General features: G+C 37.8%; 104 protein-coding genes and 1 pseudogene (2 of these 105 cut by a window edge). 53 read left to right on the top strand and 52 right to left on the bottom strand.

The features are described 5' to 3' along the window. The 3 genes in view from tauA to MT390_RS00795 are tightly spaced (at most 41 nt apart) and all read left to right on the top strand, a layout consistent with a single transcriptional unit that may run on beyond the window. On the top strand, nt 1-268 hold the final stretch of the coding sequence (gene tauA / locus MT390_RS00805; protein WP_499439042.1) for a taurine ABC transporter substrate-binding protein. The gene continues 740 nt to the left of window position 1, outside the view; the window shows 268 of its 1,008 coding nt (coding positions 741-1,008); its start codon lies beyond the left edge, outside the window; it ends in the stop codon at nt 266-268. Nucleotides 269-309: 41 nt separating this feature from the next. Next, nucleotides 310-1,149: a taurine ABC transporter ATP-binding protein gene (locus MT390_RS00800; RefSeq protein ID WP_299662868.1), complete on the top strand. Its 840-nt coding sequence runs from the start codon at nt 310-312 to the stop codon at nt 1,147-1,149. 9 nt (nt 1,150-1,158) lie between these two features. Continuing rightward, a complete protein-coding gene (locus MT390_RS00795; protein ID WP_205962913.1) occupies nt 1,159-2,145 on the top strand; it encodes an ABC transporter permease subunit in 987 nt (328 codons plus the stop codon). 913 nt (nt 2,146-3,058) lie between these two features. Here the strand turns inward: MT390_RS00795 and MT390_RS00790 are convergent. After that, complete coding sequence (locus tag MT390_RS00790) at nt 3,059-3,796, bottom strand: sulfite exporter TauE/SafE family protein (protein ID WP_499439040.1); 738 nt, start codon at nt 3,794-3,796, stop codon at nt 3,059-3,061. Nucleotides 3,797-4,009: 213 nt separating this feature from the next. Here MT390_RS00790 and MT390_RS00785 point away from each other — a divergent pair, with 213 nt between their 5' ends. Next, complete coding sequence (locus MT390_RS00785; RefSeq protein ID WP_499439039.1) at nt 4,010-5,380, top strand: aminotransferase family protein; 1,371 nt, start codon at nt 4,010-4,012, stop codon at nt 5,378-5,380. Nucleotides 5,381-5,826: 446 nt separating this feature from the next. On the opposite strand, the gene MT390_RS00780 is transcribed toward MT390_RS00785, so the two are convergent. Next, complete coding sequence (locus MT390_RS00780; RefSeq protein ID WP_499439038.1) at nt 5,827-6,039, bottom strand: hypothetical protein; 213 nt, start codon at nt 6,037-6,039, stop codon at nt 5,827-5,829. Between the two features lie 8 nt (nt 6,040-6,047). Beyond that, nucleotides 6,048-6,263 carry a hypothetical protein gene (locus tag MT390_RS00775; protein ID WP_499439037.1) on the bottom strand — a complete coding sequence of 72 codons (216 nt, stop codon included), beginning with the start codon at nt 6,261-6,263 and terminating at the stop codon, nt 6,048-6,050. Nucleotides 6,264-6,664: 401 nt separating this feature from the next. On the opposite strand from MT390_RS00775, the gene MT390_RS00770 reads away from it, so the two are divergent. Further along, nucleotides 6,665-7,444: an SDR family NAD(P)-dependent oxidoreductase gene (locus MT390_RS00770; protein ID WP_166368240.1), complete on the top strand. Its 780-nt coding sequence runs from the start codon at nt 6,665-6,667 to the stop codon at nt 7,442-7,444. Nucleotides 7,445-7,647: 203 nt separating this feature from the next. On the opposite strand, the gene acuI is transcribed toward MT390_RS00770, so the two are convergent. The 6 genes from acuI to MT390_RS00740 form a co-directional block, all read right to left on the bottom strand. Further along, nucleotides 7,648-8,631: an acrylyl-CoA reductase (NADPH) gene (gene acuI / locus MT390_RS00765; protein WP_166368238.1), complete on the bottom strand. Its 984-nt coding sequence runs from the start codon at nt 8,629-8,631 to the stop codon at nt 7,648-7,650. A gap of 176 nt (nt 8,632-8,807) precedes the next feature. After that, nucleotides 8,808-9,440 carry an acrylate utilization transcriptional regulator AcuR gene (gene acuR, locus MT390_RS00760; protein ID WP_166368236.1) on the bottom strand — a complete coding sequence of 211 codons (633 nt, stop codon included), beginning with the start codon at nt 9,438-9,440 and terminating at the stop codon, nt 8,808-8,810. Nucleotides 9,441-9,570: 130 nt separating this feature from the next. Next, nucleotides 9,571-10,899 (bottom strand): anaerobic C4-dicarboxylate transporter, encoded by a 1,329-nt coding sequence (locus MT390_RS00755; protein ID WP_166368234.1) that lies wholly within the window; start codon nt 10,897-10,899, stop codon nt 9,571-9,573. A gap of 389 nt (nt 10,900-11,288) precedes the next feature. Next, nucleotides 11,289-12,896 (bottom strand): methyl-accepting chemotaxis protein, encoded by a 1,608-nt coding sequence (locus MT390_RS00750; protein ID WP_499439034.1) that lies wholly within the window; start codon nt 12,894-12,896, stop codon nt 11,289-11,291. 504 nt (nt 12,897-13,400) lie between these two features. Further along, nucleotides 13,401-15,479, bottom strand: a complete 2,079-nt coding sequence (locus MT390_RS00745) for a sensor domain-containing protein (RefSeq protein WP_499439032.1) — start codon at nt 15,477-15,479, stop codon at nt 13,401-13,403. A 312-nt stretch (nt 15,480-15,791) separates the two neighbouring features. Further along, nucleotides 15,792-16,754 (bottom strand): TDT family transporter, encoded by a 963-nt coding sequence (locus tag MT390_RS00740; RefSeq protein WP_499439031.1) that lies wholly within the window; start codon nt 16,752-16,754, stop codon nt 15,792-15,794. Nucleotides 16,755-17,063: 309 nt separating this feature from the next. On the opposite strand from MT390_RS00740, the gene MT390_RS00735 reads away from it, so the two are divergent. Next, a complete protein-coding gene (locus tag MT390_RS00735) occupies nt 17,064-17,393 on the top strand; it encodes a DMT family transporter (RefSeq protein ID WP_166368226.1) in 330 nt (109 codons plus the stop codon). A gap of 72 nt (nt 17,394-17,465) precedes the next feature. Here MT390_RS00735 and MT390_RS00730 read toward each other — a convergent pair whose 3' ends face one another. Continuing rightward, nucleotides 17,466-18,722: a sensor domain-containing diguanylate cyclase gene (locus tag MT390_RS00730; protein WP_499439029.1), complete on the bottom strand. Its 1,257-nt coding sequence runs from the start codon at nt 18,720-18,722 to the stop codon at nt 17,466-17,468. Nucleotides 18,723-19,002: 280 nt separating this feature from the next. On the opposite strand from MT390_RS00730, the gene MT390_RS00725 reads away from it, so the two are divergent. Next, nucleotides 19,003-19,620, top strand: a complete 618-nt coding sequence (locus MT390_RS00725; protein ID WP_499439028.1) for a glutathione S-transferase family protein — start codon at nt 19,003-19,005, stop codon at nt 19,618-19,620. 259 nt (nt 19,621-19,879) lie between these two features. Here the strand turns inward: MT390_RS00725 and MT390_RS00720 are convergent, their stop codons facing one another. The 5 genes from MT390_RS00720 to MT390_RS00700 all read right to left on the bottom strand — a co-directional run bounded on the left by MT390_RS00720 (nt 19,880) and on the right by MT390_RS00700 (nt 27,196). Then, entirely contained in the window at nt 19,880-20,332 is a 453-nt protein-coding gene (locus MT390_RS00720; protein WP_499439027.1) for a hypothetical protein, read from the bottom strand. A 170-nt stretch (nt 20,333-20,502) separates the two neighbouring features. Further along, complete coding sequence (locus MT390_RS00715; protein ID WP_499439026.1) at nt 20,503-21,060, bottom strand: hypothetical protein; 558 nt, start codon at nt 21,058-21,060, stop codon at nt 20,503-20,505. A 441-nt stretch (nt 21,061-21,501) separates the two neighbouring features. Beyond that, entirely contained in the window at nt 21,502-22,167 is a 666-nt protein-coding gene (locus MT390_RS00710; RefSeq protein ID WP_499439025.1) for a PEP-CTERM sorting domain-containing protein, read from the bottom strand. A gap of 786 nt (nt 22,168-22,953) precedes the next feature. Beyond that, on the bottom strand, nt 22,954-23,841 hold the full coding sequence (locus MT390_RS00705) for a response regulator (protein ID WP_499439024.1): 888 nt from the start codon (nt 23,839-23,841) through the stop codon (nt 22,954-22,956). Continuing rightward, nucleotides 23,831-27,196 carry an ATP-binding protein gene (locus tag MT390_RS00700; RefSeq protein ID WP_499439022.1) on the bottom strand — a complete coding sequence of 1,122 codons (3,366 nt, stop codon included), beginning with the start codon at nt 27,194-27,196 and terminating at the stop codon, nt 23,831-23,833. Before MT390_RS00700 ends, MT390_RS00705 begins: the two co-directional genes overlap by 11 nt. Nucleotides 27,197-27,455: 259 nt before the next feature. Here MT390_RS00700 and urtA point away from each other — a divergent pair, with 259 nt between their 5' ends. The 13 genes from urtA to MT390_RS00635 all read left to right on the top strand — a co-directional run bounded on the left by urtA (nt 27,456) and on the right by MT390_RS00635 (nt 38,695). Continuing rightward, nucleotides 27,456-28,739, top strand: coding sequence for an urea ABC transporter substrate-binding protein (urtA, locus tag MT390_RS00695; protein ID WP_499439020.1), 1,284 nt, complete (start codon nt 27,456-27,458; stop codon nt 28,737-28,739). A 100-nt stretch (nt 28,740-28,839) separates the two neighbouring features. Continuing rightward, the gene (gene urtB, locus MT390_RS00690) at nt 28,840-30,468 is read left to right on the top strand and encodes an urea ABC transporter permease subunit UrtB (RefSeq protein ID WP_499439019.1); all 1,629 of its coding nucleotides are present in this window, start codon (nt 28,840-28,842) and stop codon (nt 30,466-30,468) included. Between the two features lie 47 nt (nt 30,469-30,515). After that, nucleotides 30,516-31,679 carry an urea ABC transporter permease subunit UrtC gene (gene urtC, locus MT390_RS00685; protein ID WP_499439487.1) on the top strand — a complete coding sequence of 388 codons (1,164 nt, stop codon included), beginning with the start codon at nt 30,516-30,518 and terminating at the stop codon, nt 31,677-31,679. Further along, nucleotides 31,679-32,488: an urea ABC transporter ATP-binding protein UrtD gene (gene urtD / locus MT390_RS00680; RefSeq protein WP_166368208.1), complete on the top strand. Its 810-nt coding sequence runs from the start codon at nt 31,679-31,681 to the stop codon at nt 32,486-32,488. The genes urtC and urtD overlap by 1 nt, the downstream gene beginning before the upstream one ends. 2 nt (nt 32,489-32,490) lie before the next feature. Next, nucleotides 32,491-33,186, top strand: coding sequence for an urea ABC transporter ATP-binding subunit UrtE (gene urtE / locus MT390_RS00675; RefSeq protein WP_166368206.1), 696 nt, complete (start codon nt 32,491-32,493; stop codon nt 33,184-33,186). Between the two features lie 28 nt (nt 33,187-33,214). Next, on the top strand, nt 33,215-34,132 hold the full coding sequence (locus MT390_RS00670; protein WP_499439018.1) for an urease accessory protein UreD: 918 nt from the start codon (nt 33,215-33,217) through the stop codon (nt 34,130-34,132). Nucleotides 34,133-34,240: 108 nt separating this feature from the next. Beyond that, nucleotides 34,241-34,543: an urease subunit gamma gene (gene ureA, locus MT390_RS00665; RefSeq protein WP_299662925.1), complete on the top strand. Its 303-nt coding sequence runs from the start codon at nt 34,241-34,243 to the stop codon at nt 34,541-34,543. Nucleotides 34,544-34,559: 16 nt separating this feature from the next. Next, the gene (locus MT390_RS00660) at nt 34,560-34,889 is read left to right on the top strand and encodes an urease subunit beta (protein WP_499439016.1); all 330 of its coding nucleotides are present in this window, start codon (nt 34,560-34,562) and stop codon (nt 34,887-34,889) included. A gap of 2 nt (nt 34,890-34,891) precedes the next feature. Continuing rightward, nucleotides 34,892-36,595, top strand: coding sequence for an urease subunit alpha (gene ureC / locus MT390_RS00655; RefSeq protein WP_499439015.1), 1,704 nt, complete (start codon nt 34,892-34,894; stop codon nt 36,593-36,595). 14 nt (nt 36,596-36,609) lie between these two features. Further along, nucleotides 36,610-37,110 (top strand): urease accessory protein UreE, encoded by a 501-nt coding sequence (ureE, locus tag MT390_RS00650; protein WP_166368198.1) that lies wholly within the window; start codon nt 36,610-36,612, stop codon nt 37,108-37,110. After that, entirely contained in the window at nt 37,100-37,795 is a 696-nt protein-coding gene (locus tag MT390_RS00645) for an urease accessory protein UreF (RefSeq protein WP_166368196.1), read from the top strand. The genes ureE and MT390_RS00645 overlap by 11 nt, the downstream gene beginning before the upstream one ends. Nucleotides 37,796-37,851: 56 nt before the next feature. Continuing rightward, on the top strand, nt 37,852-38,463 hold the full coding sequence (ureG, locus tag MT390_RS00640) for an urease accessory protein UreG (RefSeq protein WP_166368194.1): 612 nt from the start codon (nt 37,852-37,854) through the stop codon (nt 38,461-38,463). 49 nt (nt 38,464-38,512) lie between these two features. Next, nucleotides 38,513-38,695, top strand: coding sequence for a hypothetical protein (locus tag MT390_RS00635; RefSeq protein ID WP_166368192.1), 183 nt, complete (start codon nt 38,513-38,515; stop codon nt 38,693-38,695). A gap of 68 nt (nt 38,696-38,763) precedes the next feature. On the opposite strand, the gene MT390_RS00630 is transcribed toward MT390_RS00635, so the two are convergent. Both MT390_RS00630 and MT390_RS00625 read right to left on the bottom strand, forming a co-directional pair. Next, nucleotides 38,764-39,168 (bottom strand): putative signal transducing protein, encoded by a 405-nt coding sequence (locus MT390_RS00630; RefSeq protein WP_499439012.1) that lies wholly within the window; start codon nt 39,166-39,168, stop codon nt 38,764-38,766. A gap of 79 nt (nt 39,169-39,247) precedes the next feature. Next, on the bottom strand, nt 39,248-39,616 hold the full coding sequence (locus MT390_RS00625; protein WP_499439011.1) for a PH domain-containing protein: 369 nt from the start codon (nt 39,614-39,616) through the stop codon (nt 39,248-39,250). A 323-nt stretch (nt 39,617-39,939) separates the two neighbouring features. Here MT390_RS00625 and MT390_RS00620 point away from each other — a divergent pair, with 323 nt between their 5' ends. Beyond that, on the top strand, nt 39,940-40,146 hold the full coding sequence (locus MT390_RS00620) for a cold-shock protein (protein WP_025566132.1): 207 nt from the start codon (nt 39,940-39,942) through the stop codon (nt 40,144-40,146). Between the two features lie 1,056 nt (nt 40,147-41,202). Here MT390_RS00620 and MT390_RS00615 read toward each other — a convergent pair. Continuing rightward, nucleotides 41,203-41,991, bottom strand: a complete 789-nt coding sequence (locus tag MT390_RS00615; RefSeq protein ID WP_166368186.1) for an ABC transporter permease — start codon at nt 41,989-41,991, stop codon at nt 41,203-41,205. A gap of 98 nt (nt 41,992-42,089) precedes the next feature. Beyond that, nucleotides 42,090-42,530: a dCMP deaminase family protein gene (locus MT390_RS00610; RefSeq protein WP_499439008.1), complete on the bottom strand. Its 441-nt coding sequence runs from the start codon at nt 42,528-42,530 to the stop codon at nt 42,090-42,092. A 235-nt stretch (nt 42,531-42,765) separates the two neighbouring features. On the opposite strand from MT390_RS00610, the gene MT390_RS00605 reads away from it, so the two are divergent. Then, nucleotides 42,766-43,710 carry a YeiH family protein gene (locus MT390_RS00605; protein ID WP_499439006.1) on the top strand — a complete coding sequence of 315 codons (945 nt, stop codon included), beginning with the start codon at nt 42,766-42,768 and terminating at the stop codon, nt 43,708-43,710. Nucleotides 43,711-44,254: 544 nt separating this feature from the next. On the opposite strand, the gene MT390_RS00600 is transcribed toward MT390_RS00605, so the two are convergent. Beyond that, nucleotides 44,255-44,413 (bottom strand): hypothetical protein, encoded by a 159-nt coding sequence (locus MT390_RS00600; RefSeq protein WP_166368180.1) that lies wholly within the window; start codon nt 44,411-44,413, stop codon nt 44,255-44,257. A gap of 222 nt (nt 44,414-44,635) precedes the next feature. Between MT390_RS00600 and MT390_RS00595 the strand changes: the two genes are divergently transcribed. Then, nucleotides 44,636-44,929 (top strand): Fis family transcriptional regulator, encoded by a 294-nt coding sequence (locus MT390_RS00595; RefSeq protein WP_499439004.1) that lies wholly within the window; start codon nt 44,636-44,638, stop codon nt 44,927-44,929. 109 nt (nt 44,930-45,038) lie between these two features. On the opposite strand, the gene MT390_RS00590 is transcribed toward MT390_RS00595, so the two are convergent. The 4 genes from MT390_RS00590 to MT390_RS00575 form a co-directional block, all read right to left on the bottom strand. Further along, nucleotides 45,039-45,986 (bottom strand): ABC transporter permease, encoded by a 948-nt coding sequence (locus MT390_RS00590; protein WP_166368176.1) that lies wholly within the window; start codon nt 45,984-45,986, stop codon nt 45,039-45,041. 1 nt (nt 45,987) lies between these two features. After that, the gene (locus tag MT390_RS00585; RefSeq protein ID WP_499439003.1) at nt 45,988-46,965 is read right to left on the bottom strand and encodes an ABC transporter permease; all 978 of its coding nucleotides are present in this window, start codon (nt 46,963-46,965) and stop codon (nt 45,988-45,990) included. 175 nt (nt 46,966-47,140) lie between these two features. After that, nucleotides 47,141-48,691 (bottom strand): ABC transporter substrate-binding protein, encoded by a 1,551-nt coding sequence (locus MT390_RS00580; protein ID WP_299662972.1) that lies wholly within the window; start codon nt 48,689-48,691, stop codon nt 47,141-47,143. Between the two features lie 60 nt (nt 48,692-48,751). Then, nucleotides 48,752-50,458, bottom strand: coding sequence for a dipeptide ABC transporter ATP-binding protein (locus MT390_RS00575; RefSeq protein ID WP_166368170.1), 1,707 nt, complete (start codon nt 50,456-50,458; stop codon nt 48,752-48,754). A 410-nt stretch (nt 50,459-50,868) separates the two neighbouring features. Here MT390_RS00575 and MT390_RS00570 point away from each other — a divergent pair, with 410 nt between their 5' ends. From MT390_RS00570 to MT390_RS00560, 3 genes are all read left to right on the top strand, one after another. Then, a complete protein-coding gene (locus MT390_RS00570) occupies nt 50,869-51,264 on the top strand; it encodes a DNA polymerase III subunit psi (protein ID WP_166368168.1) in 396 nt (131 codons plus the stop codon). Then, nucleotides 51,248-51,712 carry a ribosomal protein S18-alanine N-acetyltransferase gene (gene rimI / locus MT390_RS00565; protein ID WP_346774304.1) on the top strand — a complete coding sequence of 155 codons (465 nt, stop codon included), beginning with the start codon at nt 51,248-51,250 and terminating at the stop codon, nt 51,710-51,712. The genes MT390_RS00570 and rimI overlap by 17 nt, the downstream gene beginning before the upstream one ends. 78 nt (nt 51,713-51,790) lie before the next feature. Further along, a complete protein-coding gene (locus tag MT390_RS00560) occupies nt 51,791-52,534 on the top strand; it encodes a TrmH family RNA methyltransferase (RefSeq protein WP_499439001.1) in 744 nt (247 codons plus the stop codon). Between the two features lie 924 nt (nt 52,535-53,458). Here the strand turns inward: MT390_RS00560 and MT390_RS00555 are convergent. Further along, nucleotides 53,459-53,956 carry a SprT family zinc-dependent metalloprotease gene (locus MT390_RS00555; RefSeq protein ID WP_499439000.1) on the bottom strand — a complete coding sequence of 166 codons (498 nt, stop codon included), beginning with the start codon at nt 53,954-53,956 and terminating at the stop codon, nt 53,459-53,461. A gap of 33 nt (nt 53,957-53,989) precedes the next feature. After that, the gene (metK, locus tag MT390_RS00550; protein ID WP_166368164.1) at nt 53,990-55,138 is read right to left on the bottom strand and encodes a methionine adenosyltransferase; all 1,149 of its coding nucleotides are present in this window, start codon (nt 55,136-55,138) and stop codon (nt 53,990-53,992) included. Between the two features lie 246 nt (nt 55,139-55,384). On the opposite strand from metK, the gene MT390_RS00545 reads away from it, so the two are divergent. Both MT390_RS00545 and MT390_RS00540 read left to right on the top strand, forming a co-directional pair. Beyond that, a complete protein-coding gene (locus tag MT390_RS00545) occupies nt 55,385-56,713 on the top strand; it encodes a peptidoglycan DD-metalloendopeptidase family protein (protein WP_499438999.1) in 1,329 nt (442 codons plus the stop codon). A gap of 99 nt (nt 56,714-56,812) precedes the next feature. Further along, a complete protein-coding gene (locus tag MT390_RS00540; RefSeq protein ID WP_166368160.1) occupies nt 56,813-57,154 on the top strand; it encodes a DUF3802 family protein in 342 nt (113 codons plus the stop codon). 196 nt (nt 57,155-57,350) lie between these two features. Here the strand turns inward: MT390_RS00540 and rsd are convergent, their stop codons facing one another. Next, nucleotides 57,351-57,824 (bottom strand): sigma D regulator, encoded by a 474-nt coding sequence (gene rsd, locus MT390_RS00535; protein WP_499438998.1) that lies wholly within the window; start codon nt 57,822-57,824, stop codon nt 57,351-57,353. A 546-nt stretch (nt 57,825-58,370) separates the two neighbouring features. Between rsd and nudC the strand changes: the two genes are divergently transcribed. Together nudC and hemE are read left to right on the top strand one after the other, a co-directional pair. Further along, entirely contained in the window at nt 58,371-59,177 is an 807-nt protein-coding gene (gene nudC / locus MT390_RS00530) for an NAD(+) diphosphatase (RefSeq protein ID WP_499438996.1), read from the top strand. A gap of 166 nt (nt 59,178-59,343) precedes the next feature. Then, nucleotides 59,344-60,408, top strand: a complete 1,065-nt coding sequence (gene hemE / locus MT390_RS00525; RefSeq protein ID WP_166368154.1) for a uroporphyrinogen decarboxylase — start codon at nt 59,344-59,346, stop codon at nt 60,406-60,408. 142 nt (nt 60,409-60,550) lie between these two features. Here hemE and MT390_RS00520 read toward each other — a convergent pair whose 3' ends face one another. Beyond that, nucleotides 60,551-61,000: an RrF2 family transcriptional regulator gene (locus tag MT390_RS00520; RefSeq protein WP_160064118.1), complete on the bottom strand. Its 450-nt coding sequence runs from the start codon at nt 60,998-61,000 to the stop codon at nt 60,551-60,553. Between the two features lie 262 nt (nt 61,001-61,262). Here MT390_RS00520 and MT390_RS00515 point away from each other — a divergent pair, with 262 nt between their 5' ends. From MT390_RS00515 to purD, 6 genes and pseudogenes are all read left to right on the top strand, one after another. Continuing rightward, a complete protein-coding gene (locus MT390_RS00515; RefSeq protein WP_499438994.1) occupies nt 61,263-63,524 on the top strand; it encodes a nitric-oxide reductase large subunit in 2,262 nt (753 codons plus the stop codon). A gap of 180 nt (nt 63,525-63,704) precedes the next feature. Then, nucleotides 63,705-63,827: a hypothetical protein gene (locus MT390_RS00510; RefSeq protein WP_277344343.1), complete on the top strand. Its 123-nt coding sequence runs from the start codon at nt 63,705-63,707 to the stop codon at nt 63,825-63,827. Then, nucleotides 63,808-64,216: pseudogene (locus tag MT390_RS00505) on the top strand (IS4 family transposase); the annotation flags it as partial. The gene MT390_RS00510 and the pseudogene MT390_RS00505, both read left to right, overlap by 20 nt. Before the next feature lie 512 nt (nt 64,217-64,728). Further along, nucleotides 64,729-65,223 (top strand): GNAT family N-acetyltransferase, encoded by a 495-nt coding sequence (locus tag MT390_RS00500; protein ID WP_166368148.1) that lies wholly within the window; start codon nt 64,729-64,731, stop codon nt 65,221-65,223. Nucleotides 65,224-65,399: 176 nt separating this feature from the next. Then, nucleotides 65,400-66,992: a bifunctional phosphoribosylaminoimidazolecarboxamide formyltransferase/IMP cyclohydrolase gene (gene purH / locus MT390_RS00495; protein WP_499439485.1), complete on the top strand. Its 1,593-nt coding sequence runs from the start codon at nt 65,400-65,402 to the stop codon at nt 66,990-66,992. Nucleotides 66,993-67,267: 275 nt separating this feature from the next. Beyond that, nucleotides 67,268-68,554, top strand: coding sequence for a phosphoribosylamine--glycine ligase (gene purD, locus MT390_RS00490; protein WP_166368146.1), 1,287 nt, complete (start codon nt 67,268-67,270; stop codon nt 68,552-68,554). A 189-nt stretch (nt 68,555-68,743) separates the two neighbouring features. Here the strand turns inward: purD and MT390_RS00485 are convergent, their stop codons facing one another. The 6 genes from MT390_RS00485 to prmA all read right to left on the bottom strand — a co-directional run bounded on the left by MT390_RS00485 (nt 68,744) and on the right by prmA (nt 74,357). Continuing rightward, nucleotides 68,744-69,958: a bifunctional alpha/beta hydrolase/OsmC family protein gene (locus MT390_RS00485; protein WP_499438992.1), complete on the bottom strand. Its 1,215-nt coding sequence runs from the start codon at nt 69,956-69,958 to the stop codon at nt 68,744-68,746. Nucleotides 69,959-70,371: 413 nt separating this feature from the next. Next, a complete protein-coding gene (locus MT390_RS00480) occupies nt 70,372-70,647 on the bottom strand; it encodes an HU family DNA-binding protein (RefSeq protein WP_028868279.1) in 276 nt (91 codons plus the stop codon). A gap of 668 nt (nt 70,648-71,315) precedes the next feature. Continuing rightward, nucleotides 71,316-71,900, bottom strand: coding sequence for a YjaG family protein (locus MT390_RS00475; RefSeq protein WP_166368143.1), 585 nt, complete (start codon nt 71,898-71,900; stop codon nt 71,316-71,318). Between the two features lie 154 nt (nt 71,901-72,054). After that, the gene (fis, locus tag MT390_RS00470) at nt 72,055-72,354 is read right to left on the bottom strand and encodes a DNA-binding transcriptional regulator Fis (RefSeq protein ID WP_025563271.1); all 300 of its coding nucleotides are present in this window, start codon (nt 72,352-72,354) and stop codon (nt 72,055-72,057) included. 18 nt (nt 72,355-72,372) lie between these two features. Further along, nucleotides 72,373-73,335 (bottom strand): tRNA dihydrouridine synthase DusB, encoded by a 963-nt coding sequence (gene dusB, locus MT390_RS00465; protein ID WP_166368141.1) that lies wholly within the window; start codon nt 73,333-73,335, stop codon nt 72,373-72,375. Nucleotides 73,336-73,472: 137 nt separating this feature from the next. Beyond that, nucleotides 73,473-74,357 carry a 50S ribosomal protein L11 methyltransferase gene (gene prmA / locus MT390_RS00460; protein ID WP_166368139.1) on the bottom strand — a complete coding sequence of 295 codons (885 nt, stop codon included), beginning with the start codon at nt 74,355-74,357 and terminating at the stop codon, nt 73,473-73,475. A 294-nt stretch (nt 74,358-74,651) separates the two neighbouring features. Here prmA and MT390_RS00455 point away from each other — a divergent pair, with 294 nt between their 5' ends. Beyond that, entirely contained in the window at nt 74,652-75,290 is a 639-nt protein-coding gene (locus tag MT390_RS00455; RefSeq protein ID WP_499438991.1) for a response regulator, read from the top strand. A 61-nt stretch (nt 75,291-75,351) separates the two neighbouring features. Here MT390_RS00455 and MT390_RS00450 read toward each other — a convergent pair whose 3' ends face one another. From MT390_RS00450 to acs, 3 genes are all read right to left on the bottom strand, one after another. After that, on the bottom strand, nt 75,352-77,019 hold the full coding sequence (locus tag MT390_RS00450; RefSeq protein ID WP_499438990.1) for a hybrid sensor histidine kinase/response regulator: 1,668 nt from the start codon (nt 77,017-77,019) through the stop codon (nt 75,352-75,354). A 389-nt stretch (nt 77,020-77,408) separates the two neighbouring features. Then, the gene (gene aroQ / locus MT390_RS00445) at nt 77,409-77,846 is read right to left on the bottom strand and encodes a type II 3-dehydroquinate dehydratase (protein WP_166368133.1); all 438 of its coding nucleotides are present in this window, start codon (nt 77,844-77,846) and stop codon (nt 77,409-77,411) included. Nucleotides 77,847-77,973: 127 nt separating this feature from the next. Next, a complete protein-coding gene (gene acs, locus MT390_RS00440) occupies nt 77,974-79,923 on the bottom strand; it encodes an acetate--CoA ligase (protein ID WP_499438989.1) in 1,950 nt (649 codons plus the stop codon). A gap of 446 nt (nt 79,924-80,369) precedes the next feature. Here acs and MT390_RS00435 point away from each other — a divergent pair, with 446 nt between their 5' ends. The 4 genes from MT390_RS00435 (at nt 80,370) to MT390_RS00420 (ending at nt 83,909) form a co-directional block, all read left to right on the top strand. Further along, the gene (locus MT390_RS00435; protein ID WP_499438988.1) at nt 80,370-81,830 is read left to right on the top strand and encodes a hypothetical protein; all 1,461 of its coding nucleotides are present in this window, start codon (nt 80,370-80,372) and stop codon (nt 81,828-81,830) included. Continuing rightward, entirely contained in the window at nt 81,830-82,552 is a 723-nt protein-coding gene (locus MT390_RS00430; RefSeq protein WP_499438987.1) for a type IV pilus modification PilV family protein, read from the top strand. The genes MT390_RS00435 and MT390_RS00430 overlap by 1 nt, the downstream gene beginning before the upstream one ends. 111 nt (nt 82,553-82,663) lie before the next feature. Then, nucleotides 82,664-83,164 carry a DinB family protein gene (locus tag MT390_RS00425; RefSeq protein WP_166368125.1) on the top strand — a complete coding sequence of 167 codons (501 nt, stop codon included), beginning with the start codon at nt 82,664-82,666 and terminating at the stop codon, nt 83,162-83,164. A gap of 4 nt (nt 83,165-83,168) precedes the next feature. Beyond that, on the top strand, nt 83,169-83,909 hold the full coding sequence (locus MT390_RS00420) for an NRDE family protein (protein WP_499438986.1): 741 nt from the start codon (nt 83,169-83,171) through the stop codon (nt 83,907-83,909). A 449-nt stretch (nt 83,910-84,358) separates the two neighbouring features. Here the strand turns inward: MT390_RS00420 and MT390_RS00415 are convergent, their stop codons facing one another. After that, on the bottom strand, nt 84,359-84,583 hold the full coding sequence (locus MT390_RS00415) for a SlyX family protein (RefSeq protein ID WP_299663012.1): 225 nt from the start codon (nt 84,581-84,583) through the stop codon (nt 84,359-84,361). 8 nt (nt 84,584-84,591) lie between these two features. Continuing rightward, the gene (locus MT390_RS00410; RefSeq protein ID WP_499438985.1) at nt 84,592-85,578 is read right to left on the bottom strand and encodes a WD40 repeat domain-containing protein; all 987 of its coding nucleotides are present in this window, start codon (nt 85,576-85,578) and stop codon (nt 84,592-84,594) included. Between the two features lie 126 nt (nt 85,579-85,704). Between MT390_RS00410 and fkpA the strand changes: the two genes are divergently transcribed. After that, complete coding sequence (gene fkpA / locus MT390_RS00405; protein ID WP_499438983.1) at nt 85,705-86,493, top strand: FKBP-type peptidyl-prolyl cis-trans isomerase; 789 nt, start codon at nt 85,705-85,707, stop codon at nt 86,491-86,493. Nucleotides 86,494-86,660: 167 nt separating this feature from the next. Here fkpA and MT390_RS00400 read toward each other — a convergent pair whose 3' ends face one another. Next, entirely contained in the window at nt 86,661-87,263 is a 603-nt protein-coding gene (locus MT390_RS00400; RefSeq protein ID WP_499438982.1) for a histidine phosphatase family protein, read from the bottom strand. A 452-nt stretch (nt 87,264-87,715) separates the two neighbouring features. Between MT390_RS00400 and MT390_RS00395 the strand changes: the two genes are divergently transcribed. Beyond that, on the top strand, nt 87,716-88,951 hold the full coding sequence (locus MT390_RS00395) for a BaiN/RdsA family NAD(P)/FAD-dependent oxidoreductase (RefSeq protein WP_499438980.1): 1,236 nt from the start codon (nt 87,716-87,718) through the stop codon (nt 88,949-88,951). 1,201 nt (nt 88,952-90,152) lie between these two features. Then, nucleotides 90,153-92,492, top strand: a complete 2,340-nt coding sequence (locus tag MT390_RS00390; RefSeq protein WP_499438978.1) for a TOTE conflict system archaeo-eukaryotic primase domain-containing protein — start codon at nt 90,153-90,155, stop codon at nt 92,490-92,492. Nucleotides 92,493-92,528: 36 nt separating this feature from the next. Here the strand turns inward: MT390_RS00390 and MT390_RS00385 are convergent, their stop codons facing one another. From MT390_RS00385 to MT390_RS00375, 3 genes are all read right to left on the bottom strand, one after another. Continuing rightward, nucleotides 92,529-93,590: a nucleotidyl transferase AbiEii/AbiGii toxin family protein gene (locus MT390_RS00385; protein ID WP_499438976.1), complete on the bottom strand. Its 1,062-nt coding sequence runs from the start codon at nt 93,588-93,590 to the stop codon at nt 92,529-92,531. Beyond that, nucleotides 93,587-94,210: a DUF6088 family protein gene (locus MT390_RS00380; protein ID WP_499438974.1), complete on the bottom strand. Its 624-nt coding sequence runs from the start codon at nt 94,208-94,210 to the stop codon at nt 93,587-93,589. Before MT390_RS00380 ends, MT390_RS00385 begins: the two co-directional genes overlap by 4 nt. A gap of 760 nt (nt 94,211-94,970) precedes the next feature. Then, nucleotides 94,971-95,924, bottom strand: a complete 954-nt coding sequence (locus tag MT390_RS00375) for a LysR family transcriptional regulator (RefSeq protein WP_499438972.1) — start codon at nt 95,922-95,924, stop codon at nt 94,971-94,973. Nucleotides 95,925-96,159: 235 nt separating this feature from the next. Here MT390_RS00375 and MT390_RS00370 point away from each other — a divergent pair, with 235 nt between their 5' ends. From MT390_RS00370 to MT390_RS00360, 3 genes are all read left to right on the top strand, one after another. Further along, nucleotides 96,160-96,714, top strand: a complete 555-nt coding sequence (locus MT390_RS00370; protein WP_499438970.1) for a carboxymuconolactone decarboxylase family protein — start codon at nt 96,160-96,162, stop codon at nt 96,712-96,714. Between the two features lie 107 nt (nt 96,715-96,821). Then, nucleotides 96,822-97,730: a haloalkane dehalogenase gene (locus MT390_RS00365; protein WP_499438968.1), complete on the top strand. Its 909-nt coding sequence runs from the start codon at nt 96,822-96,824 to the stop codon at nt 97,728-97,730. Between the two features lie 257 nt (nt 97,731-97,987). Continuing rightward, nucleotides 97,988-99,313: an IS4 family transposase gene (locus MT390_RS00360; protein WP_499438966.1), complete on the top strand. Its 1,326-nt coding sequence runs from the start codon at nt 97,988-97,990 to the stop codon at nt 99,311-99,313. Between the two features lie 331 nt (nt 99,314-99,644). On the opposite strand, the gene hpf is transcribed toward MT390_RS00360, so the two are convergent. From hpf to MT390_RS00345, 3 genes are all read right to left on the bottom strand, one after another. After that, the gene (gene hpf / locus MT390_RS00355; RefSeq protein WP_499438964.1) at nt 99,645-100,004 is read right to left on the bottom strand and encodes a ribosome hibernation-promoting factor, HPF/YfiA family; all 360 of its coding nucleotides are present in this window, start codon (nt 100,002-100,004) and stop codon (nt 99,645-99,647) included. Between the two features lie 673 nt (nt 100,005-100,677). After that, nucleotides 100,678-100,935, bottom strand: coding sequence for a hypothetical protein (locus tag MT390_RS00350; protein WP_499438962.1), 258 nt, complete (start codon nt 100,933-100,935; stop codon nt 100,678-100,680). Between the two features lie 275 nt (nt 100,936-101,210). Beyond that, complete coding sequence (locus MT390_RS00345) at nt 101,211-101,381, bottom strand: DUF5363 family protein (RefSeq protein ID WP_499438960.1); 171 nt, start codon at nt 101,379-101,381, stop codon at nt 101,211-101,213. Between the two features lie 287 nt (nt 101,382-101,668). Between MT390_RS00345 and MT390_RS00340 the strand changes: the two genes are divergently transcribed. Next, on the top strand, nt 101,669-102,766 hold the full coding sequence (locus MT390_RS00340) for an AarF/UbiB family protein (protein ID WP_499438958.1): 1,098 nt from the start codon (nt 101,669-101,671) through the stop codon (nt 102,764-102,766). Between the two features lie 233 nt (nt 102,767-102,999). On the opposite strand, the gene MT390_RS00335 is transcribed toward MT390_RS00340, so the two are convergent. Beyond that, nucleotides 103,000-104,769, bottom strand: a complete 1,770-nt coding sequence (locus MT390_RS00335) for a sensor domain-containing diguanylate cyclase (RefSeq protein ID WP_499438956.1) — start codon at nt 104,767-104,769, stop codon at nt 103,000-103,002. Nucleotides 104,770-105,139: 370 nt separating this feature from the next. On the opposite strand from MT390_RS00335, the gene MT390_RS00330 reads away from it, so the two are divergent. The 5 genes from MT390_RS00330 (at nt 105,140) to MT390_RS00310 (ending at nt 110,054) form a co-directional block, all read left to right on the top strand. Continuing rightward, a complete protein-coding gene (locus MT390_RS00330; RefSeq protein WP_166368081.1) occupies nt 105,140-105,904 on the top strand; it encodes an ETEC_3214 domain-containing protein in 765 nt (254 codons plus the stop codon). Between the two features lie 30 nt (nt 105,905-105,934). Beyond that, nucleotides 105,935-106,534 (top strand): LPP20 family lipoprotein, encoded by a 600-nt coding sequence (locus MT390_RS00325; RefSeq protein ID WP_028870413.1) that lies wholly within the window; start codon nt 105,935-105,937, stop codon nt 106,532-106,534. 55 nt (nt 106,535-106,589) lie between these two features. Beyond that, nucleotides 106,590-107,915, top strand: coding sequence for a transglycosylase SLT domain-containing protein (locus MT390_RS00320; RefSeq protein ID WP_499438953.1), 1,326 nt, complete (start codon nt 106,590-106,592; stop codon nt 107,913-107,915). 15 nt (nt 107,916-107,930) lie between these two features. Then, nucleotides 107,931-108,929: an LPP20 family lipoprotein gene (locus tag MT390_RS00315; protein ID WP_499438951.1), complete on the top strand. Its 999-nt coding sequence runs from the start codon at nt 107,931-107,933 to the stop codon at nt 108,927-108,929. Between the two features lie 81 nt (nt 108,930-109,010). Beyond that, nucleotides 109,011-110,054 carry a hypothetical protein gene (locus tag MT390_RS00310; RefSeq protein ID WP_499438949.1) on the top strand — a complete coding sequence of 348 codons (1,044 nt, stop codon included), beginning with the start codon at nt 109,011-109,013 and terminating at the stop codon, nt 110,052-110,054. A gap of 383 nt (nt 110,055-110,437) precedes the next feature. On the opposite strand, the gene MT390_RS00305 is transcribed toward MT390_RS00310, so the two are convergent. From MT390_RS00305 to MT390_RS00285, 5 genes are all read right to left on the bottom strand, one after another. After that, a complete protein-coding gene (locus MT390_RS00305; protein WP_499438947.1) occupies nt 110,438-111,421 on the bottom strand; it encodes a hypothetical protein in 984 nt (327 codons plus the stop codon). A 105-nt stretch (nt 111,422-111,526) separates the two neighbouring features. Beyond that, complete coding sequence (locus MT390_RS00300; RefSeq protein ID WP_299663068.1) at nt 111,527-112,555, bottom strand: DUF2955 domain-containing protein; 1,029 nt, start codon at nt 112,553-112,555, stop codon at nt 111,527-111,529. 169 nt (nt 112,556-112,724) lie between these two features. Then, complete coding sequence (locus MT390_RS00295) at nt 112,725-113,783, bottom strand: HlyD family secretion protein (protein WP_499438945.1); 1,059 nt, start codon at nt 113,781-113,783, stop codon at nt 112,725-112,727. A 1-nt stretch (nt 113,784) separates the two neighbouring features. Beyond that, entirely contained in the window at nt 113,785-114,264 is a 480-nt protein-coding gene (gene slyA, locus MT390_RS00290) for a transcriptional regulator SlyA (RefSeq protein WP_499438943.1), read from the bottom strand. Nucleotides 114,265-114,869: 605 nt separating this feature from the next. Next, a protein-coding gene (locus tag MT390_RS00285; RefSeq protein ID WP_499438941.1) for a UxaA family hydrolase crosses the window boundary here: on the bottom strand, nt 114,870-115,343 show its end. The gene runs 1,014 nt beyond the window's last position; only the last 474 of its 1,488 coding nucleotides appear in the window; its start codon lies beyond the right edge, outside the window; it ends in the stop codon at nt 114,870-114,872.

The raw sequence follows: 115,343 nt of genomic DNA, 5'->3' as shown, positions 1-115,343 counted from the left end.
TGCATCTCATCCCATTGCAAAATCAATCGCAAAAATATCTGGCAGTGATGTTAACCAAGTTGCAAGTGTATTAGGGCTTTATGAATTCCCTACTTTCACGCAACAATTATCATGTACTTGGTTGGGTTGTGGTGCCGATGGTGGTGCTGCCAAATCTTTAAAATCAACGTCAGAATTTTTGAAAAAAGAAAATAAAATTAACGATTTAATGCCTGATTATAGTGTCTTTGTTAATCCTGAATACGCAATTGCGGCATCAAAACTATAACTCATCAATTACGTTAAGAATATTAATTTAGGAGCGTTGTAATGAACACATTGAAAGTTTGCGAAGTCTCAGTTGTCTATCCCGGCTCAGAGGGTGGCGAGTCGGTGACAGCTTTATCAGATGTAAATCTGACCATGGAGCAAGGTGACTTAGTGGTTGCTTTAGGAGCATCAGGTTGTGGTAAAACAACGTTGCTAAATCTTATTGCTGGTTTTATTTCTCCAAGTAAAGGGTATCTAACCTTAGGTAGCAGTAAAGTAAAAGGTTATCCAAGGGTGTTATGTGGTAAAGAGATTGGCGATGAAGTCACTGGGCCAGATGCAGACCGCGGAGTAGTGTTTCAAAAACACGCATTATTACCTTGGTTAAATGTGATTGAAAATACTGAGTTTGGTTTAAAACTGCAGGGGGTGGATAAAAAATTACGTCGTGAACGTGCTGCGGAATATCTAAAACTGGTTGGCTTAGAAGACTTTCATCAGCATAAGGTTTATCAACTTTCAGGTGGTATGCAGCAACGTGTTGGGATTGCTCGTGCGTTAACTAATGACCCTAAAATGTTGTTACTCGATGAGCCTTTAGGTGCACTGGATGCACTGACTCGCGAGTCATTACAAGAGTTATTGCTAGATGTGTGGCGTAAAACCAACAAGATGATGTTTTTTATTACGCATAGTGTTGATGAAGCCTTGTTGCTAGCAACTAGATTAGTAGTGATGTCTCCTCGCCCTGGCCGTATCACACATCAATTCGAGTTAAATTTTAATCAACAATTCTTAGATTGCAGAGATGCAAGACAAGTTAAATCTAGCCCCGAATTTATAGCGATGCGTGAAAAAGTATTAGCCATTATTCATGGCGATGAATTGGCCGTAGCCTAAGGAACGATTATGACCAGTATGACTAAAGAAATGGGTTCAAGCTCGATAGGTGAATCCAAGAAAAAAATAGTAAACAGCAAAGCAGCTAAAGAGCCGCAAATGGTAGACACTAAAGAAGAACGTGAAAGTGCAGCTGCGTCGGTTTCATTGTTAGATAAAATACAACTTAAAATTAAAAAAATGACTGCGCCAAGTGCCGTACAAAGTGGTGAATATTTTGGTACACCCGGTGCTGGTGATAGTCGTTTAATTGGTGTTTTTTCAACTATTTTCTTTATTGCTATATGGGCTATTGCTACGGAAGGTGGATTTATTAAGCCAATCTTTTTACCTTCACCTGTTGATGTGGTGCAGCGTTTAATTGATATCACGGTTGATGGGTTTGCCGGTGCAACACTTGTTGAACATTTGAATGCGAGTTTAGTACGTATCTTTGGTGCCTTTTTACTTGCTTGTTTAATTGGTATTCCATTAGGTATTACGATCGGTTGTAATCGTGTTTTTCGTGGGATTTTTGATCCTTTAATTGAATTCTATCGTCCTCTTCCACCATTAGCTTATTTACCGCTTATTATTATTTGGTTAGGTATTGATGAGTCAAGTAAAGTGACGCTTATTTTCTTAGCCATGTTATCACCTATTGTACTCAGTGCTCGTTCTGGCGTGACGTCGGTGCGTATTGAGCAAATCCAAGTTGCGTACTCAATGGGCGCAACACCATGGCAGGTGATCACGCAGGTTATCGCTCGAGGTGCAATGCCTGACATTATGACTGGAATGCGTATTGCTATCGGTTTTGGTTGGACAACCTTAGTTGCCGCTGAAATGGTCGCAGCAGAACGTGGTATTGGCTTTATGGTATTAAATGCCTCTGAATTCCTAGTGACTGATGTGGTGATCGCCGGCATTATTGTAATTGGTATTATCGCCTATTGTTTTGACCTGCTGATGCGCTATTTAGAATCTAAATTAATCCCTTGGAAAGGATACAATTAAAAAATAAGATATATATCTACATTATTTGCCCGTTATTAGGATCTAATAGCGGGCTTTTTTATTACGTAAATATAAATGAAAAACGCACTGAAATTGCAATAGTCGTGCTTATTTTTAAGCATTAAAGCTATTTACAAGTTCTATTTGCAGGGGCTTATTGACAAGTATCAAATTGTTTTTAACTGTTTAATTATTCCACTACTTACCTACTTACCTACTTACCTACTTACCTACTTACCTACTTACCTACTTACCTAATTAGCCTCTGACTACTGCAACAAAAAAGCCTTCCTGCTGTCCTGTAATTTACAGTAATAAGCCATTCCCATGATTCTTAACCTACTAATTTGCTAAGTTTTAACCTGCTGACTTTTAACAATTAAAGAAAGTTAATTTCTTATGGCGAATACCGCTCGTTTTAGATTGCATATTGCATTAATCGCATCTGTTAATACTAAGCTGGGATTGTTTAGCTTGAGGTTCTTTTAGTTCTTCTTGGATTCAGGTCGTAAGTGAACCTAATAATAGTACCTCTAATGAGGCTTAACAGCGTTTATTAACAAAGCATTGCGACCACTTACATTGATAGCCTGCTGCGCCTTTATGTCCTATATAGACTTTGTATCGTGGTTTATATGCCCATTACCGACTAAGTAATGCACCTTGTCATTAGTAATGGTGCTGGTTAGTTTTGTGTCGTTATACATCAGTAAAGCTACACATTAGCAAAAGAAGGCAGTTGATCCTGATGCTTGACCTACTCATAAATCTAAAAGGGCATGGTGCGCGGTTAATCGTATTTAAAACAGCTATATAGGGAGTATTTGACGGGGTATTATAATAAGGGAACGGTTGCATTTTTTATGCTAAATAAAGCCACTAGGTTCACTAGAACCAAGTGGTTCTCTGAAGGTTATGTTAATAAGGTATGTGCTGAATTTGCTATGCCAAGTAAAGCCACTACAACCATGATAGGTAAGGCAAAACTTTTTAATGATTGAGGAGGTTTTTTGTTAAATAAGTATTGTCCATAATACACCGCTAACAAAGTTGGTAGAGTTAGTATTAATAATGCCTGGGGTAGCGTGTCATCCACTAGCCCACCACTAATAAGGGTGATCACAGTTAATGCTTCACTGGCAATAAAAAATAAAATCATCGTAGCGCGTTGGCTACTCGTTGGTAAATTACTTGATAACATGTAATACACAATCATTGGCCCACCGATTGATGCGCTGGCAGTACCGGCCCCTGATGCCAAACCAAAACCTACTTTAGTGATGTTTTTTTCTGCATTAAAAGGTCTGTAACTTGAGAAAAGCAAAGCGGCTAAAGTTAAAACACCTAAACAAATTAAGAGCTTTAGTGTTTCTGCAGGAATTAAAAGCAAAAAGCTGTAACCGATAGGAATACCGAATATAGACCCTATCACTAACCTTTTTAAGGCGGGAAAATTCGCCTGTTTAACGGCTTGTCGCCATAAATTTAGACTGCAAATTAGATCTAAAGATAAAACAATGGCAATGCTTTGCTGTGGCTCAAAAAAGAAGTTTAATCCCACCACTGCAATCACAGCAAAACCAAATCCACTATATCCTCGCACCACAGCCGCGAACATCACCACAGGCAATACATACCAAATTTGTTCCACTGATTTTCCTTAGTTTTATTTAATATTGGCCACACTATCACAATAATAACCAGTAACGGATAGAGCCAAAGATAAGCAATTGTAGTTCCACTTAAATAACACCTTAAAAATTCTATCTGGCTCTATCGAATAAAGTGGCTGGCGCTAATCGAGAGGTTAATTTATAAGTTAGGCTGAGTCATCGAAAATGACTACTTAGCATAGGGGAATAACATGATGGACTCAAAAACAGCAGAGATAATTGAAAAAGATCGTAACCATGTTTGGCACCATTTAAGCCAGCACAGCGTGTTAAAAAAACAAGACCCAATGGTGATGGTGAAAGGAGAAGGTTCACGCATATGGGATGCTAAGGGTAATAGTTATTTAGATGCCTCTTCTGGTGGTGTTTGGTGTGTCAATGTTGGCTATGGGCGTACTGAAATTGCCGATGCTGTTCGCGATCAAATTGTAAAGCTTAACTTTTTTGCAAGTACTGCAGGTAACGAACCTAGTGCAGAGTTTGCTGAGAAATTACTGCAAAAAATGCCTGGCATGAGCCGAGTGTATTATGCAAGTTCAGGTTCAGAAGCTAATGAAAAAGCTTTTAAAATAGTACGCCAAATTTCTCAACAGAAGTACGGTGGCAAAAAGAATAAAATTTTATACCGTGAGCGTGATTATCATGGCACAACCATCGCGACATTAAGTGCAACGGGCCAAGAAGAGCGTCGTTTACATTATGGTCCATTTGTTCCTGGTTTTGTTGAATTCCCACATTGTTGTGAGTACAGAAGCCAATTTGGCGATGTCAAAGATTACGGAATTCTAGCAGCTAAAGAGTTGGAAAAAGTGATTCTACGTGAAGGGCCTGAAACAGTCGGTGCGGTTGTTTTTGAAACCATTACTGCTGGCGGAGGCGTGATCACTCCACCTGAAGGTTATTGGCCAGCCGTGATGGAGATTTGTAAAAAATATAATGTATTAATACACATGGATGAAGTTGTGTGTGGTATGGGCAGAACCGGTAAATGGTTTGGTTACCAACATTACGGTATTAAGCCTGATATTGTGACACTAGCGAAAGGTGTCGCATCAAGTTATGCCGCTATTTCATGTGTGGTCACAACAGAAGCTTTATTTGAAGAGTTTCTTGCTGACGGTGCTGACCGAGAAGCATACTTTCGAGATGTAAGTACATACGCAGGTTGTACCGCTGGTCCTGCCGCTGCATTGGCGAATTTGGCAATATTAGAGCGAGAAGACTTGATCACCAATAGCGCAGTCATGGGTGATTACTTGTTAACACAACTACAATTGTTAAAAACCAAGCATCCTATTATTGGTGATGTACGTGGTAAAGGGTTGTTATTAGGTCTTGAGTTAGTCAGTAACCGTGAAACTAAAACCCCTGTTGCAGAAGCGGTGGCGATCAAGGTTGCTGGGATGTGTATGCAAAAAGGATTAATTATAGGACGTACCAATCGTTCCTTTAAACACTTAAATAATACCTTGTGTTTATGTCCTGTATTAACGATAACGCAGGAAGAAGCGGATTTTATTGTTGAAACATTGGATAGCGTGCTTTCAGAAGTGGATGCATAACTGCTTTAGAAAAGTATAAATACTACTATCAAAACCTCTTTTCGATAATCATTCGGGAAGAGGTTTTTTTATGCCCATAATACTTCAAGGTGCTAAATTTAACTTCCTCCTTTTAATAACGAATAAGTAATAACGAATAAGTAATAGCGAATAAGTAATTAAAGTAGACTACTGCATTTGTTGATGTCTATTGTAAGTCCTTTCACCATTCACCATGCACAACTCATTAATCATGAAGTCATTACTATCTCTGCCAACCGGAGTATGTCGTTACATTTATCCATTATCTATAGGGTAAGTGGAGTTATTATGCTGTGATTAACAGGGGGCCTGTAGTTGAACATTTTGCGTGGATAGTTAGGGGAAGGATTGTGAGGAGTGAAAGGAGAAGCTCTAAAAACCAACCTATCTGATTAAAATAGACAGGTTGGTAATGGGTATTTATTTTATGAATTATCGTGAGCGAAACGTTGCATAAATACCGCTAAGCTGGTGGCTTGTTGCTCAGTGACGTCGTTGTATAAGCTTGCTCTTAAATAATCACCAACCCCAAATGGAGTTAAGGTACGTAGTCCAACCATGCCAAGTTCCCTGCTTTCGATAAGAAACTGATCAGAAAGCTCTGAGTTTCCACCTTTGATATTAAAGGGTGAATTCATGCGGCTTCTTAAGTTTTTATCGGTAATGGTTTGTTCAACGGACTTTGGTAGAGAAGTTGGGCTTGGCTTAAATTAATCACCTGTTCTGGTGATACATTAGGCGTTAATGAACCGAGTAAAGCTGGGTGAGGGCGGCTAACTTTGCTTTGTGTATTAGGCTGATTTTTTGTATCAGGCTGGATTCTTGTATCTAGGGTATCTGCTTGTATCACTTCTAATGGCATAAAAATATTCCTTTTTCGCTCAATAAATCCATGAGCATTTGTTTCATTTTTACGAATCAAAAGCATTAATAAATTTACCCTGCAGTGTATGTTGCACTGGTATTTTCAGTTAACGACAGCATTCAGTTTTCTTAGGATCAAGTCGATTAAATTGAGTAACAAAATTAATTTATAAGTTACTCTAGTAAGTTGATCTATAAGTTGATTCTGAGGTTGATACTACAAAAATGTAGTTCTGGCTCTATTACTATTGTCATCTACGTCATACTGTTTGAAACAGAAATTAAATAGTAAAACTGAGCATTAATGAAAATACACATGAAGTGAGAATAGTTTTCTATTAGTATTCGTAGAAGTATCAAACAGTATTGACTTTATTACGTATTTTAAAGGAATGTGAAATGACAGAACAAAGCCAAGCACAACAACATCCGGTAGTTTTAATTACAGGCGCGACTTCTGGGTTTGGATTAGCCACTGCGAAGAAATTTGCTCAACATGGTTACCCGTTAATTATCACTGGACGAAGAGAAGAGCGTTTACAAGCTTTGAGTGCAGAACTCTCTGAATTCACTGAAGTCTTTTATTCGGTATTAGATGTACGAGATAGTGAAGCGGTTATTGGCTTTGTTGAGCAATTACCAGAGCGTTTTAAACAAGTGGGGATATTAGTGAATAATGCTGGCCTTGCTTTAGGTGCAGAGCCTGCTGATAAAGCTGCTTTATCTGACTGGCATACAATGATTGATACTAATGTAACGGGTTTAGTCAATGTCACACACAGCCTTTTACCTATTTTACGTGCTCAAGCATCTGCAAGCATCATTAATCTAGCTAGTATTGCTGCTAATTGGGCTTATCCAGGTAGCCATGTTTATGGCGCAAGCAAAGCATTTGTCGCACAATTCTCTCGCAACTTACGTAGTGATTTTGCAGGGACGGGAGTGCGTGTAACAAGCTTAGAGCCGGGGTTAGCTGAGAGTGAGTTTAGCTTAGTGCGTTTTAAAGGCGATCAAGAAAAATACGATCAAATCTATAAAGGTGCTAGCGCGATACAACCGGAAGATATTGCTAACATTATATTCTGGATTGCTGAGCAACCTGCACATATTAATATTAATAGTTTAGAAGTGATGCCAACGTCTCAAGCTTGGGATAATTTTAAAATCATCAAACAGTAGGTATCTATTTTTAAAGGTTTTTTAAGGGGTTCTATTTAAGAACTACTATTTAAAAGTTACCATTTAAAAACAATGATTTAAAATAGCTCAATAAAAAGAGCTCGCTTAATGGGGTCAGTTCAGATTATTAAGCGGGCTCTTTTATTATTCAATTCAAAGTCAAAATCTAAATCTTAAGTTAAGCCTAAATTTAGATTTATTGATTATTCAGCAACTTTAACCACTACACGACCACGTACTTTGCCTGCAATCAATTGCTCTGCTGTATCAATTGCTTCCTCTAGGGTGATCTCTTTTGCGATATCATCAAATACATCGGCTTCTAAAATAGTAGCAAGGCGCTCCCATGCTTCTACTCTGTCTTGTGTTGGACGCATAACACTATCAATACCTGCCAAAGTCACACCACGTAAAATAAATGGCATTACGGTTGCTGGTAGATCCATGCCCTGTGCTAAACCACAGGCAGCAACAACGCCACCATATTTTAAGCTAGCGCATATATTTGCTAAAGTATGGCTACCTGTAGAGTCAATCGCAGCTGCCCAGCGCTCTCTCGCTAATGGGCGACCTGGCTCTGATAATGTGGCACGGTCAATGACCTCTGTTGCGCCTAATTTTTTCAGGTATTCTGCTTGATCAACTCGACCCGTTGAAGCAACTACGGTGTAACCTAATTTAGCTAAAATGGTAATTGCAAAACTACCCACACCACCATTGGCGCCTGTTACTAATATCTCTCCTTTATCGGGAGTGATACCGTGTTTCTCTAAAGCAATTACACATAACATGGCAGTATAACCCGCTGTACCAATCGACATTGCTTGGCGAGGTGAGAAAGCTGAAGGTAAAGGAATTAACCATTCACTTTTTAAACGCGCCGTTTCAGCCAATCCACCACAATGTGTTTCACCAACACCAAAACCATTTAATAAAACATGATCGCCGACTTTGAATTTATCACTGTCAGTTTGTTCAACAGTACCGACTAAATCAATACCGGGAACCATAGGGAAGTTACGTACAACTGGGCCTTTGCCTGTTATTGCTAAAGCGTCTTTATAGTTTAAAGTGCTATATGCAACCTTGATAGTGACATCACCCTCAGGCAATACACTCTCATCAATACTTTTAACTGCTGCTCTGTAACCTTGTTCATCTTTTTCAATTAAAATACCTTTGAACATATATCTTCCCCTTTAGACCGATCGTCTATTAATGATTAAATTTTTTAGTTATAGGTGCTTACCCATAACTGTTTATTGAAAGCTGTTTACTGATAACTGCTTACTTACAGGTGCTTGCTTACAGGTGTTTGTATACCAATTACTTGTTCCATTAATTTACTACCTTCACCCTGTTATTATCGAGGCAAGCTAGCAATAAAATATTGGAAGTAGTTATCCAGTGGTGTTGCATTTCCCACTAAACGTGTTCGGCTTACGGCACCTTCCCAACCTATCCAAAAACATTCAGCTAATTGCTCACAGTCTGCAGACTTCGATATATCACCACTGGCCTGTGCCAATTTAAGGCAATCACTTATACGTTGCTGCCAAGATAGAAAAATATCTATCAAAATAGGTCTAAAACTTTCAGGCAATAAATGTACTTCTTGTCCAAGGTTTCCTACTAAGCAACCACGCGTAAAATGATGTCGTTCAAGCCCTGATTTTGCATTCTCAACAAAATGACTTATGCGCACTAATGGCGAATAAGTCTGATCTAATAAATAGGTATCTAGTTTATTTGCAAAATAATTTGCATAGCTTTCGATTACCGCTAATCCAAATACTTCTTTACTAGCAAAGTAGTGATAAAAAGAACCCTTTGGTACACCGACTCTCTTTAAAATAGGGTCAATGCCAGAAGCTGCGAATCCACTCTCTGTTAACTGCTCAAGTCCGCTGCGGATCAATTCCGCTTTTGTATCGTGATTTTCTCGCGATACTTTTGGGGGTCTACCACGTCGTGGTTTTGTACTTAATAATGTCATATTGATATAATAGACCGATCGTCTAGTTAATTGCAATGACTTTATTTATTGAGCTCTAGAATAACGATTTACGGGCGTATCTTGCCTTAAAGAAGATTGCCCGTTGTGATCTAAGTCATTATTTTCTGTATTAACCAATCACTATTTGTCCTAACACATAACCAACAAGACAAGCTGAAATCACGCCTATCAAGCCCACTGACATAAATGAATGGTTAAAGTAATATTTGCCTATTTTAGTGGTGCCTGAACTATCAAAGTTGACCGTTGCAATATCTGAAGGATAATTTGGAATAAAGAAGTAACCATACACAGCAGGCATCAAACCAATTACTAAGGCTGGCTCTAAACCCAGCGCTAAACCAACAGGCAGCATCATTCGCGCGGTAGCAGCTTGCGAGTTAACCACCACTGATACGATGAATAGAGATAATGCAAAGGTCCAAGGATGCAGTGTCACCATATCAACAATCCCTGCTTTAAATTGTGGCATTGCGTATTGGAAGTAAGTATCAGACATCCACGCAATACCAAAAATAGCAATGGCGGCAACCATACCTGATTTGAACACTACGCCATTAGGAACATCTCTAGGGTCCGTTTTAGTTGCTAATAGAATCACACCACCAAAAGCGAGCATCATCATTTGGATAACAACTGACATTTTGATTGGAGATGAACCTTCGGTGATGGTGCGTATTTCCGGTAGCATAGCGATCAGCACAATAGAAACAATTGCTCCTAGGAAGATAAGTACCGCATTTCGTGCTTTACTGGGCAGCATTTCATCTAAAGAGGTTGAAGTTGTATTCTCTATTTTTTCACGCCACACAGGATCTTTTAAACGTGCTTGGTAGTCTGGATCATCTGCTAATTCTTTGCCTCGACGTAAACTATAAAGTGCCAACATCAAAGTACCGAATAAAGTAGAAGGCACGGTGACCATCAAAATTGACAGCAAAGTAATGGAAGAATCAATATCGACTAACTGCGCTAAATAATACACCACCGCGGCAGATAATGGTGAAGCTGTAATACCAATTTGCGAGGCAACGGAAGCAGCAGCCATAGGGCGTTCAGGGCGAATGCCATTTTTTAATGCAACGTCACCAATGATTGGCATGATTGAATAAACCGCGTGCCCAGTACCCAATAAAAATGTCATTGCATAAGTCACAAAAGGCGCGATAAGAGTGACTCGTTTCGGATTGTTTCTTAAAATACGCTCAGCAATTTGTAGCATATATTTTAATCCACCGGCGGCTTCTAGAATCGAGGCACAGGTAACAACGGCTAATATGATTAACATGACAGTTACAGGAGGGGAGGTCGGAGGCATTTTGAAAACAAAAACCTCAATAACTAAACCAATGCCTGATACAACACCTAACCCAATTCCACCAAACCGGGAGCCCACATACAGTACAAATAGCAAAAATATAAACTCGAAATACAGCATTTTTCTACCTCACTCATCATTTTTATAGGGGCAGATTAGCTTATTAAGGTGGGGCTCAAATTGAGCTGTTTCCTATATTGAGTAGAAGGAAATATTATTTGCACACTAATTGATATGAAATAACAATGGTTTAGTTAGCAAAACCAACATATAAAACTGTGATCGTGGTTTGAGTTAATTTAAATTTAACAAAAAACATAATTGATTATTCTTAAGTAGATTACTCTTGATTGGTATTGGTATTGGTATTGGTATTGGTATTGGTAAGGAAATGGAAATGGGGTTTCAATAACGTATTTTTTGCTCTTAACAAGCAATAAAACACAAAAAACGTTAGCGTAAAGCAAACTTGACGCTAACGTTGACTACAAAATCAATCTACTAATTTATTAATATTTAAACTGACTCACTAATTTATTTAGTTCAAGTACATTATTTTTGAGGGTTTCTCCAGTTGTACTGACTGACTCAATATTGATGGCATTTGAATTAGATACGCCAGAAATATTAACAATACTGCGTTCAACCTCAGATACGACTTGGTTCTGTTCTGCTGCTGCAGTGGCAATCTGTTCGTTCATTTGACTTATATTTTTCACATTTTCGGCAATAACACTCAATGAATGAGTAAGCGCTTCCACCTTATTATGTGATTGGTTTGCGTTATCCCTACTTACTGCAAAAACTTCTACCACTTGCTCTACATTCTCGCGTAAGCGATTCACGATATTTTGAATATCCTGTGTCGACTCCTGAGAACGACCTGCTAAAGATCGTACTTCATCGGCTACCACCGCAAAACCACGGCCTTTTTCTCCGGCACGCGCTGCTTCAATAGCTGCATTAAGGGCGAGTAGATTCGTCTGTTGAGAGATGGCGACAATTACTTCTAACATAGCGCCTATATTGGCACTATCATCCCCTAAGCGCTTAACAACTTGTTGTGCTGAAGTCATTTTTTCAGATAATTCAGCCATTTGTACTGTGGCTGAGTTACATATGCTCATGCCGCTTTCGATATGTTCATTAACCACTGCTGTTTCATTTGAGGCATCAACAGTATATTGAGCTACTTCTTTAGAGGAAACGGTTAGTTCATTCATTGCACTCGCTGTTTGCTCTGTTTCCTTAAGTTGCATGGACATATCATGTTTTGTTTTTTGAGCTGAATCTTGTAACAAATCAGAGGTTTCATTAAGATCTTTAATGGTTAAACTAACCGTTTTAATGACTGCCTGTGTTTTTGTTATGAAGCTATTAATATGGTGTGAAGTAATACCTAGTTCGTCATTTTTAGACTCATTTAACCTTTTCGTTAAATCGCCTTCTCCATGGGCTAGGTCATCAGCCATCTTCATCATCGCATCAAGTGGTTTTAATAAGCCTTTACTAGTTAATAGATAGAAAGCGCTCAATATTATTAAAAATAGGGCTGAAAAGGCATAAACGGAGAATTCTATTGCTGCTGCATTTTCAGTTTGGTTGCTGAGGTTTTGTGCTGAACGCTCTCTGGACATCGACATTACTTGCTCGACTTGTTCTGTGATCGCGGCTGCGGCATCATCAAATGCTGGCATTATTTTATTACCGCCCGCAGGCCCTTGTTCAATATAAGCATTTGCCATTGATTTACCAGTCTCAAAGTAGTTCTCAAGCGTGGGCAGCATTTGTTGATAAAAGTCTGAATTAGCCGTATCGAGTATGCTTAATTCTTGAAGAAGGTTAACAGCAATCTCGTAATTTTCCCCTGCTACCTCAATACCGTCATTTAAGCCATCCAAGGCTCTTGTTGCACTAATATCTGTTACCCATTGTTGCACTTGTATCACTGCTATCTTTAACTCATAGTTTTTAAACAGGATGGGTTCAATAGTATCGGCTATTTTAATCGATGCATCATGGATACGACTACTCTGATAAATCATATAGGCTGATTGGATAAACAGTACCGCCATCAAAAAAAATAAAGCTAAGTACATTTTTTTTCTTATCGTCATAGTCGGTCTCTCTGTGTAAAATTAATGAAGAATTAATTTTTTAAATCGATGGGGTAAATTTAACTATGACTGTTACATGGCTGTAGATCTGTTGTGTAGTTTCAGATCAAAAGTAATAGTAAGTTAACTACAAGTTGATAGCTAAAAAGGAGTATTTTTATAACGATCCTAACAAAGTTAGTAAATTAATTAAAAATAGCAATTAAAAGTAAGATTATTTATTTTTTTCTACTTTTTATCTGCGCTTGAGCACTCTACTGTGAACTAATTCTTTGGTATTCCTGTACAGTTAAATGTGGAAGTAGCTGCTCATATAGGATTAAACACGACACTAATTCTCCTGAACATTCGAACATAGAGATCATTGTTATTTGCTAAAAAGAGTCGCTCTGTATGGTTTTTTCTGCGTACTCTGTCATTAATCCAAAGGGAGGGATTTTAAATAAATATAGAGCAGGAGGGCGTTATACCCTCGTTGATATGTTTTTTATCAATAACTTTTGTTCACTCAGTTAACTTATATTCTTGGGAAAAGGTAATAAACTGCGCTGCGGGGATGGGTTTACTAAAATAATAACCCTGCACAAAATCGCATCCTAACTCCTCTAAAATTAGCAATTGTTGTTGCATTTCAACGCCTTCTGCGACAACCACTAATCCTAAACTATGCGCCATTGCAATCGCTGCTTTAACTAAGTTTCTATCTTCATCATTAAGCGTAATACCATTAATAAAACTGCGATCTATTTTTAAAACATCGAAAGCATATTGTCTTAAATAACTTAGCGAAGAGTAACCAGTACCAAAATCATCCATTGATAGCTTTACTCCCAGTTGATCAAATTGCAGTAAGGTATCGTCAACATAAGATTGACCTGTCATTAACACGCCTTCAGTAATTTCAAGCTCTAAGCTATGTGCCGGTATATTTTCATCTGTGAGCGTGTTTTTGATAAAATTAAACAGCTCTTTATCTCGGAACTGGCTAGGCGATAAATTAACTGCCATCACATATTTTTGTTGAGTGACATTTTGCCAGTGCGTCAAAAAACTGAGTGATTGCTTAATGACGTATCGACCAATGGCAACAATTAACCCAGTATGCTCGGCAATAGGTATGAACTCATCGGGGGTAATATGGCCTAGGGCGGCGTTATGCCAGCGTAACAGCGCCTCTGCACCAATAATTTGTTTTTTATTTACATCTAATAAGGGCTGATAATATATTTCAAATTCATTGCGTTCTAACGCGCCATGCATTTGTTCCTCAATTTCAAAGCGCCTCATCATTGATACATTCATTTCTTTAGTAAAAAATGAATAGGCGTTACGCCCTAATGCTTTTGCTTGATACATTGCAATATCAGAGTTACGTAACAATTCAGATGTGTTAGTTCCATTTTGTGGATACATAGCGATGCCAATACTTAAGGTAAGAATCAGCTCACGTCCATCAATGGATAAAGGCTCTCTAAAAATATTTAATAACGTGTCTGCTATCACCGAGGCATCGCTGTCGGAGTTTATATCTCGTATTAATATAATAAACTCATCTCCACCTAAACGCCCAACAGTATCCTCTTTGCGTATTGACTGGTTTAATCTATTTGCGGCTGCGATGAGTAGTTTATCGCCAATTTCGTGGCCTAATGAATCATTCACTTTTTTGAAGTCATCTAAATCAATAAAGAATACCGCTGCACATTCTTCATTTCGCTCTGCTTCATTGAGCATTTGCGACAAACGATCCAATGCTAAAAAACGATTAGGTAATAAAGTTAGTGTATCGAAATAGGCATGTTGGCGAATGATTTCTGAAGACTTATGCTGTTCTGTAATATCACGAACAATGCCTAAAATTTGATTATGTTCTGGAAGGTGGCTAAGTCTTGCTTCAAAATAAACAATGCCAAAGGGCATGGCTAATTCATATTCAAAACACGTTTCACCTACTTGTTGAAGCACTTTATCAAAATGCATTTGAAATTTTTTGGCAACCTGCTCCGGCAAAATATCAATCATCAATTTACCTGTAAACTGACTAGGAGAAATATACAGGCTCTTTGTATTATTGGCTCGATAGTCAATAATCCTGCCTTCTTCCGTCATTAAAAAAAATAAATCAGGACTTGCTTCAAACACTGCTTCCAACATTTTTTCTTTAAAAATAGCTTGTGCTTGCGCATAACGAACATCGCTTAAATCAATATCCACACAATACATTTGTTTGTGGTTATCTTGATTAATAAACATGACGTGGCTGGAAAAAACATTAATATCTTCACCTTTTTTGTTGAGTAAGGTGATTTCTGATGCGGGGATGGGGATATTGTTGTTAACCCAGTTACTGTGAGCGGCAATGATCCCTTTCCATATGGGCTTAGGAATTATCAATTCCTCTAGTTTTTTTCCTAAAGCTTCCTCTTTACTATAACCATAAAGCGATTCGCTACCCTTATTCCAGTAAATCACTTTGCGCTGCTCATCATATCCTTGCACAGAGATCGCTTCTACTTCATCAAACATTCTATGTAATGGATCGTTGGTTAAGTTGGGATGGAATATTGGTTTTTTGATTCTCATGTACTCCATATCGGGTTAGATGAAAAAAGTTAAGTTAGACGAAAAAAAGTTGAGCGAGATGAAAAAGACATTTTATTTATACTATACCTAAATAAAATATTTTTGTTTTTTATTTAGGTATATTCTAAAAATGGTAGAGATGAGTCAATATTTTGATTAAAGAATATTTTTATATTAACGAGACCCTGACAATAAATGCAATTCCTGATTAAGATCTGCAAATATCCGGTTCTGACATTTACGGTAACCTATTAAATAGCGATGCTATCAATCATTGTCATGTGCTCGTTTACGACTCAGTGCTATTGTTTTTTAAGCTTTCTGAAAGAAATGAGGTAAATAACGCACCGTTACATACAACACCATGGCACTAGCAATCGCCAGTTCGATATTAGCGAGTTGCTCGGTAATATTAACCCAATGTGTTGCAAAACCCTTTTCTAATAAAAATTCACTCACTTCCATCAATGCAACAGCGCCAACCACTAATGGAAAAGTGAAGGCAGAATATGCAGGCGTGTAGGAAAGACGTAGCAGGCTTTTAAATACAAGGTAAATATACAGAGTCATGCTCAAGGCTAAAGCAAAAAGGCACCCGAGCAGTATGTAGTTGGGCTGGCTGGTTGTTACAAGATATGCCAATAATAGTAAACTTGCAGGCGTCGCTAGGATCACGATAATCGGTTTTTCATTATCAGTGAGTACGCTACCAAATAATAATCGATATAGCACGATTGGCAGTAGTACCGCGTAAGAAAGTAAACCCAGCCCAAATATAAAGTGTATAAAAGCAGGTGCTAGTCCGCCGGGGTGGGTTATTAAAGCAAGGACTAGGCCTATCGGAGGAATAAACCAACTAGGTAATATTTGTTGAAACTGGAAAGCCTTACTGCGACTGAATATAAAATAACCCAAGAAGTAAAGGTGTAAAACAATCGCTAGCCAACTGACTACTTGCCCTATCTGTAAATCATATAAAGCAATACTATTTGAGATAACCATCAATGCCATTGCTAAGGTTGGGATCACCGTACCTGCAATAGGGTGCTGTAAGTCTTGCTTAAATAGATGTGGATTGAAGATAAATTTGAGTAATAACAGTGTAATAATACAAGCAGCAATACTTGCTCCCAGGATCTGAGCTTTTCCCTGTAAAGGAATAAAATGCTCCCATGATAATCCTAAGCTAGCAATCGCTAATGCCAACCCAGAAGCGGCAGTTGGAATATTACAAAAATAGTGATTGAGACGGATAAATTGATTGGTTTTTAACATGTTTATTGTGGCTCATCTTCAAGGATATTTACTGTTTAATTTTTATTGCCGAAAAGGTTATTTGAAATAAAATAACTCAGCCGGAAAATAATAGCAGAGATTTCGAACTTTAAGAGGGGATAGGTCAAAGGAGCTGAGATTATTTAAGGTTCATGAGCAGGTAAAATTATCATTGTTGCTGGGCTGATACGTTAATTAGTTGATTAAGCGGCTGAACTTGTTATTGTCCACACCCAATTAATTAAGTCTTATCAATACAAAAAAAAAATAAAAAAATAATAAGACAAAACAATAAAATAAAGGACAGGTATGGGTTATTGGTATTTAGCGATTGCAATTGTTTCAGAAGTGATTGCCACTCTCGCATTAAAAGCATCTGATGGATTCAGCCAACTTTTTTATAGTGCGATTTGTGTGATCGGCTATGTTGCTGCCTTTTATTTTCTGTCCCTTGTATTGAAAACAGTGCCAGTAGGTATCGCTTATGCTGTTTGGGCTGGAATGGGTATAATTCTAGTGGCTGCTATTAGCGCGATTATTTATAAACAGGTTCCAGATTTGCCTGCAATTATTGGGATGGGGTTAATTTTAGCCGGCGTTGCAGTTATGAACTTATATTCAAAAACAGCGGCACATTAAGTCTTATGCACAAGCACCATATAAAAAAGAAAAAGCTCCTATAACCGTTTGCTAAATGTGGCCTATTTCAACTTAAACTGATGAAACAGCATTTCCACATTTCACGACACAATCCTTACCATTCGCTTTTGCGAAGTATAAATACTTATCGGCGGACTTAATCAGATCGTCAATACTAAGGTCAGCTTCGTCCTCACAAGTTGAACTAATACCAATGCTGACGCTTGCATTAAATGACACAGTATCTTGTTGGTATTTAACTCGATTAAAAGCAACCCTAATTGATTCCGCCATTTCAGCTGTTTTTGGGTTACTGATGTTAGGGATAAAAGCAATAAACTCTTCGCCTCCCCATCGTCCTACAACGCCATTAAATTTTTGTACTATTTTTTTGATGATCCCTGCCAATGTTTTGATCACCTGGTCACCCATTTGATGGCCATAGGTATCATTTACTTTTTTAAAGTCATCAATATCTATGAGCATACAAGTGATATCGGTACTTGTGTTGTAATGCGTACCTAACCAATCATAAATCGAACTACGATTATATAAGTCAGTGAGCTGATCATGGGATGCGCGGTAGGCTAAAGCTCGTTCATATTCAACTTTATCCGTAACATCTTCTAATACCACTTGAACCGCAGGTTCGCCTTCCCATTCAATTAAGTTGTCATAAATATTAAAAAAGCGTTTACTGCCATCGAAACAAATATTTTCGACAATATTACTCTTACTTGTTACTTCGCCATTGATCGTCTTAACATAATGTTCTTTTACTTCTGCATGCTTTTCGACAGGAATGAATTGCAAGATAGATTCAGTTTCCATGGCTTGTTGCAGTGATGATGCACGCATTTCATTCGCCCAAGCCTGATTCAGCATTAAGGGTTTAAAATTACGATGTACCATTATCCCTTGCCCTGAATTCATAATTAAGCGCTTAAACATTAAATCTTTTTCACGTATTTGTTTATTTGCTTCAACAACAATCGACAAATCAATCACAGTCACTTGAAGCGCTAACTCTCCTGCATATTCAATAAGGTGATCGATCGAGAATACCGTAAATTCTTTACCGTAACGGTCTATGTTGTGAAATGTATGGCCTCGAGGAGTTATTTTACCTGCAATGATATCAAGGTAATTTTGCATCGCTAGTTCATGATATTCTGGCGTAATAAGATCCAAGAACGAATCTATACTATTTAATAAATCATCGGGGCTATCATAGCCATAAAGTTTGGCATAGTTTTCATCAACATAAATCGCTTTAAGATTTTGAATGATGATCACACCATAAGTTGAATCAATATTAATATCAGGCATAAGAGTTACTATTTTAAGTGTAATTATTAAGGGGTAAATATAGCCATTTAAAGTTAGCTATTGGCATTTAATTACTTAAATATAGCTATTTTTTGAAATTAAGTATAACTAACTTGAAATTAATCGAATTATTTTTGAGCTTTTATGCCTTTCACATCACATCCCATAAATACACTCGGTGGTTGATATTGGTTATTACAAGCATTGGATTAAATAGCTTTCATTGCTATGGTGATGCAAATAGCTGTTTCTGTTATTAACAATAAAATAGGTAGGTATTATGATCACGTTACACCACTTAAATAAATCACGCTCTAAACGTATTATTTGGCTCTTAGAAGAACTCGGTGTCGAGTACCAAATAAAGCCTTATTTACGAAATAGTGATACATTTTTTGCGCCACCAGAGTTAAAAAATATTCATCCATTAGGTAAGTCACCGGTAATAGAAGACGATGGTCTAGTGATCAGCGAGTCAGGCGCTATTACGGAATATTTAATTGATAAATATGGACAAGGTAAGTTCGCACCAGCGCGCGGTACTAATGCTTATGTTGAATATTCACAATGGTTACATTTTGCAGAAGGCTCGGCAATACTACCGCTTTTGTTAAAAATATTTGTTGCTAAAGATGGCTGTAAAACTAACTTTTTAGCTGATTATGCTGATGCAGAAATGCTTAAAATACTGAGTTACGTAGAGCAATGTTTAGAAGGGAAAAAGTATTTAGTTGATGAGCAGTTAACCGGCGCAGATATTATGATGTCGATGATTGTTGAGAACTTAGTCGCTACTGGTGCTATTAGCAACTTTAGTAATTTGGCTCGTTATGCACAGCAGTTAGCATCCCATGATGCATTTAAAAAAGCAGATCAAGTAGAAGCTGAATATTCGTAGTTTCTAACATTGATTCACATGGGCTCATCGAGCCCATTTTTTTTGATCAGTTTTTGAGCTTGGTACTGGTTCGCCTGTGCTTATCGAGTTTTTTATTAATGTTTGCTGCTTGGCGTTGTACCTTTTTAGCGACTTGGGAAAGCTCCACGGGAAGAGAGTTGTAGCCGTATTGAACATCGGTGTTTGTTATTAAATACCTGATATTATTAAGAGCAACCCTTGTATGTTCCGTATTTGTCTTTCCGCGCTCGTTGAGGTCTTATTCATAATTTTTGCTTGGGATTTCAAGAACTTCTTTAATATCTTCCATTTGCTTTCTCTTACGTCTATTAGATTTTCCTTTATTTAGTGGCTGAGAATACTTACATAGCACTTCATTGGGGATGAAAACAACATCACACTCAATATCACCATCTTGCTCCTTCTTTTTTAACCTATGGTTGCCATCAATTACCCACAACTCATTTTGTATGCAAGCGAGCAAGATTGGTTGAGCTTTTCGAGACTCGCTCATCGAGCTAATATGATCCATTTCTATCTCGTGTGAAGTCTTAAATTCTAAAACATCAATCATACTAACACTAGCGGGTTTAATCCTTATTTTTCCTTGAAGTGAAGCTAGATCTTCGAGCAATTCATGAATGCGTATTTCCAAATTCCATTTTAAAATAAAGTAAACTTCATCAGTAGCACCTTTTTCAATTTCGAACATTCCACTTCCCTCTCCGCAGGACTCAGCACCTAATGAGACTATAGAGGTACTCCAACAACCAAACTAAAAACGAGTTTCTAAAATCAATTCTAAGTACTTTTAATGCATCAGGTCATGCATTGAAAGTAGTTAACCGTATTTTGTCCTGTTGAATTGTTCAAGTCACGTTCCTAAAAACGAGGACCACATCCACCTTCAGGATAAGGAAGATAAGAATTAACACAGCGCATAAATAATAAATATTTCTCAACTGAGTCATTGAATTCTTCTTTATCACCGATAGAACGATCTTTATAAGAATGAATTGCATTACGTCGTTGTTGTACTAACTCAATATACGTGTACCATTTTTTATCAAACAGATCCTTTTTTCTTATAAATTGCTTTAGATTTTCTAAAGCCAATGAATCAGGATCTACCTGTTTTCCGTTACGGATTATTTTGTTGATATCGTCCGAGTAATCTTCATAATAAACGCTTAGAAATAATTTGAGAGTACCTTCAATTAAAGCCCCTAAGTTAGTCCAAGCAAGAATTAAGTCTCCATCAGAACACCCTGAATAAAAATCCCATTTTAATAATGTTTTTGATAAAGATAATTGTCTATCCAACCGTGATTTTGATATTAAGTCAGCAGCTGACTCAGGTGCCCAACCATGAGAATTACTCCAAAAATCAGCTAATTGTTTATTACCTGAAATAATACTTTCAACATTTGATGTAAACATCTTTGATCCTAGTGACATAACAGCCTAATTAAGTAGAATTATTCCGTATTTTCGTTGGAAAAACGAATACATTCGTTTATTAAATTTTTTAACAATACGCTACTACAACAGCAAATCAAACAATTAAAGCGCTCTCTAATCTTAAATCAAATGTTAATTATGTGGAAAGGTAGAATGAAGTTTATTGGTTTATATTTAACAGGTTTTTTTATTATATTATTGGAGTAACTCGAAGCTAAATGCGGCAGCATTGTGTGCTGAGCTGGGAGGCTTGTTAAGTTTTTCCTTATTGTATTACAACGTGTTGTTAATAAAGCGAGTGTTTATCAATGTTTAGATGTCCTATGCTCTTTGTCTACCTTTACATGAGGTGCTAGCCCTTGCTTGTTAGGCAAAACAACCCCAATTTTAATTGGGGCTATTTAATAAGAAAATCAAAGATTAAATTTTCTTTCTACGAGAAAAAACAAGACCAACGAAACCTAATACTAATAAGCCAAGATTAGCTGGCTCTGGCACCGAAGCAGTTTTTCCGTCAAGGTTTATTTCAGTAATGCTGAAAGTATTTTGAAGACCATTAAATCCAGAGGAAATAAATCCGCTAAGTAGTACGCTGTTTGTTGAAAGGTTAAATAATGACGAACCTGATAGGTCAATAAAATCATCAGCAGATCTGCTGCCGAATGTTAAGCCTGTACTAGAAGTTGAAAAATTTTCGGTAATCGAATTAATGGTTATATCCAAAGAGGTAATATTACCGGGTATTGCATTACCTAAGAAGCTTCCTCCTGATATTAGTAAATTGTTAATGGAATAAAACGCATCAAAATTTAATGTAATGGCTGGTGAAGAATCAGTTGGGTAATTGAACAATTGGGTGCTTTGGATTGAAGAACTGATTACGCCGTCATTTAAAGTGCCTGACCCACCTGAATAGTTCGCAATACTTGTGTTAATTGGGGTTATAGTACCTAAATATGTGTGTGTCCAACCACCTGTTCCAGAAAGGTTCGCATTATCAATGTCATAGCTTGCTATTGTTATTGGTGACGCATTTACCATGGTGCTCATAAGGTAGAAGCCTATCAAGCCGATTGTTTTTTTCATTTTTATTTACCCTTTTAGTAGTATATTTATTCGATCTTTCGTTAATTAGCAATATGCATACCATATTTATACACTATTGATTTGTAGGTATATTAAGGATCTCTTTATCTACCTCTAACTGGTCATGTAAATAAGTTCGACGGTTTTTGTGTTGTTAGCAAGACAATTAGAAATGAAGTAATACATAAAGAAAGAGCCTCATTGATTGAATAAAAAGTGATCCGGTGCCAGTCTCTTTGGTTCTTTATAAACATAGGTTTCTCTGCTGGCCGAGAGAAAGTAAAGTCGCTGCCTCCCAGCAACAATTATTAATAAATCCTCGATGAGCGCAGACGAACAATACTACGAATAAAGCAAAAGCAGTCAGATCGAGCGTAGCGAAACATAACTCAATGCGGCTACAAATCCTCACCGTTGAGCTTTCCCAATCAATTAAGCTCTTTCTGCAACAGCAAACAGGACGTTTGCTGTAACTTCATTCGGCGCATGGACGCGCCGTATGAAGTGGTGCATAAAGAAAGAGCTTCATTGGTTGGATAAGAAAGCGATCCGGTGTCAGTCTTTTTGCTTACTTTTTCTTCTGACCAAGAAAAAGTAAGGTCGCCGAAAGGGCGAAACACAAAGTTACAATTATTAATAAAGCCACAACGAGCGCAGACGAGTTAATTAAACTAAAACTTATTGAGCTAAATATGCATTCCCAGGGAGACCATGGGAACGAGAAAACGAGAAAACGAGAAAACGAGAAAACGAGAAAAAAGGATCAACCAGCAATCCTTTGTTGCATTATCCCTCTAGGATCCTAATCGAAATCGCCGCCGCCGAAGTGCGGTTATCAACCCCTAGCTTCTTATAGATCTGCTCTAAATGCTTGTTTACTGTGCGTGGGCTCATTTCTAAAATCTGAGAAATTTCCCAACTGGTTTTCCCGTAAGAAACCCAATACAACACTTCTGATTCACGCTTGGTGATGGGCAGGTTTTCCTTTAAATCTAGCGCTGATTTTTGCGTCTTATTTTGTACAATACGCAATAAGTGCATTTCTTGCTGTTGACGCTCGTAAGCAATACTCATTTTTTCTGAAAAACAGTCCACGGTTAACGCTTGGCTGGTGTCACCTAGTAACCAACTTTCGATTAAAGTGGCTAAGGTTGCCCATGGGCTTGCGTCGCCTTTGGAAATATTATCTACCAGCTCATGCACATGTGGTGTTGCCCAAGACAAACGGCCTAATTGACTGACACAGAAAACGGTTTTACCGGCATGGTCTAATGCATCCTGCGCACTTAATGCGAGTTTTGCGGTTTCAACATGACGTTTAATACGCACAATCACTTCGTCGGGCGAAATAGGTTTAGTCACATAATCCACGCCACCCGCTTCAATACCTTTTACGATGTCTTCAACGTCGGTTAATCCAGTCATGAAAATAATCGGAGTGTTGGGTAAGAGCTCTTTTAAACGGCGGCAGGTTTCAAAGCCGTCCATTTCAGGCATCATTGCATCTAATAACACCACATCTGGCGGGACTTTTTCTGCGATGGCCAGCGCTTGTTGTCCACTTAAGGCAACTAGTGCGGTATAACCTTGACTGTTCAGCGCTACATTGAGCATGCCTAATGATTCTGGCGAATCGTCGACAACCAATACAACATCACTGCTTTTAGGATCCATGGTTTAACTCGTTTAAATATTCAATAATTTTAGGGAAGTTACAGACTTCAACATATTCAAGTATCTGCGATGCGCTGTCTTCTGGAAAGTAATATTCTGCTTCTATCTGTGCAAATTTATCTTTAAACCCAGACAGGTAACCAATTTCTGCAAGTGCGATTAATGCTTTATATTGTTCGTCGCCGACACTTAGTTTATTACTGCTATTGGCGTCTTCAGTAGTTATATTATCAGTATTTTTATATTGCCATTGTAAGTTTAATAGTTGTGCAATTTTGCCTAATAATGCATCCAAATTGAGAGGCTTCGCAATATAACCATTATGAAAACCTTCCGCTTGAAGGTTATATTCTGCATCACGTGCATTGGCTGAAACCATTAATACGGGCATTTGATAATGCTGTTCACGCATACTTTTAACCATTTGCCAGCCGTTAATATCAGGCATTTGTACGTCCATTAATACTAGGTCGATATCATTTTCCTGCAATAATTCAAAACCCTGTTGTGCATGTTCCGCTAATAACACATTGAAACCAATCGGCGCGAGTAAATGCAACATCAGTTGGCGTTGGTTTTTATTATCATCCACCACTAAAATGCTTTGCTTAGCACCATTATAACCAACGGCTTCTGATTTGGTGAGTTCAGGCTCTTTAGGGTCTTTGTTGAGTTTGAATAACATTAACCTGAAGTAAAAGGTGGAACCTTGCCCAACATTACTACTTAAACTTATTTCACCGCCCATTAATTCCGCTAATGAGCGTGAGATAGTTAGCCCTAAACCTGTTCCTCCGATAGATTGAGTATGGTTATTACGAATTTGTTCAAAGGGTTTAAAAATCAGTTCTTGGTTACTTTTAGCTATTCCCGCTCCGGTATCTATAATACTAAAGTTGGCGACTTCGCTGCGATAAGTGACCTTAAACGTTACCGATCCTTTTTCAGTATATTTAATGGCATTAGAGATCAGGTTGATCAATATTTGTCTAAAGCGTTGCTTATCGGTTGCCACGTAATCAGGTAAGTTAGCGCTGGCGATATAGTGAAATTTAATACCTTTTTTACTGGCTTGCATTTGAAACATATCCACCAGCTGCTGCAAAATCGCTTTTAAATTAAACTCATCACGCTGTAAAGTGACACGGCCGGCTTCAATTTTAGACACCTCTAATAAGCTTTCAATTAAGTCTGCAAGGTGCTCACCATTGCGTCTTACAATCGCAATACTTTCGCGCTGTTTCGGTGGTAATTCTTGGTCGCGCATCAATAATTGTGCATAACCTAATAACACATTAAGCGGTGTACGTAGTTCATGACTCAAAGCTGCAAGGTAACGACTTTTGGCTTCGTTAGCTGATTCTGCAATTTCTTTTGCGCTTTGTAATGCTTCCGATGTTTGTTCGTGAGCATCGACCTCTTTGGCCAAGGCTTTAGTTTGTGAACGTAGTTCTTTTAATGCATGTTGATTGCCATCACGAGCGAGGATAAATAACCAACTGACGATGCCAATAATGATCATTAATAGGAAGAATATCTTAACTAAAGTGCTAGCAAAAACCTGTTTAACTTGTAAATCATCCAGTGGCACTTGTAGATAGACTAAGACTAAAATAGCAGCGCCGATCAAACTTAACCCTAATGTCAGTGCGATGAATTGCATCAAAGGAGTGGTTAATGCTTTTAGTACTTTGGCACTTAAGAAACGAGTGAAAAAATCATGAGCTTGTTGTGAAAGCGTAGCGTTAGGACGGCATTGATCTGAACAACGTACATCTAAACTACAACAGAGCGAACAAATAGCTTTGCCATAAGCAGGGCAGAAAGTGATGTCTTCATGGTCAAAGCTATTTTCGCAAATATGACATTGTGTGAAGGTTTTAATTTCAGGTTGTTGGTTTGCCGCTAAATAGTATTTCCCTTTAGTTAACCAACCGATTAAAGGCACAGTAATAAAAGGTAAAAAACAGGCGATGAAAGACGCTAAAGCTTCAACTGTTTCACCATAAATACCCATATGCGCAGTAAAACCTGCTACCGATGCAATTAACATTGAACCCACGCCAACGGGGTTAATATCATAAAGGTGTGAGCGTTTGAACTCGATATGGCGCGGGCTTAGCCCTAATGGTTTATTAATGATTAAATCGGCAACAACGGAGCTTAACCAAGCTAATACAATGACTGAATACACGGACAACATACTGGCAATGGTTTGGTAAATGCCGAGCTCCATTAGTAGTAGTGCAATGGCGACATTAAATACCATCCACACCACGCGGCCCGGGTGGTTATGGGTAACACGCGAAAAAAAGTTCGACCATGCTAATGATCCCGCATAAGCATTTGCGACGTTGATTTTGAGTTGTGATAACACCACAAAGCTACAGGCAACAAAAACACTAATAGAAGGGTTATCAAAGACATAGCTATAAGCAAGTTGATACATGTGTGCAGGGTCGCTAGCGAGATCCGGTGCAATGCCTTGTTTTAATGCAAAATAGGCTAAAAAAGATCCTAAAAAAAGTTTAAGCGCACCAAATACCATCCAACCTGGGCCACCGGCAATCAACGCCAGCCACCAACGCCAAGCACCTTTTTTAGGTTTCTCTGGTAAGAACCGTAGAAAATCTACTTGTTCACCAATTTGTGCCACCAGCGCTAACAATACCGCTGAAGCACCACCAAATAATAAGAGATTAAAGGTTGCTCCTGATTCGCCTGCTTCACCGGTAAAGTTTACCCAATCGCTGAATTGTGTATCGTTATGGGTAAATACAAAGAACAGCGGCAGCAGTTGCAATGCCACCCAAATAGGAGATGTCCATACTTGAAAGCGGCTGATGTAGGTGATGCCGTGGGTCACTAATGGAATGATTAATAGCGTACTAACGATATAACCCGCGGGTAAGGGCAGGCCAAATAATATCTTTAATGCCATAGCCATAATGGCGGCTTCAAGGGCAAAGAAAATAAAAGTAAAGGAGGCATAGATAAGTGAGGCGATGCTGGAGCCAATATAACCAAAGCCGGCACCTCGGCTGAGTAAGTCAATATCAACGCCATATTTGGCGGCGTAATAACTGATCGGTAAACCCGTTAAAAACACCACTAATGTCACCGCCAAAATCGCCCATGCGGCATTTTCAAAACCATATTGCAGCGTGATTGCGCCGCCGATTGCTTCTAAAACCAAAAATGAAACAATACCTAACGCGGTCATAGAGATGCGGTTTAGTGACCATTTTCTAGCTCGTTTGGCAGTAAAACGCAGTGCAAAGTCTTCCATCATCTCGTTTGCAACAAGCTTGTTGTAGGTTCTACGTGCTTTAATTATTTTTTGGTTTGATTGCATGCATGCTCTTTTGCTATTTATTGGCTATCCGTACCCTTACTAATAGCGACTCCGCTCTTAGCATATCTCGCGCGCGTAGCTTACTTCAATAGTGCTTTCTTTTATATGCGCATAATTGCGTAGTCCATTGCGTGCTTTTGCGCATTTAATGCTTGCTCTAATTACTGGATACTTATCCCACTTGAAATAGGTTGGGATTGAGATTTTTATTCCGTTAAAAAGATCGATTATTGGATACTAAAAGGGAAAGGAACTATCTATGAAACTGAAAAAACTAATTGTTGCAAGTTCGATTGTTGCAACGGGGTTAATGACTAACTTTGCTTACGCGGCTGACAATATCAAAGTCGGTGTTTTACATTCTTTATCTGGCACCATGGCGATCAGTGAAACCACACTAAAAGACACTGTGTTGATGATGATTGAAGACCAAAATGCAAAGGGCGGTTTGTTAGGTAAGCAACTTGAGCCTGTGGTAGTTGACCCTGCGTCAAACTGGCCATTATTTGCAGAGAAAGGTCGTGAGTTATTAGCAAAAGAGAAAGTAGATGTTATTTTTGGTAGTTGGACTTCGGTTTCTCGTAAATCAGTATTACCAGTGCTTGAAGAACTTAACGGTTTAATGTTCTATCCCGTTCAGTACGAAGGTGAAGAGTCATCTAAAAACGTATTCTATACCGGCGCTGCGCCGAACCAACAAGCAATTCCAGCGGTTGATTACCTGATTAATGATATTGGCGCGAAGCGTTTTATATTGTTAGGTACGGATTACGTTTATCCACGTACAACCAATAAAATCTTAGAAGCATACTTGATGGCACAGGGCGTTAAGTCTGAAGATATCATGATTAACTACACGCCATTTGGTCATTCAGATTGGCAAAACATTGTTGCTGATGTGAAGCGTTTTGGTTCTGAAGGTAAGCAAACAGCTGTTATTTCTACAGTAAACGGTGACGCAAACATTCCATTTTACAAAGAGTTAGGTAACCAAGGTATTTCTGCTGAAGATATTCCTGTTATTGCTTTCTCTGTAGGTGAAGAAGAACTGTCTGGTTTTGATGCAAAACCGTTAGTGGGTCACTTAGCGGCTTGGAACTACTTCCAAAGTGTTGAGACAGAAGAAAATGAAGCGTTTATTGCACAATGGAAAAAATATATTGGTGATGAAAAACGTGTAACAAATGATCCAATGGAAGCAACTTATATTGGTTTTAAAATGTGGGTTAAGGCTGTTGAGAAAGCCGGTACTACTGATGTTGATGCTGTTGAACAAGCAATGATTGGTATTGCTGTACCTAACTTAACCGGTGGTATTGCGGTAATGAACTCTAACCATCATTTATCTAAGCCTGTATTAATTGGTGAAATCCAAGAAGATGGTCAGTTTGAAGTAGTTTGGGAAACGCCTGATACCGTAATTGGTGATGCATGGTCAGACTTCCTACCAAGCTCTAAAAACCTAGTGTCTGATTGGACTGCTCCAATCAAATGCGGCAACTTTGATGTAACGACTGCAAAATGTTCTGGTCAAAAGTTTTAGTCATAACGTTCTAACGCATTAATTAACGTACAGAACTACTTAATGGGAGACACCGTTCTCCCATTTTATGAACTAAAAAACCAATATTAAGGAACAGCCCATGTTGCGTCTATTTCCCCTGTTACTTTTCTTTGTTATGTCATTCAACGCCTCAGCCGCTGTTAGTGAAACACAACAATCAGCTCTTCCTCAGTTAGTAGAGCAACTACCAAATACTAAATTAAATAAAATGGCGCCATTGATTGAACAAATCGCGGCGACGTCTGCACCACAAGTACGTGCTATTTTACAACCATTGATGGATGGGGACCTGTATTACCTTAAAACCAATAAGCGTGTTGTATCCGTCTATAAAAATGAACAAAAAAAATATCAGTTAACCGATGTATTAAGCGCTGAAGCATTGCCAGAAGTTAAAAAATCAGCGATTAAGAAAGTCAGAACCAATAACCGTTTACGTGGCCAAATTCGTGATTTATTAGCCAACCTAGATTTAACAAACGCTGATACAGATATCCGTATCGCGGCTTTGAAACAGCTATTAGATAACCCTAGCCAAGCCGGCTTGGTTGCCGTCAATAAATTAATTAAAGCAGAGAAAGATGAAGATGCTCGCGAGTTAATGTCGGTCATTTTATTAATTGAACAATTACAAACCGGGTCAATAGCGGAGAAATTATCTGCTGCTAAACAACTCTCTAATCGTCTAGAGCCTACCGTTAAAAACGCATTAGTTAAGCAATTAGGTTCGTTACCAAGTAATGCAGCTGACGCAGAAACAAAAGAGTTAAAATCAGTCTTAAGCAATGCAATCGACAGTATTGAGCAGCAAGCGAGTGTCTTTAGCTTAGCGGAAAACCTGTTCTTCGGATTAAGCCTTGGCTCAGTATTATTGCTCGCGGCGATTGGTCTTGCTATCACCTTTGGTGTGATGGGCGTGATCAATATGGCGCACGGTGAAATGATGATGCTAGGCGCTTATACTACTTATGTTATCCAACAAACTTTCCCCAATTTAATTGAATACTCTTTATTAATGGCCGTGCCTGCCGCATTCCTTGTGTCTGGTTTTGTTGGGGTGTTAATTGAACGTGGTGTGATCCGTTTCTTAAAAGGTCGTCCGCTAGAGACTTTACTGGCTACCTTTGGTATCAGCTTAATCTTACAACAGTTAGTGCGTAGTGTTTTCTCTCCGCTTAATCGCCAAGTTGAAGCGCCGCAGTGGATGAGTGGTTCGTTAGAGATTAACCCGATTCTGTCGCTTACCTATAACCGTTTATACATCATCTTATTTGCATTAATGGTGTTCTTCTCATTGTTAATGATTTTGAAAAACTCTTCATTAGGTTTACACGTTCGTGCCGTTTCTCAAAACCGAGATATGGCCAGAGCCTTGAGTGTTAAAAGCTCATGGGTAGATGCAATCACCTTCGGGTTAGGTTCAGGTATCGCCGGTGTTGCAGGTGTTGCATTAAGTCAGTTAACCAATGTTGGACCGAATTTGGGACAGGCTTATATCATCGATTCATTCCTAGTGGTGGTATTTGGTGGTGTGGGTAACTTATGGGGTACGCTAGTTGCCGCGATGACCATGGGAACATTTAACAAAATATTAGAGCCATCAATGGGACCTGTATTAGCCAATATTATTGTGCTAGTCAGTTTAGTGTTGTTTATTCAAAAACGACCTAAAGGACTGTTTCCACAAAAAGGGAGAGCTGCAGAATAATGAAAACTTTACTTAATTCACCTAGCGTGAACAACATAACCAAAAAAATGAGTAGTTTGCATTTTGTTATTGCGATCTTATTTTTCTCAACCTTGTATGTCACTGTTTGTAACTTAATGTTTGCCGAGGGGTCGCTGCTGCATGTGAGCGATTACACTGTGAGCTTATTAGGTAAGTACCTTTGTTATGCTTTACTGGCTTTAGCCGTCGATTTGGTATGGGGATATTGCGGTATTTTAAGCTTAGGCCACGGTGCATTCTTTGCGCTAGGTGGTTACGCAATGGGCATGTACTTAATGCGCCAAATTGGTGACCGAGGTGTTTACGGTAACCCAGAACTACCCGATTTTATGGTGTTCTTGAACTGGACTGAATTACCTTGGTATTGGGCGGGATCTGATAATGCCTTAGTGATGATCTTATTAGTGTTTGCTGGCCCTGGATTATTAGCTTACATCTTTGGTACGTTAGCATTCCGTTCACGTGTAAGCGGCGTGTACTTATCAATTATGACCCAGGCGATGACCTATGCGCTGTTATTATCTTTCTTCCGTAATGAAATGGGATTTGGTGGTAACAATGGTTTAACGGATTTTAAAGAGATCTTTGGCTTCTCATTACAGTCTCCAAATACCAAGCTGGCTTTATTCGTAGCGACGGCAGTCATGTTAGCCATTGGTTATGCAATCAGTCATTTTATTGTTAATTCAAAAATGGGCCGTGTCGTCACTGCTATTCGAGATGCAGAGGACCGCGTGCGTTTTGTAGGTTATAAACCACAACACTATAAAGTGTGGATCTTCGTGGTATCGGCAATGTTAGCCGGCGTTGCAGGTGCGCTTTATGTACCACAAGTGGGCATTATTAATCCCGGTGAGTTCTCACCATTAAACTCCATTGAAATTGTTATTTGGGTAGCGATTGGTGGTCGTGGCACATTATATGGTGCGTTAGTTGGGGCGATTGTGGTGAGTTATGCCAAAACACGTTTCACTGCGATCATGCCAGAAGCTTGGTTATTTGGATTAGGTGGTTTGTTTGTATTAGTCACCTTGTTATTACCTAAAGGCCTTGCAGGCTTAGTGACTAACTTAATGGATAAAATAGATCCACCATCCACAGACAACAAATCTAACAGCTCAGACGGCAGCGCTAACACAAGTACTAACAAAAGTGCTGACGATTCAATATTAACAGCGGAGAATAAATAATGATTGTAGATAAACACGGTTCACCGCTGTCATCCGTTGATAATTTAAAACCAGATACACGCCACGGTATGATTTTATACGTGGAAGATGTCAGTGTGAGTTTTGACGGTTTTAAAGCATTAAATGACTTGAATCTTTATATTGGTGATGGCGAATTACGTTGTTTAATTGGTGCTAATGGTGCCGGTAAAACAACATTAATGGATGTGATCACCGGTAAAACACGTCCAGACCAAGGTAAAGTTAGTTTTGGGCAACAAATTGATTTATTAGAGCTTGATGAATCTGAAATCGCACGTGCGGGTATCGGACGTAAGTTTCAGAAACCAACGGTATTTGAAGCATTGAGTGTGTTTGAAAATATTGAGTTAAGTTTGTCTGGTGATAAAGGTATTTGGACTGCGCTGTTTCATAAATTGAGTGGCGAGCAAAAAGACAAAATAGATGAAGTCTTACAAACCATCGGTTTAACTGCCGAGCAGCACTATCCCGCTGGCCGTTTATCACATGGCCAAAAACAATGGTTAGAAATTGGTATGTTACTAGCCGCTGAACCGCGTTTATTGTTAGTTGATGAACCCGTTGCAGGCATGACCACGCAGGAAACAGAGCGTACCGCTGAGTTATTAACGTCATTAGCTGGTAAGCATTCGGTAGTGGTGGTTGAACACGACATGGCTTTTGTTAGGTCCATTGCACGTAAAGTAACAGTGTTGCATCAAGGGACTGTATTAGCGGAAGGTTCGATGGATGAAATACAAGCAAATAAAGCAGTACGTGAAGTTTATTTAGGTGAGGAGCAAGCTTAATCATGATTGAATTAACCGCAGTAAATCAAAAATACGGTGGGACACAGATCCTATGGGATCTCGACCTGAAGATTAAGAAAGGTTCTCGCACTTGTATCATGGGGCGTAACGGTGTGGGCAAAACCACATTATTAAAAACTATTATGGGATTACTGCCTATTAGCTCAGGTAATCTAGTTATTAATGACAAAGAGATGAGTAAAAGTAGTGTCGAGCAACGCCCTGAAATTGGCGTGGGTTACGTGCCGCAGGGTCGTCATATCTTTCCGCAATTGACAGTTGAAGAAAATCTAAAAATAAGTTTAAATTGTTCAAGACAAAAAAGTAAAACCATTCCAAATCATATATTTAAGCTTTTTCCTGTTTTGGAAGAGATGTTACATCGTCGAGGTGGAGACTTGTCTGGTGGCCAGCAGCAACAATTAGCCATTGGCCGTGCTTTAGTACTGAATCCGGATATTTTAATATTAGATGAGCCAAACGAAGGTATTCAACCTAATATTGTGCAATTAATTCGAGATGTGTTATTAAAGTTAAATAAAGAACAAGGCATGACCATTATTTTAGTAGAGCAGAAGTTACCCTTTGCTCGCGCAGTGGGGGAAAACTTCCACTTGATGGAAAAAGGGCAAGTGATTGCATCGGGTCCAATGGATGAGCTTGATGACGAATTAGTGAGTAAATATCTAGCCGTATAAACAGATAAAGGGATTTAATCAAATAAGCATGATATCAATTATCGACGAGTCTACAACCGCTGCAACATTAAAAGCGCCAGTGAAAAATCACTGGCTTGCTCATCTATTTTTACAATTCAGTCATACTCCAGTAGGAACACAACTCACTCGTACTCAGCGTAAAGGACCATTATCGGTTCAAAAAGCTTTTTATCCTGAAGGGCGAGATTGCGCGCATATCTATCTATTACATCCGCCAGCGGGCATTGTTTCTGGTGATGAGCTACGTATTAACGTTGATGTTCAGCAAGATGCGCATCTCTTGTTTACTACACCAGGCGCAGGGCGTTTTTATCGTGCACGAACGAATCTGGAAATAGGCGATACTAAGCAATCGCAAATTACTCAATTACAGCTAGAAGCAGATGCTAAATGCGAAAATTTTCCACAGGAAACAATCGTTTATGAGGGTGCCGACGGTTTTAATACCGTTGATATTAAGCTCACAAGCAGCAGTGTTTATTTGGGGTGGGATATTACTTGTTTAGGTTTACCTGATTCAGATGAACCTTTTTTGAATGGAAAGTACTGCCAATTGAATCGCTTATATTGCGATGAAATCTTGATTTACCATGATCGTATTGCGTTATCTCCCGCTAACCAATTATTAACACATCCTGCAGGTTTGGCCTGCAATAGCGTATTTGCAACTTTTTTAGCCTATGCTCCACAAAAATTAAAGCAACCACAGCAACGTGCAGAATTAGTCGCGTTATTACGTGACCAAGTTAAGCAACAAGATGCACAGAGGTTGATCAGTATTAGTGATATTGATGGTTTATTAGTGATCCGCTATCTAGGCGCACAGGCGCAACAGTGCAAACAGCTATTTATTGGCTTATGGGAAATATTGCGGCCGTTATTGATCGATAAAACCGCGCTACAGCCTCGAGTTTGGCATACATAAAGAGCAAGTTTTAACTAATAATTAATACCTATTACCTATTACCTAATAATCAATATCTAATAAATAACGTTATAACCTCGAATTTGGCATACATAAGAAGAGAATATTATGGATCTATTACCAAGAGAAAAAGATAAATTACTGCTTTTCACCGCGGCATTATTAGCCGAGCGTCGTTTAAAACGTGGTGTAAAACTAAATTATCCTGAAGCAATGGCTTATATCTCAATGGAGATCATGGAAGGTGCTCGTGACGGTAAAACCGTAGCTGAAATGATGGATTACGGACGTACGTTATTAACCCGTGATCAAGTAATGGAGGGTATTGCAGAGTTAATTCCTGAAGTACAGGTCGAAGCAACATTTCCTGATGGCACTAAGTTAGTGACTGTCCATAACCCTATCATTTAGTTAATGGAGTAATCAGATGATTCCTGGTGAAATTATTACAGATGCGGGTGACCGCGAATTAAACGTCGGATCCGAGAAAATCATGGTTAGTGTAGCTAATTCAGGTGATCGTCCTATTCAAGTTGGCTCGCATTATCACTTTTACGAAGTGAATAGCGCTTTGGTTTTTGATCGTGAACTCACCAAAGGTTATCGTTTAGATATTACTTCAAGCACTGCGGTTCGTTTTGAACCCGGCCAAAAACGACAAGTCACACTTATTCCTTATCGCGGTAAGCGCCGTGTATTTGGCTTCCGTGGCGACATTCAAGGCGACATTGACGGTAAGAAAGAGGGAGAACAATAACCATGGCTAGTATTGATAAACATTCTTACGCACATATGTTTGGCCCAACTGTTGGTGACCGTGTTCGTTTAGCAGATACCAACTTATGGATCGAAGTAGAAAAAGATTTTACCGAGTACGGTGAAGAGGTTACTTTTGGTGGCGGTAAGGTTATTCGAGATGGAATGGGACAAAGCCAAGCATCTTGTGCTGAAACCGTTGACCTTGTTATCACCAACGCTTTGATCCTAGACCACTGGGGCATTGTAAAAGCTGATGTAGGTATTAAAGACGGACGTATCGCTATTATCGGTAAAGCCGGTAACCCTGATATTCAAGACAATATTGATATCGAAATAGGGGCGGGAACGGAAGTGATTGCGGGTGAAGGTCAAATCTTAACGGCTGGAGGAATAGACGCGCATATTCATTTTATTTGCCCACAGCAAATTGAAGAAGCACAAATGTCCGGTGTCACTACTATGATTGGTGGCGGTACAGGTCCAGCAACAGGCACTAAAGCAACCACCTGTACGCCGGGGCCTTGGAATATCCATAAAATGCTACAAGCAACCAATGACTTCGCCATGAATTTTGGATTTTTAGGCAAAGGAAACGTCAGTTTACCGAAAGCGTTAGAAGAACAAATTGAAGCCGGTGTTTGTGGTTTAAAATTACATGAAGATTGGGGCACAACCCCAGCAGCTATTGATAACTGCCTTTCGGTTGCTGAGCGATATGATGTGCAGGTTGCTATCCATACTGACACCTTAAATGAGTCGGGCTTTTTAGAAGATACACTGGGCGCATTTAAAGGCCGTACTATACATACTTACCATACTGAAGGTGCTGGTGGTGGTCATTCGCCAGATATTATTCGCGCTTGTGGTGAAGCCAATGTATTACCTTCATCCACTAATCCAACACGTCCGTATACGGTTAATACTATTGATGAACATTTAGATATGTTAATGGTTTGTCATCATCTAAACCCGTCGATTCCAGAAGATATTGCCTTTGCTGATTCACGTATTCGTAAAGAAAGTATTGCGGCGGAAGACATCATGCATGACTTAGGAGCAATCAGTATGATTTCTTCTGATTCTCAAGCAATGGGGCGCGTTGGTGAAATGATCACTCGCACTTGGCAAACTGCCCATAAGATGAAACAGCAACGTGGTCCGTTAGCCCCAGATACAGAGCGAAACGATAATTTTCGTGCTAAGCGCTATATCGCTAAATACACTATTAATCCAGCCATTAGCCATGGTATCAGCCATGAAGTTGGCTCCATTGAAATAGGTAAACTGGCGGATTTAGTATTATGGAAGCCAGCGTTTTTTGGTATTAAACCTTCGATGATTATCAAGTCTGGCTTTATTGCAGCGGCTCCGATGGGCGACGCGAATGCCTCGATACCAACGCCACAGCCAGTTTATTATCGTCCAATGTTTGGTTCATTTGGCAGTGCCTCTGCGCAAACGTCAATGACCTTCTTGTCACAGGCTGCAATCGATAAAAACGTACCAGAAATTGCTGGAATGACGCGCTTAATCGGTGTGTGTAAAAATACCCGTAATGTGGGGAAAAAAGACATGATCCATAATGATTGGATGCCGAATATAGAGGTCGATTCACAAACCTATGAAGTACGAGCAAATGGCGAGTTATTGACCTGTGAGCCGGCGACGGAGTTACCACTAGCACAGCGCTATTGTTTGTTTTAAGTTAGGAAAAAACAATGTTACAAGTATTTGAAAGGTTGGATCATACGCATGATCAGATTAATGATTCGATTACCTTAGATCATGACACTCGCAAGAAATCACGTATCAAAGGCGTGACAGATAAAGGTGCTGATATTGGTATTTTTGTTGAACGTGGGCATCCCCTATTGGTGGGAGAAATATTAAAAACAGAATGTGGTTTATTGATTGAAGTGAAAGGGCAGGCTGAGGATGTTTCAACTGCGCTTGGCACGGATTGGTTAACGTTTAGCAAAGTTTGTTATCACTTAGGTAACCGTCATACTACATTACAAGTGGGTGAGTTATGGGTACGTTTTAAACCTGACCATGTGCTAGAAGAGCTTGCTGAAAACTATGGTTTAACAATCGATAGAACACCTGCTGTTTTTGCTCCTGAGAATGGTGCTTATGGTAAGCGAAGTGGTCATTCTCATTCGCATAGTCACTCACACAACAATTCACATAGCCATTCAGATCATCACCATGAACATTAATATGGCCAGTCCGGTTAAGCTTAATCGATTACTGCAATTGTGCAGTGCTAATCTACCGGTTGGTGGTTTTTCGTTTTCGCAAGGGTTGGAATATGCAACGGAAATGGAATGGATCAACAACCAAAAAACGACCTTTGATTGGATTGAGTTAAATCTCAATGAATCCATCGCACGCACTGATCTAGCATTATTGAAACGACTTTATCATGCCTTAGAAAACAATGATTTTGAAAGTTTTAAGTTGCATAACCAACATCTAATTGCGTGTCGTGAAAGTAGCGAATTGCGCCTTGCTGATGTTGCGATGGGTAAAGCATTAATCCGTTTATTAAAGCAACTCGATGCTGTTGATAGCGAACCTTACGGTGAATTGTTTAAGCAGCCAGATAGTAGCTTTGTGAGTATTTTTACGATTGCAGCTTATCTTTGTGAATTAGATTTAATCTCTGCACAAAGTGGTTATTGTTGGACATATTTAGATAACCAAGTGGCTGCTGCGACTAAATTGGTGCCATTAGGGCAAACTCAAGCACAAAATTTGTTGTTTGATTTAAGCGATAAAGTGGCAGGGGCTATTAGTGTTGCAAACCAAATTGAAGATGATGATATTGGGGCGAGTCTACCTCGATTAGCAATGGCTAGTGCTTGGCACGAAACGCAATACACCCGCTTGTTCAGATCTTAAAAATTAGATTCGTTTTAAGTACAGACAAACTATTTTAGAAATATGAGAGAAAGATAATGAGAAAAAAACAACTTTTACGTATCGGTGTGGGTGGCCCCGTCGGCTCAGGTAAAACGGCATTATTAAGTCAATTATGTTTAGCGTTACGCGATAAATATGAAATGGCCGTGGTTACTAACGATATTTATACTCATGAAGATGCACAGTTTTTAACACGTAACGATGCGCTGTCGGCTGACCGTATTATGGGAGTTGAAACCGGTGGTTGTCCGCATACTGCGATTCGTGAAGATGCTTCCATGAACTTAGCTGCTATTGATGAATTACATGAACGTCACCCTGATTTAGATTTTGTATTAGTGGAAAGCGGTGGTGATAACTTAAGCGCTACGTTTAGTCCTGAACTATCCGATTTAACTTTATATGTGATCGACGTTTCTGCAGGTGATAAAATACCGCGTAAAGGCGGTCCTGGTATCACTAAGTCTGACTTGTTAATCATTAATAAAATTGATGTTGCTGATTTGGTAGGAGCATCGTTAGAGGTGATGGATAGAGATGCAAAGAAAATGCGTGGTGATAAACCATTTATTTTCAGCAACATGAAAACACAACAAGGGCTAGCTGATATTATTGAGTTTATTGAAACACAAGGTATGCTTAAATAAGCAGTATCTAATTATTATTTTGAAAGGACCTATTTTGAAAGGAGTAACCATGAAATTTTTTACTTTAATTTTTACTTTGTTATTAAGCACACAAGCGTTTGCGCATAGCGATCATGCATTGGGTGAAGGTGCGTTACACTTACTTTACCATGTTGTTTTTTGGGGATTATTTGCCGTAGTTGCGGTGAAAGGTGTGCTTTATTTTAAAAATAAGAAAAAGTCTAAGCAATAAGAATTTGATCTAATTATATTTATGTAGATGAGGTGATGTAATGGTTTTTTATATTGCCCTGTCTACGCCTATTCACTTTCTTTAAACCAACCACAATCCATGCATTTTCTACCGTGTTGATAAAAAAACAGTGGAAAGCCTAATAATATGAATAAAACAAAAGCAGGCTTTTTTCCTTTGGTGTAATTGGCTAAATGAATGCTGTTACATTGAGGGCAATGTTCCGGTGTTGCTTCGAACGCTGAATCAACATCTGCTGAGAAATTTAATGCTAAGATTGCTTTTGCTTCAGTTTCAAACGTCTCTGCTACGTACAACCGAACACCACCTAGTGCATCGGAATAGAGCCACTGCATATTAACAGTATGCTCATCAGCTATATATGCTGGAATACCCTCACTCTCTAAACTCGCTTTGGCGATATGTGCATCCAAAGGAAATGAATATTTTGATACAACAACAAATTTGCTCATAACTATCCAAAAACATTATTAGTAGTGATGTAGGCTCAGCGTTTAACAGTAAGAAGTTAAACCAGGATATAAAACGTTTTTATAATAAATGCTTAGAGATAATCTTTGATATTTCTAGCATTGAAGACTGGCCTGTAAATTCAAATCTAACTTGGCCTATAGCAGAAAAATAGATTTCTAACTCTGAGTCAATGTCAAAGGTGCCTGATGTTTCAATAGAATAAGCGACGATATTTTTATAAGGCAGTGAGGTGACATCTTTTTTACTTCCTGTAATACCTTGAACATTAACGGCAATAATTCTTTTGTCAGTAAATACCACACCGTCACGCATGGACTTATAAGCGTCAATTATTTGCTCATCATCTAGTAATAAGTCTTTTACTTTATCTGCAAAATCAGCATTCTGCTTAAGCTTGAAAAAACCTTTATTATTAAAATCTATCATCGAATATCCCTTAATTTCGTTTGAGTAATCTATTATGTAACATTTATTGCTGCTATAGCCTGCTTAATTTTTTCACTGAAAATGTATAACGGTAATGTGAGCATAAAGATGGACAATATTTGATCTTTAATCCTAATATATTGTTGACTTATTCTGGGAGATCTATACTATTCAACTCAGCAGAAATAAAGCCTATTGTTTACATTCTCCATTACGTTGTTTTATTAATAATACCTCGTCTGAAGTCTTTAAGTTCCAGTCTAATTTTTACGCTATTCAAGCCTATTGAAGGCAATTTTTATTAAATTTTACAGGATATTATTATGTCTAAAGTTCAAGGTACAGTTAAGTGGTTCAACGAGTCTAAAGGTTTTGGTTTCATCGAGCAAGCATCTGGTCCAGATGTATTCGCTCACTTCAGTGCAATTGCAAGCGAAGGTTTCAAAACTTTAGCTGAAGGCCAAAAAGTAGAATTCACTGTAAGCCAAGGTCCTAAAGGCCCGCAAGCAGAAAATATCGTAGCTCTTTAAGCTGTGATATATTAGCGCCTTAACGCGCTAATTATTCTAAAAAAAGAATGGTAAATCTGAAAAGATTTGCCATTTTTTTTTGCTTTTAAAAAAGTGAAAAATACAACCATCATTAGCAAAACTATTAGTTGATTCAGTTTGATTAAATACGCAGTCTATAGCAATAGAAAAGAGAGTATTGTTAGGGGAATGATTAAGTAGTAGTCAGTAGTCAGTAGTTTGTAGGTAGCTATCAAGATTGGATGCAATATAGGAATACTCTTTTTAACGACTAATAATGATCTGATTATTAGGGGATGATTGAGTAGTAGTTAGTAGTTAGTAGTTAGTAGTTGCTAGGTCGCTATCAAGATTGAATGCAGCACAGAAATATTCTTTTTAACGACTAAGAATGATTCGATTATTAGGGGATTAATATAGGTTGATTAGTGCTACTGATGAAGCAGCACATTTAATCTCGCACCATGAGGTGGCACGAGTTTTATAATATATTGAAACTTAAGAAGTGTTACTGAGAAAAGCGATAAGGTTAGAGGCACCTTATTCAATTGCTAATTTTAAAAAATCTATTCAGTGCTGATATTATCTATTCAGACTGCTTGTTAACCGAGCGGGGCTAATCTGCTCTTGTTAAAAGTGCGACAGTATTTTCTAGTTATCTTTTGTTGTTTCTTTTTGTTCAATTATTTGTTGTTCATCTTTGTTCTGTTGGAACCAAAATCTTTTTCTACCTGTAGAGCGAGCCATATATTTCCTTATGGAGTTTAATTTTTTCACCGTGATAATTTATCTTTTTTATCAAATGATATTTTTAATAAAACATCTAAAGCGGCTATTAGTTAGTAACGCAACATTGCGTAAAACTGGGATCGGAATTATTGAATGATTTGAGAAGCTAAAGGTAATTCTAAGGACAACGATAACGATGTAACTGAGGATAACTTGGACTTTATATTACATTAATAACTCTGATTTTCCAGAGCGAATTGAATACTAACCAATAAAAAGCTAAAAAGAAAGCATTATTTTTATTTCTTTTATATTTTAATCAGATAGTTAGCTATTAAGCTTTATTTTAATGAGTCCGTTGTTGGCTAAGCTATAACGCAAACTCAGTAATAATGTGATGCTTAACGACACACTGAGCATCACAAAAATAGCGATCAAGATAAGTAACTGATACTTGATGGCGACCATCGGCGTAACACCACCTAATATTTGTCCGGTCATCATTCCGGGCAAAGTCACAATACCAGTGGTTGCCATCGACGCTAAAATAGGAGCTTGTGCTTTTTTCATTGCTTGTTGTAAAAAAGGAAACGATGCTTGATAAGGACTTGCACCTAATGCAATGGCGGCTTCATATTCATCCTGACGTTGTTTAAAGGCATCAAATAGAGTCTGTAATGCAACAATGTTACCGCTTAAACTATTGCCTAAAAGCATACCAGCTAAAGGGATCATATATTGTGCGTTGTAACGTGGCGAGGGTTGAATGACCAGTAGTGACATGACTAATAATAAGGGCAATAAAGCACAACTTAATGCTAACGCATTCGCCAATAATAGTTTCCGACTTGATAAGTCACTTTTACTGATTATGCTATAGCTACCCATTGCAATCATTAATATCACCCAAGTGATATTTAAGGCGATACTATCTAATGCAAAGATATATTCGAGGTACAACCCCAGCAAAAAGAGTTGTACAAGCATTCGTAGCAATGAAATTATTGTGCTTTTATTGATCCCTAATTTGAAATGGGCATTAATAAAAAGAGGGATTAATAGTAATGATGCAAATAATCCGAGCTGTGGCCAGCTAATATCAATACTTGCTTGCATATCACCCCTTGCTACGGATTTATTTCACAAACCATCTTAGTTGTTAGGATGGTTTGTAATTTTTATCGTAAAATATTGTAGGAATTAAATAATGGTGCTTATTGATCGTCAACTGGTAGCCAGTCAACGCTAACACCTGATTGATTAAACATCTCTTCACTGAGTCTAATTTTATCTCCCCAGCGTGATAGGAAATCTTCACTTTGTGCAGGGCAATGTACTGCTTTGATACCTGTTTGGATTATTTTTGCTGCGCAATTTGGGCAAGGAAAATGAGTGACCCATATTTCACAGCCTTTCAAGTCACGTTTTGCGTATAAAATTGCGTTCTCTTCAGCATGCAGGGTTTTGAGTAATTTAATTTCACGATTGTCGGTTTCAGCACTATCAGAAATCCCCTGCGGATAACCATTAAAACCCAATGAAACAATGCGGTTATGTTCGGTAATAACGGCACCTACCTGTGTAGAGGGATCCTTACTCCATGATGCAACGAGCTCTGCCATTTGGATGAATCGTACTGCCCATTTAGAAATCATATTTATTGTAATCCTTTATCATGTTGTTTATCTATTGTGCTGAACAGTCGCTCATGACACAAGCTTTAGTATTTAATTATTAACAGATAATTAACACTTTATTTTGTAATATGGCAATAAATTAGTAATCAGTAATTGCTGTGTTAAGTTTAATTTAACCTATGATTAAATAGTTTAGAATATGCTTAATGCTAACCCTTGTATATGATGATTTTTAATCAATCGAGGAGCAGTTATGACATTTATTTTCTCTAAATTACAATGTAATAAAAATATGATGATATTTGTTGTAGTAGGCGTGTTATGTTTGTTTCCTATTATCTCCTCTCCAATAGCATTGGTCCTAGGTTTTACGCTCGCTACAATAGGGTTAGTGCCGACTCAAATTGATGTTGCTAAGCTCACCAAAAAATTGCTGGCGCTTTCTATAGTAGGGCTGGGATTTGGTATTAATGTTGATCAAGCAATTCAAGCGAGCGCGGGTAATCTGGGCTTAATTGTAGGATCTATTTTTAGTACATTATTGATTGGTATGCTGCTAACGAAGGTATTTAAGATTGATGCGAAAACTGGCCACTTAGTTTCTTCTGGTACCGCCATTTGTGGAGGCAGTGCCATTGCCGCAGTCGCACCTGCTATTCAAGCAAATAGTGAACAAACCTCTCATGCCCTAGCCACTGTATTCATTTTAAATAGTATTGCGCTGTTTGTATTTCCTCTTATCGGTCACGCCTTGGGTATGAGCCAATATAATTTCGGTTTATGGAGTGCGATTGCCATCCATGATACATCATCAGTTGTGGGTGCTGCTTCAGCCTATGGCGATGAAGCATTGCAAATAGCCACCACTGTTAAATTAGCGCGGGCTTTATGGATCATTCCAATTGCTTTCATTAGTGCGATTATTTTTAAGGGTGACAGCAAGAAAATAACCGTGCCGATGTTTATTATTTACTACTGTGTGGCTATCGCTATAGCGCATTTCATACCGCAGTTTGATGCTTTATACCAACATGTATTTTTTGTTAGTAAGCGTTTATTAGTATTGTGTTTATTTTTAATTGGCTGTGGCATTACCGTGCGCACCATTAAAAATGCAGGTTATAAACCAATGTTACTGGGTGTTTTATTATGGATAACTATTGCAACAGTGGTACTGGCTTATATTGAACTAGTTTAGGTCTAACGATAGTTACAACTATCCTCGTTATCTTTATGTTTGGGCCAACGAACACTAACAAAGTGAAATAATATTAATTGCTGTAAGCAGATGATTTAAGGTTCAAGCGTAAGGTTCAAACGAGGCCGCCAACGGGGAAATTTAGCGTAGCAAGCACTGCGCTGTTTTTTTAACTATATTATCATTCGGTCAAAGGTTATAAGAAGTAGGGGGTATTGTAAGGGCGTTTTAATAACAATAAATTTGACCAGTTTGTTATTCTGTTATCGTTTTCGACACTATTGATTGGGAGTAATCGCTATCAAGTATCAGCTTCCACCTTTCAAGTTTTATCCTTCTCGAATATCACTATTACCTTGTCTTTTTTATTAAACATTATTATTTGATGTGCGGCTGATCCTGCTAAAAAATTATTTTTTCACTGTCTAGAATCGGTTTGAGATCTTCATTGTATTGCTCTAAGAAAGGCTTCTTATTTTACTAACATTGAAATACTGTACTAAAGAATAAAGTAACCTATTCATTAATAAGCAATACTGCGCATCTATTCATGAGGCGGTTTATCACTTTTCTGTGTACTCACATAATAGAATAATAGTGAAAATGCTAATAATGAAAATGCGGCAGCCATAATGCCATGGCTTAAAATAGCGAGAATGATCGCTATGAACACGAGAGTGATCATGAATTTTGTTTTAAACATAAGCCCTTCTATTAGTAGTTGTTGTTTAATGTTGCTATCGTGTGCTGCTGTTATCATTTACTGTTGATATCATTTACTGGTGAACAGGACCTATTATTAACAAGCTTAAGCAAAAGCGATAATACAAAATTGTTCTAACTAATATCATTCCGGCTTAGTCAATCATTACCTATTAGTATTCTGTAGAGAATGAAGATTTATAAATACCAAAAGAGGGGCTCTATGAGAAAGACAGATAAAAAAATAGATAATAATTTACGTGCAGCATTAACTGAAGTTTGTGAAATAGCATTGGATACAGTGCAAGACTATCAATGGATAACTCATAGCGTGAAATACGATGCATTTCCGGCTTCTTTACAAATAAGTTGTGGCTTTGGCTCGGTACAAGCTATTGAACAGTTACAACGCGATCAGCAAGATGTTGTGTTAAAGAAATTAATTGTGAAACATTTAATGGCAGTGGGGATAAATTTAAAAGACGTTAATAAACAAGTGAAGTTTGTGGTTGCTTGATGATAGGAGAGTCGGCTGTTGTCAGGTTTGTTAAAGCAAAGAATTAACTCAGCGTACTGTTTCACGCTGAGTTAATTTAATTCCACGCTGAGTTAATGTAGCGGTTCAATTAACCTTTGTATATTTTGGGATTAAATACATCACGTAACCAGTCCCCTAATAAGTTAATCACTAATACCAAGCTGATTAATACAATGCCTGGGAAGATAGTTATCCACCATGCTCCAGAGAATATGTATTTAAAGCCGATACTGATCAGGGCGCCTAATGAAGGTTGGTCAACGGGTAAACCAAGGCCTAAAAACGATAAAGCCGCTTCAGACATAATTGCATTGGCAACTTGTACCGTTGAAATGACTAAAATAGGCGATAAACAGTTAGGTAGAATATGACGGAACATGATCCGCATTGACCTAAAGCCCATCACCTGCGCAGCTTCTACATACTCTTTTTTCTTTTCTGCTAATACCGAGGCTCGAATAGTACGTGCATATTGAGGCCACTCTGCGACCCCAATGATCACCACTAACATCACCACCGCATAATCAGCAAAAAATTCAGCACCAAAGCTTGCCTTAAAAATAGCTGTGATAATGATCGCAACCATCATAGTTGAAAATGATAATTGAACATCGGCAAAACGCATTAAAAAGCTATCTATACGACCACCAAAATATCCTGCTGATAAACCTATCACTATGCCCAATACTAATTGCACTGCAACGGCCAAAAATCCAATCGTTAATGACAACCTTGAACCATATAAGATGGTGGATAAAATGTCGCGCCCTTGGTCATCAGTCCCAAGTAAAAAGCGAGACTCGCCGCCTTCTAACCATGAGGGTGGTAACTCAGAATCCATCAAGTCGATGGACATTAAGTCATAGGGATTAGTTGGTGAAATAACCGGTGCAAATAGTGCAGCAAGAAAAAAGGTTAAGAATAAAACAAAACTAAACATCGCCACTTTGTCGCGTTTAAAGTGGTAAATAAAGTCAGAATCCTTTAGTTGCTGCCAGCGTGATGGAGCAGTATTTTGTTGAGTAACACTATTCATTTTATGCTCCTTTCCCAGTGATGTTAACAGTTGGATTAACTACGCCGTATAACAAATCAACGATAGTATTAGTGACCACAAAAATAAGTCCTACAAAGATCACATAGGCCGTAATGAGTGGAGTATCAACACGATTGATCGCTTCTAGAAATAAGAAGCCAGTACCAGGCCATTGGAAAACAGTTTCCGTTAAAATGGTATAAGCAACCATGGTCCCAATTTGAACACCGCCGACGGTAAGTACTGGCAGCATGGTGTTTTTAAGAGCATGTTGATAATAAATTTTATTCATTGCTAAGCCTTTAGCCGTCGCAAATTTTACATATTCAGAGCTTAATGCTTCTAGCATCTCTGAACGTACCAAACGAATAAACAAAGGCAGCATAATAGAGGCGAGTGAGATACAAGGTAAGACTAAATGTAATAAACCATCTTTGGTTAAATAGCCCGTTTCCCAACCGAGTACCGAGATAGTTTCCCCGCGGCCATAGGAGGGTAACCACTGCAGTTCAATGGCAAAAATGTACATTAAAATAATAGCGGTTAAGAAAACAGGGATCGAAATGCCGATACTACTGAATGCCATGATTAGCTTAGTCCATAAGCTTTTGGGATGAATTGCGGAATAAACACCAAGGGGAATGGATACCACTATAATGATCAGTGTCGCGCCCAATACTAATTCCATGGTCGCTTGTAACTTATCTAAAATAACGTCTACGGCAGGGCGCTTAAAGAAATAAGAGTTACCTAAATCTCCTTGCACTGCACTAGTAATAAAACGAGTGTACTTGGTGGCATAAGAGTCATTTAACCCAAGTTCATCACGTAAAACTTGTCGTTCTGCTTCTGATACGGATTGGCCTACCATTTCTCGAAGTGGATCGCCTAGGTTATCTTGGATTGCAAATGCGACTAGGCTGATCACAAACATTACGATTAATGCTTGGAAAAGTCGCTGGACCAAAAAGGTAAACATCAGTTGTTTCCTATAAAATGATTAACGACCCAAAGGTTGGGTCGTTTTATTGTGGAGTTAAAAAATTAAAGTTGTTTATTTTACCTATTAGGTAGCAAACTAAAATAGGCTCTTTTTATACAACAAGAGCCTGTAATTAAGCAGGCTTTAAATTATCTCAGCCTGAATGCTACCTTTATTTAACAACTAAATCGCCTAAGTACGGGAAGTTCAATGCATTAACAATAGGTGAAACATTTAGAGTAGATTTTGCACCCCAAGCAAGGTTCTGCCAATGAAGCGGCACAAATGCAGCATCGTTATATAGAATTTGTTCAACTTCTTGTAACATTGCGGCACGTTTTGCAGGATCTGTTTCTGCATTGGCTGTGTTTACTAAGCTATCTACTTTAGGATTTGAGTAATGGCCACAGTTGTAAGCGCCTCTACCCGTTTCCGTATCACGAGTCATGGTTAAGAACTCAGAGAAGTTTGCAGAATCTTCAGTATCTGAATGCCAACCAATCATCAGCATATCCGCTGCACATTTATCAAACTCAGGCCAGTATTGTGCTTTAGGCATAGTTTTTAAATCTACAGTAATACCAATCTTAGCTAGCATTGATGAAGCTGCTTGCGCAATCTGTGCATCATTTACGTAACGGTTATTAGGTGCAATCATTGATAATTTAAAGCCTTTCTCATAACCCGCTTCTTTCATCAATTGTTTTGCTTTTTTCAAGTCATAACGAGGCGTTAAATTTGCATCATAACCGGCATAACCTGCAGGGCCTTGTTGTCCCGCTGTTGTTGCAAAACCTTTCATGATTTTTTTCACAATAGCTTCATTGTTAATTGCATACACAATAGCTTGGCGTACACGTACATCTTTTAACGCTTCATTTGAACTTTGGTTCATTTGTAGTGTAATAATACGGGTACCAGCAACCGTGGTTAGCTCGATGTTTTTAGTATCGATAACACGTTTTTGATCGTTAGGTGCAACTGGGTGAATTAAGTCCACATCTCCAGAAAGTAGCGCAGCAACACGAGTTGCATTCTCTTTAATTGGCACCAAGGTTAGCTTATCAACATTACCTGGTGAGTTTGTATCCCAGTAATTGTCAAAACGGTCAAATACTACTTTTACGCCTTGCTCACGAGATTCAATAGTAAATGGGCCCGTACCTGAAACGTGTGTTGATGCAAATGAACCACCATGTTTAATGATAATTGATTTATCTACACCGTCCATATCACCTGAATAGAACTTACTGTCCATTGGGAAAAGGTAAGTGGCCGTTTGTAGTACTAATGGGTACGGTTCAAATGAAACGAGCTCAACCGTGTAATCATCTATTTTTACTAGCTTCTCGTACGGTGAAAATACGTTTTTAAAGTCTTGAGACGTTTTTAAACGATTAAATGTCCAAACAACGTCATCAGCCGTCATTGTATTACCTGAATGGAATTTGACACCCTTACGAAGTGTAAAGCGGAAGGTGTTATCATCTACACGTTCCCATTTTTCAGCCAAACGAGGCTCAAAATCAAATTCTTTAGTAAAGCGCACTAGTGGATCAAATAACATGTGTGACATTTGTAGCACACCACCAGAAAGTTGCTCATGTGGATCAAGTGTTACTGGGTCCGAATCATAGGCAATGGTGATATCAGCAGCAGTGGCTGAAAAATTTAACCCTGTAGCAAGTAATGCGATGGCTAATTTTGTTTTTAAAAACTTCATTTACAACTCCTTTTATGAAAAAAACATTTAATTATTAACTTTATAATGGTGAAATTTTGTTTAGATACTACTCCGCAACCCTTTAAACTCAGGCATCAATGAAATTAAATGCTGGCTATAAGGGTGTTGAGGATGGGTAAATAATTGCTCACTCTCGTTTACTTCTAATAATTTTCCTTGTTGCATCACACCGATGCGGTCGCATACTTGGCGTATAACGGGTAAATCATGGCTAATAAATAGCATGGTTAGATTTAGCTCATCTTGTAAATCTTTAAGTAGATTTAGAATCTGTGCCTGTACCGATACATCAAGTGCTGATGTTGGTTCGTCACAAATTAATAAACGTGGTCTGGTTGCTAAAGCACGCGCAATAGAGATACGTTGACGTTGACCACCGGAAAATTCATGAGGGTACTTAACACCCGCCATTCTCCCTAGCCCCACATGGTCTAATAAATCGAATACGATTTGTTGTATTTGTGATTCATTAGCGGCTAGTTTATGAAAGCGAATAGGCTCGGCAATAATATCGTAAATCTTCATGCGCGGGTTCATCGACGTGTATGGGTTTTGAAATACCATTTGCATTTGACGACGGAAAGGGCGACGTTCACGTTCCGATTTAATCGCAGTTAAGTCAATACCTTCAAAAGTTATTTTGCCTTCGTTAGGCGGAAATAAGCCGGTAATAACACGTGCAATCGTTGATTTTCCTGAGCCGGACTCACCCACTAAACCAAAAGTTTCACCTTCATTAATACTAAAGCTGACGTTTTTGTTGGCTTGAACGTATTCGCGTTTGCTCTCAAAGAATGAGTCTTTAGTGACAAAACGTAAACTGACATTCTCAACATTTAATAGTGGACCATCATAATCACGCTGTTCTTCACTTTGTCCTAACCAATGATTTTTAATATCCAAGGCTTGCAGTTCATGTGCTTCTTCGATGTAACTAACAAGCGGAAACCGATCAAGCTTTCTATCTGAACGTGGTACTGCTGAAATTAAGCTACGCGTATATTCATGATCCGGATCGCCTAGCACTTTAGCCGTTTCACCAAACTCAACTAAATCACCACGATACATTACCGCTATTTTGTCGGTTACGTTAGACACTACACCCATATCGTGGGTTACCAACATACAGCCAACATTTTTTTCAATACATAAACTACGGATCAATGTCAGTATTTGATCTTGAATAGACACATCAAGTGCCGTGGTTGGTTCATCGGCAATAATTAAATCGGGTTCACCAGATAATGCGATCGCAATAACCACGCGTTGGCGCATACCGCCAGAAAATTGATGCGGATATTGTTTAATTCGAACTTCAGGCTCTGGAATACCCACTTGTTGCATTAAGTTGATAGCACGTTTTAATGCTTCACCTTGACTCACATTTAAATTGGCATGAATGGTTTCTAGTAACTGTTGCTCAACGGTGAAAAGAGGATTAAGCGACGTCATTGGATCTTGGAAAATAAAACCAATTTTATTACCGCGCACTTTACGCATCTGCTCAAGTGTTAAACCTGATATTTTTTCACCATCTAAAAAAACTTCACCAGCAGCAATGACACCGGGAGGGCTTAATAAATCTATGATCGCATTACCAACTGTAGATTTACCTGCACCAGACTCTCCTACAACGCCAACTATTTCACCACGATTGATCGAAAATGAAAGCGATTTGACCGCTGCATGTACACCAAAACGAGACGGGTATTCAATACGAAGGTTTTTAACTTCTAATAACGCCATTTTAATTATTCCCTGCAGGCTTTAAGAATTTTAGTTTGATAAAACCTTGTATATATATGTTTTTGTGATTGAAAACACATTTATAGCATCCTTTTTCTTACTAAATCCAATAAATTTTCAATCGATCACATTAATTTAGGGAATCGATATCGACAATTCTTTCATGCTAATTTTGGCTATGACTTCAAATTAACAGCATTAATTTTGTATGTTAAATAACCGCAAGCGGTTAAGTGGTTTATTTTCAATCGCATTAATCGCCTCATAAATACAACTTTTAGGTAAGCATTTGCCTAATTCTTGTACTTTTTAATGGTTTCATTTTATAACCTCTGTAAAGCTTCGATCGGATACTAATCAGTGTTATATTTACACCTTGAAATCATCAATATTTTTATTTTAGGCTCGTTATGAAACATCAACAGGCTGTTTTTTTACAAGAAATGGGTATTACCCACTGGCAAGTAAGAAAACCGGCGCTATTTAAAACTGAAGAAGCTCTTAAGCAGTTAAATTTATCTGCATGCAAACTGTTAGTCGTGTGTACAGAAGAGGATGCAAAACATGAGTTGATGGCTGCTATCATTAGTGCTTTTCAAATAAAATCTGATCAGGTGGTTTATTGCTCTTTAGCGCAATTTGAGAATCAACAGGGTAATTTACCCACATTGATTTGGTCTACACTTGGAGAGATTGCTTCTTCACCGTCTCATCAATTATTAAATTCACCTTCTTTAGCTGAACTTGCGACAAATGCAGCGGCTAAAAAAGTACTTTGGAAGCAGTTCTGTGCCTATCAACAATAAACAATCTGTAACATCTATTATTGCCATGGCGATTACCGATCTCCCTGAAGTATTAGCGATTGAGGTGCAGGCTCATAGTCACCCTTGGTCTGAAAAAATCTTTCTGAGTAATTTTGGTAAGCGTTATATTAATCATGTGATCATGCTTGATGATAAGGTCGTCGGTTATTTTGTTGCTAGTTATGTTGCAGGTGAAGTGACCCTGATGAATATAGCTATTTCTCCTGTTTATCAAGGAGCTGGTCTGGGTCGAGCATTGTTAAATTATTTAAAAACCTTTTCACTCTCGCTATCGCAACAGGAAATCTGGCTAGAAGCTAGAGCTTCTAATACGCCTGCAATCAAACTGTATCAAGCGTTAGATTTTGTAGAAGTGGACATTCGGCCTGCTTATTATCCCGCCGATAATGGCCGTGAAGATGCTATTATCATGTGTTGTTATTTATAAACTTATTTGCACCTGCTTATAAACAAACTTTAAAAAGTCATAAAGTAGCTCTTTAAAGTTATAGACCATTGGAAATTTATGATCTCTAAAAATCAGTTAAAACTCATCCACTCCTTAGAGCAGAAAAAGCAACGTAAGAAATTGGGATTGTTTTTAGTACAGGGTGAAAAAAACGTCAGTGAGTTATTTAACTCAACTTTTGAGATAGTTAATTTATTTGCGACCAGTGAATATATTAATCACCATGCAGATACATTAAGTGCTAACAAATTAGTGGCTTTGACCATTGAGAGTACGCAACAAGAGTTACAAAAAGCAGGGACCTTAAAAACTAATAATAGTGTGATAGCAGTAGTTAAATGCAAACAGTATGCTATTCCAGAAATAGGTGAAAACGAATTGATCTTAGTGTTAGATCAAGTGGGGGACCCGGGCAACTTAGGTACTATTATTCGTGTTGCAGATTGGTATGGGATTGAGCATATTATTTGTAGCCCTGACTGTGCGGACCTTTATAACCCTAAAGTGATTGCTGCAACAATGGGATCTTTTGCGCGTGTGCAAGTCAGTCATACTGAGCTTAGTGAGTATTTATCTGCACAGGTTAAACCTATTTACGGCGCTTTCTTAGAAGGAAAGAACATTCATCGTAGTGAACTAGCTAGTGCCGCATTTATTGTGATGGGTAGTGAGTCACATGGTATTTCTACTGAAGTAAGTCAGTATATTAGCGATAAAATAACAATTCCTAACTTTGGCCAGGCAGAGTCATTGAATGTAGCAATGGCCACGGGAATCATTTTAGATAATTTTAAGCGTTAGGTTTTTATCCCTTAATAATCCGGTCTGATAGGCCGGATCATGTGAATGAACTCCTCATTATTATTCACCTTATTTTTTCGCATCTGCTTAGTTTTAATCGCCCTATGGCAATGTTCAGACCGCCTGCTTATATCTCAAAAGCTCACACTTTAAAGCTATACCTTAAAGCCACACCTTAAAGTCAGACCTTAAACTAAGATCTTCAGTTGATAGTTCAGGGTAGAGTCCATTAAACCACGTCACTGATCACTTCTAATTGCTATCGAAAGCACTTAATTAGCGTTTATTTTTATCCTGATTAAAGTAATAAAGATGACATCAAAGGTAAGTTTAATTTTGTGCCGTAAAAAACACCTTTCCTGCATTTTTGAAAATAGTGTCGTTAAAAGGTTGACAGATGGTAATGATATCTATTATCATCTTGTCGTTGGCAAGAATACTGTCGTTATAGCTAACAGTAATTAAGCATTGAACATTTAAGCCATGAAGTTAATGTTGATTGTTGTTAGTTCAGTATTTTGTCGATGGTTGTTACTGAGAGTCTCCATGCTAGGTAACACCAAAAACCATGACTCATGATAATAGATAACGTTTTATTTATTATGAAATTTTGATTGAAGGTTTGCGCACACAGGCGTTCGATTTAGATTGATGCTATTTTTCGCAGGATATGCCAGCTGTTGATAGATAGTAATGAGTTAAATGGTAATCGGTAAAATTAATATTGCAGCTACAAAGGCGGGGGGTTGGAGTAGCCTGCAATATTAATCCCACTTTACAAGTTGATTTCCCAGCTTAGCTATTTTTACACCTCGAAGTATCATAAATATTCATTTCCCTATAAAAAATCTTAAATCTTAACTTTCAATTCTTAATTCTTAATTCTTAATTCTTAATTCTTTCATTTCTATTGATTGTTAACGCTTAATTTTCTTGTTCAGAAAAGACTAAAGTCGACTTACACTTTCGGCATAAATAACGAGTGCCTTTTTTAATATTATTATGTCGACGAACAGTTAATTGATGCTGCGAGCAAGAGCAGCGGTAAATAAATAATTTACCTTGAACATCTGTAATATCTAATTGATGGGTTGTATTGGCAGGTAAATGAAAAACCTGTGTCATGATCTGTTGCCATTCTTTACCGTGTGGTTTGACTTTACCGTAAAGCTGGTAAGTAATTAAATGTGCAATTTCATGGGCAACGACATGCTCAATAAAAATAGCTTTATTTTGTAGATATAAGATTGGATTGAATTTAATCAGGTTTTTTTGTAGATGTGCAGTACCTGCGCTTCGACCACGTTGATTAAAGAAGTAAGTGGGGCGAGGAAAAGCGCGATCAAAAAAGCACTCGGCTAAAATGAAACAATCTTCACCTTTCACTGCGAGTGCTTTTTTATCTTCAAGCGTTAGCATCATTCAATATTAAATCGTTTTTATAAAACGCTTAAATTAAAATGCAGCCGCTTTAAGAGCGTCTACTTTATCTAGTGCTTCCCAAGGGAATTGCTCACGACCAAAGTGTCCGTAAGCTGCTGTCTCTTGATAAATAGGTTTGATTAGATCTAACATTTCGATTAAACCGTAAGGGCGTAGGTCAAAATGTTCGCTTACTAAGCTAACGATTAAGTCTTTTGCTACTTTTTCAGTACCAAATGTCTCAACGCTGATTGATGTTGGCTCTGCAACACCAATTGCATATGACACTTGGATCTCACAACGGTCAGCTAAACCTGCAGCAACAATATTTTTTGCGACATAACGTGCTGCATAAGCTGCACTTCGGTCTACTTTTGAAGGATCTTTACCAGAAAATGCACCACCACCGTGACGTGCTGTACCACCGTAAGTATCTACGATTATTTTACGTCCTGTTAAACCACAGTCGCCTACTGGCCCACCGATCACAAAACGACCGGTTGGATTAATGTGGAATTTAGTACGTTCAGTTAACCATTCAGCAGGTAAAACCGGTTTAATGATCTCTTCCATTACCGCTTCAACTAAATCTGATTGTTTAATATCTTCACGATGTTGCGTTGAAAGTACAACGGCATCAATACCGACGATTTTACCTTGGTCATAAGCAAAGGTAACTTGGCTTTTAGCATCTGGACGTAACCAATCTAGTTGGCCACTTTTACGTACTTCCGCTTGTCTTTTTACAAGACGGTGAGCATATGTAATTGGCGCAGGCATGAATACTTCTGTTTCATTGGTCGCGTAACCAAACATTAAACCTTGGTCACCGGCACCTTGTTCACGAGGGTCAGAGCGGTCTACACCTTGGTTAATATCAGGAGATTGTTTACCTACTACGTTTAGTACGGCACAAGAGTCGGCATCAAAGCCCATTTCTGAACTTGTGTAACCAATTTCACGTACGGTATCACGTGTGATTTGTTCAATATCAACCCAGGCATCAGTGGTGATTTCACCGCCTACCATGACCATGCCCGTTTTTACGTAAGTTTCACAAGCAACGCGTGCTTTAGTATCTTGTTTTAAAATGGCATCAAGTACGGCATCAGAAATTTGATCGGCGATTTTATCTGGATGACCTTCAGAAACTGATTCTGAAGTAAATAAGTCACGTGACATGTGAACTCCTATTCGGGCTATTTAAATAAATTATTTTGGATGTTTTTACATCTAGACGTCCATAATACATTTTTTTGTGATGGATAACACCCTATTATTTATAAATAAGATAGAACTGTTTGCTTACTTTATTGGTCAAAGGTGGTTAAAATTACTGTAAATTTTCTTAAACATGCTGTGCTATAGGTTATACTCGCTGGCATTTTATTTTACGGTTATGTTTCTTCTGTCTAATCGAGACTCTCTATGCCTTTGTTACATCAAATTAAAATTATGTTTAAAAAAGTGCTTACTTTAGTAAATCACTTACCTCGCTTACACTTTTGGTTAGTTATCTCTTTATTTGTTTTTTTACTGATTATTAGCCTTATTCCTGCTTCTAACCCTAATGGAAAAACAATTAAACGTGAATTAACTCTTCCTATTAGTGAGTCATTAAAAGATGACTATGCGGTTGCTGAGCCAGCAACAGTAAATCATGATGCAAATAAAACATTACTTCCTGACTTTTCTGCCAACCGAGAAATAGACATCACTATTTCTGCGGGTGATACGTTAAGTGAAATTTTTTCTAAAGAAGGTTTGTCAGCGGCAGCTTTACAAGAGTTATTAGAGGTTGATACGGAGCATTTACGCCTTGCTAATTTACTGCCAGGGCAAGAAGTACAACTTTTGGTTAGCCCTAGTAATCAATTATTATCCTTAAAAGTGATTATCGACCGCGCTAATACATTAAGTTTTGTTTTAAAAGATGGTGCTTATGTATCGAACTTAGAGGTTAAAGAAGGAGAGTGGCGTAATAGTTATTATCAAGGCAGCGTTACTGGCAGCTTTTATGTTAGCGCAAAAAAATCTGGATTATCCGCTAGCCAAATCCAACAAGTATCTCGTGCCTTGCAAGATAAGTTTGATTTTAATCGTCAACTTCGCGTTGGGGATAGCTATCATGTGTTAGTGGCTAAACAATATATAGATGGGGTTTATAGTTTTGATAGTGAAGTATTAGCTATTTTGCTTAAAACCCGATCACGTACCTATACCGCATTTTTAAACGAAGATGGCCGCTATTATGACAAAGACGGTAAAGGTTTAAGCAAAGCTTATCGTCGTTACCCAGTCAATGGACATCCTCGTATTAGCTCGCGCTTTAATCCTCGTCGGTTACACCCGATTACTAAACGAGTAAGTCCTCATAATGGAACTGATTTCGCTGTTCCTGTTGGTACTAATGTCTATGCTACCGGTGATGGCGTTGTGGTAAGGGCTGGTTATCACCCTGCTGCAGGTAATTATATTGTGCTCAAACATGGTCGTAAATATACAACTCGTTTCTTACATCTAAGCAAAATATTAGTACGTAAGGGGCAACGTGTAGAAATGGGTAAATTGATTGCTCGCTCGGGTAATACAGGACGCTCTACAGGTGCTCATTTACATTATGAATTTCATGTTTATAACAAACCGGTTGATGCGATGAAGGTTGATCTGCCTTTATCACAAGAAGTGCCACAGAAAGATATAAAAGCCTTCAACCAACGACGCGACCTTTCATTACGTGAAATGGGCGAGTTGTAGGATAAAATTGATAGTCATTAATATTTATTAATAAAACTAGTTATTAATGTATGGGTTGTTAATTATTAAGCCGATGTATTAAAGAAGAAAGGGTATTGGATGTTATTAAAAAGTGATGCATATGAACAATGCATAAATTATTTTGCTGATAATTTAGCGATATTTGAACAAAAATCAGGTTCACGCACTGGGCAACCTATTTCTGATATCGTTCTTGATCAAGTTTCCGATATGCTGATGAACTTTTGTTCACAACAGCCCCAACTAAGTAATGAAACTCGTTTAATTGTTGTTGCTGAAGGTGACCAATTAGTTGAAGATATTGAGCAGATACTAGGTAAAAGCTGGGAGCAAAAAGCAACCAATGAACAGCAAATGTTCATAGAAGAATATTTTTTATTATTAAAAAATAGCTTGGATTCGCAGGTAGCGCATTTGTAGTTTTTCTTAGTTTGTCGCTACACATAATTGTTATTACAAAGAAAAAGTTACAAAGATAAAACGAAAAAACCAATTTATACGATTGGTTTTTTTATATGCAGATTATATATCAATGCTTTACATCACCACTTTGTATGGTTAAACATTGATAATAGCGCCATTAAGATCGCCATAATGCGTAATCAATATCCACAGATTAACGAATAGTATGATGAAGGTGTACTACTTCTAATAGCTGATCTTCACGTTCAAATCGGCTTTCCATTACTTGACCTAACTCTGAAATATCATGGTCAAAGTTTAACAATGTTTTATCCGATACGTTTTCTGCATAGGTATCATTAAAATTCAACGCCACATCCGTCGTGGTGGTGATACGAGAATATAACTCTTGAGCAATTTTTAAATTCTCTATGCCATCCATTCTCGATTGTTCAATGATTTGCTCATACACTTCAAAATGTCCTGTTGAAGCATAATCCAATAACTGCTGGCAAAACTCTGTGATCACCTCTTGTTTAGGTAAGCAGCGTTTTTCTTGTTGGTAGGGTGGCAGGCCCGCTAATTCACAGTATAAGACAACGAGTTTTTGACGTGCATCTAACCAATTATCTAAAACAGATAGTTCACCACCCCATTCTTCTTTTGCTTGTTTTATTTTTTTAAGCATAAAAACCTCTTTTAAATGAAATAGCTACAAAACTAACTGACTAAAAATTAAGTGAAATAATGGCGCTCGTCAATATAAATTTAGTTTATATAGCAATCACCACAATTACTGTGAGCTTATGCCCAATGTAATCGCTTCAAATACTAATATTTTATATTAATCGTTACCATTGTAACGAACAACTAAAACGAGAATAAAAAATAACACTTGTTCAATAGTGGTTTGATATTGCACTATACCCGTTACCAATCAAAATGCATTATTCAGTAGCTAACTCGGATATCAAGGCAAGGCGTAACATGATGACAATGACTAGTCCTTATCGAATGTTACAACGCAGCATTGATTTTCGAGTTAGCTACCCATAGGGCAAGTCGTGAGGTAATCATCTTCGTTCCTGTTATAAAACGGGAAAAAGTTTTGATATAACCCGTTAGAACTTCACCTTTATGCCTATAGCTTGTTTACCTCACTGCGAGCTGATTTTTGTATTTTGAATGATAACGGGTATACATTATTTATTCCTCCCCAAAACGAGTATTTAAGATGGCAGAGTTACAAACTGCGTTAGATGAAAACGCATGGTGGTTTATTTTATCAGAAGGTAAGTTAGTTGCGTTGGATAAAGGTGATTTCATTCCCTTTGGCAATGTTAATGAGTTACCTTTTCCTGAAGGGGTAACGACTAATAAACGATTGTTAGGACAATATAAAGATCAACCTTGTTACCTAATAGAAGTTGAAGGTAGCTTAGATATTGGTTTAGGTGGATACGTCACATTGCGTTCGTTATTAGGGCGAATTGATGATCTGTTATTTGATATGGCTGGGCGTGCATTTCAAATCGCATTGTTTTATAGAACCCATCAATTCTGCGGTCAATGCGGACAAAAAATGCAGCCCATTGATTGGGAAGTAGCGATGAAGTGCTACCATTGCCAACATCGGACATATCCGCGTGTTTCCCCTTGTATTATTGTTGCAATCCGTAAACATAAGCAGATATTACTGGCATTGCACAACCGTCACCAAAAGGAAAACTATCCTGTTTATACAACGTTAGCAGGGTTTACCGAAGCGGGTGAAACTTTAGAGGCTTGTGTTGAGCGTGAGGTTTTTGAAGAGGTGGGGATTAAAGTTAAAAATATCCGTTATGTAAGCAGCCAGCCTTGGCCTTTCCCTCATTCATTAATGATGGGCTTTATTGCTGATTATGATTCAGGTGAACTAAAAGTTGACCCGCATGAGTTAATTGAAGCAAATTGGTATGATGCAAATAATTTACCAGTGATACCAAGGCATGGCACAATTGCACGTAAATTAATCGAAAAAACACTTAAAAGATGTCGCTAATTGTGTCGCCAATTGTATTGTTAGTTATATGGCTAGTTAAAAATTTTGAACGACAAAACAGGATTAAGGCGCGTTCATTTATTTTAAATGTTAGTATATGCGCCAATAATTAAGCTGACTTGTAAACTCGGCGCGCCATCAATAGACAGAAAAGAAAAGGTTACCAATGACTGAATTAAAAAACGATCGTTATATTCGTGCTTTGTTAAAGCAAGAAGTAGATAAAACACCTGTCTGGATGATGCGTCAAGCAGGCCGCTATCTACCTGAATATAAAGCGACTCGAGCACAAGCGGGTGACTTTATGTCGCTTTGCCGTAATGCAGATTTAGCTTGTGAAGTGACGTTGCAGCCTTTACGTCGATTTGACCTAGATGCAGCGATTCTTTTTTCTGATATTTTAACTATTCCCGATGCAATGGGCTTAGGATTATATTTCTCAGAAGGTGAAGGCCCTAGATTTGAGCGTCCTATCAGCTGTAAAAAAGATGTTGATAACCTGATCATGCCAGATCCTGAAGGTGAACTTCAGTATGTAATGAATGCGGTCCGTACCATTCGTCGTGATTTAAAAGGCGAAGTGCCATTAATTGGTTTCTCTGGTAGCCCATGGACGTTAGCAACTTATATGGTTGAAGGAAGCGGTTCAAAATTCTTCACTAAAATTAAAAAAATGGCATTTGCTGAACCGCAAACATTACATCTGTTATTAGATAAATTGGCAGATTCTGTGATTGCTTATTTAAATGCACAAATTGCTGCAGGTGCTCAATCTGTGATGGTCTTTGATACTTGGGGTGGTATTTTGTCGCCACGCGATTATAAAGACTTCTCATTACAATATATGCATAAAATAGTGGATGGTTTAACCCGTAACTACGATGGTCAAAAAATTCCGGTAACTTTATTCACAAAGAATGGCGGTCAATGGATCGAACAAATCGCTGATACTGGTTGTGATGCAATTGGTCTAGATTGGACAATTGATATTAAAGAAGCAAAAGCACGTGTTGGTTCACGTGTGGCATTGCAAGGTAATATGGACCCATCGATGTTATATGCATCACCAGAACGTATTCGCCAAGAAGTGGCGACTATCTTAGAAGGTTTTGGTACAGGCAATGGTCATGTGTTTAATTTAGGACATGGTATTCATTTGGATGTACCACCTGAAAATGCGAAAGTGTTTGTAGATGCCGTGCATGAATTAAGTGTGCCTTACCACAAATAAAGACTGTTAATATTTATTCACTAAAAAAACATACTTCGGTATGTTTTTTCGTTTCTAGCCAGTGCTTATTCATCATATGGTTATGCTTGGCATCTTAATATTGATTGTCGGTTAAGGTGTTTTTTCTTTTGCAAAGAGCCGTTTATTCTATTGGGATCATAAGTACCTGTCTGAGTGCAGCTTTATTCTCTCCTTTGATTAAATCAGCTAACGTGTATTGATCTAAACAATCAAAGAAAGATTCCATTGCTTGTGCAAACATTCTTTTTAGCTGGCAACTTGATGTGATCACACATTGGTTATCTTTTCCAAAGCATTCAACCAATGTTGAACCTTGTTCTATAGAGCGTACCAACTGGCCTATATTTATATTTTCAGGCGCTGTATTAAGCTTTATTCCTCCATTTTTCCCCCGAGTTGCATTGATATGATTGTTGGCACTAAGTTCCTGCACTACTTTCATCAAATGATTTTTTGATATTTGATATCGCTCAGCGACTTCTTTAATAGTGATAATGTGGGAAGTTTCTTTTGCAGCCGCAAGGTAAATTAATACTCGTAATGAGTAATCGGTAAAACGAGAAATGTTCATATAAAGCACCTAAGTAATGATATTTAATAATGGCATTATTTTGTCTCTACCGCCTTAATATCTTAAAGAATTATTTTAAATGCATCGATTTATAAGATACATATAGTTTACATCTTTAATTTTGTATGTAAAATCGCACTCAAATAAGATTCATTTAAAATGCATCTTTTATTTGTAAGTTAAATAAAGGATTTTTATTTTAGAAGTTTTTGAATTTAAGGTTGTTAATTAAAGGCTAAATACTCATCAAAAGGAGCATGTTATGGGAGAGTATAAAAAATTGTGGTGGACCCTCTTAGGGGTGCTTGCCATTACCTTTTCATTATTAGGTTACTACGGAACAGAAATTTATCGTACAGCACCACCGATACCAGCATCATTTGTTTCTGAAAGTGGTGATATTTTTACAACGGAAGAAAAAATATTAGACGGTCAAACGGCTTGGCAATCAGTAGGTGGGATGCAACTGGGATCAATATGGGGTCATGGCGCTTATCAAGCGCCTGATTGGACAGCGGATTGGTTACATCGAGAACTTGTTAATTGGTTGGATTTAGCGGCAATGGACGAGTTTGCTAAACCTTTTGATCGATTAACTGGAGAGCAGCAAAACACATTACAATATAAACTTAAAAATGATTACAGAACAAATACCTATGATCATGAGAAAAATACAGTCACGTTATCTGTAAGGCGTCTGCAAGCGATTGAGCAAACGGGTGAGTATTATAATGCGCTCTTTGGCGGTGCACCTGAATTACAAAAAACGCGTGAAAATTATGCCATGAAAGAGGTGACATTACCAAGTGCAGAGAGAAGGGAGCGTTTAACTGAATTCTTTTTTTGGACCGCTTGGGCTGCCTCAACTGAACGTAGTGACGGTAATGCAACTTATACAAATAATTGGCCGCATGAACCATTAATCGATAATAAACCCACTACTGAAAATATTTTATGGTCTGTTGTGAGTATTGTATTGTTGGTTGCCGGTATTGGTGCTTTAGTATGGGCTTGGGCATTTTTACGAAAAGAAGATGAAAGTGAACCTGTTGCGCCACTCAATGATCCTATCTTATCTTTCGCGTTAACAGCTTCGCAAAAAGCATTAGGTAAATATTTATTCTTGGTTGTGGCTTTATTTACTTTTCAAATTTTTATGGGGGCACTCACCGCACATTATACCGTTGAAGGTCAAGGCTTTTACGGTATTCAAACTTCAGAATGGTTTCCTTATAGTTTAGTGCGTACTTGGCATATTCAATCTGCTTTATTTTGGATCGCCAGTGGTTTTTTAGCGGCAGGATTATTTTTAGCACCTGTCATCAATGGAGGTAAAGATCCTAGATTCCAAAAACTCGGTGTTGATGTGCTTTTTTGGGCACTGGTTCTGGTCGTTGTTGGCTCATTTATAGGTAATTATTTAGCGATTGCGCAAATAATGCCAGCAAATTTAAATTTTTGGCTAGGCCATCAAGGTTATGAATATGTTGATTTAGGGCGATTATGGCAAATTGGTAAATTTATTGGGCTTGTATTGTGGTTAACGTTGATGATGCGTTGTATTGCGCCGACGTTGAAACAGAAAGGTGATAAAAACTTATTAGTTTTATTTATGTTCTCATGTATCGCGATTGGTTTATTTTATGGGGCGGGTTTCTTCTACGGTGAAAGAACACATCTCTCTGTGATGGAATATTGGCGTTGGTGGATTGTACATCTATGGGTTGAAGGTTTCTTTGAAGTTTTTGCTACTACTGCGTTGGCATTTATTTTCTTTAATATGGGATTAGTTTCTCAACGTATGGCGACAGTGGCTTCATTAGCATCTGCCTCATTATTCATGTTAGGGGGTATTCCGGGTACTTTCCATCATTTGTATTTTTCTGGTACGACAACACCTGTTATGGCAGTCGGTGCGACCTTTAGTGCACTCGAAGTTGTGCCACTAATTGTGCTTGGATATGAAGCTTGGGAGCACTATAAGTTGCAAAATCGTGCGCCTTGGATGGACAGTGTGAAATGGCCTATTATGTACTTTGTTGCAGTTGCTTTTTGGAATATGTTAGGCGCTGGCGTATTAGGGTTTATGATCAATCCGCCAATCTCTTTATATTACATTCAAGGTCTTAATACGACGGCAACCCATGCGCATGCTGCATTATTTGGTGTGTACGGTTTCTTAGCGCTCGGCTTTACCTTATTGGTATTAAGATACATTCGCCCTCATTTGAAATTTGATGAGCGTTTAATGAAGGTTTCTTTTTGGTGGATGAATATAGGCTTAGCACTGATGTTATTTACTAGCTTATTACCCATTGGCATTATTCAATTTATTGCGAGTGCATCAGAGGGGCTTTGGTATGCACGTAGTGAAGCCGTTATGCAAAGTGATACATTAGTTACATTGCGTTGGACACGTACCATCGGTGACATCGTGTTTATGATTGGTGCATTAGCAGTCACTTGGCAAGTGACTAAAGGTGTCTTTTTTTCGCCAGAAAAAATAGTGAAATCGAAATGTTAACTTAAGCCTCTTTGATTGGTGTTGCGACGTTTGTATTGCTTATAAGTCATGATTCTAATTAACGTATAATGAATAAAAATGACGCTTGTTAGCGTAATACCGAACAGTTAAGAAAAGTTAGTTTATTTTTAGCTGAAGAAGATCAAAATCCTATGACTCAAAAGGTCATGGGATTTTTTTATGGCGTTTTCAGAAGCACTTGCTCGCACTTCGATTAATCGTTTTACTGAATTTTCTTCTTTGTCAGATATCTTAGAGCCAGACGTTATTGAATCTTGCCTAAGCGCATCGTTGGGGAATTGAATTAGGTTATCGCGAAATGAACCGCATATGCTTGAAAGTCGTTTTACATTACGTAGCAATCTACCTGAATTAATTGATCAAGAGTGATGAAGTGTTTTACTTGCTTATAATTAAATTCGTTACAAAATGATACTGATGGCGAAATCACTTGAAGGTGCTTTTGCTAATCAATTGGGCTTCAGAGATGCGTCTTCTCGTATTATTCATACTCCGACCATGATGCTGATATATGCACCAGAAAACGTTCCAAAGATAGTGATAGATATAGCAATAAATGCCGCCCAGTTTAAGCTAGAGGGAAAGCGAGAATGAAGTTATTCTAGGTATTTAAAACCTCTAAGAGCCGATATCCGGTTGCTAAAAGTAAATATGCCTTTGACCTTAAGTGAATGACATTATGCTGCAGCATGTATTTTTATTTTGCCAAGCATAAAACCAATAAATATTGTTTTTATGCTTGTTTGCTAAAATCCAATTAATTCAACTCAACTTAATTCAACTAAAATTTCACCTACCACCTTTGATGTTTACTTCGACGCCCCGCTAATTTGTTTGTAAGCAACTACAATTTAATCTTTAATCTTAAGTATTCAGGCTAACTAACAAATCATTCCAGCTATTTTCCGACCATCTAATTGTCATGAAACTATTATATTAATAGCTAGATTTGTATATAAAATGAACGGTGTGATAATGTATGTTAACTACCGCTAAAACCAATTTAGTTAATTATCTGTTTATTTATGTTAGTTAGATTATATAAATGCTTGGTTATCGACGTTGTAATAAGCCCGATAATGATTACAACCAATGCTTTGCTTGTATTTCTTCTCGCCTGAATAAAGCTCTTATTTAATTCAATTGCTATGAATGGCAATTTTGCCATGCAAATGGAGGTGATATGCCGTTATTTATAGAACACCAACAATTAAACATTCGTCGTTTTGTTGATGAAGATAAAAATGACTTTATTAGCTTAGTTCAGCATCCGTTATGTATGAAATACAGCATGACAGGGGTTTTATCAGAGCAGCAAGCGAGTAAGTTTTTTGATACGTTAATGCAGAACAAAAAACACAAAATGTACGCGATTGAAGAAGCTGAAACTGGTCTTGTGATTGGTTGTACTGGATTACAAGATTGTTTTATTGAAGAAGACTTATGTATTGTTTTTACCCTACGTTTATTGCCCGAATTTAATCAACATCAAGATTTACACCCTGCATTAAAACAGTTAATAGAACAACTCACTTCCCTACATCAACTCCCGAAACTACAAGCAGTGGTTGCTAAGAAAAATCAGTTTATTATGCAACTGCTGGCAGATTTGAGCTTTGAAAAAGTCAAAGTAGTCACCTGTCGTGGCATCGATAGTTACTTATATCAAACTTGTTGATCCATCGATTACCGTCTTATTTGAATAAATAGTGTTATTTTTTGTATTTTTATTCAACAAAACGAATAAAAGTGCTTTTAATTCGGGTAGAATGCCGCGCAAGTTCAACTTTTTGGAAAAGCCAATCACTTGAATTTTTCACCGATGAAAACATTAACCGAGGAATGTGGAATATAATGGAAAATAGCCGAACAATTAAACGCGCACTGATCAGTGTTTCTGATAAAACTGGTATTGTAGAATTTGCACGCGAACTAGCAGCTAACGGTGTTGATATTTTGTCAACAGGCGGTACTTGTAAGTTACTTGCTGAAAACAACATTAAAGTAACTGAAGTATCTGATTACACTGGTTTTCCTGAGATGATGGACGGCCGAGTAAAAACATTACATCCTAAAATTCACGGTGGAATTCTTGCTCGTCGTGGTATCGATGAAGATATTATGACGGCAAACGATATTCAAGCAATTGATATGGTTGTTGTAAACTTGTACCCATTTGCTGCGACAGTAGCAAACCCAGATTGTACTTTAGAAGACGCGATTGAAAATATCGATATCGGCGGTCCAACAATGGTACGTGCTGCGGCAAAAAACCATAAAGACGTTGCGATTGTTGTTAATGCTTCTGATTACTCACGTATTTTATCTGAAATGAGTGAAAATAACGGTAGCCTAGTTTACAAAACACGTTTTGATTTAGCGATTGCAGCTTACGAGCATACTGCACAATACGACGGTATGATCGCTAACTACTTCGGTACTATGGTACCAAGCTACGGCGAAAACAAAGAAGGTGATGAAGAGTCTAAATTCCCACGCACTTTCAATGCACAATTCCAGAAAAAACAAGATATGCGTTACGGTGAAAATTCTCACCAAGCCGCTGCTTTTTATGTTGAAAACAACATTCAAGAAGCATCAGTATCAACGGCAACGCAGTTACAAGGTAAAGCATTATCTTACAACAATATCGCCGATACAGATTCAGCATTAGAGTGTGTTAAAGAATTCTCTGAGCCAGCCTGTGTGATCGTTAAACATGCAAACCCATGTGGTGTTGCTGTCGCTGGCACAATCTTAGATGCCTATGAAGGTGCTTACAAAACTGACCCTACATCTGCATTCGGTGGCATCATTGCGTTTAATCGCGAATTAGATGCTGCAACGGCTGAAGCGATTACTTCACGTCAATTTGTTGAAGTAATTATTGCACCATCTGTTAGTGCAGAAGCTGCGGCAATCGTTGCGACTAAAAAGAACCTACGTTTATTAGAATGTGGCGAGTGGGCTAAGCAAACTACAGAGTTTGATATTAAACGTGTTAACGGTGGTTTATTAGTTCAAGACCGTGACCAAGGTATGGTGGGTTTAGACGACCTTAAAGTTGTCTCTAAACGTCAACCTACAGATGCAGAAATGTCAGATTTATTATTTAGCTGGAAAGTGGCTAAATTTGTTAAATCAAATGCAATTGTTTACGTTAAAAACAGTGCTACCGTTGGGGTAGGTGCTGGCCAAATGAGCCGTGTTTACAGTGCAAAAATTGCAGGTATTAAAGCTGCTGATGAAAACCTAGTGGTTGAAGGTTCTGTTATGGCATCGGATGCATTCTTCCCATTCCGTGACGGTATTGATGCAGCAGCAGAAGCTGGTATTAGTTGTGTTATCCAGCCTGGTGGTTCAATGCGTGATGATGAAGTTATCGCAGCAGCGGATGATCACAATATGGCAATGGTATTCACGGGAATGCGCCACTTCCGCCATTAATTTTATTTTGCTTTGTGATTTGGCTCGTCCTCTGCGTTGAAAGTGCTCACTTGCAGTAGCAAGCTCCGCGCTTTCGCCTTCATGACAAGCCAAACCCTTTAGCAAAAATCACAATTAATTATTGTGTTATTAAGCAATCAAGTAGCAAGCTCCTTGCTGCCTCTTGATTGTTAGTAAAATTACTTAACACAATTAGATTAATCAATTTGAATATTGTAGGGCGAACTTTGGTTCGTCTTTATTATTTTAGATAACTTATTTTTAAGGTTCCTATTATGAATGTACTGATTATTGGTAATGGCGGTCGTGAACATGCGTTGGCATGGAAAGCGGCACAAAACCCTGAAGTTAAAAATATCTTTGTAGCACCAGGTAATGCCGGTAGTGCCTTAGAAGATAAAGTCACTAACGTTAATATAGGTGTTGAAGATATTGATGCATTAGTTGCTTTCGCAAAAGACAATAATGTTGAATTAACCATTGTTGGCCCTGAAGCACCGCTTGTTATTGGTGTGGTTGATGCGTTCCAAGAAGCAAACTTAGCATGTTTTGGTCCAACTAAAGGTGCCGCACAGTTAGAAGGCTCTAAAGCATTTACTAAAGACTTCTTAGCGCGTCATGATATTCCAACAGCTTGGTACCAAAATTTCACTGAAATTGAGCCGGCTTTGGCTTACGTTCGTGAAAAGGGCGCTCCTATTGTGATTAAAGCCGATGGTCTTGCTGCAGGTAAAGGCGTGATTGTAGCAATGACATTACAAGAAGCTGAAGATGCTATTCAAGATATGCTAGCGGGTAATGCATTTGGCGAAGCTGGTCATCGCGTTGTCGTTGAAGAGTTCTTAGATGGCGAAGAAGCATCATTCATTGTAATGGTTGATGGTAAAAATATCGTGCCAATGGCAACTAGCCAAGATCATAAACGTGTTGGCGATGGCGATACTGGACCAAATACCGGTGGTATGGGTGCATATTCCCCTGCACCAGTTGTAACGCCTGAAATGCATGACCGCATCATGGATCTTGTTATTCGACCGACAGTTGAAGGTATGGCTGCTGAAGGTAATACTTACACTGGTTTCTTATATGCCGGTCTTATGATCATGGCGGATGGCACACCTAAAGTAATCGAATATAACTGTCGTTTCGGTGATCCAGAAACACAACCAATCATGTTACGCATGCAGTCTGATATCGTTACTTTATGTCTTGCTGGTGTAAATGGCGAACTTGAAGATATGGTTGCTGAGTTTGATCCACGTGCTGCTATTGGTGTGGTATTAGCTGCTGGCGGTTACCCTGCTGATTACACTAAAGGGCATGTTATTTCAGGTATTCCTGAAGCCTCTGAAGGCCTAAAAGTATTTCATGCAGGTACTGCTGAAAAAGACGGTCAAGTGGTGACAAATGGTGGTCGTGTACTTTGTGCTACAGCATTAGGTAATACAGTGACAGAAGCGCAACAGAAAGCCTATGAGCTTACTAAACAGATTAGTTGGGATGGTATGTTCCATCGTAACGATATCGCTTACCGTGCGATTGCACGTGAAAATAGTAAATAACTCAGCTTATTTGTAAGTTAACTAACTTCTCTGATGATTGTTCAGAGAAGTTAGTTCCTAGCAAAGTGTTAATCTCACCTACTCTTTACACCTACTCATTACCTCTGCGAATTTTCCATCTCATAGATTACTGGTTTTTGCATCATCAACGGTAACGGCTTTAAGCAACTTTTTACATGTTAACGACTGCTATTCAACTAGCTTACTGATCACTGCTACATCATTATGCAATGTTTTATGTACTGGGCATTTATCTGCAATTTCTAAAAAGCGAACTTTCTGTTGTTCGTCTAAATCGCCTACAAAACTGATATTACGCACAATCGCTTCTATGCCATTTTGTTGTTCGCAGTTATTACAATCATCTTGATAATCACGGGTATGTGTAAGCTCAACTTTAATATGTTGTACGGGTAGTTTTTTACGTTGCGCATACATTCTTAGGGTCATTGATGTACATGCGCCTAGACCGGCGAGTAGATGCTCGTAAGGATCTGGTCCTGTATTTTTCCCGCCTACGCTAACGGGTTCATCCGCTAACCAATAGTGGCTTGATGTGCTTACATGCTGGGTAAATTTGTGATCTTTTTCTTCAACCAGGACATGTCCTTTAGGCAGTGTTTTTTTGTCACTGTTTGTTTGCGTGTTTGTATCATTGTTAATATATCGACTAGCCCATGCTGCAATAACATCTGCTGCATATTCTGAATCATTTTTCTGGCTTAATAAGTGGTCTGCATTATCTAAGCTTACGAAACTTTTAGGGTGTAATGCTGCTTGGTATATTTTTTCAGCTTCACTGATATTAACGATGCTGTCTACTGGGGAATGCATCACTAACAGCGCTTTTTTGAGTTTGCTAATATGTTGATTACCATAGCTATTAATATCATCTAAGAACTGCTTCTGTATGGTGAAATTTCTGCCGGCAAGTGTTACTTCTGCTTCGCCTTTATCGTTAATGTCATTAATGTGTGCTGCAAAATTATGAGCAACATGTGCAGCATCAGATGGAGAGCCTATTGTCACAACAGCAACGGATTCCGGTACTTTTTGAGCAACGCCTAATACGGCAGCACCACCCAAACTATGCCCAATTAGTAATTTAGGTGCATGATACTCTTTACGTAAAAAGTCAGCCGCGGCCACTAAGTCTTGTATGTTTGATGAGAAATTTGTATTGGCAAAATCTCCATCGCTATTACCTAACCCGGTGAAATCGAAGCGAAGCACTGCAATCCCTTTGGCCGTTAACGCTCTGCTAATGCGAGATGCAGCGGCAACGTCCTTACTGCATGTGAAGCAGTGAGCAAACAGCGCATAGAACCTGACGTTTGCTTCAGGAGTCTCTAACAGTCCACTCAGTGTATGACTACCACTAGTGAATTCTACTTTCTGACGCATAGTACATTCCTTCTTTAGTTGATTACTAATAAGTACATAGATGACTAAACATTAATGAGGCTGTTATATATAACATGTTGTTTAACAAAATGATGGTTTGTGTTGTTTTTTATAGCGTTAGTTTTATTTGAAAAGTATTGGTGATTTGTTACCTGCAATCACATTAAATATAGGAAGTGCCATCAACCATAGAAAGTGTGATTAAACATAGGAAAGAATTAAAGCTAGGAGGGGGAAATTAAAGTGTTTTAAAAAGCCCTCAAAAGAGGGCTTCTAATAACATGTCCAGTAAACTTACTTATTTAAAAGCAATTTATTTAAAAGCCATTTATTTAAAAGTAATACGCTGTAAGCGAGTGGTCAGTTATTTTAAATACAAATACTCGAAAGTATTTTATCCGCGTAACAAAAGATTATTTGTTTACCGCTTCTTTAAGAGCTTTACCAGAAACAAAAGCAGGAACGTTAGCTGCTTTAATTTGAATGTCAGCACCAGTTTGTGGATTACGACCAGTACGTGCTGCACGATGATTTACTTTAAATGTACCAAAACCGATAAGTTGAACTGGTTCACCATCTTTTAGGCTATCAGTTACGCTAGCTAAAATTTGCTCTAGGGCAGCTTTAGCTTGTACTTTAGTTAGGTCTGCTTTTTCTGCGATATCTGCAACAAGTTGAGTTTTGTTCATTATTTGACTTCCATTAGTATAAAAAAATGCATAAGAATTTAAACATATTATTTAATGTATTGCATTCATTCCTCGCAAGTAAAGGATAATAATCATTTAAATTAGTAAAATAGGGGTTTATTTACTTTATTGTGTTAAAAATCACACAACAGTGGCGGCTGTTGTGCCCTGCGGTTCAAATTTTGTTCGCCACATAGCACTTTGCATGACCCGAATATTACGCAGCCTAGTCGCCTAAACGAATTTTTTTGATAAAGATTATGTCGTTTGGGGAGGACTCTGAGGATAAGCTCTACTGACTATTTATGCTGCGTTTTGCTTAATTATGCACATCGTGATATATCAAATGTCATCTTGAGCGGCACTGTATAACACCATTTTAAACGACTACACATAACTAACTACACATAACTAACTACACATAACTAACTACACATAACTAACTACACATAACTAACTACACATAACTAACTACACATAACTAACTACACATAACTAACTACATATAACTAACTACATATAACTAACTACATATAACTTAGCTATATAACAAAAATCTATTTGGCCTTAATTAAAAAGCCAGCAACATATAGCAAAAATAGTTCTTAAAAATAACCCTCAAAGATGACCCTCAAAAATTAACTGTTCTGAACATTGAACATTGAACATTAAATGTCTACTGTAGAGATACCAATATTGGTACTTTCAAGAGACTTTATATAAGCACGAATTGATTTAATGAGTTCCGGACTACGTTCATTATTTAACATTTTTAATAGGGTTTCTTGAACTGCTAAATGTTCAATAAATAATGGCTCAAGCAACAAAGTTGCTTCATCAATTTCTTGATCTGTTTGTAATTCAATAAAACTAGCAATGGTTGCAAAGCTGGTTTGGCTTGCATTTAATGCTTCCTCTTTGGACTTAGTAGAAAACGAGTTGAAGATACAGTTAGTAATCACACAAAAATCGACAGCTGGATAAACGCCATAGAAATCATAATCATTGCTTTCTGGGATAATCGCATCAAAATTTTCTTCTTGGATGGTGAAGTTTATTTTAGCGCCTTTTACGGTCAGTTTTTCCCAAAAAAGTTGTAGGATATTTTCAGCCGTTTCTCCATGTTCACTTCCAATTGCTTGGCTAAACATTTTAAAGTGAGTAATATTTTGCTCTGCTAATGCCATACAAAAAACATTTTGTTGCCAAGCTTGTAAATTGGAAAGTTGATCATTGATGGGAAGAGATAGCATAGTAGTCCTATTTGCAAAGGCAAAAGAAGCTAAGGTTATAGGCAAACTTGAAGACTGTCTGCAGATATTTTGTGATTTTTATTTTTTACTTAAAAAAGATATAAAAAAAGCGACTTAGAAAGTCGCTTTTTTAGATTCTAGAGTAGAGTTAGACTTAACCCATGCCGTATTTTTTCAATTTTTTGCGTAACGTACCACGGTTAATACCCAACATAGTTGCTGCACGAGTTTGGTTACCACGAGTGTATTGCATAATGATATCTAACATTGGCGCTTCAACTTCTGCCAATACTAATTCATATAATTCAGTTGTGTCTTGACCATTCAATTTTGCTACATAACCAGATACAGCTTGACGTACTGAGTCACGTAGTGGACGTTGAGTTATTTGCCCTGTAGCAGGAATACTAGTTGTTGTTGTCAGTGCTTCTTGAGAAATATTTTGTTCAAACATGGCTGTTAACTCTTTTAATTACAATTGATTTAAATAAGTTTCTAATACGTTTAATTGCTCACTAGCATTTTCTATCGCATTAAATTTTCGCTTAAAATAACCTAACCTGTCTTGCGCTTGCAAATACCACCCGACATGCTTCCTAGCGATTCGAGGTCCCATTACATCACCATAAAAAATATGCAAAGCCTGCACATGATCTAATAGCATTTGTGTAATTTCCGTTTGTGCCAAACGCTGTGCATGTTGCCCAGTGTTTAGAAAGTGGTTAATTTCATTGAATATCCAAGGGGCACCTTGTGCACCTCGTCCAATCATGATGGCATCAGCTCCTGTGTAGTCCAGTACAGACTTAGCTTTCTCCACAGAAGTAATATCACCATTTGCAATCACAGGGATTGTTATACTTTCTTTAATTTTTTTTATCGTGTCATACTCTGCTTCACCTTTAAAAAGGCACTGTCGAGTACGACCATGCACGGTTAGTGCTTGGATACCTGCTTGTTCAGCAATCTGTGCAATCTCTATCCCATTTCTATTTTCTGGATCCCAGCCAGTGCGAATCTTCAAAGTAACAGGCACATCAACGGCATCAACAACACTCTCTAAGATAGCTTTCACTAACTCAGGGTGTGGTAGTAATGCAGAGCCTGCTTTTTTCTTATTCACTTTTTTGGCGGGACATCCCATATTAATATCAACGATCTGAGCACCTAGCTGCACGGTCAATCGTGCGGCATTAGCCATTGCTAGCGGTTCAGAACCAGCAATTTGTACAGAACGAATACCTGATTCGTTATGGTAATCCATTCGTAACTTAGATTTAGTACTATTCCAAACACGAGGATTGGATGAAAGCATTTCTGACACAGCTAGCCCAGCACCTTGTTTGCGACAAAGTTCTCTGAACGGCCTATCTGTGACGCCTGCCATCGGCGCTAAAATAAGATTATTGTCTAATTGATACTTTCCAATGCGCATATTCTAAGCGTTCTCTAAGTTAAGGCGGCGTAGTCTACGCATTTTTTACTGCAGAATAAAGGTTAATAATTAAGCATTTTGAAATTATTTCGCTTGCAAATTGAGCAACACTTTGTTCTCAGTTATTTATAATCGCTTTAAGCGTGCTTAATTCCAGATAAACGCGCCCATTCATCTTTGATTTTTGCCTCATCCATAGCAAACCATTGGCCATAAACTTCAATCAATTCTTCAGCTTGTTGCTCTAAAATACCTGATAATGCTAAAGCACCATTAGCCTTCACTAAGCACTCAATACTGCTTGATAATTCACGTAACGGGCCCGCTAGAATATTTGCCACAACAACATCTGCCACAATACCTTCAGGGACGTCGTCTGGTAAATATAACTCAAGTTGTTCTGATACGTTGTTACGTTGTGCATTATCTCGGCTTGCAGTGATCGCTTGTGGGTCTATATCAATGCCTATGACGCGTTTTGCACCCAGTTTTAGTGCTGCGATAGCCAAAATGCCTGAGCCACAACCAAAATCGATAACCACCTTATCTTGCAGGTCCTGAGCATCTAACCAAGACAAACAGAGTGCAGTCGTTGGGTGAGTACCGGTGCCAAAAGCAAGGCCAGGGTCAAGCATTACATTAACCGCATTTTCATCGGGAACGGGCTTCCAACTTGGGCAAATCCACAAGCGTTCACCAAATTGCATGGGATGAAAGTTATCCATCCATTCACGTACCCAGTCTTTATCTTCTAGTTGCTCAACTTTAAATGCAAAGTCTTCCGCAAGTAGGTTACTCTCTTTTAATAAAGCAATAACGGGTAGCATATCGGCATCAGCCTCATACAAACCAGTGACGTCGGTATCACCCCATAGGCGGGTTTCACCTGGCATTGGTTCAAAAATAGGGGTGTCTTGCGAATCAGTAAAGGTAGCCGATAGGGCGCCATTATCCATTAATAGTTCACCAATCTCTTCCGCATTTACATTGCTTGCGTTTAATTTAAGTTGGATCCAAGGCATGATTATCTCTTTTTTAGTTGAGTCAATAGATAGCGCGCAAGAATACAGGGAATTGATTAATTAATATAGCGTCGTAAAATACGGTTTGCTGATCCTTGTATGTTGAATGGAATGTGCGCGTAAGTTTAAAATTATTGTTTTATCATTGATTGTTATTCAATATTTGCTTACTTTAGTAGGATTTTTCTGATCTTTACAAATAACTTTCTGATCTTTAGTAATAATTTCAGACAGTTCATTGTAAAGTATCATCTTATTTTGAAAATAACAGTTTGTTACGAAAAGGGTATTTCGATGAACAAAATAGTGATTATTGATGATCACCAGTTATTTTTATATGGTCTAAAACTAACCTTAGAAAATGAAAATAATTTGGTGGCTACATTTGATAGCCCAATTGAGGCGCTAGTAGCAATAAAAGAAATTCAGCCAGATTTAATTCTGATGGATCTATATATGCCTGAAATGACTGGTTTGGCAATGATCGATGCATTAACAGAGGCGCAGATAGCTTCTCCTGTGCTTGTATTGTCAGCTAGCGAAGATTATCACGATGTGTATCAGGCTTTAAAACATGGTGCGGTAGGTTTTATTCCTAAGTGTTATTCTCCAGAGGCTATGTTAGCTGCCTTGAAAATTGTACTTAGTGGTGAGTTGTTTGTACCGGAAGACGTTGCAGTAAAGATTAATGAAATTGCGCAACTTGAGGCTAAAAATAAGCAAAATTTACATTTATCTGACAGACAAATGCAAATTTTGAAGCTAATTCATGAAGGTAAAAAGAACCGAGAAATAGCTGATGTATTATGTATTTCTCAGGATACAGTAAAATTTCATCAAAAAAGGCTATATGCGACATTACAGGTATCAGGCAGTTCGAGTCGTATAAAAGCTGTTGAAAAAGCACTTGAGCTTGGTTTGTTTAAATCTTAACTTGGTTTATTTAAATATTAATCAGGCTTATTTAAATCTTAATCAGGTTTATTGATGCTTTTTATTTTAGTAATTGTTTTAATAAAAACCTTAAAGAAGCGGGTTTTACGGGTTTATTGAGTACTTTATAGTTTATCCCTTTGCCCGTTTCTTGCACTTCTTGTAGTTTTCCTGGATCTGCCTCACCCGTTAATAATACCGCCGGAATGGTATCTTGCTGACGAATCGCTTTAATAACATCAAGTCCTGTTTTTTGGTTTGGTAATCGATAATCTGAAATCACTAAATCGTAGCGATTACTCTTGTACTGTTGTAAACCTGCTTCAGCTGTACTTGCACAGTCGACAAGGTAACCCCAATTTTCAAGCAACATACTTAAAGCGCTTAAAATGCCTGGGTCATCATCAATTAATAATATTCTGTAACTAATCGAGTGACTAGCAAGTTGATTCAAATTAATCGATGTCGGTGCAGTAGCGACGGTTTCTAACGGTAATTGAAAGCAACTACCATTAGCCCCAGTGATTGCCGCTATCTGTGTTTTACACAATGCAGCTTTACGTTGAGCGATTGCTAGCCCTAACCCAATGCCTTTGCTCTTATTATGTAACGGATTATCAGCTAGTGCGACTTCATCAAATAAATGTTCATAGATAGACGTTATGATCGGCTCACCTTGGTTCCATACCTGTAATAACGCATTACCCTTGTGAGCTCTAACCGATAATAATATTTTTGCTGCATTTTCTTGCTTACCATGAACAATCGCGTTACTAAGCAATGTCTCCGCAATTTCAATTAATAATTGTTTGTCCATTTTTACGGTGATTTCAGGTACGCGACCAGTGATATTAATGTCTAACCCAGAAACTTGACGTTGATATTTTTTGACTAAAGGTAATAGTGTAGAGGCGACATTAAATTCAGTCAGCGAAGGAGTGATTGCATTACCATCCAAGCGTGCTAAATCTAATAAGCTAGATAACCAACGTTCCAGCTCCTCTGACGCTAATTTGATGTTATTTGCTAGCTGATAGTGAGGGGTATCATTAAGTTTATTTTCTAACAAGTGTCCATATAAAGATAAGCTACTTAGTGGCTGACGTATATCGTGAATTATACGGTTTAAATAACGAGCACTATGCTGACTAAGGATAGTGTCTTTTTCTGGTTTTATATCTGTTTCTTGTTTTGGTGATTTATTATTCCGCATCTGTGTATTCACAGTGAGATAGCACATAGTGATAAGAAAAGTGCTGTTAAATAGAAATACTAAGGCATCACTTTCCCCCAATACACATGAAAATACATAACAAACTGTTAAAAATATATTGTTAAATATTAATAGTGGAATGCTGTAGGAAAACAAATAAGCATAAAATAGAGGCAGTAACAGCGTTAAATATAAGAAGCTATTTTGATAGGTTTGTTCTTGGAAATGACTATTAATAGCCACAAATAGAGTGATTAAAAGCGCACTGATTAGAATAATGTTTTGTGCTAATTTGTCTTTTTTATAAATCAGACTGACGAGCGCCATTATGCATAATAATAAAATAGTTAACGGTATATAGAATGCAGTAGTAAAAGTAGGCGGTGAGTCAAAAACAGTATAGCTTTGTGCTATGCCGATTGAGAAAAAGAAAATGAATGATGCAATGATAACTATATTAAAAGTGCGAAATGATTGCCATCTAACATGATTTTTGGGTACTTTTATTGATTGCATCTGATTATTCATTTATTAGTATTAAGTGATTGCTTCATTGATCTTCCCATGCGCTGTAGTGATTCTATTTTGCATAATGGAAATGAATCAAGAAGTGTATTCAATGAAGTCTGTAAAAGATAGCTAAAAAATAAACGATAGGTAAAAAAAAGCCTAACAAAGTTAGGCTCGCCTGCAATATGTCTTTTTATTACAAATTTAATAAAAAATCCATTTAAATGGCATTAAAGTGGGTGTACTACTATGCCTCAATTCCTTAAGACCCATATAGAATGCCTCAAGAGTGGGTATAAAGTAACTACCCGTTCGGGTAGTTTTGACATATTCTTGCACAATCTTGAATGAAAAATAGGCGAACAGCTGTGTTAATGAACAGAACCATTAATCGGTTATTTTTCAGGTACAAATTTTTGCGCACTTTGTAAGGCAAATGAGTAACCTTGTGCACCCATGCCACAAATAACGGCACAAGCGACATCTGATAAATAAGAATGATGTCTAAATTTTTCACGTTTATGGATATTAGATAAGTGTACTTCCACAAACGGAATCGCCACGCCTAATAGCGCATCACGAAGGGCAACGCTAGTATGTGTAAACGCAGCAGGATTGATAATAATAAAATCAATTTCTCCAGCGCTGTCGTGAATTTTCTCAATCAGTTCATATTCGCGGTTGGATTGAAGGTGAGATAATTGAATATTTAAGTGAGTGGCTTCTGACTCAAGCGATTCAATAATATCTGTTAGAGTTTGGCTACCGTAAACTTCCGGTTCACGTTTCCCTAATAAGTTAAGGTTTGGTCCATTTAATACTAATACTTTCACTTGCTACTCCTTTTGAACAGAAGTCTCATAAAAAAACTCCTCGAGAACGGTTAGGTTATCGAGGAGTTTAGCGATAAAGCCAGCAATTGGCTATGTCGGATTTATTAAAATCAGTGGCCGTTAAAGCCTATCTAATTTCTTGATTTTCTTTAATCAACTTATCAACCACACTTGGGTCGGCTAAGGTTGATGTATCACCTAATTGATCACTTTCACCGGTTGCAATTTTACGTAATATACGACGCATAATTTTGCCTGAACGTGTTTTAGGTAAGCCTTCTGCCCAATGTAAAATATCAGGTGTAGCAATCGCACCAATCTCTTTACGTACCCATTGTTTCACTTCAGCGTAAAGCTCAGGAGAAGAGTATTCACCTGAGTTTAGCGTCACATAGGCATAAATACCTTGACCCTTAATTTCATGAGGAACGCCTACAACAGCGGCTTCTGCAATCTTAGGGTGTGACACTAATGCGCTTTCTATTTCAGCGGTACCCATTCGGTGTCCTGAAACATTTAGTACGTCATCAACACGTCCTGTGATCCAGTAATATCCATCTTCATCGCGACGTGCACCATCACCTGTGAAGTACATGTTTTGGAAGGTTGAAAAATAGGTTTGTTCAAAGCGGTCATGGTTTCCATAAAGCGTACGCATTTGCCCAGGCCAGCTATCTAGCATCACTAAGTTGCCTTCAATTGCACCTTCTAAAATATTACCTTCATTATCAACTAATGCAGGTTGCACACCAAAGAATGGACGCGTCGCAGAGCCTGGTTTTAGGTCCGTTGCACCCGGCAGAGGAGTAATTAAGATACCACCGGTTTCTGTTTGCCACCATGTATCAACAATAGGACATTGTTTATTACCAATTTTATCGTAATACCATTGCCATGCTTCAGGGTTAATCGGCTCGCCTACGGATCCTAAAATACGTAATGAATTACGATGAGTCCCTTGTATTGCTTCGTCGCCTTTTGCCATCAATGCACGAATAGCAGTAGGTGCTGTGTACAATATCGTCACATTATGCTTATCAACCACTTCACTCATACGTGCTGGAGTGGGGTAGTTTGGCACACCTTCAAATAACAGCGTAGTCGCGCCATTCGCTAGGGGTCCATAAACTAAGTAACTATGACCAGTGATCCAACCTACATCGGCCGTACACCAGTAAATATCACCTTCTTGATAATCAAACACATATTTAAAGGTCATCGCTGCATATACTAAGTAGCCACCGGTAGTGTGTAATACACCTTTAGGTGTGCCGGTAGAGCCTGATGTGTATAGAATGAATAGTGGATCTTCCGCATTCATTGCTTCTGGTTGACAATCTGGTAGTTGTGATTGAGTGACTGTTGTCCAATCTAAATCTCGACCTTCAACCCAATTAACGTCACCGCCAGTGTTTTTAAATACAATGACATGTTCAACACAGTCAGTACCATCACGCGTTAATGCTTCGTCTACATTTGCTTTTAGTGGGACTGTACGTCCGCCACGTCGACCTTCATCGGCAGTGATCACTAATTTTGAACTGCTATCAACGATTCGACCTGCAATCGCATCAGGAGAGAAACCACCAAAAACAATAGAATGCACTGCACCGATTCGAGTACAGGCTAACATGGCTACTGCTGCTTCAGGCGTCATTGGCATGTATAAACAAACCACATCGCCTTTTTTAATGCCCTGTTCTTTTAAGGCATTAGCAAACTGACAAACTTGTGTATATAACTCTTGGTATGTGATTTTTGCATCTTGGTCAGGTGAATCCCCTTCCCATAGTAATGCAACTTGGTCAGCTTTCGTTCCTAAGTGGCGATCGATACAGTTAACAGAAACGTTTAATTCACCATCCTCAAACCATTTAATATTGACATTGCCTGGAGCGTAAGAACTGTTTTTGACCTTGGTGTAGGGTTTTATCCAATCTAGAATTTTACCTTTTTCACCCCAAAATGCCTCTGGATCTTCGATAGATGCTTTGTATTCAGATAGATATTGGTCATTGGTTAGCAAGCTATTTGCCGCTAACTCAGGTGAAACTGGGTAAATAGTATTTCCGCTCATTGTTCGCTCCGTTATTACATAATAATCAATTGCTCATATTTTTATTTTTTAGGTATAGCTTAATAAGTAACCACGGCATTCTAATCGAGAGGGGAAATAGTTATTGTGAGGAATGCCTATGTTGTTAAATAAATGTTATCTCTCATTAGGTTAGCGTCGTTTATGAGATCAACATCAAAAATAATAAGTGTTTTTTTGAGTGGTTGAGGAGGTTTTTTATTGTTTTTTTATTAACTTTTTTGACTTTTTATCTAAGCTCTAATAACTGACTAATTAATCAGGTACCCAGTATTAACCAAAATATGAGTATAAAAATGGCATTATTTAAAGGTTATTGGGTCATGAGCATACGGGTAACTTTTATTTAAAGATGGTTAGCCAAAAATGATCAGCCCGGATAAATGTATTGGTTAGTTTGCAATATTCAGTTAAATACTGGAGGTCAAATGAAAATCAAACAACAGGGTTTTGCTATTTTAATCACCGCAATTGTATTAAGCATTGCGGGAGTCGCCTATACAGCGAGCATGGCGTATTTACAGATCATCGATAATCAAGTGTTGGGTAACTACTATCGTAATAGTGAGGCTTTTGTAAATGCAGAGTCGGGCATTAATTTAACCTTAAGCAAGCTGAAAAATGTGTCAACTGCCACTAATATGCTTGATAACCTACCTTACATTTACACCGCTTCACTTAATGCTACGACTTCATATCAGGTCACTGTAACTCAACTAAGTAGCAATAAATTACACATTATTTCCGTCGGACATTCACAGGATGGCACTGCATCAAAGCAAGTTTCGGTGCAAGTTTATTACGACATCGCGTTTAATATTCCCACTGCACCTCTTTCTAGTAATGGAAAATTACAAATTAATGCGGCGGATTCAATCAATGATGGTTGTGAAGGTTTAACTGTCGCTGAATGCCGTTCTCCGGGGAGTATTGCGCCACAAATTACGCTTAGCCAGCCAAGCTTGACATTACCTAGCACTGTGCTTGCTCAGGAAAATAACGATCAACCAGTACCTGATTTTTGTTTGGATGATTCATTACAGGTCGATAACATAGACCTTAGTGCTATTTATGGATCGCTGTTGGATCAAGATGGGCTGTCTCGCTTTAAACAAATTAATCTCAATCAGTGGGGCAGTGCAGCTTCGGCATCCGGCTCTGTTTTTGATCAAGTACAACCGATTGAAGATATGAATAGCGCCACTTCACTATTTGAAAATACGTTTGGTATCACCTGGCAAGACGCAAAAGGTGAATTAACAAGCTCATCACAAGTGGCGCATATTGATATGGGAAACCTAAATAACGGCAGTTGTTCTGAACAACTGCAGAATATGGATGACCTCATTGATATTATTTATATCACTGGAGATTGTGATATTAAGCAACAACATACATCGACAAATAGCGCGGGTAATAAACACTTTACTATTGGCTCAGCAGATGATCCTAAATTGATTTTCATGGAAGGAGGTTCTTTTACTGCCTTGCCTAATACACACAGTGTGGTGATCGGTTTATTGTATTTATTACCGGCCTCTGAAGAGGTTATCGATGAAAACGGTAATCTTGTTTATATTGATGGCATTAAACAAACTGCGCAAGACATGAGTATTGATTTAGCGGGTATTCAAGTAAATGGCGCTTTATTAAGTGAATACAGTTGCTCGGTGAGTAGCGCAGTAAGCAATAATTTTAACAACGATAACTTTAACAACGATAACTTTAACAACGATAACTTTAACAACAACTTTAACAGCAATAATAGCCTGCCACCTTTATCAATCCGTTACGATAAAAATGTACTCAATCAACTTTATAAACAATTAGGGATGACAGACGCCACAAGCAATTATCAATTAGTGGCAGGAACATGGAGAGACTTCTAATGATCAATAATAAAAATAAGCCTCAAAACACAGGTTTTTCATTAATTGAAATTTTAATTGCTCTGATAGTGGTTAGCTTAACGGCAGTCAACATCACTGGCTTACAAAAGAAAGTCACAGATCAACAGCGTGACAATATTGCACGTACAGCGATGATGTCATTAGTAACGGGGAAAATGGAACAGGTATTGAGTATTACAGATATTAATCAGTTATCTGATTTGCATGATGTGTCTGAAACTAATATAGACATTGCCAATACTAAGTTCTCAATATCGTGGGCGATTGCAGATGTTGTAGCTGGTTTTGATCATGGTGGCGATTTTAAACAAGTGATGATGGATGTTTCATGGCTTAATGCTCAGGGAGAAGTAGAAGACTTTACCCATGCTCAGCAAGTCAATTTAACGTTGCTGACATCAGAAACAAATAATGCTTCATCAACCAACCCATACGCACCGACGATTGCCTCATCGATAGGGCTAAATGAATTTATTTATTTTCAGCCAAAGCTTGAATATCAACAAGGATCGTTTGTTATTCATGATAGCTATTTATACCAAGCCTCTGCTGACTACGCGATGGATCTGGAACATCCTCATTTGGTCACTGACCCTGACACCGGGATCACTAGCGCAAGTGAAGGTTGGATAGGTTTTGGAGTCATTGATGATCCCGCATTAGCCAGCCACGATGATTTAGCCGTGTTATTTACGGAATAATAACGATGTTATGATTTTGTGATAAGTAAGCTTCGTTGATATGTTATTCTTGAACTATTAAAGAGCACAGCACTCTAATCGATATCATTTACATGAAGGAATGTTTGGCCAATGATTGAAAGCCAACTGATTATATTACAACAAGCTAAAACGTATTTAACGTCTGTTTCTGAACAGCAATATACACAAATTATTTCGCCTTACTTTATGAGTTCTGCGGGTGCACACATGCGCCACATTCTAGATCACTATTATGCGATTATTAATGGCTTGTCAGAAGGACTAATTGATTACGATAAACGCAGTCGTGGTGGCATTATTGAAAGTTGTCCGAAAGCCGCACTGCAGTCGATACAAGAGATCTCTGATTTTTTAAACGCATTAACAGCGCAACAATTGCAACAAACTATTAAGTTATCAACTGAAATTTCAGTAACAGATAAGCAAGTTGCAATAGTGGATACAAGTCTTGCCCGTGAGATTATCTTTACTGGTAGTCACGCAGTGCACCACCTAGCAACGATTAAGCACATTGCACAAGCTCAGGAAATAGAAGTAGAAGGTAGTTTAGGTATTGCACCTGCAACGGCCACTTTTTTACGCGCAGGTTAATATAATGTGTACATTAACGTATCGTTTAAATGATCAAGGTTATCAGCTTTTTTTTAATCGAGATGAGCAGATAACACGCCCCCAAGCTATTGCTCCTAGTATTGATACAAGTTTAAATGCCGCTTATCCCATTGACCCAACCGGTGGTGGCACTTGGATTGCAGTACATCAAAGTGGTGTGAGCCTTGCATTATTAAACTATTACCAAGCGCAAATCGACCCAAGCCTTAAGAGCTTCGTAAGTCGTGGTGTTATTATTCCGCAATTACTAAAACACGCCGACAGTATTCATCAACAATTATTGAATATGGACTTAAGTGTTTATCAAGCCTTTCAATTATGTGTTTTTCATTCAAACTTATCCGCACAAACTGACAGCTCAGAACAAGCATTTCAATATATTTGGGATGGACAGCAATTGACATTCTCAGCTTTATCAACAGCAGACTCATTGCCCATCACCTCATCAGGTGTCGATTATGAAACCGTGTCAGCCTATCGTCGTGCACAATTTCAATTGCAAATAGATACTCAAAAATCCAGTGAAAATGATTACTTTGATTATCACCAACATCAAGGGCAATCAGGAAAGTGTTCTGTGAAAATGTATCGAGAGGATGCTAAAACAGTGAGCTTTACGCAGATTTCTGTTAATCAATCACTACCATTAGGCGAGAAAGTAAAGGTTGAATATTTGGATCATTTAAATGATCCATCTGCACTAGCGAAATCAATTACTCTATAGGGAGAGTAATTAACTCGCTAATTATATACCCGTTACCATTCAAGATGCAAAGTTCAGCAAGTTGTGAGGTGAGTAGCTTCTAGGCAGAAAGTTGAAGATCTAACTAGTTCAATCAATACTTTCTAACAACGAAGATGCTTGCCTCACAACTTGCCCTGTGGGTCGTTAGCTCGAAAAGCAATTCAGCGTTGCAACATTCGATAAGGACTAGCCATTTAAGATGTAAATACTTGTTTTTACATCTACCGGCAGAGGATTAACGTAGTTAATCGCTCGATAGGTCATCATGTTACGCCTTGCCTTGCTGTCCAAGCTAACGACTGAATAAAGCATCTCGATTGATAACGGGTATATAAGTGCATTTTATCATCTGCTAGCGGCAGATTTTTTTTGTTAACAGCTAATGATTTATTGTTAATCATTAGCTGTTAACTGTTCGTTCTTTGCTTTTAGTAATGAGGCGGGCGCATCTCTTCTTTTTCAGAAGCTAATTGATTCGGCTCACTCTCTTTTAACTTAACAGCTAACAAAGCCACTTGTTCAATCAACTGCTGTGTACGGCGTTGTTGTTCAAAAATCTCTTTATTTAATGTGTCTATATTATCTTCTTGAAAAGCCGCTTTCATTTCCAATTGTTCAATACGTTGTTCTAATTCTACTTGTTTGCTATCCATTGTGTCTCTTATAAAGGCGCTAGGGGCCAAATTTCTAATAATCCAGCAGAGCTTTCAGTCACAATTGCTGAATCACTCCATAATGTCGCTGAGTATACTACAGCTGTTTTAGGACGTGTTTCTTTTCTTGGGGTCACCGTCCAATCTTGTTTTGCTAAACCTGTTTTGGTATCCCATAACACTACTTTCTTGGTGCCATTACCGGTCAACAAATAATCACCATCTTTGATGAATCGTACCGAGGAGAAAATAGATTGTCGAGCCCTATAAATGAGTGTGCTTTTTAATTTCCCTGTTTGTAAATCCCATATTTGAGAGGCCTTTTGGTTATCTGCTATAAAAGCAAAACGACCATTTTTTTCTAACCTAACCATGCTAATACGTTGTGTAAATTCAAATTTCTGTATTACCTGCGCGCTATCGGTATCCCATAAAAAAGCTTGATGATCGTTACCACCAGATAACACATAACGGCCATTACTGGACATGTCGATGCTGTTTATTTTTTCACGGTGTAATGGCGCTTCTAAACGGCGTCCAGTGCGTAGATTAATATGAACTAACTTACCATTAACCTGTCCATAAACAACGAATTGGCCATTTTCAGACAATTGGATATCTCTGATTGGTGAATCAGAAACTTGATAAAACCCCAGTGATTTACCTGTTTTTGTATCCCATAATGCAAATTCGTCACGGCTGGCAGATAATGCAACACTGTTATTTGATGATAAACGCACAATAAAAACATCGTTGTTTTGTCCCTGGTGATGATACCAGTTGAAAAGCAGTTTATTATGCCGATTATCCCATAAACTGATGCCATGGTGGATCGACGATGTCAGTGAATAATCTCCATTTTGAGAGAGTTCAGCTGCAAAGGCACCTTGCACAGCATGTTCATATTGCTGAGTCGGTTGCGAGTATTGCTCACAAGCCGTTAAAAACAAGCAGCTTGTGAGTAAAATAGTTTTTAAAGTATTAGCTAATGGCATGATTAAATTGTCTTTGTTGATAAACAGCTTTAAGGTTAGTATAAGTAAACTGTTTTAGATACTTGCTTTACAACTTTTTGAAGTAAAATCAAAGCTATCTGTTTTAATTTAATATTTGGAGTAACAATGAAAAACGTTTTTAAAGTTTCTTTATTAGCTGCAGCAGTTGCAATTACTGTTGGCTGTAACCAAGAAGAAGAGCAAGTAACTTCAACTCAAGAAACTGCTGCGGTAAGTTTTAAAGATGATAATGAAAAAGCGGCCTATGCAATTGGCGCATCATTTTCTCGTTATGTTTCTACTACACTAGAGAAGCAAGCTGAATTTGGTATGACACTAGATAAAGAAATCATTCTGCAAGGTATTACAGATACATTACGTGATAACTCTAAATTAACAGATGAAGAGATGATCGAAACGCTAAAAGCTTACGATACAAAAGTGAAAGCGGCTGCTGAAAAAGTACAGCTTGAAGCGGCAGAAAAATTAGCTGCTGAAGCAAAAGCATTCCTAGATGAAAATGCAAAAGCGGAAGGCGTAACCGTGACTGACTCTGGTTTACAATACTCAGTGATCACTAAAGCAGACGGTCCAAAACCTGCTGCTGAAGATACAGTGACAGTTCACTATGTAGGTACATTAGTTGACGGTACTGTTTTTGATAGTTCTGTAGAGCGTGACCAACCAGCTAAATTCCCATTAAACCGCGTTATCCCTGGTTGGACGGAAGGTGTTCAGTTAATGAGTGTTGGCGAGAAATACAAGTTCGTTATTCCTGCTGAATTAGGTTACGGAGAGCAAGGTGCGGGTTCAATCCCACCGGGTGCAACGCTTATTTTTGAAGTTGAATTATTAGATATTGAAGCTGCTGATGCACCAGTTGTTGAAACAGAAGAAGCACCAGCTGCAGAATAGTGTTATCAAAAAATAGCTATTTTAAGTAGTGTTATTGAAAGGTCGCGAAAGCGGCCTTTTTTATTGCAGGCATTTCCTACCACCATTTCTTATTATTATTCATAGCGGTTATCTCTTGTTGATATGCAATGTATTCAAGTGTTTCAGGGCGTTTTTATTCTTTAGCCTTAACCTACATCATTACGTTCAATGCTTTGTAAAACCCATTGTCCAGACCTAAAGGATAAATGACAAACACTGGCGTTGTGGACGTTAAACATCCGGGGAGCATCCACTGGAATTTGCAGTATTTTTTTAATTAACATCACTATTGATAAACCATGTGTCATCACCGCAATCGACTGTCCTTGATGCAGTTTTTTCAACGCATTAATTTTATCAAACAAACGCGTTTGCACCTCGGCTAAGGTTTCTCCCTCTCCAATTCTATAATCTAATTCAGCCGAAAATAAACGTGTCAGTTTCTCTCTATCTTTATCCGTTAGTTGGCGCTTTGCTTGACCATCCAAATAATCATAACTAATTTCACGAAGCAGAGGACAAGTTTGTAATGGTAATTGCTTAGCCTTAGCAAGGGGCGTTGCCGTGGCGACAGCTCGACCTAAATCGCTACTATAAAATTGCTGTAACGGAATATCATTAAAATAACTAACTAGATTAGATGCTTGTAGGTGACCCGTTTCAGTCAAAGGGCTATCGGAATGACCTTGAAAACAGCCAAGTTGGTTAAATAATGTTTCACCGTGGCGAATTAAGTATAAATCAGTCATCCGTAACCTCTTCTCAGAATAAACGTTTATTAACGTCCCTTAGTGCTCACTCAAATTATCGTTGTGGAACTCGTTATTGTTAGTATTGATCTTGATGCCTTGTTGATGGATATTACGCTGAAATAAGGCTCTAATTCAAGAGGGTGGAATAGCTTAATAAGCTCCATCATAACCCCGAACATAAACAGCAGACAAAGACACAATCAGTGCGACAAAAAACGGCCCATCGACTGCTATTTATTTCACTGAGGAATTCCCCCTAAAAAAGGCAAATAGTGTATCCTTAGCCGATAATTTTTTAGCAGAAAAGATAGTTGCAGTTAAAGCCTATTGATTCAATGTTTTATAACAAGAGACTCTAAAAACGAAGCAGAGGTTGGGATAATTTATCTTCGTTTGCTTCAAAAAAATATTGAGTCAAAGTACCAAATTAACTGTGTTTAAGGTGAGCAATGTTTGATGTAATTATTATTGGCGCAGGTGCGTCAGGTTTGATGTGTGCAATTGAAGCGGGCAAACGTGGCCGTAAAGTCTTACTCATTGAACACGCAAAACGTATTGGCCAAAAAATAATAATGAGTGGTGGCGGGCGTTGTAACTTTACCAACTTATACGTAGAGCCGAGCAACTTCCTATGTAGTAATCCACACTTTGTAAAATCAGCATTAAGCCGATACACACAGTGGGACTTTATTGCGCTGGTGGACAAACACAATATCAGTTGGCATGAGCGAGACCACGGGCAACTATTCTGTGATGATAGCGCAAAGCAAATAGTAAAAATGCTGTTAGATGAAGCACAAGCGGCAGGTGTTACCATTAAAACGCAATGTGAAGTCATCGACCACCAGCAAATAGCAGACAACGACTTTGCCGTACAAACCAACCAAGGTGATTTTAAATGTCAGTCATTAGTGGTTGCGACGGGCGGATTATCTCTACCTAAATTGGGTGCTACACCTTTCGCTTATCAATTAGCTGAAAAATATAAATTACCCGTTAAACCAACCCGTGCAGGCTTAGTGCCTTTTACATTACAACCAGTACTCAAAGATAAACTCGTTGAATTATCAGGGATTAGTTTTCCCGCTACCGCGACAGCCATTAAAAAAGACGCGGCAGGTAAAGAGTCAGATAAAAAAGGGCATGCTAAAAAAGAAACGCTCATGAGCTTTAGTGAGGCTTTGTTATTTACTCATCGAGGGTTGAGTGGGCCGGTTATTTTACAAATATCAAACTACTGGCAGGCTGGTAATACCATCTTGATAGATCTATTGCCCAGTCAGGATCTGCAAAGCTTATTGACAAAAACACAACAAGATCGCCCTGAACTAGCGCTTAAAACATTGCTATCTCAACACCTACCTAAACGAGTGGTAGAGTGTTTGCTAGGCTTGGCTGAAATTGAAAGTCGTCCGTTAAAACAGTTCAATGAAAAAGAGCTACAACAAATTGTGGCATTATTTCATCAATGGCAACCGTTAATTAATGGCACCGAGGGGTATAGAACGGCAGAAGTCACACTCGGTGGTGTTGATACTGATGTGATCTCCTCTAAAACCATGGAATGTAAATCCGTTAAAGGCTTATATTTTGTGGGTGAAGCAATGGACGTGACTGGTTGGCTCGGGGGCTTTAATTTTGCATGGTGTTGGAGCTGCGGCTGGGCAGCAGGACAAGATGTGTAGTGTATTCATGGAATTAAAACGAAAACACTTGGAATAAAACGAAGACAATCTTTTTCTCTAATTTCATTTAAATCATTGTATTTAAATGAAATAGACTGTCTTCGTTACTATAAATAAAATGACTTACCATTCAAATTGTTCATTTGTATTTATATCATCCTCAATTTCTCTTTCATATTCCTTTGCAATGAATTTTTTCCATCTAATTTCCTCATTAATGACCAAGAATATATTTTATTGTTTGCATGAAGTTTTAACATACCAAATAGAGGTAGTCTCAACTCTAGTTTCTTAGCTCTTGAACCACTCCGAGAACTGAAGTGCAAGTTTGATAAATACTTTTCAAAAACGTTGATTAGGTTGATTGAATTTTTTAAGAGCTCTAGGGCGAGTGAAGTCCACTGTATGGTACTTCCAATAGTTTGATATGGCGTAATAATGTCTGCAAGCTTAGAGTAGCGAACTTCTGGTTTTTTATTTGAGGCTTAACTTAAATGTCATTCCGATAAATACATCAAGAGTCAATATTGGATACATTTGAATCATTGACGATAGAAAATCAGGAAGATCGATATGACCTATGGTGTGATCTAAAATGCTATCTTTGATATTAGTGAAAACTCCAATAGTATGTTTTGCATTGGAATTTTTTTGAAAAGCAAACGTTTGCTATCTGAGTAAAATTATAATCTTTACCATTAAAGTTATTTCTTTTTTTGGAGTAATCGAATAATGATAGCCATGACGCTGACTTTTCTTTAATGAACTCAGAAGCAATATAAGTGTGGTTTTGCTTGAGTTCATGAAAATGCATAGACAGTAGATCGATTACAACTTCTTGACCATCATCTCGTTGCCAAATTAAATCCAGAATATTACAAAGTTCATCATAAGGTATCGATTCATGTACAGATTCATGTGCACGTCCATACGCAAAATTGACGCTTATGATAAATAAGGTAGTTTACTGTTAGAAATGGGACTTAGGCAGGATTTAAGTGCGTTAGTCATCATTTATAGAGGTTATTTTAGTGAAACTCCATCTATTATCAGAGTTGAAAGTTTACTACTAACCTTGATTATAATTTGTATCGAAAATGACCATTTTAGTTTGAGGCCGATTTAGTGGTGAAATCGTTTTTTGCTACACTACGAGTTAAGTTTTTTGGTGAGGTTACGCCACGATTCAAGAGAGGTGACTGTGTCGTCTGAAGCAGAATTAAAAGCAATAGAAGCAAAGTTGATAGAACTGGATAGTGAGCGAACGATCTTGCTGGCGAGACGAACTGCATTGCTTAGTATTAATATTGATACATTGCGCTTAAGTTCTTCGCAAAAAATAGATATTTTTATGAAGCTATTTCGTGGACGGCAAGATATTTATGCTAATCGCTGGCAGAACAAACAAGGGCGTAGTGGTTATTCGGTTAGTTGCCATAATGAATGGCAACAGGGTAAATGCAATAAGCCGAAAGTTAAGTGTATGGAATGTGTACATCAAGCATTTAAAACTTTAGATCAGCAAGCTAACTATGATCACCTTGCAGGAAAATACACATTAGGGCTATACCCGCTCCTGGAAGATAATCGTTGTTGGTTATTAGCGGCCGACTTTGATAAATCAGATTGGCAAGAGGCAGTGTCAGCTTTTAGAAAAGCTTGTATTGCGCTAAATGTCCCTTGCAGCGTAGAGCGATCTCGATCTGGTAATGGTGCCCATATTTGGGTGTTTTTTGAATCACCTGTATTCGCTAAAGATGCAAGACAGTTAGGGTTTATGTTACTTGATAAAGCCATGGAGTTTCATGCTGGTTTATCATTTGAATCTTATGACCGGTTGTTTCCTAATCAAGATATTTTGCCTATTGGTGGATTTGGAAATTTGATTGCTCTTCCTTTGCAACATACTCCAAGGCAGCAAGGCAATAGTGTATTTATTGATGCAGATTTTAACCCCTATTTTGATCAGTGGGCCTATCTGGTCTCCACCGAGAAATTGACTAGCAAGCAATTGGAAATGATTGTTAATGACAAAAAAGATCTAAAGATCTCTTCTGAAAGAAAGCCTTGGGCATTGAAATATGTTGAAGAGCGAGAGACCATTTCAGGTTGCCCTGCAAAACTAACATTGGTTCTGGCAAATCGCTTATACATCAATATTGCAGCGTTACCCCAAGCTTTGCTGGCAAGGCTTAAGCGCATTGCTAGTTTTTCCAACCCTGTCTTTTTTAAAACTCAGGCTTTACGTTTTTCAACCAATGGGATTCCACGTTTTATTTGCTTAGCTGAAGTAGAAAATGGCTATTTAGCATTACCTCGTGGTTGCTTTGATGAGATATCTAGTCTATTGGCAAACAATGGGATTGAGATAGTCTTAGATGATAAACGCAAGCTTGGTACTCGTTTAAAAGAGTTAAAATTCAAAGGTGACTTGAGAAAAGATCAAAAGAAAGCTGTAGCTGCATTAGCACAACATGATTTTGGTGTATTGCATGCCCCAACAGCTTTTGGCAAAACAGTTACAGCTATTGGTTTGATCCACAGACGAAAAGTGAATACGCTTATTTTAGTGCATAGTCGCCAATTATTGGATCAATGGAAGGAGCGTTTATCTGCCTTTCTTGATTGTTGTGAAGTGGGTTTAATTGGAGGGGGGAAACGCAAGTCGACAGGAGAAGTCGATATTGCTACTTATCAGAGTCTGATTAATCGAAAAGACAATAGCGTTGACTCACTTCTGTATGATTATGGACAAGTTATCATTGATGAATGCCATCATATTTCAGCACCTAATTATGAAAGGCTGTTAAATGAAGTTCATGCCAAATATGTTTTAGGTATCACTGCTACGCCAAACAGGCAGGATGGTCACCAACCGATCATATTTATGCAAGCAGGCCCAATACGGCATGTTGTAGTCAATGAAAGTAACAAGTTCATCCAACAAGTTAGATTATCTAGATTACAATCCGAACTACCATCAGAACTGTCAGATACAGGCAATAGACCGCATATCGCAGATGTTTATCGTTGGTTGATGAGCGATGATAAAAGGAATGCGCTTATTGTTGCTGATATTTTATCGGTAGTTGAACAACAACGACATCCAATTGTTCTAACTGAGCGCAGAGAGCATGCTCAATTATTGGGAGATCTCTTGTCCCAAAAGGGAATTCTATTTCAGCTTTTACGGGGAGCAATGAGTGTTAAAGAAAGAGATCAAGCAATGACTGCTCTCGATGAAACACAGGTAATTATAGCTACAGGGAAATATATCGGAGAGGGCTTTGACTTACCAAAGCTTGATACCTTATTTCTTGTTTTACCTATATCTTGGAAAGGATCACTCGTACAGTACGTAGGGCGAATTCAAAGACAGTTTGAAGGGAAAGAGAAAGTAATAGTATTTGATTATCTCGATTCTTCTTTGCCAATGCTAGAAAGGATGTATAAAAAGAGGACGAAGGGTTATGAGGCACTTGGCTTCGCCATCACCGAAAAAGCTGATGAGTTATTACAAGCTAATTTAGATTTTGGCTAGGTAAACTTCTAAGCTGGAATCATAATTAACAGGGGGTTATTTCAGTGTTTTTATATGCTCATTAATTGAGTCTTGGGCGGCTTCAAGACGTTCAACTATAGTGGAGAACATGTCTGGCGTAGTAAAAAACATACCTCCAGACACTGCCTGCTGATGATCTTTTGCAATACGATTTAATCTTTCACTGTTAGGTACCAGTATTAATTTACCTTGAATAATTAATTCGTAATCTACCCCAGGGCTTGCCCATCTATGCTTTTTCATTTCTATGACTGCTTGCATCGCTTCACCTGAACTGAGCGGATCAGAAAACTTCATGTTAAAAAGGCAATCAACATCGTACCAGTGCCGTGCAAGTCTATCGGGTTTGGGATCTTTTTCTTGTGTAGAGAATTGATGTAGTGCGGTCAGCTTTTCCCATAGTATAAAATCTTTTTGATATGCCATTACTTGTGCTTTTGGCAATTCAAGTGACTTGAATTCAGGGATACTATCCATATAACAGTCTATATTAATGGCTTCTGTTGGTTTCCCCCTGTTTCTACCTCCAAATTCTAATAAAATATGGTCAAGTTGATAATCATTTTCATTTTTGGTTACGCGTGGAAAGTGGATGTCTATTTTTTCACCGTGAGAGTCAGGTTCAAGCTCTGCGAATAATCCGTCAATAGCATATTTAGTAAACCGTTGATTGAGTTTTTTAACTAACTCATTACTCCACAGGATAAGTCGCTCTTGTTGTATATCTCTAAATTTTTTATTCTGACTTTTATTTTTAATGCTATTTTTCCAGGATGTTAATTCATCTTCTTCTGATAAACCGGAAAGATCTGACCAGTGAATAGATAAATCAATATCCTCAGAAAAACGCTCAATAGCCCCCCAACATTTACTTAATGCTGTACCTCCTTTAAATGCAACGGAGCACTCGCCTAACAATTCTTCATCATAAAGCAATCGTAGGATCTCTGTAACCCAAATGTCTTTCTCCAAAAAATTTGCAACTAAACCATGTTCATGTTGTTGAGCCGCATAAGAAAACATGGCGGCAAGTTCTTCATACTTAGATTTGTCGGCGTATAGGTTAAAAATATTCATGAGGAAAGTCTTATTTCTAGTTGAGCGAGTTTAGATTTCCAAACTTCTAGGACGTTACTATTTCTCAATTTTTGAATCATGCGAATTGACTCTTTTTCATTTAAATTAAGACGTTTGATCGCTATCAATAATGTAGATATAGAAGTATGTTCAGGTGAAAGGGCAAGCAAGCCTCTATATAAAGTGCCTTCTGGTTTATTTATCCATTGCAATTTTCTTTCCGTAGTATGCTTCACCTGAACGACTTCATTCCCAATCTGAAAATTACGAGATGGGCCTGTTGTCCAATATACGCTTTTAACAGGAGCTTGCGTTTGAAGACCTAGTCGATATGCCGCCTCAAGTCCTTGTGGTACTATTTTGTATTTGTGAGTTCGTGCCCAAGTTTTTGCTACATCTTCGGCTTTTGCCGTAATCTTAATAGAAGGGATGCTTGGTAGAGGTTTGGGGCGAGAGTAAATTCCCTTTGCTACACGGGTAATTTCTCCTTCCTTAGTTAAGCGGCTCATTGCCTTTTGAACAGATGTAATTGTGCCTAGAGAATAAAAGCCCTCTATAGAAAATGGGGTTCCTCGTTTCATTCGAGATAATCTATTGGCAACTAATTTTGTAACTGACATTATACACCTTGTTCTGACGTAAATACTTCATGTGATACCATTGTAGCTCATGTTTTATAGTGTTCATAGGTTAAATTTTGTCAGGATTAGTTTGATTACATAGTTTTTGTTTCGTGACCAGGTGAGTGAGTCGTAATCATTTATACTCGGATGATGCTAATAGATATGAATTTTAAAGTGAAGCCACTAATAAAAAGCGGTATATGTATTGTTACACTTTGCAATCGGTAAAGTTTGTGATGTCTCATTGAAGTAAAATTAATTAATGTTATTTCAATAATACTGAGCTAGTTAATTATCTGTATGACGCAATTTTGAGGGTATATAAAGATCAAGTATTAAACCTTAGAAGTTAACGTGCTAAATGAAATAAACTGAAAGGTTTACTTAAGATTATTATGCAATATAGGTAGGTTATTTTCCCGTGTTTATATATGGAAGAATGATAACTTTAATCAATTTAAAGCTTACAATTGTCTTCGTTTTAATTTCATTAAACTATTGATTTTATGACAGATGAGATAAGACTTAGAAGGGGGGCATGTCAACTGACTTATGCTTGTATGACTGTTTAGTTTGCTAGCTTAAACTTCTTCTGAAAAACCTAAGCTCGCTTTTAATACCGAGTGTAATTAGCTAACTCGTTTTCGCCCCCAAAGCAATTTAGAAACCTACAAACTCGTGGCTAATATTACTCAGCCACAAAAACTTAGTATGTGTAAAGTGATTAATGGACATCAAATAACAAGTCCAGCCTAATTTAGTTCTTTTTGTAATAATCAGAAAAATTGTCAATATAACTTTCCCAAATTGGCGTCTCACCAATCACCTCTTTTATCGTATCTATGAATTTATTCACTAATGGGGTTGGGTTACGATGCGGGTATAGTGCATGAATATCGCCTAATGTTTCAGGCAAGGTGTAATTGGTCAGCAGTGGCACTAGTCCATATTCTTTGATATTTTTATCGAGCATATAAGCGCCCAGCATTCCATAGCCAATACCCGATTTAATGGCATCAAGAATAAGTTCCGGCTCATTAACTCGATATTTCCCTTGAAGCTCCCATATTACGCCAGGTGTTAATTTCGAGTCAGCACCAATGGTAATTCGATTCACAACTAAACCGTCATTTGCATATACAACGGCTGGTAGTGCGAACAATTCTTGTGGTGTTTGTGGTGTCCCATATTCTTTTAGAAAACCTTTTGAAGCCAATAAAATTGGTTTATTTTCTGATAGCTTTCGCGCGATTAAATTGGAATCCTGTACCTGTCCAATACGAAAGGCAATATCATATTTATCTTCGATTATACTGCGTTTTTTATTATCTAAAATGAGTTGAACATGGACATCTGGATAAGCTTTCATAAATTTTATGATAGCTTTTTGTACGTATTGTTTGCCAAATAAAGTCGGGCTGGTGATTCGAAGCAGGCCCTTAGGCTGACTGTGGAAAGATTCAACAATCCGGTGAGTATCTGCAATGGTTTGCCTCACTAATTCTGCTTGTTTAAGTACTTCTTTTCCTGCTTCTGTTAATGATAATGAACGTGTTGAACGATTAAGTAAACGAGCCCCTAGTTCATCTTCTAACATTTTTATTTGTTTAGATAATGATGATCTATCTATATTTCGAAGATTAGCCGCTTTGGTATAAGAACCTTGCTTAACGACATCGAAAAACAGATCTAATCTTGTTGCTATATCCATGATAAAAATCCTCGTCAGCACAAAACTACATATCGGCTTATTGTTTGCAATATCCCACTCAAAGTAGCCAGTTAGCACTTTTTATTACACTTAGACTTCTATTGTAGCAAATATCCCCCTAATCAATGGGAAAAACCTCTGATTATCTGATGTGTTTTTTAAGGAATAATAACAACCAATTAATCAATACAGTGAATGACTGAGTTGATACCTTATCAATATTGGAGTTAATACCATGAACACATTTACTATTCATACCCTAGAAACTGCACCAGAAAAAAGTAAACCGTTATTAGCGACTTCTCTTAAAAAGAACCGCATGATTGCTAATCTGCATGGCATTATTGCAGAATCTCCAGAACTGCTTATTGCCTATAATGAACTCAATAACCTTTTCATTCAGTCTTCATTTAATACAGAAGAATTAACCGTCGTATGGCAAGGAATTAATATCGAACATGGCTGTACTTACTGTGTACCTGCTCATACTGCTATTGCAAACATGATGAAAGTAGACCCTGCATTGACAAAGGCATTGCGAGATCAACTACCAATGCCAACACCTAAATTACAAGCGTTGTTAGATTTGACATTGAGTATTGTTCGCAAACGTGGACAAGTATCAACAGAGGAGCTGAGTGCTTTTTATGATGCAGGCTACGAGCAACAACAAGTGCTAGATATTATTTTGGGACTTTCTCAAAAGACTATCAGTAACTATGTAAACCATATTGCTAATACGCCAGTGGATAAACCATTTCAAAAATTTGCATGGCAGAAGAAAGTATAAACCTGACAATATGAACATACTCATGCGTCATCATGACTGATAGTGATTAACCTAAACCTGATCCCTAATAAATTAGCCTATCGTTTGTGGTAGGTTTTGGAGATAATATGAACTTACAATTAACAACTGAAATTCCATCAACGACTAAGTACACCCATCAATTTATCGATATTTTAGGATCTAAGATGGCTTACATAGACGTTGGCGAAGGCGATCCTATTTTATTCTTACACGGTGAACCAACATCATCTTATTTATGGCGTAACATCATGCCACACTTAGAATCGCAAGGTCGTTTAATTGCACCTGATAATATCGGCTTTGGTAAATCTGATCAGCCAGAGTTAAATTATACATTTGAAGATCATTATCTATATTTTGATGCATTTATGAAAAAAATGGACCTTCAAAACATTACCTTAGTTGTCCACGATTGGGGCTCTGGACTTGGTTTACATTATGCTCGTTTGAATGAATCAAGGATTAAAGCGATTGTGACGATGGAAGCGCTTATGGCACCTCTTCTTCCGGCAAAGAGCTACGAAGATTATCCTCATAAAAAAGCTGAATTTTCTAAAATGGTTCGTGATCCTATTAAAGGACATAAACTAATTATCGAAGATAACTGGTTTCTCGAAGTTGCGCTACCGGGTGCTATTGTTCGTCCGTTAGAGAAAGCTACACACGAAGAGTATCTAAAGCCATTTCCGACTGAAAAATCCCGTATACAGGTTTACCAATGGCCTTTGGAAATACCGATTGGAGGTGAGCCCGCAGTCACTACCAAAGTGATCAGCGACTACAATACTTGGCTTGAAAATACTGACATTCCATGGTTATATTTGTACGCAACACCGGGCTCTCAAAACCCACCAGAAGCCGCTGATTATTGGGAAACTCGCGCTAAAAATATACAGATATCTTATATTGGTGAGGGTATTCACTATGTCCAAGAAGACAATCCTTATGCAATTGGCAGGGCTATCTATGATTGGTATCGTCGTATTAATAAATAATGATGGGGCATTTGAATAAGTAAGCGATGCAGAGTAAAACATTTTTAATAGCGCTGTACTTAAACTCTTATTAACGAGATATGCATAGGAATGCTTGTTAGGTGCATTTCTGTATTTAGCATAACCCCAACTTCAAATCTCTAAAGAGCCCTTGGAGGCGACCTACATGGTTAATGCCGATCAGTTAAGAAAAATTAGTTGATTTTTAGCTGAAGAAGATCAAAATCCTATGACTCAAAAGGTCATGGGATTTTTTTATGGAACTTTCAGAAGCACTCGCTCGCACTTCGATTAATCGTCTTACCGAATTTTCTTCTTTGTCAGATATCTTAGAACCAGACATTATTGAATCTTGCCTACAGGCTAATGGCGTCGCTACGTTAAGAAAACGAAAGCTCCCTATGGATGCCATGCTCTGGGCTGTTGTAGGTATGTCACTTTTTAGAACAGAGTCTGTCCGTCAGCTTATTAACAAACTCGATATCGTATTACCTCAAGAGGTCGACTACGTCGCAAGAAGTGCGGTAACACAAGCCCGCAAAAAACTAGGGAGTCATGTCGTTAAAGATGTATTTAATCAAACGGCTACTACTTGGCATAAACGTGCTGAGCATCCTCAATGGTGCGGACTCAATTTATACGGCGTTGATGGTGTCGTTTGGCGTACACCAGACACAAAAGAAAATAGTACCGCATTTTCGCGCTCGGCGAATAAATCTTATGAATCATCCTACCCACAAGTTCGTATGGTTTGTATGATGGAATTAAGTAGCCATCTTATTGTGAATAGTGCTTTTGACAGCGTAGCCGAAAGTGAAATGAATCTAGCGGCCGATTTAGTTGATAGCATCCCAGATAACAGCCTTACGCTCTTTGATAAAGGGTTTTATTCATTAGGTTTATTGCATGATTGGCAGAAAAAAGGAAAACACACTCATTGGTTACTACCGTTAAAGAAAGGGGCTCAATTTGAGCTGGTTAGAAGCTTAGGTCGCCAAGATAAACTGATACGCATTGCAACGACCCCTCAAGCTAGAAAAAAGCGACCGCACTTACCTTCGCATATCGATGCGAGGTTGGTGACCCGAAATATCAAAGGAAAAGAAGTAAAAATACTGACCTCAATGACAGATAATATGGCTTACCCTAGCGCAGAAATTGTTGATTTATATACGCATCGTTGGGAAATTGAATTAGGGTATCGCGAGATGAAGCAGCATATGCTTGAAAGCCGTTTTACATTACGTAGCAAGCTACCTGAATTAATTCATCAAGAGTTATGGGGTGTTTTACTTGCTTATAATTTAATTCGTTACAAAATGATACTGATGGCGAAATCACTTAAAGGTGTTTTTGCTAATCAATTGAGCTTCAGAGATGCTTCTTCTCATATTATTCATACGCTGACCATGATGCCGATATATGCGCCAGGAAACGTCCCGAAAATAGTGATTGATATAGAAAAAAATACCGCACAATTTAAGCTGGAGGGAAAGAGAGAACGAAGTTATCCTAGGTGTTTAAAAGCCTCTAAGAATCGATATCCGGTTGCTAAAAGTAAATATGCCATTCACCTTAAGTGAACGGCATTAACCTACATGGTTGCCTTTTTTGTATCTATCGGTAATTTTTCTAGGGCGCTTTGTGCCCCAAAGGTCCTTAGAAAATTGTGTCGAAACTGTACCAAACGATTTGGAAAACTATAATATTTGGTCAATTTTTTTTCGTAACATAAAGTGAAATGGTCAACTAAGTTTGGTTATCTAGTTAGCGGATAATCACGATTATCATTTTTTAGAAAATAGAGGCGTTATTTTAAAAAGGCAAATGGAAGGTTTCTGTGGGGTTTTTATCGTACTAAAACAAAAAACGCAGCGAAGCTGCGTTTTAATATGATTGGTTTAATCGAATAGGCTAATTTAAGTTAGTTTCTTCTTCTTCAATTTCATCATCACTTTCAGGTTCAATCAGTTCAGGCTTTTCATGCAAATCTGCTTTTAATTGACCTTTACGGTTTTTTAACACGGTATCTAATTTTTTAGCCGCATTCGAAATAGCTGGGTACATAACTGCATTGTTGCCTTTAACAGCAACGCTGGTTCCTTCATAATTGGAGCTAATCTCAACATTAAACTCACCATGCTCTTTGGAAATGATCACATCTAGCGAGATAAGTGTGGGGAAATGCGTAGATATTTTAGCGAATTTTTCTTCTAAGTGCTCTTTGATGCTATCAGTAACATCAACATGGTGACCGGAAATATTTATTTTCATAGATTGCCCTTAATAGATTTATCGTTGGTTACCTCTGTATACTTGCATAAATAAACTCTTTGTACAAATACAAGCGCATATAATTAGAACTCAAATAATTGGTGCGTCTTACCCTTGTTTAAGTTAATAGAATTTACATAGTGACCTAATCTCTCGCATTAAGAGATAACGGGGTCTATAGGTGCCTAAACATGCCTCAGTTTGTGAAAATACACATGGTCATTTTATCCAAAAGAAAGCCTCACATTAGTAAATTAATTTGGTCACTATGTAATGATTTGTAGGTTCCCTTATGCGCGTAAACGACTTAGAATTTCGATACTATGATTCAATGTCAGCCTTTTATAATAGGTTAGATATTTAGACGATTAAATTAAGGTTTCTAGATTGATGTTTCTAGATTGATAGTAAGAGGTGATGTGAGTTATTCAACTAGCCGATAAAGATTGTCTTCGTTTTAATTGCATCAAACTATTTATTTTAATGTTTATAGAATAAGTCTTTGAGCGAAGACATTTACTTGAATGCGTGAATTTGGCCAAAACCAGTTGACCACACTCCAACCGATTTAGGAACTTGGGGATAAACATACAACTTTTAGAAGTTAAAGGTTAAAGGTTAGAAGTTAAGGTTAAAGAACTTGCCTTGATGAGGCGTAAATTACATATAAACCTTACTCTGCTTGCTCATTATTAATAGATAACTCGATTTGCTCAACGTAATTTTTTGTTGATAACAATGGAAGTGGACGACCCAAACCGAAGAAAGCATTGACATGTTTGATGGCGGGTATCTTTCCACTTTCTTTAAATACAGCTGCTGTTGTCGCTTTAAGCTCTGCTAAATTGATGCGATGTTCCGCGCCGAATGTTTCAACTGGTTTATAGGTCGTTTTTTCCGAAAAAATATTTGCGAAGTCGCTGTATCCCATTTTTATATCCTTAAATATCATTATTATTGTGGTACTAATTCATCTTAATAAGTGTACTTACAAAGGTAATCTACTCTTTAAAAAGAGGCTTCTTGATCATCATTAGAAAACACTTCATATCTTGAGATTAACTATTAACAGAACCTCAATAGTTATTTTAATATAGTTACTTTTTTTAATTTAATTACTTTTTTTTATCTAGTTACGTTATTTTAATGTAATGATTACTTTAGTCATGATCCATATTTTGGCACTGAATGCTTTAACGAGGATTGTTACTTATTCGCTTTTTTATTATCTGTTGGAGTGTCAGGTTGCTGCTCGGCGCGAAGCGCTTTTTGTGCGCGTTCATCAAGTGGTACACAGCAACGTTTGTTTTCTGGGGTTAACCCCATTTCATCTAACCAGTCACAATAGTGTTGCCATGCGTTTTTTATTATTTTCATAAAACCTCGAGTTATATTAATAATCTAGCTACTAGCTGCGCATATAATACAGCCTCAACTTGTCTTTTTACAATGCCCCTTATCGCTACTTCATATTCCGTTTATTTGCTGTATCTAACTGTTTTGTTTAAATCCTCACCTAGTCGAACACTCTGCAATAACTTAAAGTTTTACTTTGTTTATTAACGAGTCTCACTTACTGTAAAGGTAACAGGATGTTATTCATTGTGATTGAAATTATAAGCTCAGCGAGTCGTTTTATGCAGGAGTAAAATAAAGGAGCAAAAATGAGTTTAGAAAAAGTACGACAACAGGCACAACTGAGCTTTTGTGAGAATGGTAAAAATATTGAAGTAGGTGATCTTAAAGGCTTCCCAATTACATTAGCAGAATTAAAGTCGACAAACAGTGAATCTCATTATGTTGTTGAAACCTTCGACTCTGGGCTGACTGGCGTTGTCTATCATCTCCAGTTTGCAGATAGGCACTGGACACTTAAGCTAAAAAGGTCTGCTAGCCTAGTGAATAATGTCGACGGTCAAACATCCTTTCTTAATGAGGTGCAGCGCCGCCATGATTTTAGCGTTTTAAAGCAAACTAAAGCGGCTGATTTTAATCATATAATTGAGACCAAATTTGCATCATATACTGAAGGGATTATTCTTTCTCCATGGATTGTAGGAGCACCTCCTCAACGTTTTAATAAAAAAATTTTTGAACAAATTTTTACATGTATTTGCAATTTAGAACTCAACGGATTTTTTGAGTGGGATTTATCCCCTGGTAATATTTTATTGGACAATAATAATAGTATTAAGCTGTTTGATTTTGGTTATATGTATCAATTTAATCCACTCAAGCACTTTAATAGCAATGGTCAAGATACTCCTTTATTTCACGGTATCGAACGCTTTGAAACACGCTTCTTTTTTGATTACTTATTAAAAAATCCTCTTCAATTGCCTAAGGAAGAGCTATTTGAATTATATCGTCTGGAAAAACAATGTGCGCTACAGGCCTATTTGCTTAAGCTTCAAAACCTGAAAAATGCAGCAGCTGATGCTAGTGTTATTAGCCATCAAAACAATATTAATTTGAAATGGGAAAAAGCACTGAGTAATGAAGAAGCGTTAAGGGAGTTGTATTTAGTTGAAAATTATCGCTCTAACGTACTGGACTTGTTGGATGATTTGCATGGTCAGTCATGTAATATTTATACGCTTAAAAAAGCAGATTTGATTTTAAGTTTTATCCATGAACACTTTATTCAGCTTATTAATAACAATGCTTTTTTCTTTGGTGACGAAAAATTAAATCAGGAACAACTAATCGTTAAATATACTGAGCTTCGTAACCAAGCCGTAAGTTTCCAATTAGGCTCTTGAAAAATAAGTAATTTTTTAAAAAAAAGTAAGTGCTATGGCTCTACTTACTTGAATTTATTCAATAAGTTGAATGACAAAAAGATCATTGTCATATACTTACTTTTAACAATTATCATCACGCTACCCTTTAGCAATGCAGTTCCACTTACTTAAAGGTAGCTTTTTATGATGTCATTCAAGTAATTTAGGTAGCGATTCCAGAACGCTGTATTCCTTTTTAGGGCCCTTAAATACTAACTAACAATCTTATTTCTACCGCTATTTTTTGCTTTATAAAGTCTCTTATCTGCTATTTCTATCAAGGCCTCAGCTGAAGCATTGGGATGTTCCTTGAGGTCAGCTAAGCCAAAGCTCATGGTTATGTGCTGATTTTCAAAGACGGGGATAGTAGAAAATTCCTGTTGAATATTATTAAGTCTTTCAAGGACCTGTTCCGTTTCCATATTCAGAAATACCAAGGCAAATTCTTCGCCTCCATAACGCGCTACTATATCTTTTGCAGCACGTGTATGTTTTTTGAGGTTAGCGGCTACGGCGACTAGTGCGCAGTCACCTAAAGTATGTCCGTAATCGTCATTGATACGTTTAAAGTAGTCAATATCACCCAGTACAAAGGTAAGTGAGTGTGCTTTGTTTTGTGCTGATTTAAATGCTTTTTCGAATACGAGGTTAAAGCCTCGACGGTTATAAAGTGTTGTTAACTCGTCGGTGAGCGAGCTCTCAAGTAAATTCTCATTTTCATCCTGTAAATAAGACGTTCGCTCTGATACTTTTTGTTCTAGGTGTTGCAATATATCTAAAAGGTTTTCGGCCATTGCATGTAGACCTTGATTGAGCGAACAAATTTCGCGGATCCTACTCATAGGTTGTGGGAGTAATAGAATACTTTCAACTTTTTTATCATTAGCAGCCTTATTAAGTTGTTGTATCGGTTTGCCTATATACCAAGCAATCGCGGAGCCAATGATTGCAATACAAGCAAATAGAGAGAGTGTGATAAAAATAGTGGTTTGTGTGTATTCAGTTAATATTCCTTCATGATAAGAAGAAGGAATAAGCACACCAATCAGCCAAGTTTTTCCATATTTTAGCTGGATGTTACTGACGCGATATAAGTAGGCTTCTCCATCAAGATTAAGGTGATATGAGCCTTTTTTAAAGTGCTGGCTGGCCATTTTAAACAAGGGATCTGGGTGGTTGTTGAGATTTAGCCTAGTGTAGGTTCCTTCCGTAATATTGTACAAAGCATCTTTGCTTGAAGTGGCAATCAATGCACCATTTTCTTCAGCTAAAAAAATGTAAGCGTTATCCACTAGCTCTAACGATTCTAAATAATCATCTAATTCAATCAACGCAACACTAGTTGCCGTGACACCTAATACTTTGCCATTTACATCATAAATAGGAACCGATAAGCCGATCCCCAATGTTGGACGACCATAATAGGGATGAATGTCACTCCAGGTTATTGTTTGGGCTTTTAATGCATCGAGGTAAAAGGGTCTTCCCCTTGGGTCGTAACTAAAAGCGGGATCGGTTTCTATCTTGGCGCCAATACTCTTTTTAGGGTGATAGTTAAATCCTTCCATGGTGAAAGGTTTGTTAATAAAATTTGCTGCAATGTTGTGTTGTATTTTACCAATGGGATCGCGTGCAGATGCGAGGTAACGACCGTCTGCTGTGGCAACGGAAATAAACGTCATATGTTCAAAAGGGGTAGCTTGCTCGTAAAAGCGGGTGGCGATGGGGGGTAAGTTATTCAGTAATTCAGGTTTGTTAGTAAAGGCATCACGGTTAATTTCTAAAATGTCGCTGAGTGGCGCAATGAAATCTCCCACCCTATCATCAATTCGATTTTCCACCTCCTTGATATATTGCTCGCCTACATTATTAGCTATATTGGAAATGGTGACGGTGGATACAAAGTACATCAGCACACCTGCAATAAGTGCAAGTAGTACGAAGGGGGTAATAATTAACCAACGCAGGGGAATAGACTTCACTGAGTATTTTCTCTATTTATAATGGAATATTTTAATATTAACTAAACTAGAAGGCATTTTTATTAATATTAAATATAGTACGTTATGCGTTGATAACAATAGTTTTATCCATTTAAATAAATGATACAACACTGAACTCACGTGTTTTTTAATTAAATAAAGTCAATAAATAATATTAATAAAGCCTTTTTAAATGTAATAACCTATAAAGTGTGATCTCTGTTCTTAAATGTATTGTAAAAATCTATAAAAGTTCAATTTTTTCTTCGCTTTTTTATTAAAAAAACCTTAGTATTTCCACTGAGTTACCACTTAGGTGGTATTTTTTTTATTGGAAATAAACTATTTGTACGCAAATAGAGGTGAATGGATGCAACAAAGCGATACAGATACTCCCGCAAATAATAACTCTACCTTGTTAGTAAAGATAAAAAATATCTCTTTTACGGTGGTGTTGATTATGTTGTCGCTTGGGCAGTGGAATGATACTAAAGAAGCCGTTGTTAGTGTTTATGAGGAAGTGATTTCAAGGTTTACCAACGAAATAGAATATAAGCGTATTAGCAAATTGCGGATTGGACTTACTGAGCGTTATACGGAGCAAATCCTAGGATCTCCTCAAGTCATTAAACCTTCTAAATTAGATGATGATCTTCAATATTATTATTACAACAGTGAAAAATTTTTATTGGTTACTTTTATTAAAAACCAACGTTTGAATGGTTTTACCGTATTCAGTAAAAAAGCTGATTTTTTAGCACCGGTTGCTTATATCAACAAGCAACTTAATACGCTGGATATTAAACAATACCTACCTTCACAGGAGTCAATACTAACTAATGTCGGTAGTTTGGAATATTTCTCAGAAAGTTATGAGTTAAGCCGTAACTTAATGTTCTATAACTTATTGTTAGGGCATGTGAACTACAGCAATGCGCCTACACCTTATAGCCAAACTATTATTGACGTTAACCATGAGTTGAACTCAGTTGAAGAGTTTGATTTTTCCTCAGTGACATTTTCATCACCATTAATACCCAATTTTTATTCTATTACTGAATTGTCTAACGAAATAATGCTGGAATCTCTATTAAGCAATTATGAGATGAGTGCGTTATTTAACAATCATTATTAATTACTTCGTTATTTAAAAAAAGGATCTCCAATGTTTAAAAAAACAGCACTCACATTCTCGTTAGTAACGGTATTAACTGCTTGCCAAAGCACTTCAAGTGTTAACGATGTGCAGTCATTAGCTTGTTTTTACCCTGACGCGCCAAAGGAAGAAGCGCCGCAATGGGTGTGTGGTGTAACACCAACAGGATTGGAAATTAGTGCGACAGGCTATGCTAAGAAAAATGTAGCAGGGGCAAGTATTATGAATGATATTTCCATCAATGACGCACGCGTGAATCTAGGTCGTCAATTCGAAGTTAATGTACAAAGTATTTTAAAAACGGCTTCAACGTCTTCTACTAATACAACTACTGAAGGTGTTAGTGAAAATGTAGATGAATACTTTGAAAATGTCACAAAAAGTATCTCAAGCACCACTTTAAATAACTCAAGAATCATTACTAAACGTACTAGTCCCGCTGGTGGTTTGTATACGTTAGTAGGTATGGACAAGGCGACTTTCGATATGAACTTTTCTAAAGTGATCCAAAAAGCAGAAGCAAAGGATGCCGAGTTATGGTCTAAGTTCAATGACAAAAAGACCGCTGATGAACTTGCAAACGTGCTTTCAAAATTAAAAAACAAATAATATAGGAAGCCACATCACTGATATTTTCTGAGTGATGTGGCTTTTCTGAGGTCATATGAAAAAATTTATAACTAGCCTATTCGTTATCTCTTTAGCACTTAGCCCACTGGCAAGTTCAGACAATGTATTTGATGAATTTGATGCAGAAATGAATGAGTTTGAATCCCCTAACAATGACAAAATAGTCGAAGAGTATATTTCTTTTGTTAGCGGGTATTTAGCTGAATATGACACTTGGAGAAAGGAGTATTTAAACGGGTTCGATTACAAACAAACTCAAATTATTATGCAATGGGGTGAAACTACTGCAAAAGATATAAATAATGTTGTTTATTCTGAAGACTTAAAAACCAGAGAACTTGTTGACTACGATAACAATCAGGTTGTGGTTGAAATACTCGTTCCTGCGGATACTACTGCAGCTGAGAGTGAAAAAATATTAACGTCATATCTTGCTAAAGATGAAAATAAATCAGAAGTAAAACAAGCTCTTGATAAAGTCGTTAAGGCTAAGAATATTCAGTTAAATGAGATTAAATTCGATACTGAACAAGAAAAAAATGCCAAGGAAGTGATCAAAAAGCAAACACTCGCTTATAAGAATGAAGCAGATCTAAAAGCAGATAAGCTACAAGAAACTCAAGCAAGTGTGCCTGAAAGTATTATTGAAAAATCTGTTGAGTTACAAAAAAAGACTCTAGAAAAAGAAGAGGCACAACGTATTGCAACTGTTGAAGCACAATATGCAGCGCTGAGAGAAAAAACAAAGGTGACACCGCCTACTTATAAAGTTCTTAAATATACCGCTAAATTACCGGCTAACAGCCTCAGTAAAAGAGCCAAAAAATACAAGCCATTTGCTGAAAAAGAGAGCCAACGCTTCGATATTCCCGTGGCGCTAGTGATGGCTATTATGCATTCCGAATCTGCTTTTCAACCGAAGGCTAAATCAGCGGTTCCTGCTTATGGTTTAATGCAAATAGTGCCACGCACTGCCGGTCATGACGTGAATAAAATGATTCGAAAAATAGATAAACCAATGCAAGTTAAAGAGTTGTATGTGCCTAGTATTAACGTTGAAACGGGCAGTGCTTATTTGAGTATTTTAGATAAACGTTATTTGAAGTCGATAACCGATCCAAAGAGTCGTTTGTATTGCACTATTGCAGCCTACAACACCGGCGCGGGTAATGTCGCAAAAGTCTTTAATAACAGTGGTAACACCAGAAATATTAACAAAGCGGCACGGGTTATTAATACTTTATCTCCTGAGCAAGTGTATAACGCTTTAATGAATAAATTGCCTTACGATGAAACTAAGCATTACTTAAAAAAAGTGTCTAAACGAATCGCCTTATACGAAACAAAATCTGCAATATAATCTGCTATAGGAAAAATGATGATTAAATGTAAGCAGTATTTTAAGCCTTTATTTGTTGCTATGACAGGGCTTGTACTTTTAAGTGCATGTTCATCTAACTCAGGTAATGAAGATGTACCTGAGTGGGTGCTTTCACCTACTCAAGATAATCAACAATATATGTATGGCGTTGGTGTTGGCAAGGGGCTTGAAGAAGCCAAGCAACATGCATTAAAAGAGATTGCCGGTAAATTTTCGGTCAGTGTTAACAGCGATACATTACACAAGCAGTCTTTACATAATGGGCAAGTAGATCAGCTTTTTTCACAAAAAATTAATACTCAAGTGAAAGATATTGAGTTTACGCAGGTGGAGCAAAAAAAAGCTGAAAAGGTAGAACAACAATATTTTGTAGAAATTGCTATCTCGAGAAATGAGTTTATTAAGGATAAAAAATCTAAGCTGACAACCATCACCAATCGCATAGATACTAGGCTGCATAATATAAGTAGTAAAAGTAAGATTGAACAGCTTTACGCCTATAACAAAGTTCAAGCCAGTGTAGCTGAAGCTGAGCCGCTATTGTATTTGATTGCAGTTGCCGATAGTGAATTTGATTTAACACCTTATACGCGTTTATTTCAGGAGTATTCATTAGCCGAAGCACAATTGCTTGCAAGTACCCACTTTTATATTCAATCAACGAGTAATGTATCCCCCATTGCAGAACAACTAAATGACCTGATACAAACACATGGGTTCCAAGTTGCTAGCCGTAAAAGTAAAGCTGATGCCATTATTCAGGTGCAAGGAAAAACAAAGAACAGTTTGGCTTTTTCTGTTTATAGCACACGTATTAACTTTAGTTTCTTAGTTAAATCCAACTCCAGCAAGGTTTACAGCAAAAAATCATATCTGCTTAATGGTTCTTCTGTGACTGGCTACCAACAAGCTTATGAAAGTGCCGTGAGTAAATTCTTAACCGTGGTTGAAAACCGCTCCGATGTTTATCAGTTATTGGGATTTGATGAGTAAACGATACTGATAACGAGTACAAATTAATTAAATAAGCGCATTTCAGCATATTTAACTTTGCATATTAAAAGGAAGTAGTACATGAAGAAAAAATTATTAGTTGTCGCAGTATCTGCAACGTTGGGCCTTACTGGTTGTATGCAAACAAAAGAAAATATTCGCGAATATACTGATGTTTCAATGCAAAAAGCAGATATCTTACCAAGCAAAGAAACCCTTGCTGGTGCGAAGCAAAAAATAGTGATTTTTCCTGCAGATACAACAGATTCTCCATTAGGTAAATTAAGCCATACCGGTACTGCTATTTCCACTGCATTAGAAACTCATCTTGCGGAGGTAGGGGTTGAAATAGTAGATAGAAATATTGCAAGAAAGCTTAAAAAAGAACTTGCCCTAGCAGAGTCAAAGGGTAAGTCGCAATATAATGGTCCTGATGTTGCTAACTATGCTATCACGGGTAATGTTTCAAACGCTTCTATCTCTTATGATTTTACAGCGCGAAAGTCGTACACAAATGATGATGGTAAAACCAGTGTGACACCTGCGCACTGTCGTTTCACGGCGACGGTTGCTGCTAATTTAAAACTCTATAAATTACCAGGATTAGCTTATTCAAAGACCATTACAACAGAAGACAAAGCTTCCTTTTCAACCGATACTAGTAACAGTCGATGCCCTATCAGTAATGCATCTGCTAATGCTTTAATACGTAAAGCAGCTAAAGCCGGTGTTGAGAGTAATAGAGCAAAATTCCAAAACTTCTTTTCACCTAAAGCCTACGTATTAGAGCGAAAAGTAAATGGTGATAAAAGTTTATTTAAAATATCAGCAGGTAAGAATTTTGGCTTTAAACCTGAATCAACGATTACCTTTTATAACTTAGAAGTTAAAGCGAATCCATTAACTGGTGATGTTGCTATCGAGGAATATGCAGTTGTTGAAGGTACGATAACAAGTAACCTTATTAGTGACCATTTTGCTTGGATTTTAGTGGATGACGAATATGCAGATCAAGTTAAGTTAGGCGACTACGTTAAAGTTAAATATGAGAAATCTACCTTCGGTGATCTTACGACTAAAATGACCACTAGTTTTAATAGCGGCTTAAAAAACATGTTTAACTAAGCTTGGTTTAATTACGCTTGGATTAATTAAGTTTAGGTTTAATTCAATATAGATTAATTAGCCACTACAATCAGCCATAAAAAATACATCAGGTTTATTTTTATGGCTGATTTTTTACTTGTCTTTTCCTGCTTTTGTTCATCTTCTTAATACTTACACATTTTCAATTAAGCATATTCAATTAAACATGCCCATTAATTAACTTTGTACACTTTCAGTAAGCGCGCTAATAGCTTTAAATTTAAAGGTGTTTGTCAATTTATAACCGTGAATTTAAAACACTGAATTACAAGCTGTTAGTTTAGATGAATGAGTTTAAAGCACAGGGAACTGTATTTTACCTGTGCTTTAACAAATAAACTTTACACTTTATGATGTTGCTTTTATTGCATTTGTAATTGAAACTGTTCAATAATTTGTTTATGTTTTTGCGCTAAAACACCTTCTTTCACAGTAGGAATTCGCATTAAATCGATTTCTTTATTGCTCTTAGAAAACTCGCTTGCAAAATGTGCTGCTAGTTCATGTTTACGGCTTTGTTGAGACAAGTCTGCAATATCTGCAATATCAATATCAGGGTCAAAACGATGAAAGCCTTGATAACTAAAATGTTTATCTACATGCAAATCACTTAGGCGAATAAACTCCTGCATTAAAGCGCGGCTCAATGCATTTAAAGACAGTTCATCTACCATTAAATAAAGTGTTGCATTGTCCATCTCTGGCAAAGTGCTGCGTTCGGTTTGTTGGACTTTTATATCGACTAGCCATAAACCATTAGGTCGTTGTTGCGCTTCTAACAAGCTGAGTTGGCTATTGTCATAATTTATTTTATTCAGTACTTGGTTGATTTTTTGTTCTGTACTTGTTGTCGCTATAGGTTCTCTTATACATTGATCTTTATCGTAAAACTCTGCCATTAAAGGAAGATCAATATGAGTGTTAAAAGGCGTGGTTGTACTATCGTTAAGTGTTAATTTGAATAGCTCTCTAACTTCATGTTCGCGTGATTTTTTTATCGCTAAAAAAACACTTTGAATAATTTCAGAGGTAGGCAGTTCTGGCTCTACACGCCATTTTCGACCAAATAATAACTTAAGCTGGCTTTCTTTTTGAGTTGATTTTTTATGGTAGTTATCGTGACCTACAACGCCTACTTGTATATAAATACCCGATAGTTCCTGAGCTGCAAACACAACATATCTCGGATCATACTCAATATCACAAATGAGTGCTTCGACACTTTGCAGAGTATGGTGATAGGTTAAGTAGTGTTGGGGCACACAGTAGTCACCATTACTTAGTAAAATTTTTGGCGCTTTAGGCATCACCTTTTCACCTAAACGCAGGGGAACTTCTTTAACCATCTGAAAAACCTTGTCATGTTCATATCTGAGTCAATACGTTATTGGCTCAACTAAAGTTCACTGAATATGCAAAAGACCTCGAATATCAATAAAAAATTTCAGTTATTAATATCCAAAACGAGTGGCTTCAAAGCGATTTAATAATCTATGTAACGAATAGCAAAGGAATAGGGTGATAATAATTGCCACTGCAATGCTACTGATACGATAAAAAGCACTAAATATTAAATCATTATCAGGACTTAAATATTGTCCGAAAAGAATGCCTAAGGTGGTCATAGCACCAAAACCAATACTTGAACCTCCTCCTTCTCGAACATGAAATTGACTAAATAACATCAGACCAATCCAGAAAATGGGAACGACTAATAACAATTGGCTGGACCAGTCATAAAGCAAGATTTGTACACTCACTCCAAAGGTGACACCAATGATTGTTCCTACCGCCCGTTTACGAGCATAACCAATCACACCATTCCAATGCATTGGGAATAGGATCAAGATTGTACTGGCTTGAGCTGACATTGAATCTTGTAAGTTAAATGTCTGAAAAATAAGGAATGAAATAGTAGCAATGGTTGCGCCTAACAAAGCTTCGTGACGCATTCTGTGTGTCGCTTTGGGCCCTGGTTTATGAGCTGTTCTAGGTTCTGCATCGGGTAGAATGGCCATCATCACATAGGCGATGATCACAGACAGAACCGTTGCCCAAAAATTATTAAATAGCAGTTCATTTAAGTTGGTATTTGGGTAGCTGGCAAAGTGCAACATAATGCTGAGCATTAAGACGCCATTTGCTCCAAATAGAAATAAAGCGCCTCGAGACATAAATGCAAATCGATAAAGAAATAATAAAAACACAACCAGTGTCATCATTCCCGGTGACCCCATTAATAAACTACCGATTAATCCGACCTCAATAATAGCCATCACCGATGAAGCGATAAGTTGGCGCATAGCATGAGCAGACATAACGGGGACTAAACCAAGTAAGATCATTGGGGTAACGGTATAGAAAATTCCATACTGCCAATCAAATATTTTACACAGTGCAAAACCTAGGGTTGCGCCTGTTGCAACCCGTAAACACTGGCGTAGGTCATTGCTGGTTAATGGGTTTTTACGTGTTTGCATGATAATGCGATACCTTTATTGTACTTTTTGTCTGTGTCGGCCTGCAGTGAAAGTTCTTTTGAACCCCATGCGATAATAAACCGAACCATGGTTAAGCTCATGAACATAGAAATGAATCTAGAAATGAACTTAGCCATGAATGCAAAATCAGAAGGACTTTGTTTTATCACTAGTAGATATAATGCAACAGCCCGATTATTTTAATCTGTGCTTTGGCGAATAAAGCGAGAAGACTATTATCTGATAACAGTTGTACCGTCGCTCTAGCTCCTGCAGGGAGCCGGTTCGCTAGTGGCTGGTCTAAAGATAAATGCAACCTTAAACGTTGTGCATCTCGTACCCAACGCGTGGACTGTTGTGGAGTTGCTAAACGGCCATTTGCATCAAATTGACCCGCACTCACTCCTGCATCGATACCGCTTACGGTCGCTGAATATAGATGGCCTGGGTCACCATCAAAGGTCACTAATGCTGTTGAGTTAATATTTACACCCCGTAAACTCTTCTCTCTAAAGTCGGCGATAATATCTACTCTTTCAGAGACCAAAGCGAGTAACGGTTGGCCGATTGTCGCAAAGCTTCCCACCTCTAATTGCAGGTTGGTGACAATACCATCTTGATCCGCATGGATTTGAGTGTAAGAAAGGTCCAACTTAGCTTGTGCTAAACGGTTTTGGGCCTGTCGTAATTTGAGATTTTTATCACCATAACTGCCACGACTAATTTTAAGTTTTTGTAAGCGGGCATTAGCGGCTAAAAGGTTAGCTTCAGCAGCATCTGCATCACTATCTACTTGATCTTTTTGTTGTCGTGAAACACCATGAGAAACAAATAATGCATCAAGACGTTTCGCTTCACTACGTTTCTGCTGCGCATTGCTTTTACTTGCATACACATCCGCTTTAGCTGCCGCGAGTGACGCATCTAACTCTGCATTATCTTGCTTGGCTTGCTCTAGGGCTAATTGAGATTGCGCGAGCGCCAATTGATAAGGCGTAGGGTCGATTTGGAAAAGTAAATCTCCCTTTGTTACTGTTTGATTGTTGGTGACTGCAATGATGTTAACTTTACCGCTAATTTGCGGTGTTACTTTAGTCACGACTCGTGTTGCCATTGCTTGGGGTGTTAAAGGGATAATATTATCGGCCAGTAAAAAATAGCTAAAAATCATCATAAATCCAAGAATAGCGATTTTTACTAAACGGGCAAATTGTTGATCTGGTGTCATCTTAGTTCTCATCAATCGGTTGAAGTGATATTCGCCAGTTTTCGTTGGCGTTAACAGTAATTAAACTCATAATACGTTCGAACTCATTGAGTTCAGTTGGGCTTATTCCTTCAAGCAAATCCATGCGGACTTCAATGATCCGTGCTTCTATTTTTTTTAAAATCTCTTTTCCTGCGGGCGTTAGTACCACAATTCTAGCTCGCTTATCTTTATCGCAGCTGTGTCGCTCAATCAATCCTTGTTGTTCTAATTGCCCTAAAGTACGCATTAACGAAGGTAGTTCGATTTCTAAAGCATTGGCTAATACTTTTTGGCTCACTTTGTCACCTAACCGCAATAATTTCCAAAGGGCGGTCCAACGTGGATAGGTTAACCCCAAAGGTGCAAGCTCAATATCTGCAACATTACGCCATAACCTATGCAAGCGGGCGAGATGTTCAGCAAGTGATAGTTCCTTTAATCGCTCTAATTCTTGTCGCATATTTCTCATCCATATAAAATATAGTTAGCAAGCTAAGTATTATACTTAGTTAGCAGGCTAAGTAAACTTTCATTTGTATTTGAAAATAAATACTTAGCGGTAACGAGGATGATTTCTAACCATAAATAAAAAATACGGAGAGCTTAGCGAAATAATTTTATTTGGCAATTCTGTGAGTAATTGGTTAAGGCTAATGGGTATAAATGGATTAATTTATCTAGCGTGGTTGGCACTTTCTGTACTTTCTATATTTTATAGTTGGAAGTCTTAACTTTGAATTAAAGTGGCACTTGTTCTGCTATATAACCAAGGATTAATAATGTATTGGCTATACAGCTAAAAGAAAAAAGCGAGTTATTTTAGTTTGAAATAACTTACTTAGCTAAGCAGCTCTTTACTTAACTCAGATATTTGAATCATTATTTACCCTATCAGTCGGTAACTTGGTAGTGGTTAATTATTTGAGTAGCAATCATTTGTTTTTATAAGTGATTGCAAAAGGTTAATGTATGTAATAGATATAAATACCATAATCTTACGATTTTTTTTGATATTCGAGCTATTGACCAAATTGTCCACCTTAATAGTAACGGGTATAAAATAATTTATAGTGTGACGCCTGATTTAAATAAAGCTAATTCACGAATGTTATTATTTTCATTGCAAGTTTTTTGCCCATTAATAACATTCACTATCTTATCTAAGAAATCATTTGCGACTTGATCAATATGCTCACCTTCTACAATGGAGCCTGCATTAAAATCTATCCAATGAGGTTTTCTTTGGAATAAGTCTGAATTAGTTGATATTTTCATGGTTGGTACAAAACCCCCATAAGGTGTACCTCTGCCTGTAGTAAATAAAACTAAGTGACAACCACTAGCAGCTAAAGCTGATGTTGCTATAGCATCGTTTCCAGGTGCGCTTAATAAATTCAGGCCTGGAACTTTTAATCGCTCTCCATATTTCAAAATATCAACGACTGGGCTATTACCAGCCTTTTGTGTACAACCAAGCGACTTATCTTCTAAAGTGCTAATTCCACCACTCTTATTGCCTGGAGATGGGTTTTCATAAAT

Source organism: Vibrio sp. 2-Bac 85, assembly GCF_037546705.1.
Lineage (GTDB): Bacteria > Pseudomonadota > Gammaproteobacteria > Enterobacterales > Psychromonadaceae > Psychromonas.
Note: the sequence above shows the minus strand (reverse complement) of the source record. Positions and strands in the feature narration are given on the sequence as shown.

What these genes read in the sequence shown, in the direction of transcription:
- MT390_RS00800 (WP_299662868.1), top strand. Translation starts at nt 310, where the DNA reads ATGAACACATTGAAAGTTTGCGAAGTCTCAGTTGTCTATCCCGGCTCA.
- MT390_RS00795 (WP_205962913.1), top strand. Translation starts at nt 1,159, where the DNA reads ATGACCAGTATGACTAAAGAAATGGGTTCAAGCTCGATAGGTGAATCC.
- MT390_RS00785 (WP_499439039.1), top strand. Translation starts at nt 4,010, where the DNA reads ATGATGGACTCAAAAACAGCAGAGATAATTGAAAAAGATCGTAACCAT.
- MT390_RS00780 (WP_499439038.1), bottom strand. Translation starts at nt 6,039, where the DNA reads ATGAATTCACCCTTTAATATCAAAGGTGGAAACTCAGAGCTTTCTGAT.
- MT390_RS00775 (WP_499439037.1), bottom strand. Translation starts at nt 6,263, where the DNA reads ATGCCATTAGAAGTGATACAAGCAGATACCCTAGATACAAGAATCCAG.
- MT390_RS00770 (WP_166368240.1), top strand. Translation starts at nt 6,665, where the DNA reads ATGACAGAACAAAGCCAAGCACAACAACATCCGGTAGTTTTAATTACA.
- acuI (WP_166368238.1), bottom strand. Translation starts at nt 8,631, where the DNA reads ATGTTCAAAGGTATTTTAATTGAAAAAGATGAACAAGGTTACAGAGCA.
- acuR (WP_166368236.1), bottom strand. Translation starts at nt 9,440, where the DNA reads ATGACATTATTAAGTACAAAACCACGACGTGGTAGACCCCCAAAAGTA.
- MT390_RS00755 (WP_166368234.1), bottom strand. Translation starts at nt 10,899, where the DNA reads ATGCTGTATTTCGAGTTTATATTTTTGCTATTTGTACTGTATGTGGGC.
- MT390_RS00750 (WP_499439034.1), bottom strand. Translation starts at nt 12,896, where the DNA reads ATGACGATAAGAAAAAAAATGTACTTAGCTTTATTTTTTTTGATGGCG.
- MT390_RS00745 (WP_499439032.1), bottom strand. Translation starts at nt 15,479, where the DNA reads ATGAGAATCAAAAAACCAATATTCCATCCCAACTTAACCAACGATCCA.
- MT390_RS00740 (WP_499439031.1), bottom strand. Translation starts at nt 16,754, where the DNA reads ATGTTAAAAACCAATCAATTTATCCGTCTCAATCACTATTTTTGTAAT.
- MT390_RS00735 (WP_166368226.1), top strand. Translation starts at nt 17,064, where the DNA reads ATGGGTTATTGGTATTTAGCGATTGCAATTGTTTCAGAAGTGATTGCC.
- MT390_RS00730 (WP_499439029.1), bottom strand. Translation starts at nt 18,722, where the DNA reads ATGCCTGATATTAATATTGATTCAACTTATGGTGTGATCATCATTCAA.
- MT390_RS00725 (WP_499439028.1), top strand. Translation starts at nt 19,003, where the DNA reads ATGATCACGTTACACCACTTAAATAAATCACGCTCTAAACGTATTATT.
- MT390_RS00720 (WP_499439027.1), bottom strand. Translation starts at nt 20,332, where the DNA reads ATGTTCGAAATTGAAAAAGGTGCTACTGATGAAGTTTACTTTATTTTA.
- MT390_RS00715 (WP_499439026.1), bottom strand. Translation starts at nt 21,060, where the DNA reads ATGTTTACATCAAATGTTGAAAGTATTATTTCAGGTAATAAACAATTA.
- MT390_RS00710 (WP_499439025.1), bottom strand. Translation starts at nt 22,167, where the DNA reads ATGAAAAAAACAATCGGCTTGATAGGCTTCTACCTTATGAGCACCATG.
- MT390_RS00705 (WP_499439024.1), bottom strand. Translation starts at nt 23,841, where the DNA reads ATGGATCCTAAAAGCAGTGATGTTGTATTGGTTGTCGACGATTCGCCA.
- MT390_RS00700 (WP_499439022.1), bottom strand. Translation starts at nt 27,196, where the DNA reads ATGCAATCAAACCAAAAAATAATTAAAGCACGTAGAACCTACAACAAG.
- urtA (WP_499439020.1), top strand. Translation starts at nt 27,456, where the DNA reads ATGAAACTGAAAAAACTAATTGTTGCAAGTTCGATTGTTGCAACGGGG.
- urtB (WP_499439019.1), top strand. Translation starts at nt 28,840, where the DNA reads ATGTTGCGTCTATTTCCCCTGTTACTTTTCTTTGTTATGTCATTCAAC.
- urtC (WP_499439487.1), top strand. Translation starts at nt 30,516, where the DNA reads ATGAGTAGTTTGCATTTTGTTATTGCGATCTTATTTTTCTCAACCTTG.
- urtD (WP_166368208.1), top strand. Translation starts at nt 31,679, where the DNA reads ATGATTGTAGATAAACACGGTTCACCGCTGTCATCCGTTGATAATTTA.
- urtE (WP_166368206.1), top strand. Translation starts at nt 32,491, where the DNA reads ATGATTGAATTAACCGCAGTAAATCAAAAATACGGTGGGACACAGATC.
- MT390_RS00670 (WP_499439018.1), top strand. Translation starts at nt 33,215, where the DNA reads ATGATATCAATTATCGACGAGTCTACAACCGCTGCAACATTAAAAGCG.
- ureA (WP_299662925.1), top strand. Translation starts at nt 34,241, where the DNA reads ATGGATCTATTACCAAGAGAAAAAGATAAATTACTGCTTTTCACCGCG.
- MT390_RS00660 (WP_499439016.1), top strand. Translation starts at nt 34,560, where the DNA reads ATGATTCCTGGTGAAATTATTACAGATGCGGGTGACCGCGAATTAAAC.
- ureC (WP_499439015.1), top strand. Translation starts at nt 34,892, where the DNA reads ATGGCTAGTATTGATAAACATTCTTACGCACATATGTTTGGCCCAACT.
- ureE (WP_166368198.1), top strand. Translation starts at nt 36,610, where the DNA reads ATGTTACAAGTATTTGAAAGGTTGGATCATACGCATGATCAGATTAAT.
- MT390_RS00645 (WP_166368196.1), top strand. Translation starts at nt 37,100, where the DNA reads ATGAACATTAATATGGCCAGTCCGGTTAAGCTTAATCGATTACTGCAA.
- ureG (WP_166368194.1), top strand. Translation starts at nt 37,852, where the DNA reads ATGAGAAAAAAACAACTTTTACGTATCGGTGTGGGTGGCCCCGTCGGC.
- MT390_RS00635 (WP_166368192.1), top strand. Translation starts at nt 38,513, where the DNA reads ATGAAATTTTTTACTTTAATTTTTACTTTGTTATTAAGCACACAAGCG.
- MT390_RS00630 (WP_499439012.1), bottom strand. Translation starts at nt 39,168, where the DNA reads ATGAGCAAATTTGTTGTTGTATCAAAATATTCATTTCCTTTGGATGCA.
- MT390_RS00625 (WP_499439011.1), bottom strand. Translation starts at nt 39,616, where the DNA reads ATGATAGATTTTAATAATAAAGGTTTTTTCAAGCTTAAGCAGAATGCT.
- MT390_RS00620 (WP_025566132.1), top strand. Translation starts at nt 39,940, where the DNA reads ATGTCTAAAGTTCAAGGTACAGTTAAGTGGTTCAACGAGTCTAAAGGT.
- MT390_RS00615 (WP_166368186.1), bottom strand. Translation starts at nt 41,991, where the DNA reads ATGCAAGCAAGTATTGATATTAGCTGGCCACAGCTCGGATTATTTGCA.
- MT390_RS00610 (WP_499439008.1), bottom strand. Translation starts at nt 42,530, where the DNA reads ATGATTTCTAAATGGGCAGTACGATTCATCCAAATGGCAGAGCTCGTT.
- MT390_RS00605 (WP_499439006.1), top strand. Translation starts at nt 42,766, where the DNA reads ATGACATTTATTTTCTCTAAATTACAATGTAATAAAAATATGATGATA.
- MT390_RS00600 (WP_166368180.1), bottom strand. Translation starts at nt 44,413, where the DNA reads ATGTTTAAAACAAAATTCATGATCACTCTCGTGTTCATAGCGATCATT.
- MT390_RS00595 (WP_499439004.1), top strand. Translation starts at nt 44,636, where the DNA reads ATGAGAAAGACAGATAAAAAAATAGATAATAATTTACGTGCAGCATTA.
- MT390_RS00590 (WP_166368176.1), bottom strand. Translation starts at nt 45,986, where the DNA reads ATGAATAGTGTTACTCAACAAAATACTGCTCCATCACGCTGGCAGCAA.
- MT390_RS00585 (WP_499439003.1), bottom strand. Translation starts at nt 46,965, where the DNA reads ATGTTTACCTTTTTGGTCCAGCGACTTTTCCAAGCATTAATCGTAATG.
- MT390_RS00580 (WP_299662972.1), bottom strand. Translation starts at nt 48,691, where the DNA reads ATGAAGTTTTTAAAAACAAAATTAGCCATCGCATTACTTGCTACAGGG.
- MT390_RS00575 (WP_166368170.1), bottom strand. Translation starts at nt 50,458, where the DNA reads ATGGCGTTATTAGAAGTTAAAAACCTTCGTATTGAATACCCGTCTCGT.
- MT390_RS00570 (WP_166368168.1), top strand. Translation starts at nt 50,869, where the DNA reads ATGAAACATCAACAGGCTGTTTTTTTACAAGAAATGGGTATTACCCAC.
- MT390_RS00560 (WP_499439001.1), top strand. Translation starts at nt 51,791, where the DNA reads ATGATCTCTAAAAATCAGTTAAAACTCATCCACTCCTTAGAGCAGAAA.
- MT390_RS00555 (WP_499439000.1), bottom strand. Translation starts at nt 53,956, where the DNA reads ATGATGCTAACGCTTGAAGATAAAAAAGCACTCGCAGTGAAAGGTGAA.
- metK (WP_166368164.1), bottom strand. Translation starts at nt 55,138, where the DNA reads ATGTCACGTGACTTATTTACTTCAGAATCAGTTTCTGAAGGTCATCCA.
- MT390_RS00545 (WP_499438999.1), top strand. Translation starts at nt 55,385, where the DNA reads ATGCCTTTGTTACATCAAATTAAAATTATGTTTAAAAAAGTGCTTACT.
- MT390_RS00540 (WP_166368160.1), top strand. Translation starts at nt 56,813, where the DNA reads ATGTTATTAAAAAGTGATGCATATGAACAATGCATAAATTATTTTGCT.
- rsd (WP_499438998.1), bottom strand. Translation starts at nt 57,824, where the DNA reads ATGCTTAAAAAAATAAAACAAGCAAAAGAAGAATGGGGTGGTGAACTA.
- nudC (WP_499438996.1), top strand. Translation starts at nt 58,371, where the DNA reads ATGGCAGAGTTACAAACTGCGTTAGATGAAAACGCATGGTGGTTTATT.
- hemE (WP_166368154.1), top strand. Translation starts at nt 59,344, where the DNA reads ATGACTGAATTAAAAAACGATCGTTATATTCGTGCTTTGTTAAAGCAA.
- MT390_RS00520 (WP_160064118.1), bottom strand. Translation starts at nt 61,000, where the DNA reads ATGAACATTTCTCGTTTTACCGATTACTCATTACGAGTATTAATTTAC.
- MT390_RS00515 (WP_499438994.1), top strand. Translation starts at nt 61,263, where the DNA reads ATGGGAGAGTATAAAAAATTGTGGTGGACCCTCTTAGGGGTGCTTGCC.
- MT390_RS00510 (WP_277344343.1), top strand. Translation starts at nt 63,705, where the DNA reads ATGGCGTTTTCAGAAGCACTTGCTCGCACTTCGATTAATCGTTTTACT.
- MT390_RS00500 (WP_166368148.1), top strand. Translation starts at nt 64,729, where the DNA reads ATGCCGTTATTTATAGAACACCAACAATTAAACATTCGTCGTTTTGTT.
- purH (WP_499439485.1), top strand. Translation starts at nt 65,400, where the DNA reads ATGGAAAATAGCCGAACAATTAAACGCGCACTGATCAGTGTTTCTGAT.
- purD (WP_166368146.1), top strand. Translation starts at nt 67,268, where the DNA reads ATGAATGTACTGATTATTGGTAATGGCGGTCGTGAACATGCGTTGGCA.
- MT390_RS00485 (WP_499438992.1), bottom strand. Translation starts at nt 69,958, where the DNA reads ATGCGTCAGAAAGTAGAATTCACTAGTGGTAGTCATACACTGAGTGGA.
- MT390_RS00480 (WP_028868279.1), bottom strand. Translation starts at nt 70,647, where the DNA reads ATGAACAAAACTCAACTTGTTGCAGATATCGCAGAAAAAGCAGACCTA.
- MT390_RS00475 (WP_166368143.1), bottom strand. Translation starts at nt 71,900, where the DNA reads ATGCTATCTCTTCCCATCAATGATCAACTTTCCAATTTACAAGCTTGG.
- fis (WP_025563271.1), bottom strand. Translation starts at nt 72,354, where the DNA reads ATGTTTGAACAAAATATTTCTCAAGAAGCACTGACAACAACAACTAGT.
- dusB (WP_166368141.1), bottom strand. Translation starts at nt 73,335, where the DNA reads ATGCGCATTGGAAAGTATCAATTAGACAATAATCTTATTTTAGCGCCG.
- prmA (WP_166368139.1), bottom strand. Translation starts at nt 74,357, where the DNA reads ATGCCTTGGATCCAACTTAAATTAAACGCAAGCAATGTAAATGCGGAA.
- MT390_RS00455 (WP_499438991.1), top strand. Translation starts at nt 74,652, where the DNA reads ATGAACAAAATAGTGATTATTGATGATCACCAGTTATTTTTATATGGT.
- MT390_RS00450 (WP_499438990.1), bottom strand. Translation starts at nt 77,019, where the DNA reads ATGCAATCAATAAAAGTACCCAAAAATCATGTTAGATGGCAATCATTT.
- acs (WP_499438989.1), bottom strand. Translation starts at nt 79,923, where the DNA reads ATGAGCGGAAATACTATTTACCCAGTTTCACCTGAGTTAGCGGCAAAT.
- MT390_RS00435 (WP_499438988.1), top strand. Translation starts at nt 80,370, where the DNA reads ATGAAAATCAAACAACAGGGTTTTGCTATTTTAATCACCGCAATTGTA.
- MT390_RS00430 (WP_499438987.1), top strand. Translation starts at nt 81,830, where the DNA reads ATGATCAATAATAAAAATAAGCCTCAAAACACAGGTTTTTCATTAATT.
- MT390_RS00425 (WP_166368125.1), top strand. Translation starts at nt 82,664, where the DNA reads ATGATTGAAAGCCAACTGATTATATTACAACAAGCTAAAACGTATTTA.
- MT390_RS00420 (WP_499438986.1), top strand. Translation starts at nt 83,169, where the DNA reads ATGTGTACATTAACGTATCGTTTAAATGATCAAGGTTATCAGCTTTTT.
- MT390_RS00415 (WP_299663012.1), bottom strand. Translation starts at nt 84,583, where the DNA reads ATGGATAGCAAACAAGTAGAATTAGAACAACGTATTGAACAATTGGAA.
- MT390_RS00410 (WP_499438985.1), bottom strand. Translation starts at nt 85,578, where the DNA reads ATGCCATTAGCTAATACTTTAAAAACTATTTTACTCACAAGCTGCTTG.
- fkpA (WP_499438983.1), top strand. Translation starts at nt 85,705, where the DNA reads ATGAAAAACGTTTTTAAAGTTTCTTTATTAGCTGCAGCAGTTGCAATT.
- MT390_RS00400 (WP_499438982.1), bottom strand. Translation starts at nt 87,263, where the DNA reads ATGACTGATTTATACTTAATTCGCCACGGTGAAACATTATTTAACCAA.
- MT390_RS00395 (WP_499438980.1), top strand. Translation starts at nt 87,716, where the DNA reads ATGTTTGATGTAATTATTATTGGCGCAGGTGCGTCAGGTTTGATGTGT.
- MT390_RS00385 (WP_499438976.1), bottom strand. Translation starts at nt 93,590, where the DNA reads ATGAATATTTTTAACCTATACGCCGACAAATCTAAGTATGAAGAACTT.
- MT390_RS00380 (WP_499438974.1), bottom strand. Translation starts at nt 94,210, where the DNA reads ATGTCAGTTACAAAATTAGTTGCCAATAGATTATCTCGAATGAAACGA.
- MT390_RS00375 (WP_499438972.1), bottom strand. Translation starts at nt 95,924, where the DNA reads ATGGATATAGCAACAAGATTAGATCTGTTTTTCGATGTCGTTAAGCAA.
- MT390_RS00370 (WP_499438970.1), top strand. Translation starts at nt 96,160, where the DNA reads ATGAACACATTTACTATTCATACCCTAGAAACTGCACCAGAAAAAAGT.
- MT390_RS00365 (WP_499438968.1), top strand. Translation starts at nt 96,822, where the DNA reads ATGAACTTACAATTAACAACTGAAATTCCATCAACGACTAAGTACACC.
- MT390_RS00360 (WP_499438966.1), top strand. Translation starts at nt 97,988, where the DNA reads ATGGAACTTTCAGAAGCACTCGCTCGCACTTCGATTAATCGTCTTACC.
- hpf (WP_499438964.1), bottom strand. Translation starts at nt 100,004, where the DNA reads ATGAAAATAAATATTTCCGGTCACCATGTTGATGTTACTGATAGCATC.
- MT390_RS00350 (WP_499438962.1), bottom strand. Translation starts at nt 100,935, where the DNA reads ATGGGATACAGCGACTTCGCAAATATTTTTTCGGAAAAAACGACCTAT.
- MT390_RS00345 (WP_499438960.1), bottom strand. Translation starts at nt 101,381, where the DNA reads ATGAAAATAATAAAAAACGCATGGCAACACTATTGTGACTGGTTAGAT.
- MT390_RS00340 (WP_499438958.1), top strand. Translation starts at nt 101,669, where the DNA reads ATGAGTTTAGAAAAAGTACGACAACAGGCACAACTGAGCTTTTGTGAG.
- MT390_RS00330 (WP_166368081.1), top strand. Translation starts at nt 105,140, where the DNA reads ATGCAACAAAGCGATACAGATACTCCCGCAAATAATAACTCTACCTTG.
- MT390_RS00325 (WP_028870413.1), top strand. Translation starts at nt 105,935, where the DNA reads ATGTTTAAAAAAACAGCACTCACATTCTCGTTAGTAACGGTATTAACT.
- MT390_RS00320 (WP_499438953.1), top strand. Translation starts at nt 106,590, where the DNA reads ATGAAAAAATTTATAACTAGCCTATTCGTTATCTCTTTAGCACTTAGC.
- MT390_RS00315 (WP_499438951.1), top strand. Translation starts at nt 107,931, where the DNA reads ATGATGATTAAATGTAAGCAGTATTTTAAGCCTTTATTTGTTGCTATG.
- MT390_RS00310 (WP_499438949.1), top strand. Translation starts at nt 109,011, where the DNA reads ATGAAGAAAAAATTATTAGTTGTCGCAGTATCTGCAACGTTGGGCCTT.
- MT390_RS00305 (WP_499438947.1), bottom strand. Translation starts at nt 111,421, where the DNA reads ATGGTTAAAGAAGTTCCCCTGCGTTTAGGTGAAAAGGTGATGCCTAAA.
- MT390_RS00300 (WP_299663068.1), bottom strand. Translation starts at nt 112,555, where the DNA reads ATGCAAACACGTAAAAACCCATTAACCAGCAATGACCTACGCCAGTGT.
- MT390_RS00295 (WP_499438945.1), bottom strand. Translation starts at nt 113,783, where the DNA reads ATGACACCAGATCAACAATTTGCCCGTTTAGTAAAAATCGCTATTCTT.
- slyA (WP_499438943.1), bottom strand. Translation starts at nt 114,264, where the DNA reads ATGCGACAAGAATTAGAGCGATTAAAGGAACTATCACTTGCTGAACAT.